Source organism: Paraburkholderia sp. BR10882 (genome assembly GCF_040948855.1).
GTDB lineage: Bacteria > Pseudomonadota > Gammaproteobacteria > Burkholderiales > Burkholderiaceae > Paraburkholderia > Paraburkholderia nodosa_A.
The window spans coordinates 113,399-226,631 of record NZ_JBFPKP010000003.1; the positions used below are offsets into that span (position 1 = coordinate 113,399).

The 113,233-nt window shown below is 65.8% G+C and carries 98 protein-coding genes and 1 pseudogene (2 of these 99 cut by a window edge); 47 read left to right on the plus strand and 52 right to left on the minus strand.

The genetic code is table 11. The features are described 5' to 3' along the window. Window positions 1–746, minus strand: partial view of a glycosyltransferase gene (locus AB3X99_RS09825; protein ID WP_368616775.1) — the 5' portion only. 484 nt of this gene lie to the left of the window's left edge; only the first 746 of its 1,230 coding nucleotides appear in the window; it begins with the start codon at window positions 744–746; the stop codon falls past the left edge of the window. Further along, the gene (locus tag AB3X99_RS09830) at window positions 743–2,140 is read right to left on the minus strand and encodes a sulfite exporter TauE/SafE family protein (protein WP_069267801.1); all 1,398 of its coding nucleotides are present in this window, start codon (window positions 2,138–2,140) and stop codon (window positions 743–745) included. Before AB3X99_RS09830 ends, AB3X99_RS09825 begins: the two co-directional genes overlap by 4 nt. Before the next feature lie 313 nt (window positions 2,141–2,453). Between AB3X99_RS09830 and AB3X99_RS09835 the strand changes: the two genes are divergently transcribed. Continuing rightward, window positions 2,454–3,617, plus strand: a complete 1,164-nt coding sequence (locus AB3X99_RS09835; RefSeq protein ID WP_368616776.1) for an acyltransferase family protein — start codon at window positions 2,454–2,456, stop codon at window positions 3,615–3,617. Window positions 3,618–3,680: 63 nt separating this feature from the next. Here AB3X99_RS09835 and AB3X99_RS09840 read toward each other — a convergent pair whose 3' ends face one another. Beyond that, window positions 3,681–4,985, minus strand: coding sequence for a glycosyltransferase (locus AB3X99_RS09840; protein ID WP_368616777.1), 1,305 nt, complete (start codon window positions 4,983–4,985; stop codon window positions 3,681–3,683). 367 nt (window positions 4,986–5,352) lie between these two features. On the opposite strand from AB3X99_RS09840, the gene AB3X99_RS09845 reads away from it, so the two are divergent. Next, complete coding sequence (locus AB3X99_RS09845) at window positions 5,353–6,600, plus strand: oligosaccharide flippase family protein (protein ID WP_368616778.1); 1,248 nt, start codon at window positions 5,353–5,355, stop codon at window positions 6,598–6,600. 28 nt (window positions 6,601–6,628) lie between these two features. Here the strand turns inward: AB3X99_RS09845 and AB3X99_RS09850 are convergent, their stop codons facing one another. Further along, window positions 6,629–7,825: a glycosyltransferase gene (locus AB3X99_RS09850; protein WP_368616779.1), complete on the minus strand. Its 1,197-nt coding sequence runs from the start codon at window positions 7,823–7,825 to the stop codon at window positions 6,629–6,631. Window positions 7,826–8,230: 405 nt separating this feature from the next. Here AB3X99_RS09850 and AB3X99_RS09855 point away from each other — a divergent pair, with 405 nt between their 5' ends. Further along, complete coding sequence (locus tag AB3X99_RS09855; protein WP_368616780.1) at window positions 8,231–9,166, plus strand: glycosyltransferase family 2 protein; 936 nt, start codon at window positions 8,231–8,233, stop codon at window positions 9,164–9,166. 56 nt (window positions 9,167–9,222) lie between these two features. Here AB3X99_RS09855 and aroG read toward each other — a convergent pair whose 3' ends face one another. The 4 genes from aroG to AB3X99_RS09875 all read right to left on the minus strand — a co-directional run bounded on the left by aroG (window position 9,223) and on the right by AB3X99_RS09875 (window position 17,731). Beyond that, on the minus strand, window positions 9,223–10,296 hold the full coding sequence (gene aroG / locus AB3X99_RS09860) for a 3-deoxy-7-phosphoheptulonate synthase AroG (protein WP_069267830.1): 1,074 nt from the start codon (window positions 10,294–10,296) through the stop codon (window positions 9,223–9,225). 425 nt (window positions 10,297–10,721) lie between these two features. Further along, entirely contained in the window at window positions 10,722–12,188 is a 1,467-nt protein-coding gene (tldD, locus tag AB3X99_RS09865; protein WP_368616781.1) for a metalloprotease TldD, read from the minus strand. A 149-nt stretch (window positions 12,189–12,337) separates the two neighbouring features. Continuing rightward, window positions 12,338–13,165: a carbon-nitrogen hydrolase family protein gene (locus tag AB3X99_RS09870; RefSeq protein WP_069267796.1), complete on the minus strand. Its 828-nt coding sequence runs from the start codon at window positions 13,163–13,165 to the stop codon at window positions 12,338–12,340. Window positions 13,166–13,252: 87 nt separating this feature from the next. Further along, window positions 13,253–17,731, minus strand: coding sequence for a YhdP family protein (locus tag AB3X99_RS09875; RefSeq protein ID WP_368616782.1), 4,479 nt, complete (start codon window positions 17,729–17,731; stop codon window positions 13,253–13,255). Between the two features lie 184 nt (window positions 17,732–17,915). Between AB3X99_RS09875 and glnE the strand changes: the two genes are divergently transcribed. After that, window positions 17,916–20,888, plus strand: a complete 2,973-nt coding sequence (gene glnE, locus AB3X99_RS09880) for a bifunctional [glutamate--ammonia ligase]-adenylyl-L-tyrosine phosphorylase/[glutamate--ammonia-ligase] adenylyltransferase (RefSeq protein ID WP_368617041.1) — start codon at window positions 17,916–17,918, stop codon at window positions 20,886–20,888. On the opposite strand, the gene AB3X99_RS09885 is transcribed toward glnE, so the two are convergent. From AB3X99_RS09885 to AB3X99_RS09900, 4 genes are all read right to left on the minus strand, one after another. Then, complete coding sequence (locus AB3X99_RS09885; protein ID WP_368616783.1) at window positions 20,885–21,205, minus strand: type II toxin-antitoxin system RelE/ParE family toxin; 321 nt, start codon at window positions 21,203–21,205, stop codon at window positions 20,885–20,887. The genes glnE and AB3X99_RS09885 overlap by 4 nt on opposite strands. Continuing rightward, complete coding sequence (locus tag AB3X99_RS09890; RefSeq protein WP_069267792.1) at window positions 21,202–21,483, minus strand: type II toxin-antitoxin system Phd/YefM family antitoxin; 282 nt, start codon at window positions 21,481–21,483, stop codon at window positions 21,202–21,204. Before AB3X99_RS09890 ends, AB3X99_RS09885 begins: the two co-directional genes overlap by 4 nt. A gap of 100 nt (window positions 21,484–21,583) precedes the next feature. Beyond that, window positions 21,584–23,263, minus strand: coding sequence for a DNA repair protein RecN (gene recN, locus AB3X99_RS09895; RefSeq protein WP_368616784.1), 1,680 nt, complete (start codon window positions 23,261–23,263; stop codon window positions 21,584–21,586). A 94-nt stretch (window positions 23,264–23,357) separates the two neighbouring features. Further along, a complete protein-coding gene (locus AB3X99_RS09900) occupies window positions 23,358–24,269 on the minus strand; it encodes an NAD kinase (RefSeq protein WP_368616785.1) in 912 nt (303 codons plus the stop codon). 260 nt (window positions 24,270–24,529) lie between these two features. Between AB3X99_RS09900 and hrcA the strand changes: the two genes are divergently transcribed. The 7 genes from hrcA (at window position 24,530) to pabB (ending at window position 33,998) form a co-directional block, all read left to right on the plus strand. Beyond that, window positions 24,530–25,549, plus strand: a complete 1,020-nt coding sequence (gene hrcA, locus AB3X99_RS09905) for a heat-inducible transcriptional repressor HrcA (protein WP_028202023.1) — start codon at window positions 24,530–24,532, stop codon at window positions 25,547–25,549. 202 nt (window positions 25,550–25,751) lie between these two features. Next, window positions 25,752–26,819, plus strand: a complete 1,068-nt coding sequence (hemH, locus tag AB3X99_RS09910; protein WP_069267788.1) for a ferrochelatase — start codon at window positions 25,752–25,754, stop codon at window positions 26,817–26,819. Window positions 26,820–26,866: 47 nt separating this feature from the next. Next, the gene (locus AB3X99_RS09915; protein ID WP_368616786.1) at window positions 26,867–27,274 is read left to right on the plus strand and encodes an RNA-binding S4 domain-containing protein; all 408 of its coding nucleotides are present in this window, start codon (window positions 26,867–26,869) and stop codon (window positions 27,272–27,274) included. A gap of 549 nt (window positions 27,275–27,823) precedes the next feature. Next, the gene (grpE, locus tag AB3X99_RS09920) at window positions 27,824–28,411 is read left to right on the plus strand and encodes a nucleotide exchange factor GrpE (RefSeq protein ID WP_368616787.1); all 588 of its coding nucleotides are present in this window, start codon (window positions 27,824–27,826) and stop codon (window positions 28,409–28,411) included. 260 nt (window positions 28,412–28,671) lie between these two features. After that, complete coding sequence (dnaK, locus tag AB3X99_RS09925) at window positions 28,672–30,630, plus strand: molecular chaperone DnaK (protein ID WP_368616788.1); 1,959 nt, start codon at window positions 28,672–28,674, stop codon at window positions 30,628–30,630. Window positions 30,631–30,924: 294 nt separating this feature from the next. Next, complete coding sequence (gene dnaJ / locus AB3X99_RS09930; RefSeq protein ID WP_069267783.1) at window positions 30,925–32,061, plus strand: molecular chaperone DnaJ; 1,137 nt, start codon at window positions 30,925–30,927, stop codon at window positions 32,059–32,061. Between the two features lie 53 nt (window positions 32,062–32,114). Next, window positions 32,115–33,998: an aminodeoxychorismate synthase component I gene (gene pabB, locus AB3X99_RS09935; RefSeq protein WP_368616789.1), complete on the plus strand. Its 1,884-nt coding sequence runs from the start codon at window positions 32,115–32,117 to the stop codon at window positions 33,996–33,998. Between the two features lie 70 nt (window positions 33,999–34,068). Here the strand turns inward: pabB and panB are convergent, their stop codons facing one another. The 6 genes and pseudogenes from panB to hda form a co-directional block, all read right to left on the minus strand. Continuing rightward, window positions 34,069–34,884 carry a 3-methyl-2-oxobutanoate hydroxymethyltransferase gene (gene panB / locus AB3X99_RS09940; protein WP_069267781.1) on the minus strand — a complete coding sequence of 272 codons (816 nt, stop codon included), beginning with the start codon at window positions 34,882–34,884 and terminating at the stop codon, window positions 34,069–34,071. Between the two features lie 65 nt (window positions 34,885–34,949). Beyond that, window positions 34,950–35,642, minus strand: coding sequence for a deoxynucleoside kinase (locus AB3X99_RS09945; protein WP_368616790.1), 693 nt, complete (start codon window positions 35,640–35,642; stop codon window positions 34,950–34,952). Further along, entirely contained in the window at window positions 35,639–36,184 is a 546-nt protein-coding gene (folK, locus tag AB3X99_RS09950) for a 2-amino-4-hydroxy-6-hydroxymethyldihydropteridine diphosphokinase (RefSeq protein ID WP_342947698.1), read from the minus strand. The genes AB3X99_RS09945 and folK overlap by 4 nt, the downstream gene beginning before the upstream one ends. Before the next feature lie 72 nt (window positions 36,185–36,256). Further along, window positions 36,257–37,903 carry a polynucleotide adenylyltransferase PcnB gene (gene pcnB, locus AB3X99_RS09955; protein WP_368616791.1) on the minus strand — a complete coding sequence of 549 codons (1,647 nt, stop codon included), beginning with the start codon at window positions 37,901–37,903 and terminating at the stop codon, window positions 36,257–36,259. Then, window positions 37,900–38,586: an HAD family phosphatase gene (locus AB3X99_RS09960; protein WP_069267777.1), complete on the minus strand. Its 687-nt coding sequence runs from the start codon at window positions 38,584–38,586 to the stop codon at window positions 37,900–37,902. The genes pcnB and AB3X99_RS09960 overlap by 4 nt, the downstream gene beginning before the upstream one ends. Window positions 38,587–39,227: 641 nt before the next feature. Then, window positions 39,228–39,905, minus strand: a pseudogene (gene hda / locus AB3X99_RS09965) (DnaA regulatory inactivator Hda); the annotation flags it as partial. A gap of 283 nt (window positions 39,906–40,188) precedes the next feature. Between hda and purM the strand changes: the two are divergent. Next, window positions 40,189–41,262, plus strand: coding sequence for a phosphoribosylformylglycinamidine cyclo-ligase (gene purM, locus AB3X99_RS09970; protein ID WP_368616792.1), 1,074 nt, complete (start codon window positions 40,189–40,191; stop codon window positions 41,260–41,262). A gap of 77 nt (window positions 41,263–41,339) precedes the next feature. Here the strand turns inward: purM and kynA are convergent, their stop codons facing one another. From kynA to kynB, 3 genes are read right to left on the minus strand one after another with little or no spacing between them, the layout of a single operon-like run. Next, the gene (kynA, locus tag AB3X99_RS09975) at window positions 41,340–42,302 is read right to left on the minus strand and encodes a tryptophan 2,3-dioxygenase (protein WP_368616793.1); all 963 of its coding nucleotides are present in this window, start codon (window positions 42,300–42,302) and stop codon (window positions 41,340–41,342) included. Window positions 42,303–42,312: 10 nt separating this feature from the next. Further along, complete coding sequence (gene kynU / locus AB3X99_RS09980) at window positions 42,313–43,563, minus strand: kynureninase (RefSeq protein WP_368616794.1); 1,251 nt, start codon at window positions 43,561–43,563, stop codon at window positions 42,313–42,315. Between the two features lie 34 nt (window positions 43,564–43,597). Further along, window positions 43,598–44,242 carry an arylformamidase gene (gene kynB / locus AB3X99_RS09985; protein ID WP_368616795.1) on the minus strand — a complete coding sequence of 215 codons (645 nt, stop codon included), beginning with the start codon at window positions 44,240–44,242 and terminating at the stop codon, window positions 43,598–43,600. A gap of 130 nt (window positions 44,243–44,372) precedes the next feature. Here kynB and AB3X99_RS09990 point away from each other — a divergent pair, with 130 nt between their 5' ends. Further along, window positions 44,373–44,879 carry an Lrp/AsnC family transcriptional regulator gene (locus tag AB3X99_RS09990; protein WP_069267772.1) on the plus strand — a complete coding sequence of 169 codons (507 nt, stop codon included), beginning with the start codon at window positions 44,373–44,375 and terminating at the stop codon, window positions 44,877–44,879. A gap of 31 nt (window positions 44,880–44,910) precedes the next feature. On the opposite strand, the gene AB3X99_RS09995 is transcribed toward AB3X99_RS09990, so the two are convergent. After that, the gene (locus AB3X99_RS09995) at window positions 44,911–45,423 is read right to left on the minus strand and encodes a flavin reductase family protein (RefSeq protein WP_069267771.1); all 513 of its coding nucleotides are present in this window, start codon (window positions 45,421–45,423) and stop codon (window positions 44,911–44,913) included. 192 nt (window positions 45,424–45,615) lie between these two features. On the opposite strand from AB3X99_RS09995, the gene msrA reads away from it, so the two are divergent. Next, complete coding sequence (gene msrA / locus AB3X99_RS10000) at window positions 45,616–46,164, plus strand: peptide-methionine (S)-S-oxide reductase MsrA (RefSeq protein WP_069267770.1); 549 nt, start codon at window positions 45,616–45,618, stop codon at window positions 46,162–46,164. A gap of 41 nt (window positions 46,165–46,205) precedes the next feature. On the opposite strand, the gene AB3X99_RS10005 is transcribed toward msrA, so the two are convergent. From AB3X99_RS10005 to pdxH, 3 genes are all read right to left on the minus strand, one after another. Next, window positions 46,206–47,618 (minus strand): DUF72 domain-containing protein, encoded by a 1,413-nt coding sequence (locus AB3X99_RS10005; RefSeq protein ID WP_368616796.1) that lies wholly within the window; start codon window positions 47,616–47,618, stop codon window positions 46,206–46,208. A gap of 120 nt (window positions 47,619–47,738) precedes the next feature. Further along, entirely contained in the window at window positions 47,739–48,953 is a 1,215-nt protein-coding gene (locus tag AB3X99_RS10010; protein ID WP_342947705.1) for a cyclopropane-fatty-acyl-phospholipid synthase family protein, read from the minus strand. Window positions 48,954–49,136: 183 nt separating this feature from the next. Continuing rightward, window positions 49,137–49,778, minus strand: coding sequence for a pyridoxamine 5'-phosphate oxidase (pdxH, locus tag AB3X99_RS10015; protein WP_368616797.1), 642 nt, complete (start codon window positions 49,776–49,778; stop codon window positions 49,137–49,139). Between the two features lie 177 nt (window positions 49,779–49,955). Here pdxH and tcdA point away from each other — a divergent pair, with 177 nt between their 5' ends. Continuing rightward, a complete protein-coding gene (gene tcdA / locus AB3X99_RS10020) occupies window positions 49,956–50,828 on the plus strand; it encodes a tRNA cyclic N6-threonylcarbamoyladenosine(37) synthase TcdA (RefSeq protein ID WP_368616798.1) in 873 nt (290 codons plus the stop codon). A gap of 90 nt (window positions 50,829–50,918) precedes the next feature. Here the strand turns inward: tcdA and AB3X99_RS10025 are convergent, their stop codons facing one another. Then, window positions 50,919–51,653, minus strand: a complete 735-nt coding sequence (locus AB3X99_RS10025; RefSeq protein WP_069267766.1) for a Crp/Fnr family transcriptional regulator — start codon at window positions 51,651–51,653, stop codon at window positions 50,919–50,921. Between the two features lie 744 nt (window positions 51,654–52,397). Here AB3X99_RS10025 and AB3X99_RS10030 point away from each other — a divergent pair. Next, complete coding sequence (locus AB3X99_RS10030; protein WP_368616799.1) at window positions 52,398–53,936, plus strand: mannose-1-phosphate guanylyltransferase/mannose-6-phosphate isomerase; 1,539 nt, start codon at window positions 52,398–52,400, stop codon at window positions 53,934–53,936. Window positions 53,937–53,986: 50 nt separating this feature from the next. Here the strand turns inward: AB3X99_RS10030 and trxA are convergent, their stop codons facing one another. Further along, window positions 53,987–54,835 carry a thioredoxin gene (gene trxA, locus AB3X99_RS10035; RefSeq protein ID WP_368616800.1) on the minus strand — a complete coding sequence of 283 codons (849 nt, stop codon included), beginning with the start codon at window positions 54,833–54,835 and terminating at the stop codon, window positions 53,987–53,989. A gap of 91 nt (window positions 54,836–54,926) precedes the next feature. Beyond that, window positions 54,927–55,808 (minus strand): pirin family protein, encoded by an 882-nt coding sequence (locus tag AB3X99_RS10040; protein ID WP_368603956.1) that lies wholly within the window; start codon window positions 55,806–55,808, stop codon window positions 54,927–54,929. 220 nt (window positions 55,809–56,028) lie between these two features. Here AB3X99_RS10040 and AB3X99_RS10045 point away from each other — a divergent pair, with 220 nt between their 5' ends. Further along, on the plus strand, window positions 56,029–56,925 hold the full coding sequence (locus AB3X99_RS10045) for an EamA family transporter (RefSeq protein WP_368616801.1): 897 nt from the start codon (window positions 56,029–56,031) through the stop codon (window positions 56,923–56,925). An 84-nt stretch (window positions 56,926–57,009) separates the two neighbouring features. Here AB3X99_RS10045 and AB3X99_RS10050 read toward each other — a convergent pair whose 3' ends face one another. Continuing rightward, complete coding sequence (locus AB3X99_RS10050; protein ID WP_368616802.1) at window positions 57,010–58,557, minus strand: N-acetylmuramoyl-L-alanine amidase; 1,548 nt, start codon at window positions 58,555–58,557, stop codon at window positions 57,010–57,012. Then, window positions 58,539–59,129 (minus strand): tRNA (adenosine(37)-N6)-threonylcarbamoyltransferase complex ATPase subunit type 1 TsaE, encoded by a 591-nt coding sequence (tsaE, locus tag AB3X99_RS10055; protein ID WP_368616803.1) that lies wholly within the window; start codon window positions 59,127–59,129, stop codon window positions 58,539–58,541. The genes AB3X99_RS10050 and tsaE overlap by 19 nt, the downstream gene beginning before the upstream one ends. A 137-nt stretch (window positions 59,130–59,266) precedes the next feature. Here tsaE and queG point away from each other — a divergent pair, with 137 nt between their 5' ends. The 8 genes from queG (at window position 59,267) to AB3X99_RS10095 (ending at window position 66,357) form a co-directional block, all read left to right on the plus strand. Then, complete coding sequence (gene queG / locus AB3X99_RS10060; protein ID WP_368617042.1) at window positions 59,267–60,523, plus strand: tRNA epoxyqueuosine(34) reductase QueG; 1,257 nt, start codon at window positions 59,267–59,269, stop codon at window positions 60,521–60,523. A gap of 116 nt (window positions 60,524–60,639) precedes the next feature. Then, window positions 60,640–61,125, plus strand: coding sequence for a methylated-DNA--[protein]-cysteine S-methyltransferase (locus AB3X99_RS10065; RefSeq protein ID WP_069267827.1), 486 nt, complete (start codon window positions 60,640–60,642; stop codon window positions 61,123–61,125). 10 nt (window positions 61,126–61,135) lie between these two features. Continuing rightward, window positions 61,136–62,110, plus strand: a complete 975-nt coding sequence (gene xerD / locus AB3X99_RS10070) for a site-specific tyrosine recombinase XerD (RefSeq protein WP_069267826.1) — start codon at window positions 61,136–61,138, stop codon at window positions 62,108–62,110. Window positions 62,111–62,152: 42 nt separating this feature from the next. Continuing rightward, entirely contained in the window at window positions 62,153–62,644 is a 492-nt protein-coding gene (gene ybaK, locus AB3X99_RS10075; protein WP_342947716.1) for a Cys-tRNA(Pro) deacylase, read from the plus strand. 200 nt (window positions 62,645–62,844) lie between these two features. Then, window positions 62,845–63,465 (plus strand): glycerol-3-phosphate 1-O-acyltransferase PlsY, encoded by a 621-nt coding sequence (gene plsY / locus AB3X99_RS10080; protein WP_069267759.1) that lies wholly within the window; start codon window positions 62,845–62,847, stop codon window positions 63,463–63,465. Between the two features lie 200 nt (window positions 63,466–63,665). Beyond that, entirely contained in the window at window positions 63,666–65,465 is a 1,800-nt protein-coding gene (locus AB3X99_RS10085; RefSeq protein WP_368616804.1) for a methyl-accepting chemotaxis protein, read from the plus strand. Window positions 65,466–65,552: 87 nt separating this feature from the next. Next, the gene (locus tag AB3X99_RS10090; RefSeq protein WP_368616805.1) at window positions 65,553–65,876 is read left to right on the plus strand and encodes an ArsR/SmtB family transcription factor; all 324 of its coding nucleotides are present in this window, start codon (window positions 65,553–65,555) and stop codon (window positions 65,874–65,876) included. Beyond that, window positions 65,869–66,357, plus strand: coding sequence for an SRPBCC family protein (locus tag AB3X99_RS10095; protein ID WP_368616806.1), 489 nt, complete (start codon window positions 65,869–65,871; stop codon window positions 66,355–66,357). The genes AB3X99_RS10090 and AB3X99_RS10095 overlap by 8 nt, the downstream gene beginning before the upstream one ends. A gap of 84 nt (window positions 66,358–66,441) precedes the next feature. Here AB3X99_RS10095 and AB3X99_RS10100 read toward each other — a convergent pair whose 3' ends face one another. After that, the gene (locus AB3X99_RS10100; RefSeq protein WP_028209548.1) at window positions 66,442–66,927 is read right to left on the minus strand and encodes a YajQ family cyclic di-GMP-binding protein; all 486 of its coding nucleotides are present in this window, start codon (window positions 66,925–66,927) and stop codon (window positions 66,442–66,444) included. A 277-nt stretch (window positions 66,928–67,204) separates the two neighbouring features. Here AB3X99_RS10100 and murB point away from each other — a divergent pair, with 277 nt between their 5' ends. Further along, window positions 67,205–68,260, plus strand: coding sequence for a UDP-N-acetylmuramate dehydrogenase (gene murB, locus AB3X99_RS10105; RefSeq protein ID WP_368616807.1), 1,056 nt, complete (start codon window positions 67,205–67,207; stop codon window positions 68,258–68,260). 42 nt (window positions 68,261–68,302) lie between these two features. Here murB and AB3X99_RS10110 read toward each other — a convergent pair whose 3' ends face one another. After that, window positions 68,303–69,130 carry an EAL domain-containing protein gene (locus AB3X99_RS10110; protein ID WP_069267756.1) on the minus strand — a complete coding sequence of 276 codons (828 nt, stop codon included), beginning with the start codon at window positions 69,128–69,130 and terminating at the stop codon, window positions 68,303–68,305. A 245-nt stretch (window positions 69,131–69,375) separates the two neighbouring features. Between AB3X99_RS10110 and hmgA the strand changes: the two genes are divergently transcribed. Both hmgA and fahA read left to right on the plus strand, forming a co-directional pair. Beyond that, window positions 69,376–70,725, plus strand: coding sequence for a homogentisate 1,2-dioxygenase (gene hmgA, locus AB3X99_RS10115; protein WP_368603952.1), 1,350 nt, complete (start codon window positions 69,376–69,378; stop codon window positions 70,723–70,725). Then, window positions 70,722–72,035 carry a fumarylacetoacetase gene (gene fahA, locus AB3X99_RS10120; protein ID WP_368616808.1) on the plus strand — a complete coding sequence of 438 codons (1,314 nt, stop codon included), beginning with the start codon at window positions 70,722–70,724 and terminating at the stop codon, window positions 72,033–72,035. Before hmgA ends, fahA begins: the two co-directional genes overlap by 4 nt. Window positions 72,036–72,110: 75 nt before the next feature. Here fahA and AB3X99_RS10125 read toward each other — a convergent pair whose 3' ends face one another. Together AB3X99_RS10125 and AB3X99_RS10130 are read right to left on the minus strand one after the other, a co-directional pair. Beyond that, window positions 72,111–73,268, minus strand: coding sequence for an MFS transporter (locus tag AB3X99_RS10125; protein ID WP_368616809.1), 1,158 nt, complete (start codon window positions 73,266–73,268; stop codon window positions 72,111–72,113). Between the two features lie 112 nt (window positions 73,269–73,380). Further along, window positions 73,381–74,565, minus strand: coding sequence for an MFS transporter (locus AB3X99_RS10130; protein WP_324161835.1), 1,185 nt, complete (start codon window positions 74,563–74,565; stop codon window positions 73,381–73,383). A gap of 350 nt (window positions 74,566–74,915) precedes the next feature. Between AB3X99_RS10130 and AB3X99_RS10135 the strand changes: the two genes are divergently transcribed. Further along, complete coding sequence (locus tag AB3X99_RS10135) at window positions 74,916–75,185, plus strand: hypothetical protein (protein WP_256094966.1); 270 nt, start codon at window positions 74,916–74,918, stop codon at window positions 75,183–75,185. Between the two features lie 63 nt (window positions 75,186–75,248). On the opposite strand, the gene AB3X99_RS10140 is transcribed toward AB3X99_RS10135, so the two are convergent. Beyond that, window positions 75,249–77,066 carry a winged helix-turn-helix domain-containing protein gene (locus tag AB3X99_RS10140; protein WP_368616810.1) on the minus strand — a complete coding sequence of 606 codons (1,818 nt, stop codon included), beginning with the start codon at window positions 77,064–77,066 and terminating at the stop codon, window positions 75,249–75,251. Between the two features lie 243 nt (window positions 77,067–77,309). After that, window positions 77,310–78,122 carry a crotonase/enoyl-CoA hydratase family protein gene (locus AB3X99_RS10145; protein ID WP_368616811.1) on the minus strand — a complete coding sequence of 271 codons (813 nt, stop codon included), beginning with the start codon at window positions 78,120–78,122 and terminating at the stop codon, window positions 77,310–77,312. Between the two features lie 119 nt (window positions 78,123–78,241). Here AB3X99_RS10145 and AB3X99_RS10150 point away from each other — a divergent pair, with 119 nt between their 5' ends. Further along, window positions 78,242–78,772: a hypothetical protein gene (locus tag AB3X99_RS10150; RefSeq protein WP_141710832.1), complete on the plus strand. Its 531-nt coding sequence runs from the start codon at window positions 78,242–78,244 to the stop codon at window positions 78,770–78,772. Between the two features lie 98 nt (window positions 78,773–78,870). Here the strand turns inward: AB3X99_RS10150 and AB3X99_RS10155 are convergent, their stop codons facing one another. Further along, the gene (locus AB3X99_RS10155; RefSeq protein ID WP_368616812.1) at window positions 78,871–79,833 is read right to left on the minus strand and encodes a LysR family transcriptional regulator; all 963 of its coding nucleotides are present in this window, start codon (window positions 79,831–79,833) and stop codon (window positions 78,871–78,873) included. A gap of 588 nt (window positions 79,834–80,421) precedes the next feature. Between AB3X99_RS10155 and aspT (AB3X99_RS10160) the strand changes: the two genes are divergently transcribed. The 3 genes from aspT (AB3X99_RS10160) (at window position 80,422) to AB3X99_RS10170 (ending at window position 85,621) form a co-directional block, all read left to right on the plus strand. Continuing rightward, window positions 80,422–82,104, plus strand: a complete 1,683-nt coding sequence (gene aspT / locus AB3X99_RS10160; protein WP_368616813.1) for an aspartate-alanine antiporter — start codon at window positions 80,422–80,424, stop codon at window positions 82,102–82,104. Window positions 82,105–82,202: 98 nt separating this feature from the next. Next, window positions 82,203–83,888 carry an aspartate-alanine antiporter gene (aspT, locus tag AB3X99_RS10165; protein WP_069267746.1) on the plus strand — a complete coding sequence of 562 codons (1,686 nt, stop codon included), beginning with the start codon at window positions 82,203–82,205 and terminating at the stop codon, window positions 83,886–83,888. A gap of 71 nt (window positions 83,889–83,959) precedes the next feature. Beyond that, on the plus strand, window positions 83,960–85,621 hold the full coding sequence (locus AB3X99_RS10170) for a bifunctional aspartate transaminase/aspartate 4-decarboxylase (protein ID WP_368616814.1): 1,662 nt from the start codon (window positions 83,960–83,962) through the stop codon (window positions 85,619–85,621). A gap of 144 nt (window positions 85,622–85,765) precedes the next feature. Here the strand turns inward: AB3X99_RS10170 and AB3X99_RS10175 are convergent, their stop codons facing one another. After that, window positions 85,766–86,350: a YceI family protein gene (locus AB3X99_RS10175; protein WP_368616815.1), complete on the minus strand. Its 585-nt coding sequence runs from the start codon at window positions 86,348–86,350 to the stop codon at window positions 85,766–85,768. Window positions 86,351–86,838: 488 nt separating this feature from the next. Here AB3X99_RS10175 and AB3X99_RS10180 point away from each other — a divergent pair, with 488 nt between their 5' ends. From AB3X99_RS10180 to AB3X99_RS10190, 3 genes are read left to right on the plus strand one after another with little or no spacing between them, the layout of a single operon-like run. Beyond that, entirely contained in the window at window positions 86,839–87,432 is a 594-nt protein-coding gene (locus tag AB3X99_RS10180; RefSeq protein WP_368616816.1) for a cytochrome b/b6 domain-containing protein, read from the plus strand. 6 nt (window positions 87,433–87,438) lie between these two features. Then, on the plus strand, window positions 87,439–88,224 hold the full coding sequence (locus AB3X99_RS10185; RefSeq protein WP_368616817.1) for a molybdopterin-dependent oxidoreductase: 786 nt from the start codon (window positions 87,439–87,441) through the stop codon (window positions 88,222–88,224). Between the two features lie 48 nt (window positions 88,225–88,272). Next, the gene (locus tag AB3X99_RS10190) at window positions 88,273–88,887 is read left to right on the plus strand and encodes a hypothetical protein (RefSeq protein WP_368616818.1); all 615 of its coding nucleotides are present in this window, start codon (window positions 88,273–88,275) and stop codon (window positions 88,885–88,887) included. A gap of 458 nt (window positions 88,888–89,345) precedes the next feature. On the opposite strand, the gene AB3X99_RS10195 is transcribed toward AB3X99_RS10190, so the two are convergent. Further along, window positions 89,346–90,596, minus strand: coding sequence for an MFS transporter (locus AB3X99_RS10195; protein WP_368616819.1), 1,251 nt, complete (start codon window positions 90,594–90,596; stop codon window positions 89,346–89,348). A 475-nt stretch (window positions 90,597–91,071) separates the two neighbouring features. Between AB3X99_RS10195 and xdhA the strand changes: the two genes are divergently transcribed. The 3 genes from xdhA to xdhC are packed head-to-tail and all read left to right on the plus strand — an operon-like array spanning window position 91,072 to window position 95,604. Next, complete coding sequence (gene xdhA / locus AB3X99_RS10200) at window positions 91,072–92,610, plus strand: xanthine dehydrogenase small subunit (protein WP_368616820.1); 1,539 nt, start codon at window positions 91,072–91,074, stop codon at window positions 92,608–92,610. Between the two features lie 40 nt (window positions 92,611–92,650). Continuing rightward, entirely contained in the window at window positions 92,651–95,017 is a 2,367-nt protein-coding gene (xdhB, locus tag AB3X99_RS10205) for a xanthine dehydrogenase molybdopterin binding subunit (protein ID WP_368616821.1), read from the plus strand. Beyond that, window positions 95,014–95,604: a xanthine dehydrogenase accessory protein XdhC gene (gene xdhC / locus AB3X99_RS10210; protein ID WP_368616822.1), complete on the plus strand. Its 591-nt coding sequence runs from the start codon at window positions 95,014–95,016 to the stop codon at window positions 95,602–95,604. The genes xdhB and xdhC overlap by 4 nt, the downstream gene beginning before the upstream one ends. A gap of 87 nt (window positions 95,605–95,691) precedes the next feature. Here xdhC and AB3X99_RS10215 read toward each other — a convergent pair whose 3' ends face one another. The 3 genes from AB3X99_RS10215 to AB3X99_RS10225 all read right to left on the minus strand — a co-directional run bounded on the left by AB3X99_RS10215 (window position 95,692) and on the right by AB3X99_RS10225 (window position 99,094). Continuing rightward, window positions 95,692–96,702 (minus strand): LysR family transcriptional regulator, encoded by a 1,011-nt coding sequence (locus AB3X99_RS10215; protein ID WP_368616823.1) that lies wholly within the window; start codon window positions 96,700–96,702, stop codon window positions 95,692–95,694. Window positions 96,703–96,861: 159 nt separating this feature from the next. Next, window positions 96,862–97,515, minus strand: a complete 654-nt coding sequence (locus AB3X99_RS10220; protein ID WP_368616824.1) for a 2-hydroxychromene-2-carboxylate isomerase — start codon at window positions 97,513–97,515, stop codon at window positions 96,862–96,864. A 79-nt stretch (window positions 97,516–97,594) separates the two neighbouring features. After that, window positions 97,595–99,094, minus strand: a complete 1,500-nt coding sequence (locus AB3X99_RS10225) for a TAXI family TRAP transporter solute-binding subunit (protein ID WP_069267736.1) — start codon at window positions 99,092–99,094, stop codon at window positions 97,595–97,597. Between the two features lie 570 nt (window positions 99,095–99,664). Between AB3X99_RS10225 and AB3X99_RS10230 the strand changes: the two genes are divergently transcribed. Together AB3X99_RS10230 and AB3X99_RS10235 are read left to right on the plus strand one after the other, a co-directional pair. Next, entirely contained in the window at window positions 99,665–100,018 is a 354-nt protein-coding gene (locus tag AB3X99_RS10230; RefSeq protein WP_069267735.1) for a BON domain-containing protein, read from the plus strand. A 334-nt stretch (window positions 100,019–100,352) separates the two neighbouring features. Continuing rightward, window positions 100,353–100,613, plus strand: coding sequence for a hypothetical protein (locus AB3X99_RS10235; RefSeq protein ID WP_158757093.1), 261 nt, complete (start codon window positions 100,353–100,355; stop codon window positions 100,611–100,613). 40 nt (window positions 100,614–100,653) lie between these two features. Here AB3X99_RS10235 and AB3X99_RS10240 read toward each other — a convergent pair whose 3' ends face one another. Further along, complete coding sequence (locus tag AB3X99_RS10240; RefSeq protein ID WP_342947739.1) at window positions 100,654–101,442, minus strand: sulfite exporter TauE/SafE family protein; 789 nt, start codon at window positions 101,440–101,442, stop codon at window positions 100,654–100,656. 323 nt (window positions 101,443–101,765) lie between these two features. On the opposite strand from AB3X99_RS10240, the gene rarD reads away from it, so the two are divergent. Both rarD and AB3X99_RS10250 read left to right on the plus strand, forming a co-directional pair. Next, window positions 101,766–102,653 carry an EamA family transporter RarD gene (rarD, locus tag AB3X99_RS10245; RefSeq protein WP_342947740.1) on the plus strand — a complete coding sequence of 296 codons (888 nt, stop codon included), beginning with the start codon at window positions 101,766–101,768 and terminating at the stop codon, window positions 102,651–102,653. A 175-nt stretch (window positions 102,654–102,828) separates the two neighbouring features. Next, window positions 102,829–103,209: a DUF5594 family protein gene (locus tag AB3X99_RS10250; RefSeq protein WP_069267732.1), complete on the plus strand. Its 381-nt coding sequence runs from the start codon at window positions 102,829–102,831 to the stop codon at window positions 103,207–103,209. Window positions 103,210–103,233: 24 nt separating this feature from the next. Here the strand turns inward: AB3X99_RS10250 and AB3X99_RS10255 are convergent, their stop codons facing one another. The 4 genes from AB3X99_RS10255 to AB3X99_RS10270 are packed head-to-tail and all read right to left on the minus strand — an operon-like array spanning window position 103,234 to window position 106,111. After that, a complete protein-coding gene (locus AB3X99_RS10255) occupies window positions 103,234–104,850 on the minus strand; it encodes a TIGR01244 family sulfur transferase (RefSeq protein ID WP_368616825.1) in 1,617 nt (538 codons plus the stop codon). Window positions 104,851–104,890: 40 nt separating this feature from the next. After that, the gene (locus AB3X99_RS10260; protein ID WP_368616826.1) at window positions 104,891–105,343 is read right to left on the minus strand and encodes a DUF6691 family protein; all 453 of its coding nucleotides are present in this window, start codon (window positions 105,341–105,343) and stop codon (window positions 104,891–104,893) included. 1 nt (window position 105,344) lies between these two features. After that, window positions 105,345–105,779: a YeeE/YedE family protein gene (locus AB3X99_RS10265; protein WP_368616827.1), complete on the minus strand. Its 435-nt coding sequence runs from the start codon at window positions 105,777–105,779 to the stop codon at window positions 105,345–105,347. Then, window positions 105,776–106,111 (minus strand): metalloregulator ArsR/SmtB family transcription factor, encoded by a 336-nt coding sequence (locus AB3X99_RS10270; protein WP_368616828.1) that lies wholly within the window; start codon window positions 106,109–106,111, stop codon window positions 105,776–105,778. The genes AB3X99_RS10265 and AB3X99_RS10270 overlap by 4 nt, the downstream gene beginning before the upstream one ends. Window positions 106,112–106,227: 116 nt before the next feature. Between AB3X99_RS10270 and AB3X99_RS10275 the strand changes: the two genes are divergently transcribed. After that, on the plus strand, window positions 106,228–107,115 hold the full coding sequence (locus AB3X99_RS10275) for an MBL fold metallo-hydrolase (protein ID WP_368616829.1): 888 nt from the start codon (window positions 106,228–106,230) through the stop codon (window positions 107,113–107,115). Window positions 107,116–107,203: 88 nt separating this feature from the next. Here AB3X99_RS10275 and AB3X99_RS10280 read toward each other — a convergent pair whose 3' ends face one another. Next, the gene (locus tag AB3X99_RS10280) at window positions 107,204–108,400 is read right to left on the minus strand and encodes an acyltransferase family protein (RefSeq protein ID WP_368616830.1); all 1,197 of its coding nucleotides are present in this window, start codon (window positions 108,398–108,400) and stop codon (window positions 107,204–107,206) included. A 176-nt stretch (window positions 108,401–108,576) separates the two neighbouring features. Between AB3X99_RS10280 and AB3X99_RS10285 the strand changes: the two genes are divergently transcribed. Together AB3X99_RS10285 and AB3X99_RS10290 are read left to right on the plus strand one after the other, a co-directional pair. Then, window positions 108,577–109,545, plus strand: coding sequence for a zinc-binding alcohol dehydrogenase family protein (locus AB3X99_RS10285; RefSeq protein ID WP_368616831.1), 969 nt, complete (start codon window positions 108,577–108,579; stop codon window positions 109,543–109,545). A 28-nt stretch (window positions 109,546–109,573) separates the two neighbouring features. Continuing rightward, the gene (locus tag AB3X99_RS10290; protein ID WP_342947748.1) at window positions 109,574–109,750 is read left to right on the plus strand and encodes a DUF1427 family protein; all 177 of its coding nucleotides are present in this window, start codon (window positions 109,574–109,576) and stop codon (window positions 109,748–109,750) included. A gap of 70 nt (window positions 109,751–109,820) precedes the next feature. Here the strand turns inward: AB3X99_RS10290 and AB3X99_RS10295 are convergent, their stop codons facing one another. Then, window positions 109,821–110,276 (minus strand): host attachment protein, encoded by a 456-nt coding sequence (locus AB3X99_RS10295; protein WP_028202093.1) that lies wholly within the window; start codon window positions 110,274–110,276, stop codon window positions 109,821–109,823. Between the two features lie 306 nt (window positions 110,277–110,582). Between AB3X99_RS10295 and AB3X99_RS10300 the strand changes: the two genes are divergently transcribed. Next, window positions 110,583–111,275, plus strand: coding sequence for a pyridoxamine 5'-phosphate oxidase family protein (locus AB3X99_RS10300; RefSeq protein ID WP_368616832.1), 693 nt, complete (start codon window positions 110,583–110,585; stop codon window positions 111,273–111,275). A gap of 35 nt (window positions 111,276–111,310) precedes the next feature. On the opposite strand, the gene AB3X99_RS10305 is transcribed toward AB3X99_RS10300, so the two are convergent. The 3 genes from AB3X99_RS10305 to AB3X99_RS10315 all read right to left on the minus strand — a co-directional run. Beyond that, window positions 111,311–111,445: an entericidin A/B family lipoprotein gene (locus AB3X99_RS10305; RefSeq protein WP_069267714.1), complete on the minus strand. Its 135-nt coding sequence runs from the start codon at window positions 111,443–111,445 to the stop codon at window positions 111,311–111,313. A gap of 159 nt (window positions 111,446–111,604) precedes the next feature. Next, complete coding sequence (locus tag AB3X99_RS10310; RefSeq protein ID WP_069267713.1) at window positions 111,605–112,708, minus strand: glycosyltransferase; 1,104 nt, start codon at window positions 112,706–112,708, stop codon at window positions 111,605–111,607. Window positions 112,709–112,798: 90 nt separating this feature from the next. After that, window positions 112,799–113,233, minus strand: the 3' end of a protein-coding gene (locus AB3X99_RS10315) for a calcium-binding protein (protein WP_368616833.1). The gene runs 771 nt beyond the window's last position; only the last 435 of its 1,206 coding nucleotides appear in the window; its start codon lies beyond the right edge, outside the window — the gene reads right to left on this strand; it ends in the stop codon at window positions 112,799–112,801.

A 113,233-nucleotide genomic window follows, 5' to 3' on the forward strand; every position in this document is an offset into this window, starting at 1 on the left:
GGTTGCCAGTTACCCTTGTCGGGCCCCGCGATCAACAGATGCGCATCCGGCGTTTCGCGCGCATGTTCGGCGAACGCGTGAACCAGCACGTCGCAACCCTTCTTCGGGTGCAGACGCCCGAGAAACAGGACGATGCGCTTGTTGCGCAAATGCGGCGACTCCTGCAGGAAGGCTTCGCGCAACGTGTCCGGGTCCTCGTTGGGCGCATTGGTGCCGAACGGCACGACGCGCTCATTGGCGCGGTACAGCCAGAACGATTCGCGCGCAAGCAGGCGTTCTTCGTCGGTCGTGAAGATCACGGCGCAGGCGTCGCGCAGCACGCGGAAATCGGCCCATGGCCAGTACGCCCACTTCTTCAGATGCTTGACCGGATAGGTGGCCTTGAACCACGGATCGAGCATGCCGTGCGTGTACACGTAATACGGCACCTGCGCGTGGCGCAGCGCGCGCCACGCGCCGAAGCCGTGGTATTGCCAGAGCCCGTGCACGATCGCCGCGTCGAAGCGCGTCGCGTTCGCGCGCAGCCACGACACGTAGCCGGGGCAGTATCCGTAGTGCCCGCGGCCCGGCCCCAGCGCGTGCAGCGGGAGCGGAAATTCGCGCACATAGGGCGCGTCGATCGGATCGAGCGACGCCACTTCGATCTGGTGATCGAGCGCCGTCATCGCGAGACCGCTCTGGCGAACGCCCTCAATCGGGCCGCCCGAGCGGGGGTCGACCGTGGAAACGAGGTGCAGGATTTTCATCGGGGCTCCGGAGTCGCATACGTGTTGAGCGGCACCGGCGCCGCCGCGGGCGCCGTGGGTTGGAAGGCAGGTTCGCGCCCGTAGGACGGATGCAGGCGCTGGCGCTTGCGTTGAAGGTCAATGCGGTAATGAAGCTGCGAATACAGCGCGACGATGAGCCCGAGCGCGAGGCCGTACACGAGGCCCGAGAAACGCGTGCCGAGCGGATTGCCGCCGATCGACGCGCCCGGCAGCGCGGCGAGCACGAGCAGCGCCATGCTGAGCGGCATGAGCATCGGGTGACGCGGCGCGATGCGGCGCCAGCGTCTGAACGCGCGGCCCGCGACGATGAGCGCGACGATCACCGCAAGCGGCATGCAGCCTCCGAACACGATACCTTCGGCGTAGAGCTGGTAGACCCAGAAGTTGTGGCCCGCCACCCAGTCGCTGGTGTTGAAGTAATCGTCCTTGCTGAAGGTCTGGTTCACGTACTGGTAGTAAATCGGCGAGTAGCGGTAGAGGTGCCCATAACCCTTGCCGAACAGGACCGAATCCACCGACTCGGTGACCTGGTCGTACTGGTCGCGCATCTCCGCAATACGCGTGACCGTGGTCGGATCGCGGTCGGACTCCGCGTTCTGCGCGGCCGTCACGCGCTGCGTCCAGTGTTCGGTGATCGACGGGAAGAGCCACGCCGTTCCCACGCCCAGCGCGACAACGAACGAAAGCGCGATGCCCGTGCGGAAAAACGATTTGATCAGATGACTGAGCGACGGTGAGGCGAGCCACGCCGCAAACATGGCGAGCAGGATGGTCGCGATCAGCAAACTACGCGTGACGCTCAACAATTCGACGACGAGCGTGGCGAGGAACACGAGTACCATCGTCATGTTGAAGCGCCGGGCGACGATGAACTGGTGCAGCAGCATGGCCTGCAGCGCGAGCATGGTGGGCGAGACGATGCGAAACCGAATGTCGGCCAGCGGCCCGCCGACTGCCAGCAAGCCGAAGAAGAAGGTAAACACGAGGCCCATCACCATCGCGTAATAAAGCGCACGCTGCATCTGCATGACGCGCATGATGTGCCACGGGCGGCACATGGCCCAGTACCCGAGCGCGAACAGCAGGAACGGCAGCATCACGCGCAGGTACTGCCCGACAGGATTGTGCTGCAGCATTTGCGCAATGAGACTGCCGACGAGGCTGGCGACGAGCGCGCCCGTCACGAACGAGCGCAGCCGCGTCGGACGCGCGAAGCGCGGGCCGATCAACGCGAGAATGAGCGCGCCAGCCAGGGCCGGAACGACGGCCAGCCATTGCGCGCTGTGGCCGAACTGGGAGTCCGGTGCCTTATAGTCGAAAGCAAGAGGCACGAGGCACACCCAGAGCCAGAGTGCAGCATGTTTGTTTCGCATCGGCGTTTCTCCCGGTGCGGTGCATAGGGTCGCATACGTTGCGCAAAATACATGCGCGCCGCACGCGTTGGCTCGACTCAATATAAAACGCCGCAAGTGGCTTGCGCATGCGCGTGGCGGGAACCGGCAGGGTTGTGGCGGCAGGAAAAAAATTCTGATTTCAAGTGTGGTTTCGCCCACACACCTGGCCGACAAGGAAGGGAACTTGGCGCACGCTGCACGGCGCCTGCGTCCATGATGGGGCCGGCAGGAGTAAATTTTTCATCGTCTGCCTTGCGTAAGAATCCAGCATGGACGTAGCGAGGGAAGGGTCATGAAGCTGCTACACGGAGTGCGACTGTCGACGAAAGGGCGTTCCGTCGAGCTCGACTTCGTGCGTGGCATCGCGATCTTCGTCGTGATGGGCTATCACTTCCATACGGTGCACACGGGCCATCCCTGGGTGAAAGTGCTCGAGTACCCGCTGAAGAGCTTCGGCCACGAAGGCGTCAATCTATTCTTCACACTAAGCGGCTTCCTGGTGGGCGGGCTGTTGTTGCGCCAATATTCGCAAACGGGCCGCATAGGCGCGCGCCGCTTCATCGTGCGACGGATCTTCAAGATCTGGCCCGCGTATTACGCGCTGATTTTCTTCCACCTGCTTGCCGGCCGCCATCGTTCCGATACGTTCCTCTGGCAGAACCTCACCCACATGCAGAATTACTTCGGCACCTCCATCGCGCAAACGTGGAGCCTCGCTGTCGAAGAGCACTTCTATCTGTTCCTGCCCGCGCTCCTGATCCTGCTCGCGCACTTCCGGCTGCGCGCGAATGCGCTGATCGCCGTGATGGCCAGCCTCTGCGTGGTCGTCCTGAGCGCGCGTTGCATCGCGGTATCGCATGGCGACCTCGTTGGGGCGTTCAACTACACGCAGTACCGCATGGACAGCCTGCTCGTCGGCGTCATTCTCGCGACCGTCTACTGGATGAAGCCCGATCTCTGGCGCCTGCTCGTCGCGAAGAAGCGCTGGCTGTTCGGCGTGGTGGGGCTGCTGCTCGCCTGGCTCATCTTCGCGACGCCCGACGTCGCGCTGGACGAGAGCGTGGGCTACACGATACAGGCCGTGGGCTTTTGCGCGCTCATCATGCTCGTGCTCGAACATTCGGGCAGACTGCGCACGACGTGGGTGTATCGCGGGCTCGCGTGGCTCGGCGTGTACTCCTATGGCATCTACCTCTGGCACTCGCTCGCGCTCGCGCCCGGCGACTATCTGATCCACAAGGCAAGCGCGCTCGGCGTGCCGCCGCTCGCCGCCTGGCCCGTCGTGATCGTCGCGCAGTTCTTCATCGCCTCGGTGCTGGGCTATCTCACCACGCGAGCCGTCGAGTTCCCGTTCCTGCGTCTGCGCGACGCGATGTTCCCCGACATGCGCGGAGCCATCCCCGCCGAGCGGCCCGACACGAGCGCGGCCGACAACAAGGTCGAAGGCATTGCGTGACCCTTCGTGACTGGATCGGACTGATTCGGGTTGGTCAATATTTAACGGCGTTCCTGCGAGCGTTCACGCCATCGCGGCCTGAAGCGTGCGCTTGAACTGCTCAAGCGTATTGCACGAAAGGAGGTGTTCGCCGGTGGGCTGCACGGCGTTCGCACCTGCGCGCCAACGCTCGGCGAGTACATCGAGCGCGCGTGCGATCGTGGCCGGCTCGAGGTCGTCGAGCAATGGGCCGAGCGCGCCGTCGCGGCAATACCAGCCGATCAGGCCGTCAGCGCTCGCCACCACGGGCTTGCGGAAGCGGTACGCCTGCACCAGCACGCCGCTCATGCCGTAGTGCTGCTTGTAGCCGAGCCACACGGCGTCGCAGGCGGAAAAGAGTTCGCGCTCCATCTCGTCGGAGATGAACTGGTTGAAGATCACCGGCGCGCTCGCGAGCCGCGGTGCGTGAGCGTCGATGAACGCGCGCGTTTCGTCGTCCTGCTGGCCCGCGATCACGAGGCACGGCGCGTCGGGCTTGTGCTCGAGCGCGAGCATCAGTTCGCGAATGCCCTTGCGTTCGCCGATCGCGCCGTACACGAGCAGATAGCGCGTATGCGCGCCGAGCTTCAGCTGCTCGCGCGCGAACACGGGGTCCATCGCTTCGATTTCGGGAAACGGGTCGGCCACGTAGCTGAGCGGCGCCGCGCGCTGCGGCTTCGTGGTCGCGAACCAGTCGGGCAGCGTCGGGTCGATCGTGAAGAGTTCGCGCAGCCCGCGCGAGCGCATGGCACGGCGAAACAGCGCCGACTTGGCCAGGTCGACGAAGCGTCGGCGCGGCGTGCGCAAGCCGATGCGCGCCTGATGAAACGTCATGCCCATGACGATCGCGATCCACGGCGTCTCGCCGAATGGCGAGTCGAACCCCGCGAGCGTGTAGAAGAAGTAGTCGGCGTAGGGCGCGATGACGAGCCGCACGTGCATCGTTTTGCTCACCTCACGCAACGCGCGCGCATAGAAGTTGCGAAAGCGCATGTACACGCTCGCGGCGAAATGCGGGCCAGGCGGAACCGTATGCAGGTCGAGCAGCACGAGGCGCAGATCGGGCCGCGCTTCGCGCACGATGCGCTGCGCGAGCGGATGGTCCGCGTACTCGTTATCAGTCACGACGAGGCAGCGGTGCCCGGCTTCCACGCACGCCTGCGCGATCCACTCGACGTAGCGCCAGCGGTGCCCCGTAAAGTTCGGCTCGATGACGGCGATCCAGTCGCCGCCAACCGACGCACGGGTGTCCGCAGGCGCGGATGTCACGAGTGTATCGGCCTCGACGTCGCACAGTGCGGCGGAGTCCGGGCTGTTAGGGGCGGCATTGCGATATCTGGCGATCGACACGTTTTCCATGCGGGCGGCCCGATGAGCATTATTACGAACAAAATAGCAGCGGTGCGCAAGCGGCATGCGCCAGATTGCGGGGCAGAGTGGCCGAAAAAACCTGGGGATATGCCGATTGCCTGAAAATTCGTGAATTGGTGCCGCGTGCATTGGCTTTCCATGAGAGGCCCCGCGGATAGCCGTCCCACGGATGGCCGCCCCACGGATGGCCGCCCCGTCTGATTCCACCTGGTAGATGGCGCGTCCTGTACGCCGCCGCGCGGTAAGGTCCAGAACGGGTGGCAAAAACGCGTTCCCAAACATGTTTAAAGGAACTGGGAAAAGGGGCGAAAGCTCCGACTCAGAGATCGACAACAGGAGAGGCATTTTGCGCGTAATGCGGCTGCCAGCCATACCGATCAAGGCCGGCTTCGGACCCGGCGCAGCAACCTGGGTGTTGCTGCAGCAGGTCGTCGTGCGCGGCCTCGTGGCCGTCAAGTTCCTCGTGATCGGGCGCATTCTTGGGCCGTCCGCAATCGGTCTCGCGAGCGTCGCGTTGCTCGCGGTCGCGATTGCCGAAGCGCTCTCCGATACCGGCCTCGCGCAGGCCGTCATACAGGGCCAGTCGCCGCCCACGCGCGCGGAGGCCGGCGCCGTCTGGACCACGCTTGCCACGCGGGGCCTGCTGATCGGTTTGCTGCTCGTCGCGAGCGCGCCGCTCATGGACGCGCAGTTCCACCTGGGCGGCGCGATCGGCCTCGTGCAACTCGCCGCGCTGCTCCCGCTCCTGCGCGGACTCGCCTCGCCCGCGTATTTCATCACGCAGCGCGAGCGCCACTTCCAGCATATTGCGGCGATCGAAATCTCGTCCTCGTGTCTCGACTGCGCTTTCGGCATCGGGCTCGCACTCGCGGGGGCGGGTCCGTACTCGCTCTTGCTCGGCATGATGATCGGCGAGGCCTTCAAGAGTGTCGTCACGTGGATCGCGCTCTCGCCGCGTCCGCCGATCCGGCTGCGCTGGTCGGGCATCGGCCATTACGTGGGCTTCAGCCGCTGGATCTGGGCGAGTAGCGTGATCATTCTCATCACCAACCAGTTCGACAAGGTGGTGGTGGGCAAGCTGCTCGGGCCGACGCAGCTGGGCGCCTGGCAGATGTCCTCGAAGCTCGCGCAAATGCTGCTCGCCGACGCCGCGCTCGCTCTGTCGCAGTATCTTTTCCCCACGTTCGCCGCGCATCATCGCGGCGGTCCGCAATCGGCCGCGCGGCTTTTTCGTCTCTATCTCACGGTCGCCGTGGCGGGGCTGGCGTGCGTGGTGATCGTACTGCGCTTCGCCGCCGAGCCGCTCTTTTCGCTCGTGCTCGGCGCCGCGTGGCTGTCGGCCGTGCCGCTCTTTCGCATCTTCGTCATCAACATGGCGATCAGCGCGCTGAACTCGGTGCTCGCTTCGTATCTGCGCGCGGTTGGCGACGCGCGCGCCGTCACGGTGGCGTCGCTGCTCCAGGTCGTGGCGCTTGTCCTGTCCGTGCCGCCTTCGTTGCACCTGTGGGGTGTGACGGGCGTTGCATGGTCGATGACCGTCGGGCTGACCTCGTGCGCGGCATGGATGCTGTATCGCGTCTCGCGGCAGAAATAAGCCTGAGCGCGAGGGACTCAAGCGGGATTCAGGCGCGCAGCGCCGCTTCGACGATCTCGGCGAGCTGATGTCCGAGCGTAGGCGAGTTGAGCTGGCAGTACACCGCGTGCGCGGCGGTCGCGGCTGCGCGCATTTCGTCGGGCGGCATGGACCAGATGCGCCGCAGCGTGGCGGCAAGCGCTCCTTTGCCGCCGTCGCGCGCGAAGAAAAAGCCGCTGCGGCCGTCCTCGACATAGCCCGGCTCCGGGCCCATGTGCAGCGGCAGCCGGTCGTGCACGATGGGCGGCAGGCTCAACGCGAACATGTGCACGACGCTCAAGCCCGCCGAGCCGGGATAGCAGCCCACGCGGCAGCGCCGGCTGATGGTCGCGATGGCGTCGTCGTCGAACACCGCGCCATACCAGACCACGTAGCTGCGATCGCTGTACTTGCGTTTCAGGCGCTCGCCGTGCTCGCCGTCGCCGATCACGTGGAGCGTGATGTCGTTGCCATCGGCATGAAGCTGCCCGACCACGTCGATGAGCGGTTCGATCTCCGACCCTTCGCGCAGCCTGCCGATGAACAGCACGCCGCTCTCGGCGCCCGTCTTGGTGGCAGGCTCCACGCCGCACGAGACCGTGAGGGCATTGTTCGCGACGACGAGCTTGGCGAGCGGGCAGCCGATGGCAACGAGCGAGCGCCGTGAAGCCTCGGTATAGCAGACGTAGCGCACGGCGAGCGCGACCGCGAGGCGGTAGCAGACCGTGCGCACGAGCCCCGCGCTCTCGTGCCGGTAGAGCCCCTGGCCGTGAATGAGCACAGGCACGCGCATGACGCGTCCGGCGAGGAGCGCGAGCCACAGCGACAGATAACGAACGTCTGCAAAGATCAGGACTGCATCGGGACGTTCGAAAACGATGCGGCTCAGCACGCGGCTTTGCAGGCGGATCCGCCGCGAGGGCAGGCCCGCGAAACTCGCGATATGCGTTTCGACGAATTCGTCGCACTCGGGCTTCTCACGCGAAAAGCCGTTGGCCTCCACGCCCTCGGAGCACGCGAACACCTTGACGGAGAAAAGACGGTTGAGCGACTCGATGACTTCGATGCGATAGCGCGCGATCAACGGCTGCACGTAGAAGACCACGGGGCGTTTGAGCCGCGCGCCGGATTCGGTTTCGCAAACCGTTGTCCCGGAAGAGATGATCTCGTGTTCCACTGGCTGGCTCTGACGTGTCGACGCAGTCATGTTGAGAGGATCTTTCCGGTGGGGCGGGTTAGTCGGTCATATTTGCGCGAATCTCTTTTAGCAGTTGTAGGCGAGTCTTATCAAAAGAGGAATCCGAAAATTGCTATTGGACGAATTTACCGGCGGGTGCTGAGCTATGGGTGATGCGTAATCGATAAATGCGCAGAAAAAGTGCAATAACTGCGGATTTTATTAACGGAAAAAAGAAGCGGTAAAAGGTTCGCCCGTACGCGGCCATGCAGACACGGCGCACTACGCCCCCGCTGCGTGCTTGTTCACAAACAGTTGGAATCAGTCGTTGAATAGAGCGTTTCGGACAACTTGAATCCGGCCCGACGGGCGGCGCGAGGGCCTCGTGCTAACCTCGGTTCGAGTCGAAACGACCACCGGAATGCGGAGAAACCGATGACAACGCTCGCTACCGATGATCTCGCGTCTTCCGTGGCCGCGAACGGCGCGAAGGCGCGCATGCGCGTCGCGGTGGTGATCGCGACCAAGGGCCGTCCAACCGCCACCGCATGGGTCGTGCGCCTGCTCGCGCGGCAAACCGTGCGGCCGGATCAGATCATCCTTTCGGGCAGCAGCGCAGACGACATCGGACCTTACGATGCCAACGGTCTGCGCGTGAACGAAATCATCGGCACGGCGGGTTCGAGCGTGCAGCGCAATCGCGCGCTCGACGCGCTTGCGCCGGACATCGACATCGTGATTTTCCTCGACGACGACTTCGCGCCCGAGTGTCACTGGATCGAGTTGTGCGTGGAGCTGTTCGAGAGCGACGCGAATCTCGTGGGCGTCTCGGGCCGCACGCTGCGCGACGGTGCGAACACGCAACCGATCGCATGGGAAGAAGCCATCGCGCTCGTGGATGGCGCGCAAGCCGAAGTGATGCGGCGTCCGCCGCTGCGGCCCTGCGTGGAACTGTATGGCTGCAACATGGCGTGCCGCGCGCAGGCCATCGCCGATCTGCGCTTCGACGAGCGTCTCGTGCTGTACGGCTGGCTGGAAGACAAGGACTTCTCGCGGCGCCTCGCGCGCCGTGGCGGGCTCGTGTACTGCGACTATCTGCTCGGCGTGCACCTCGGGCTGCGAGGCGGGCGCGTTTCGGGCCGCCGCTTCGGCTATTCGCAGGTGGTCAACGCGATGTACCTGTGCAACAAGGGCGTGATGTCGCGCAAGGAAGCGACCAGCAACATCCTGCGTGCGCTCAGCATGAACTGCGTGAAGTCGGTGCGGCCGGAGGCGCATCTCGACCGGCGCGGCAGGCTCATCGGCAACGTGATCGGGATTGCCGATCTGTGCATCGGCGCGGTGCGGCCCGAGCGCGCAGAGCGGCTTTGATTCACGCGCAGCGCGGCATTAAATGACCGCACCGCGCGCTCCGATGCGTGCGGCGCTCAGTTGCCCGAACCGCGCGCAATGCGACGCTGCTTCACCGCTTGCGCGAGCCCTTCGAGCACGCCCACGCTTTCGTCCCAGCCGATGCACGCATCGGTGATGCTCTGGCCATAGGTCAGCTCGCAGCCTTCCTTCAGGTCCTGGCGGCCCGCCACGAGGTGCGACTCCACCATCACGCCGACGATGCGCTCGTCGCCCCCCGCCACCTGGCGGCCGATGTCGGCGCACACCGGAATCTGGTTCTCGTGCTTCTTCGAGCTGTTTGCGTGGCTCGCGTCGATCATGAGTCGCGCGGCGAGACCCGCCTTGCCGATATCGCTGCACGCGGCGTTTACGCTATCCGCGTCGTAGTTCGGCGTCTTGCCGCCGCGCAGAATCACATGACAGTCCTCATTGCCCGCGGTCGAGACGATAGCCGAGTGGCCGCCCTTCGTCACCGAGAGGAAATGGTGCGGCTGCGAGGCGGCCTTGATCGCGTCCACGGCGATCTTCACGTTGCCGTCCGTGCCGTTCTTGAAGCCGACCGGGCACGACAGACCCGAAGCCAGCTCGCGGTGCACCTGCGATTCCGTTGTGCGCGCACCGATCGCGCCCCACGAGATGAGGTCGGCGATGTACTGCGGGCTGATCATGTCGAGGTATTCGGTGCCGGCGGGCAGGCCCAGCTCGTTGATCGAGACGAGCAATTCGCGCGCGGTGCGCAGACCGTCGTTGATCTTGAAGCTGTTGTCGAGGAACGGGTCGTTGATGAGGCCCTTCCAGCCCACCGTCGTGCGCGGCTTCTCGAAGTACACGCGCATCACGATTTCGAGCTCGTTCTTGAAGCGCTTGCGCTCTTCGACGAGCTTCTTCGCGTAGTCGACCGCGGCCTTCGTGTCGTGAATCGAGCACGGCCCGATGATGACGATCAGGCGGTCGTCCATGCCGTGCAGGATGCGGTGCATGGCGCGGCGCGATTCGAAGATCAGCGTGGAGGCCGCTTCCGAGCAGGGGAATTCGCGGATCAGGTGAGCGGGCGGCGTGAGTTCCTTGAGTTCGCGAATGCGGACATCGTCGGTGTTGTGCGGGGGCATGGTCGTTTTCTCCTGATCCTGTGCGTAGCGTGCGTCGTTCGGACGGTGCTTCAAATTCGGTTAGATGAAGGTGCGGCTCGCAACTGTTGTCGAAACTGCGGGGCGAAAAAAAACCGCCAGGCTTGGCTGGCGGTTTCTCGTGTGTTCGGGGTCCTGCGCGTACTATCAACCCTCTCGATCCGCCAGCGGTCTGAGATACCAAAAGAAGTAAAAATAAAACTTCGTGGCGAACATGGCGGTCTTGTCTGAACGTTCGTTACGTCGAAAGGGTGATTGCCTTTATAACCCGGCATTCTCGGGGCTGGCAAGCAGGGTGCGGTAAAAAAGCGGACTATCTGCGCAAAAAATGACTCGTGTGCAGAAAAACCGCACGACGATGCGGAATTCCCGCATCGTCGTGCATGGAGTGCGCGCAGGCCAAGCGCTTAAACCGTGCCGCCGACCGTCATGCGGTCGATGCGCAGCGTCGGCTGACCCACGCCCACCGGCACGCTCTGCCCCTCCTTGCCGCACACGCCCACGCCCGAATCGAGGCGCATGTCGTTGCCGATCATGCTCACGTACTTGAGCGATTCCGGGCCGCTGCCAATGAGCGTCGCGCCCTTCACGGGGTAGGTGATCTTGCCGTTTTCGATCATGTAGGCTTCGGAGGCCGAGAACACGAACTTGCCGTTCGTGATGTCCACCTGACCGCCGCCGAAATTCACGGCATACAGACCGTTCTTCACCGAGCCGATGATTTCCTGTGGGTCCTTGTCGCCGTTGAGCATGTACGTGTTGGTCATGCGCGGCATGGGCAGCGCGGCGTACGACTCGCGGCGAGCGTTGCCCGTCACGGGCATCTTCATGAGGCGCGCGTTCAGCGAGTCCTGAATGTAGCCCTTGAGAATGCCGTCCTCGATCAGCGTCGTGCACTGCGTGGGGTTGCCTTCGTCGTCGATATTGAGCGAGCCGCGGCGGTTGGGCAGCGTGCCGTCGTCGACCACGGTCACGCCCTTCGCGGCTACCCGCTCGCCAATGCGCCCGGCGAACGCCGACGAGCCCTTGCGGTTGAAGTCGCCTTCGAGGCCGTGGCCGATCGCCTCGTGCAGCAGCACGCCGGGCCAGCCCGGGCCGAGCACGACGGTCATCGCGCCGGCGGGTGCCGGGCGCGCTTCGAGGTTTACGAGCGCAGCGTGCACGGCGTCGTCCACGTACTTCGACAGGAGGTCGTCGGTGAAATAGCCATAGTCGTAGCGGCCGCCGCCGCCGCCGTTGCCGATCTCGCGGCGGCCGTTCTGCTCGGCGATCACCGTGACGGACACGCGCACGAGCGGGCGGATGTCGGCGGCGAGCGCACCGTCACTGCGGGCGACGAGCACCACGTCGTACTCGCCCGCGAGCGCGGCCATGACTTGCGTGATGCGCGGATCGCGCCCGCGCGCCATCTCTTCGATGCGCTCGAGCAGCTTCACTTTTTCGGTCGCGTCGAGCGAGCTCAACGGGTCGGAGGGCAGGTACAGATCGCGGCCCGCAATGCCCGTGAGCGACTTCGCCACCTGGATCTTCTGCTTGCCGCCGCCCGCCTTGGCGATCGAGCGCGTGGCGATGGCGGCCTGGCGGATCGCTTCGGGCGAGAGGTCGTCGGAGTAGGCGAAAGCGGTGCGCTCGCCGGATACGGCGCGCACCCCGACGCCCTGGTCGATGCTGAAGCTGCCCGACTTGACGATGCCTTCCTCGAGGCTCCAGGCCTCGCTGCGCGTGGTCTGGAAGTAGAGATCGGCGTAGTCGATGCGATGCGTGAAGATCTCGCCGAGCGTGCGCGTGAGCACTGCCTCGTCGAGGCCGTAGGGCGTGAGGAGCAGGTCCTTCGCGGTCGCCAGATTGCGGATGCCGGGTTCGATGATGTTCATGCGCTCTGTGGGATCAACGATAAAGTCTGTCAATGGAGATTCGGGCGCGGTGCTGCGAAATCAAGCGCCTTAAACGGAGAACTCGCGTGGAATTCGATGGGGTTCATTCGCGGGGCCAGTCGTCGCGTGCGTTGCATGCGTTACGCGCGTCATGCGCAGTCGAGCACGCGGTGACGCCACGCCGGAAGGCTCGCGCGCACGCTGGCGATGCGCTCGAGGTCGATGTCGCCGGCCACCACGCCCGGGCCTTCGTCGCGCACGTCGACGATCTCGCCCCACGGGTCGACCAGCATGCTGTGGCCCCATGTGCGGCGGCCGTTCTCGTGCGTGCCGCCTTGCGCCGCGGCGAGCACGTAGCACTGGTTCTCGATCGCGCGGGCGCGCAGCAGGAGCTGCCAGTGGGCGCGGCCGGTGGTGTAAGTGAACGCTGAAGGCACGACCATCAGTGCGCAGTCTCCCATGCGCCGGTACAGCTCGGGAAAGCGCAGATCGTAGCAGACCGACAGGCCGACACGGCCAAACGGCGCCTCGAACGTGCGCACTTCGGCGCCGGGCCGGATCGTGCGCGCTTCGTCGAACGATTCGGCGCCTTTTTCGAAATTGAAGAGGTGGATCTTGTCGTAACGCGCGCGCTCCTCGCCGCTTGGGTCGAACACGAGCGTGGTATTGAGCACACGGGTTTCCTCGGGCGCATTCAGCGGCAACGTGCCGCCGATCACCCACACGTCATGGCGCCTCGCGGCATCGGCGAGAAAACGCTGAATGGGGCCGTCGCCGTGGGGCTCGCGGATCGCCAGTTTGTCGCTGTCCTTGTGACCCATGAAGCAGAAATATTCGGGCAGCAACACGAGGCGCGCGCCCGCGGCGGCGGCTTCGGCGATCAACTGGTCCGCTTCGGCGAGATTGCGCTCGCGCTCGGGCGTGCTGACCATCTGCAGCGCGGCGACGCGAAACGGGTCGAGGGGGGGAGCGCTCATCGGCAGATCTTGATTGGGTTCGGGATGCATGGCACGCATACCGCGTGCCCACGACGCGGCGCACCTGGCGGCAACTCAGTGCGCAATTCAGTGCACTGCGGCCGGCGCCTGCGCGTCCATCTTACCCTGATCGCCATGCAGCCGCTCGATGTGCGGTTTGGCCCACGGGCCCGTAATCGCGAAGTCCATCGCGAACGCGTGCTCGAGCGTTTGCGAGAGCACGACGTCGCCGATCAGCGCGCCGAGGCCGAAGAGCGGATTGATGATGGCCGCCGCGACCACGCCCGCGCCCGCGCTGACCGTCGGCACCACGTGCACGTGCAGGTCCTGGGTTTCGTGCGCGAGGTCGACGCTGCCCGCCATCGTCGCGCGCCCGGGGGCGGTGACGAGCTTGAAATCGTGGGTGCTGCCAATGCCGTTCTGGATCTGCGCGGTGGCCGTCGCGCTCGTGAAGGGCAGGCCTTCGCCGATGACGTCGCGGAAGTCCGTCGTGAGGAAGCGCGCGAGGCTTTGCAGGCTCAGCACGCCGAGCAGCCTTGCCACGCCCGGATCGACCTTGAGGATCTGGCCGTGTCGCAGGTCAAGGGTGAGGTTGCCGTTGAGCGACGGGAAGTCGATGCGCGTGGGGCCGCCTTGCCATTCCAGGTTGCCCGCGAGCGTGCCCGAGCCGTTCTTGAGCACATGCGGCCGGCCGGCGCGTTGGAGCAGGGCGCCCGCGTCCTTGATGTCGAGATGGAAATCGAGCGCCGTGCGGCGCGGCGTGTGCATGCCGGCTGCGGCCGAATCCTCGCTGGCTGCCGTGTCGCCCACCGCGCGCCAGTTTTCCGTGGCGGTGAGGTGCGCGTCCGGGTTGCTGATGTCGAGCTGGTCGAGCTGCCAGACCGGCACGCCGTTGTCGTCGAAGTTGTGCGCGTTGACCTGGAGACGGCCGAGGTCGCGATCGCGCACGATGAGCTGGTTCACGACGAGGTCGATCGACGGCATGTTCTGCGCGGGCTGCGACATCGCCTGGCCGAGCAGGTCGTTTTCGGTGGCAGCGGGCACGGTGAGGCGCGCGAGCCGCGCTTCGAGCGTGCCCGGTGCGCCCGGCACGGCGCCCGGCTTCCACGAGACGTGGCCCGAGACCTGGTTGGAGGCGACGTTGGCCTGCCATTCGTTGCCGCGCTCGCCGGTGCGCGATGCGCCGAGCACGACGTTCTCCCAGTGGCGCTTGAGCAGCGTGAGCGTGCCGACGTGGACCGCGAAGCGCGAAGGCAGGAACTGGCCGACCGCGCCGTTGGGGGCGAGCGGTGACGAGGCGGCGGTTGGCGCGGCCGCCGTGGTGGCCGTAGTGGTCGATGCCGGGCTTTGCGGCGCGGCAGCCGCGGCGCTGGGCACGGCAGATTCGGAGGTTGCGCCCGGGGCCGCGTCTTGATTTTGAGCCATCCGCTCGGCCGCTCTTTCTGCGGCGGTTCGCGGCGGGGGAACCGCCGCCCGCGCGCCGCTTGCCGCCGCGCTCGCAGGCGTCGCGCCCTGGGCCTGGGCCGCCGCGGTCCCGCGCAACTGCTGCACCACGGCGCGCCAGGCGTCGGCGTCGAAGGCGGGCAGGTCGACGGCGGCGGCCACGCCTTCCGACGGTAGATCGGCCGGGCGGTTCATGCCGATCGCGCCGCGCACGACTTCCGGTACGTGACCCGGATGGCGGCGCATCACGTAACGCGCGGCGAGCGGCCCGAGCGTGAGTTCTGCATGTTCGAACGCGGCGTCGTCGGCCCTGGCATCGGCGCCGACGGCGGATTCGGCGGGCGTGCCCGTGCCCGGCTGCAATTCGAAGTTCAGCGGCATCGGCGTGCCGGCGGCCTTGCCGAACGGCGCGGGCAGGTCGAGCGCGAGACCGGTGAGATCGGCGTTCGCCTTCACGTCGGGCAGGCGCCCGCGCTGGCCGGCTACCGAAAGCGAGTAGGGCGCCGCGCCCGACAGGCGCCCGAGCGCCGCCGCCGCCATGCCATGCAGGTTCAGCCCGCGCGCCGCATCGACCGCGACGTCGCCGGCCACGTCCACCTTATAGTGCCCGTCGTCGCGCATGCCGCCGCTCGCGCGCAGATCGCCGCCGAGAAAGCGCGCCGTAAGCCGGTCGACATTGGCGCTGTGGTTCGTGAAGCGCACCTGCCCGGTGAGTTTCGAGACCGGCGGCACGTTCTTCGCGGTGAGCGTGTTGTTCTCGAAGCCGATGGCGCCCGCGAGCAGCACCTTCGGCATCGGATGGCGCGGGATCGTGAGCTTGAGTGCGAGCGTGGACTGCCCTTGCGCGCGCACCTTCGCGGTGGCGTGCTTCGACATGTAGCCGATCGAGCTGTTGTCCGCGTAGTCGAGCAGGTCCGCGAGCGGCCCGCGCCCGCTGCCCTCGATCACGATATCGGAGCCCTTGATGCCCAGTTCCTCGATGCGCCCGCTCACGTTGCGCAGCACGAAGTTGCGGTAGTGGCCGCGATCGACGTCGAAGCGCAGCTTGTTCTCATGCAGCTTGAACACGCCGTCGATGCCGTCGAACGCCGGCCAGACGTTCGGCGCGCCGTTGCGCATCGTGCGCGGCGGGAACGGCGACGGGTCGAAGCGGCCGCCCGTGAACGGCGCGACGATGCGGAACTGGCCCGCGTCGGGGTCGCGCGAGTAGGGGAATTTGGTGAGGTCGCCGTGGATCTCGATCGTCGCACCCTTCGACAGGCCCGCCTGCAGGCCGTGGCCGAGATAGATGCGCGTCTTCTCGCTGATGGCGGTGGGCAGGTAACGCGGGATGGCCTTGACCCTGGCCTCATCGAAATGCGCGACGAGGTCGAGCGAGCCGCGTCCCTTGCCGGGGTTCGTGTAGTGCGCGGTCATCTTCGCGCGCGCGTCGGCGTTCTCGATGCCCAGGTTCGCGACATCGACGGTGAATGCCTTGAGCCGGTTGCCGGGCTCGCGCTCAGCGGCCACGGTCCATCTGGCCGCGCCCGAGAGCCGGTCGAACGTGAGGCGGGGATTGTCGAACACGCCAGGCAGCGTGATGGCGACGCTGTTCGTGTCGAGGTCGATGGTGCCGTGCGATTCGTCGGCATCGATGTGCCCCCAGAGATTCTCGACCCCCGGCAGGCCCGCGCGCGGGTGGCCGCGCGGCGTGAGGCCCGGCCCCGGCTCCTGCGCATTCATGCTGATGCCCTGCAGGTCGCCCTTGAAGCGATAGTGGGTGACCGGCTCGACGCTGGTGGAGCGCTGCTCGGCAGCCGCTTCACCCGACTCGGGCTTCGCGCGCTCGAGGGATAGGTCGTAGTTCGCCACCAGCCCGCGCGGGTCGAAGCGCACGAGCGCGCCCTGCACGCGACCGGGTAGCGGCAGCGCGCGCATGAACTCGGCGAGGATGCCGAGATCGATGCGGTCGCCGCGCACGCTCATGAGCTGGCCGTGCTGGAGCGTTTGCTGGCGAAAGCGCGCATCGAGCGTCGTGAGCGCGAGCGAGCGCGTGAGCGGCGTGCCGTCGTCGAGCGGCGGCTGGCCCAGTTCCGCGTGCAAGTCGCGCAGCTTGAGCGCGTAGTCGTCGGGCTGGATGCCGAGGCTCCAGTGGAAGCTCGCGACCGGCATGTCGAGCAGCGGCTGCGTGGGCCGCGTGCGCAACGAAACGTTTGCGCCTTCCAGCGCGCCGCTCGCCTCGAGGATGCGTCCGTTCGAGAAGTGCGCCCAGATCGAGTTGTCGATGCGCCCCGCGTAGGTAGCGATCGGGAAGTTGATGTAGCGCGCGAGCGTGGGCAGATCGACGGGGCCGGTCGAGAGATAGGTGTCGCCCGTCCAGCTGATCGGCTTGCCGGCCTGTGCGTAGCGCGCGTGCGTGAAGTGCGCGCGGAAGTCGAGCGGGCCGTGCAGCACGGTGCCCTCGGCCGGCGCCTGGAGCGCGACGCGATGATCGTACCCGTCGTTGAGGATCGCGAGGCGGATGTGCGAGAACGCGAGGTCGGGCACGTCGCGCGTGGCGTCGTGCCAGCGCAGCGTGCCGCCGCGCAGCACGACGGCCTGCTGGCGCATGAGCCACGTCGTGAAGGTGGCGTTGCCCGTGTGTGCGGTGGGCACCGGCACGCCCGCCACGGTGAGCGTGCCGTCGTCCTCGCGCGCGATGTGCACGTCGGGCTGCTCGACCACGATGCTCGAGAGCAGCGGTTCGAACAGCACGACCGAGCGCCACGACACCGAAGCCGTGGCGTGCGGCACGTCGAGCGCGATGTTGCCGTGGCGGTCGCGAATCGTCAGATCAGTGACGTCGATGCCGGGCTGGAAGCCCGACCAGTGCGGCGCGAGCTTGCCGATGCGCAATTCGGCGTGAATCTTCGAGGAGACGAGCTGCTCGATGCGCGGACGCAAGTTGTCCACGTATGGCAGCACGACGTAGCGCAGACCGAGCAGCAGGACAGAGACAAGGAAATACAGGACGAGCGCGATGATCGCCAGCACGCGCAGTGTGTGGCGCAGGACCGGGTGATGATGGTGCGGACCCCCTGGCTCGGTCGCCTGGCTGGCATGTCCAGATTGGGGTAGGCCGGCGTGATCGTTTCGCTCGGACATGCTGCGGCGGGTGGGGTATGGTAGCGTTGCGTTCTAACGACGAAATGTATCACAGAGGGCCGTCAGAAGGCCCATCCGGGGAAGCCGGGATGGCCGCTCGGCGCGTGACACGCATGATTTTTTGCACTGCAGTGGCGGCTATGCCGGACGCATCGGCGAGACGGAGCGCGAGAGCCGGTGGGCGGTGCGCGCGTGGCGCGGGGCGAACCCTCTCGGTCGAACCGTCGAGATCGGCATCGTCGCATCGACACCGTCATCAACCCAGGCGCGCGCAGCGACACAACAGCGAACAGCGACACAACAGCGAACAGCGAGCCTTCCCGGCAAGCAGCACTTCATGACTGACATCCCTCTTCTGAGTTCCAGCTATTCCCGCTATGCAGCACGGGCTTACGCCGCGCGCCCTGGCCTCGCAGCGCAGGTCGAGGCGCTCGCTGCGGCACCGCTCTCGCGCGAACGCATCGTCGCGCGGCTCGACGCGTTGAGCGGGGAACTGCTCGCCGAAGCAAACGCCGCACCTGGCGCAGCGCTCAACGACGAGCAGTTGAAGAAGGTCCTGCGCCAGTTGCGCGTGGAAGTGATCTGCGCGGTGATGGAGCGCGATCTCGGCGGCGTGGCCGACGTCGCCGAAGTGACCGGCAGCATGACCGATCTCGCGGAAGTCACGATCCAGCGTGCGCTCGCCTGCGTGAGCGCCGACCTCGAGACGCTCTTCGGCGAGCCGCGCGGCCCGGGCGGCGAGCGCCTCACGCTCGGCGTGGTGGGGATGGGCAAGCTGGGCGGACGCGAGCTGAACGTTTCGTCCGACATCGACCTGATCTTCGTCTACGAGGACGACGGCGAAACCACGGGAGGCCAGCGCTCGCCCATCGCCACGCAGGACTTCTTCACGCGCGTGGGCAAACGCCTGATCGCCGCGCTCTCCGACGTGACGGCCGATGGCTTTGTGTTTCGCGTGGACATGCGTCTGCGCCCGAACGGCGACTCCGGGCCGCTCGTGTGCAGCCTCGGCATGCTCGAAGAGTACTTCTACGTGCAGGGCCGCGAGTGGGAGCGCTATGCGTGGATCAAGGGGCGGCTCGTTTCCGGGGACGAGAGCGACAGCGCGCTGCGTCTTGCCCGTCAGCTCGATTCGCTCGTGAAGCCATTTGTCTACCGGCGCTACCTGGACTTCGGCGTGATCAGCGCAATCCGCTCGCTGCACTTGCAGATTCGCCAGGAAGCGCAGCGCCGCGCCATGATGCGCCCCGACAAGGCCGATGACATCAAGCTCGGGCGCGGCGGGATTCGTGAGATCGAGTTCAGCGCCCAGGTGTTCCAGCTCATCCGCGGCGGCCAGGATGCGGGTTTCCGCGTGCGCCCGACGCTCGCGGTGCTCGGCTACGCCGCCGCGCGTGGACTGATCGCGCCGGAGGTGTGCGGCGAGCTCGCGCGCGCCTACAACTTTCTGCGCGACCTCGAGCATCGCCTGCAATACCGCGACGATGCGCAAACGCACGCCATGCCTGTCGACGCCGAGGAGCGCGCGGCGCTCGCGAAGTCGATGGGCTTTGCCGACTATGCCGCGCTGATGACGACGCTCGACGGCCACCGCGACAACGTCGAGCGCCAGTTCGTGCAGATCTTCTCCGACAAGATGGGCGGCGAGGGCGGCTGCGGCGCCTCGGAAGACGGCGCGGCGGCATGGGTCTGGAGCGGTGCGCTCATGGAAGAGGGCGCCGAAGACTCGTTGCTCGAACGTCTCACGGAACTGGGTATCGACGACCCGGCGCCGCTGCTCGCGCGCCTGCGCGGACTCTGGCAGTCGGCGCGTTACGCGGGGCTGCCCGAGAAGAGCCGCGAGCGCTTCGACAGCGTCGCGCAGCGCGCGCTCGAAGCTGCACGCACGCTCGAGCCGCGCGAGCGCCGCGGCGACACGCTCGCGCGCATGTTCGACCTGCTCGAAGCCGTGATCCGGCGCGGCGCGTATCTCGCGCTGCTCTGCGAATATCCGGATGCGCTCAGCCGCGTGCTCAAGGTGCTGGGCGGCTCTCGCTGGGCGGCGGGCTATCTGATCCGCCATCCGCAACTGCTCGACGAACTGCTCGACGACGAGGCAGTTGCATCGCCCTTCGACTGGCCTGAATTCTCGCGTCTGTTGCGCGCACGGCTCGCCGCTGCCGCCGACGTCGAACAGCAGATGGATCTGCTGCGTCACGCGCACCAGGCCGAGGTGTTCCGCATCCTGCTCAACGACCTGGCGGGGCGGCTATCGGTGGAGCACGTGAGCGACCGGCTCTCGGAGCTTGCCGACGCCGTGCTCGGCGTGACCATCGAGACCGTCTGGAAGCAGTTCGCCAAACGCCATCGCGAGGTGCCGCGCTTCGCGGCGATCGCCTACGGCAAGCTGGGCGGCAAGGAGCTGGGCTACGCGTCGGACCTCGACATCATCTTTCTGTACGAAGACGAGGACGAGCGCGCCTCGGAGATCTACGCGACCTTCGCGCGCCGCCTCATCACGTGGCTCACCACGGCCACCGGCGCGGGCACTCTGTTCGACGTCGATCTGCGCCTGCGGCCGAACGGCGAGTCCGGGCTGCTCGTGACCGACCTCGATGCGTTCCGCCGCTACCAGCTGCGCGAGGGCGACGCGGCGAACACGGCATGGGTCTGGGAGCACCAGGCACTCACGCGTGCGCGCTTCTCGGCCGGGGACGTGGCGATCGGCAGCGCCTTCGAGGCGATTCGCGTGCAGGTGCTGACCACGCCGCGCGACGCCGCGCCGCTCGCGAAGGAAATCGTGGAGATGCGCCAGCGCGTGGAAGACGGCCACCCGAACCGCACCGAACTCTTCGACCTGAAGCATGACCGCGGCGGCATGGTGGACATCGAGTTTCTCGTGCAGTACTGGGTGCTGCTGCATGCGGCGCAGGACCCCGAGCTGATCCGCAACACGGGCAATATCGCGTTGCTGCGCGAGGTGTCGCGCTTCGGGCTCATGAGCGAGGAGGAGGCCGAGACGATAGGCTCCGCGTACCGGCTGTATCGCAAGCTGCAGCATCAGTTGCGGCTCGACGGTATGGAGAAGGCGCGTGTCGCTCCGGCGCGTGTGGAGCGCGAGCGCGAGGCCGTGCTGGCGTTGTGGAAGCGCGTGTTCGGGGAGCGCGGGGAGGCTTAGGGCCGCAGCAAAAGCCTGGCCAGAACGTCCTTCAGGTCTCTGCGGGTGTCGACGATCAAATGGATATAGATCATCGGATCGTCAATCTCGGAGATGATGCGGTTCATGCCGCTTACTATCTGCCGATAGTTCGTAGAGCCCAGTTCCGCGAGCTCAGGAGGAACGTGCCCATTTCGGGGAAATGCCTCGAGTTGTTCAATATCGTCGCGAATCTTCGCCGATGTTTCATGCCAGGCCTTCGGGCCGAATTTGGCGATCACGTGACGTCGAATGTCTTGCATGTCGGTCCGCGCCGACTGGAGGAAGACGGCCTTCATGCAATACCGTCGTCCTTGTCCATCTGCTCCAGTTCAGTGAAAACATCACTCGCCGGAATGTAGCGACCGGCTTCGATGTCCTTGCGCCCCAGCGTCAGAATCTTCAGAAGTGCTAACGTTTGTTGCATATCCTCGTAGGATTGTGCGTCCTGCACGACGACCCGGGCTTCACCGTTTTGGGTGATCAGCATCGGCTCGCCACTTTCCGTGATCTCGCGGACGATCTCAGCGGCGTGGCTCTTCAGATAGCTAATGGGCTTCACCTGGCTGGGCTTCATCTCCGTTCCTCGGGCTGGCATGTCAATAGGACTAAATATAGACCTAAATTCGGACTGATTGGAGGCAATATTTAGGGTTGTATCAACGAGGCAGAGAAGCTCAAGCGGCCAGCATCTCCTTCGCATGCCGCCTGGTCGTCGCGGTAATCTCCAGCCCGCCCAGCATGCGCGCGACTTCCTCCACCCGGCCGCCCCTGTCGAGCGGCGTGACGGCCGAGACCGTGCCGCCGTTGCCGTCGCCGGACTTCGCCACCTGGAAGTGATGATCGCCGCGCGCCGCGACCTGCGGCAAGTGCGTCACGCACAGCACCTGGCGCGCGCGACCGAGCTGGTGCAGCAAACGTCCCACCACTTCGGCGACCCCGCCGCCAATGCCCGTATCCACTTCGTCGAAGATCAGCGTGGGCGTGGGGCTCGCCGCGCTTGCGATCACGGCAAGCGCGAGGCTGATGCGTGCGAGCTCGCCGCCGGAGGCGATTTTCGCGAGCGGGCGCAGCGGCACGCCCGCATGGCCCGCCACGCGGAATTCGATCTGCTCCAGACCGTGCGCGCCGCCGATCGGCTCGCCGGTCGAGCTGCTGCCGAGCGCCACGAGCGCGACTTCGAAGCTGCCGCCGGCCATCGACAGTTCCTGCATACCTTGCGTGACCGCCGAGCCGAGCGCCTTCGCCGCCTTGGCGCGCGCCTTCGAGAGCTGGCGTGCCTGCACGAGATAGGCTTCCTGCGCCTTCTGCTCGGCGGCGCGCAGGCCGTCGAGATCGGATGCGGCGTCGAGTGCCGCGAGCTGCTGGCGGCGCGACGCGTGTTCCTCAGGTAGCGTTTCGGCCGGCAGGCGGAACTTGCGCGCCGTCGAATGCAGCGCGTCGAGGCGCCGTTCGACCTGCGCGAGATGTTGCGGATCGAGATCGAGGCGTTGCGCGTAGTGCGAGAGCGAGTACGCCGCTTCCTGGATCTGGATCGCGGCCGGTTCGAGCGCGGCGAGGGCGTCGTTGAGTTCGGCGTCGACTTCGGCGAGGGAGCGCAGCTTCGAGACGATCGAGTTCAGCTGCGAGAGCATCGCCTCATCGGATTCCGATAACGCCGCGAGCGCGCCTTGTACGCCTTCGATCAGGTTGGCCGAGTTCGAAAGCCGCACGTGCTCCGCGTTCACTTCCTCCCATTCGCCCGGCTGCGGCGCGAGCTTGTCGAGCTCGGCGAGCTGCCACGCGAGGCGCTCGCGCTCGAGTTGCAGCTCGCGGTCGCGCGACATGGCGCTCTGCAGGGCGAGACGCGCGTCGCGTGCCTCGCGCCACGCGCGCGTGACGGTGGCGGCGAGATCCGTGAGGCCCGCGTGCGTGTCGAACAGTTCGCGCTGCGCATCGGGGCGCATGAGCAGTTGGTGAGCATGCTGGCCGTGGATGTCCACGAGCATTTCGCCCAGCTCGCGCAGTTGCGCGAGCGTGGCGGGCGTCCCGTTGATGAAGGCGCGCGAGCGCCCGCCGCTGTCCACCACGCGGCGCATCATGACCGTGTGCTCGCCGTCGCCGTTCGTGAGCGCCTGCTCGTCGAGCCAAAGCGCGGCATGCGCGGGCACGTCGAACTCGGCGGTGATGTCGGCGCGGGCCTCGCCGGTGCGCACGACGCTCGCGTCGGCGCGCGTGCCGAGCGTGAGGGCGAGGGCATCGATCAGGATCGACTTGCCCGCGCCGGTTTCGCCGGAAAACACGGTGAAACCGCTATCGAATTCGAGGTCGAGCGCGGCGACGATCACGAAGTCGCGAATCGAGAGATGGCGAAGCATGGCGTCTGGTTCTGCTTTTTGGGTTGGCTTTGATTACCGTGGGACTGCTGGCTGCATGGCAACGCACCCGCGCGCTTCACGCCAGGACGCGGGTTTAGTCCTCCGGATCGCCCTGCAGCAAGGGGTGCTCGTTCCAATGCAGCTTCTTGCGCAGCGTGCGGTAGTAGCTATAGCCGACCGGGTGCAGGAAGGGCACCGTGTGGCGCGAGCGGCGCACCTCGATCACGTCGTTCAGTTCCAGCGCCGTGAACGACTGCATGTCGAAGTTCACGTTGACGTCGCGGCCCGCCACGATCTGGATGCTTACCTTGCAGTCGTCGGGCAGCACGATCGGGCGGTTCGAGAGCGCATGCGGCGCGATCGGTACGAGCACGATGCCTTGCAGCTGCGGATGCAGGATCGGCCCCTGCGACGAGAGCGCGTAGGCGGTCGAGCCCGTGGGCGTCGCGACGATCAAGCCGTCGGAGCGCTGGTTGTACATGAAGCGGCCATCGACGTTCACGCGCAGTTCGGCCATGCCCGAAAAGCCGCTACGGTTCACGACCACGTCGTTGAAGGCGAGCGCGTGGTAGATCGGGTCGCCGTCGCGGGTGATGCGCGACTCGAGCAGCGAGCGCTCCTCGCGCTCGAACGAGCCCGCGAGCAGTTGCGGCACGACCTCCTGCATCTCGGAGAACGCGATGTCGGTAATGAAGCCGAGCCGCCCGTGGTTGATGCCGATGAGCGGCGTGCGGTAGGGCGCGAGCTGGCGGCCGATGCCGAGCATCGTGCCGTCGCCGCCGAGCACGACGGCCACGTCCGCGCGCGCGCCGATTTCGGACGGCTGCAGCGCGGGATAGCCTTGCGCGCCGATTTCCTCTGCGGTTTGCGCTTCGAACACGACCTCGAAGCCGCGCTTCGAAATGGTCTGGGCGAGCGCCGTCAGCGGCTCGGCAATGCCTGGCGTATTGCTGCGCCCAACGAGCGCAACCGTCTTGAACTGGCTCTGGATCTTCTGGATCTGCATGCCGGCATTACACCATAGTCAGGTCACGAAAAGAACCTGGCGCAAGCCGGGCACGGCCCGCCAGGCCTTGCGCGCCGCGCCCTCCCGCCCTAAGCCGGTGACACGGCGATGACAACGCGCGATGTGCCAGACGATGTGCCATGCAACATGCCCGGCGGTAACGGCCGAAACCGGGCCGCCCCACGCGGCGGGCCTGCCCGTCGGGCCCGACCTGGCGGCGCACTCGCGGCCAACCCGCCATTAGGCTAAAATTTTGAGTCATGCTAGATCCCCGCGCACAAACCCTCCTCAAGACGCTGATCGAGCGCTACATCGCCGAAGGTCAGCCGGTCGGCTCGCGCACGCTGTCGCGCTATTCCGGCCTGGAGTTGAGCCCGGCGACGATCCGCAACGTCATGTCGGACCTCGAGGAGCTGGGTCTCGTGTCCAGCCCGCATACCTCGGCCGGGCGTGTGCCCACGCCGCGCGGCTATCGCCTGTTCGTCGACACCATGCTCACCGTCGAGCCCAGTTCGGACGACGACGCGCTCACGCGGGCGGTAAAGACCACGCTGCGCCCCGGCGAGCCGCAGAAAGTGGTGGCGGCGGCGGCCAGCGTGCTCTCGAACCTCTCGCAGTTCGCGGGCGTGGTGCTGACGCCCCGGCGCAGCCACGTGTTCAAGCAGATCGAGTTCATGCGCCTGTCCGACAAGCGCATCCTGCTCATCATCGTGACGCCCGAAGGCGACGTGCAGAACCGCATCATGGCGACGCAGCGCGACTTCACGCCTTCCGAGCTCATCGAAGCCTCAAATTACATCAACGCGCACTTCGCGGGCCTGTCGTTCGACGAGGTGCGCCGCCGCCTGCGCGAGGAAATCGACGCGCTGCGCGGCGACATGACCACGCTCATGCACGCGGCCGTGACCGCGAGCACCGAAGAGCCCGAAAGCGGCGACACCTTGCTCATTTCCGGCGAGCGCAACCTGCTCGAAGTGGCCGACCTTTCCTCGGACATGGCGCGCCTGCGCAAGCTCTTCGACGTATTCGACCAGAAAACCAGCCTGCTGCAGCTGCTCGACGTCTCGAGCCACGCGCAGGGTGTGCAGATTTTCATCGGAGGCGAGTCGCAACTCGTGCCGATCGAGGAAATGAGCGTGGTGACGGCTCCCTACGAGGTGAACGGCAAGATCGTCGGCACGCTTGGCGTGATCGGACCGACGCGCATGGCGTACAACCGCGTGATTCCGATCGTCGACATCACGGCGCGCCTGCTCTCGCTCACGCTCAGCCAGAACTGAGCGCCGCATCGGGCACCGGGCATCGGACCACCCTCTTTCCGACGATCATCCCCCGAAAGGCGTGGCGCGCGCCATCGGCCGAATGGCCAACGTGCGGTGAGTCGCCGCGTCGCGGGTCCGGTTTGGCCCGCCAGGACCGCCCGCTATAATGCTTGTTTCATGCAACCGTTGCTGCGCATTCGCGCGGCGCCACTGATCGCCTATGCGTTTCGACCTGGAGCGGCCTTCGCAGTCCGCCGCGGCGCATCGCGTCGCCGTGCTGCTCATCAACCTGGGCACGCCGGACGCGCCCACGCCGCGCGCCGTGCGCCGCTATCTCGCGCAGTTCCTGTCCGATCCGCGCGTGGTCGAGATTCCGGCGCCGATCTGGCAGGTCATCCTGCGCACGCTGATCCTGCCGTTTCGCGGCCGGTCGTCGGCGAAGAAGTACGCGGCGGTCTGGACGCCCGAGGGTTCCCCGCTGCGCGTGCATACGCAGAAGCAGACCGACGGCCTGCGCCATCTGCTGCAAATCAACGACTACACGGTCCTCGTCGATTACGCGATGCGCTACGGCACGCCCGACATCCCGGCGATGCTGAACCAGCTCAAGCTCGCGGGCGCGGAACGCATCCTGCTCATGCCGATGTATCCGCAGTACTCGGCGTCGACCACGGCCACGGCGTTCGACGCGGCCTTCGCCGCGCTGCGCCGCATGCGCAACCAGCCGGAAATTCGCACGGTGCGCGGCTATCACGACCATCCGGCGTATATCGCGGCGCTCGCGGCCCAGGTGCACCAGTACTGGCACGCGCACGGCAAACCCAATTTCGCGGCGGGCGACCGCCTCGTGCTGAGTTTTCACGGGGTGCCGAGCCGTACGCTCGATCTGGGCGACCCGTACCACGACCAGTGCCAGCAAACGGCCGCGCTCCTTATGCACGCGCTGGAGCTAACGCCGGTCGAATGCCGGGTGACCTTCCAGTCGCGTTTTGGGCGGGCGCAATGGCTCCAGCCATACACGGCGCCCACGCTGCGGGAACTGGGCGCGGGCGGCGTGCACCGTGCGGACGTGTTCTGCCCTGGTTTCACGGCGGATTGCCTGGAAACCATCGAGGAAATCGGCATGGAAGTGCGCGACGAGTTCCTGCACGGCGGCGGCAAGGAGTTTCACCGCATAGCATGCCTGAATGCCTCGCCGGCGTGGATCGCGGCGCTGGGCGAGATTGTTGCGCAGCACCTGCAGGGCTGGCCCGTGCAGGCCGCGGCGCCGGCTGGCGCAGTGGCCTGACCCAGTGAACTGAGCGTGAACTGAGCGGCGCATCCGGAAAGCTTCTGATGAACTACAAGATTTCGACCGAACCTGGCGCGCGGCTGCGCATCGACAAATGGTTATGGGCGGCGCGTTTCTTCAAGACGCGCTCGCTCGCCTCGGACGCCGTGAGCAAGGGGCGCGTGCGCATTGGCGGCGACGCCGTGAAGGCATCGAAGGACGTGCGCGTGGGCGACCTCGTCGAAATCGAGATCGATCACGTGGTCTGGGAAGTGCGGGTGCTGGGGATTTGCGAGATGCGCGGCCCCGCCAGCATCGCGCAGACGCTCTATACGGAAACGGAAGCCGGGCGCGAGCGGCGCGCGGCGGAGCAGGACCGGCGCCGGCTCTTTCGCGAACCGGCTGCCGTGTTGCAGGGCAGGCCGACCAAGCGCGACCGCCGCACTATCGACAAATTTTCGCGTGAGGGTTGAAGAGCGCTTCCATCGTAGCGTGCACGCCCCCGTATTCCGTCGTGTTTTCGTTCACGGCGCCCGACATGCAGATGGTCGTAGTCCCGGCGATGAGTACCAGCGCGACCACCGATATGGCAAAGGTCAGTTTCACGGTACTCCCCTTGGGATCGCAGCAAAACAGCCAGTTTCGAGGCCCGGACAGCGTTTTTATGTGCGGTGATGCTGCTAAAAAAGGTGCTGTCCGTGGGCCCATTCGGTGCGGTGCCGGGCTCAGGGTAAACGCGTCATGAGCAGCACCTGTTCCTGAGTGTAGGTCAGGGATGTCCCTTACTCAATTTCATTTTTGCGGCGCTGCAGTAATGATTGTTACGGGCGATTTCGCGGCTTGATCTTCTGTATAAAAAAGCCGCGAGAGCCTCTTGAAACAAGCGATCCGGCACCCATGTGCTCTCGCGATGTCCGAAGCCTCTGTCGCGTCGGCGCAACGGCCCAGGCGCAGTAGAGCGGCCGGCGTCATGGCGCCCGAAGCTTTGTTCCCTTTTTCACTATTCAACCACGTTCAGCGACATGGAAAACACGCAAGAGAACCCGACGAGCCAGAACCCCACGCCCGCGGACGAGGCGTCGCAGGCAGCCCAGCCCCAGGCGGCTGAAGCGGCCGAGCAGGCAGCCCAAGGCGGCGTGGACCAGAACGCAGCGGCGCTTGCCGAGGCCGCACTGGCCGAAGCCCAAGCGAAAGTCGCCGAATTGCAGGACGCCTTCGTCCGCGCCAAGGCCGAGACCGAGAACGTACGCCGCCGCGCGCAGGAAGACGTCGCCAAGGCGCACAAGTTTGCGATCGAAAACTTCGCCGAGCATCTGCTGCCGGTGATGGACAGCCTCGAAGCCGCTCTCGCCCATAACTCGGACGACCTCGCCAAGGTCAACGAAGGCGTCGAACTCACGCTCAAGCAGCTCACCGGCGCGCTCGAGAAGGGCAAGGTCCTCGCGATCAACCCCGTGGGCGAGAAGTTCGACCCGCACCGTCACCAGGCCATCTCGATGGTCCCGTCCGAGCAGGAAGCGAACACGGTGGTCAGCGTGCTGCAAAAGGGCTATGTGATCGCCGACCGCGTGCTGCGTCCGGCGCTCGTGACTGTTTCGGCACCGAAGTAAGAAAGATGTAAGTAATGCGGTGGCCTGAAGGAACCCAAAGGAACCCAAGGGAAACCCAACGGCCCTGCGATTAAAAAAAATGATGGAACGCATAGCCCAAACCCCTTGAAATCGCCGTAGCGGCACTTATTTGGGCAGTAGTTCCGTATTGAAGTGGACGCCAGCCGCGCACAAGGGAAAACGCGGCTCGAGCATGTAGTTACCTGCGCAGCGCGAAAGCGGCGTCCGCACAGCGACCAAATTCTGGAGATTTGACAAAAATGGGCAAAATCATTGGTATTGACCTCGGCACCACCAACTCGTGCGTGGCGCTGATGGAAGGCAATCAGGTCAAGGTGATCGAGAACTCGGAAGGCGCCCGTACGACGCCTTCGATCATCGCCTACATGGACGACAACGAAGTGCTGGTCGGCGCACCGGCCAAGCGCCAGTCGGTCACGAACCCGAAGAACACGCTGTACGCAGTCAAGCGCCTGATCGGCCGCCGCTTCGAAGAGAAGGAAGTGCAGAAGGACATCGGCCTGATGCCCTACAAGATCGTCAAGCACGACAACGGCGACGCCTGGGTCGAAGCGCATGGCACGAAGCTCGCGCCGTCGCAGGTTTCGGCTGAAGTGCTGCGCAAGATGAAGAAGACCGCTGAAGACTACCTCGGCGAGCCGGTCACCGAAGCCGTGATCACGGTTCCCGCGTACTTCAACGACAGCCAGCGTCAGGCCACCAAGGACGCCGGCCGCATCGCCGGTCTGGAAGTCAAGCGCATCATCAACGAGCCGACGGCAGCCGCACTCGCGTTCGGTCTGGACAAGGCCGAAAAGGGCGACCGCAAGATCGCCGTGTTCGACCTGGGCGGCGGCACGTTCGACATCTCGATCATCGAAATCGCAGATGTCGACGGCGAAATGCAGTTCGAAGTGCTCTCGACCAACGGCGACACGTTCCTCGGCGGTGAAGACTTCGACCAGCGCATCATCGATTACATCATCGGCGAGTTCAAGAAAGAGCAGGGCGTCGACCTCTCGAAGGACGTGCTCGCGCTGCAACGCCTGAAGGAAGCCGCTGAAAAGGCCAAGATCGAACTGTCGTCGGGCCAGCAGACCGACATCAACCTGCCGTACATCACGGCGGACGCGTCGGGTCCGAAGCACTTGAACCTCAAGTTCACGCGCGCCAAGCTGGAAGCGCTGGTCGAGGAACTGATCGAGCGCACCATCGAGCCGTGCCGCATGGCGATCAAGGACGCAGGCGTGAAGGTCGGCGACATCGACGACGTGATTCTCGTCGGCGGCCAGACGCGTATGCCGAAGGTGCAGGAGAAGGTCAAGGAGTTCTTCGGCAAGGACCCGCGCCGTGACGTGAACCCGGACGAAGCCGTGGCCGTTGGCGCCGCGATCCAGGGGCAGGTGCTTTCGGGCGACCGCAAGGACGTGCTGCTCCTCGACGTGACCCCGCTGTCGCTCGGTATCGAGACGCTCGGCGGCGTGATGACGAAGATGATCAACAAGAACACCACGATCCCGACCAAGCACGCACAGGTCTACTCGACGGCGGACGACAGCCAGTCGGCCGTGACGATCAAGGTGTTCCAGGGCGAGCGCGAAATGGCAGCGGGCAACAAGCTGCTCGGCGAGTTCAACCTCGAAGGCATTCCGCCCGCACCGCGCGGCGTGCCGCAAATCGAAGTGACCTTCGACATCGACGCGAACGGCATTCTGCACGTGGGCGCGAAGGACAAGGCCACCGGCAAGGAAAACAAGATCACCATCAAGGCGAACTCGGGTCTGTCGGAAGCCGAAATCGAGAAGATGGTGAAGGACGCCGAAGCGAACGCGGAAGAAGATCACCGTCTGCGCGAGATTGCCGACGCGCGCAACCAGGGCGACGCACTGGTGCACAGCACGAAGAAGGCCGTGGCCGAGTACGGCGACAAGATCGACGCTTCCGAAAAGGAAAAGATCGAAGCCGCGCTGAAGGATCTCGAAGAAACGCTGAAGAGCTCGTCGGCCGACAAGGCGACGATCGAGGCGAAGGTCGAGGCGCTGTCGGCAGCGTCGCAGAAGCTCGGCGAGAAGATGTACGCCGACATGCAGGCGCAGCAGGCAGGCGCGGCCGGTGCCGCCGGCGCGGGTGCCGCAGGTGCCGGTGCGGCCGAGCAGGGCGCGCAGAACGACGCCGACGACGTGGTCGACGCCGAGTTCAAGGAAGTCAAGAAGGACTAAGCCGGTTCGTGGCGGTCATGACCGTTCTGCCTGATCAGCGAACGGTCGTGATCCGATGAAAGCGACTACGAAAGCGGCCGCATCGGTTACGATGCGTGTCAGCATTGCAGCGCCTGGCGAGCCATCCGGCTCTCCGGGCACATTTGTTTTATGGAGGCCGTTCTCTTTCAGGGGCCGCCGCGGCGTGATAAGCGCCTGTGCGGATGTTCAGGGGAACGGCAAACGGGTCACGAGATCCAGCATTCAAGAGGAGCCGGCGCGCGCCGTGAAGCGCGAGGCCGGCGTTGAACCGATATGGCGAAACGGGATTACTACGAGGTTCTGGGCGTCGCGAAGAACGCGAGCGACGACGAAATCAAGAAGGCGTATCGCAAGCTCGCGATGAAGTATCACCCCGACCGCAATCCGGACAACAAGGATGCGGAAGAGCATTTCAAGGAGGCCAAAGAGGCCTACGAAATGCTGTCGGACTCGCAAAAGCGCGCGGCTTACGACCAGTACGGCCACGCCGGCGTCGATCCCAACATGGGCGGCGCGGGCGCGCAGGGCTTCGGCGGGTTCGCGGACGCTTTCGGCGACATCTTCGGCGATATCTTCGGCCAGGCCGCTGGCGGCGGCCGCGGTGGCCAGCGCAGCGGCCCGCAGGTGTATCGCGGCGCGGACCTGCGCTACAGCATGGAAATCTCGCTGGAGCAGGCGGCGCACGGCTACGAGACGCAGATCCGCGTGCCGGGCTGGACCGGCTGTGAAGTCTGTCACGGCTCGGGCGCGAAGCCCGGCACGAAGCCCGAAACCTGCCCGACCTGCCATGGTTCGGGTTCGGTGCGCATGTCGCAAGGCTTCTTCAGCATCCAGCAGACTTGCCCTAAGTGCCACGGCACGGGCTCGTACATTCCTGAACCCTGCACGAACTGCCACGGCGCAGGCAAGGTCAAGGAAACCAAGACGCTCGAAGTGAAGATTCCGGCGGGCATCGACGACGGCATGCGCATCCGTTCGGCCGGCAACGGCGAGCCTGGCATCAACGGCGGGCCGTCGGGCGATCTGTATGTCGAGATCCACATCAAGCAGCACGCGGTGTTCGAGCGCGACGGCGACGACCTGCACTGCCAGATGCCGATTCCGTTCACCACGGCGGCGCTGGGCGGCGAGATCGAAGTACCGACGCTGGCGGGCCGCGCCTCGTTCACGGTGCCCGAAGGCACGCAGTCGGGCAAGACGTTCCGTCTGCGTGGCAAGGGCATCAAGGGTCTGCGTTCGAGCATCGCCGGCGATCTGTATGTGCATGTTCAGGTGGAAACGCCGGTCAAGCTCACCGAACACCAGCGCGAGATGCTGCAGCAGTTCGAGAAGTCGCTCGTGGAGGGCGGTTCGCGCCACAGCCCGCAAAGCAAGAGCTGGTTCGACCGCGTGAAGAGCTTCTTCGACTGACGCGCTTTTCCGGCGTCACCATGCAGCAGGTAAGCAGCAGGTAGTGATCAGCAATGGCAGTCAATGCTGGCGGCGCGACTTTCGCGCTGCTCGACGATGGCGACTCGACGGCGGTTAGCCGCTCGAGCCGCCTCTATACGGGGTTCGTGCGCGAGCTTGCGTGCCAACGCGCGGCGGATCTCGACGCGGTGTGCGCGCAGGCGAATGCCGAACTGGCCAAGGGCCTTCACGCCCTCGTGATCGGCGACTACGAGTTTGGACGCACGCTCGAATTCGCCAGGCGCGACACGACCTCATCCAACGAAACGCAGCACGGCCACGCCGCGCTGCGTTTTTTATTGTTCGAACGCTGCAAAACGCTCTCGCGCGAGGAAGCCGATGCCTGGCTCGCGGCGCAAGAGGGCGCTGAAGCGCCTGCGCCTGCAGGCGTGGCGGGCGTGACGATCGGTGTCGATCGCGAGCGCTTCGAGCATGACATCGCCGCCGTGCAGGATGCCTTGCACGCGGGCGACTCGTATCAGATCAACTACACCTACCGGCTCGGCTTCGAGGCGTACGGTTCGCCGCTCGCGCTTTACAGGCGCTTGCGCGAGCGTCAGCGCGTGCGTTACGGCGCGCTGATCGCGTTGCCGGGCGACCGCTGGGTACTCTCGTGCTCGCCGGAGCTGTTCGTGGAGAAGCGCGGCCAAACGTTGCGCGCGAAACCGATGAAGGGCACGGCCGCGCGCAGCGCCGATGCGCAGCAGGACGCCGCCGTCGCGCGTTTTCTCGCGAACGACCCCAAGAACCGCGCCGAGAACGTGATGATCGTCGACCTGCTGCGCAACGACCTCTCGCGCGTCGCGCAAACCGGCTCGGTGCGCGTCCCGGCGCTCTTCAGTGTCGAGCCCTACGCGTCCGTCTGGCAGATGACTTCGACCGTGGAAGCGACGCTGCGCGAAGGTACGACATTCGCCGGCGTCATGCGCGCACTTTTCCCGTGCGGCTCGATCACGGGTGCGCCCAAGCACCGGACGATGGAGCTGATCGAAGCGCTCGAGCATGCGCCGCGCGGGCTTTACACAGGCACGATAGGCTGGCTCGAGGCGCCCTCGGCGGGCGAGGTTTGCGGCGACTTTTGCCTCTCGGTCGTGATCCGCACGTTGACGCTCGATGCGCCGTCCGGGGGCACGGGCGCCACGCGGCGCGGCGAAATGGGCGTCGGTGCGGGCATCGTGCTCGACAGCGTGGCCGCCGACGAATACGAGGAGTGCCGCTTGAAAGCCCGTTTTCTGACCGATGCCGACCCGGGCATCGAATGCTTCGAAACGATGTACGCGACGCGCGCTGACGGCGTGCGCCACGTGGAGCGCCATCTCACGCGGCTCGCGGCGAGCGCGGCGTGGCTCGGCTTCCCGTGCGATGCTCAAGCGTTGCGAGCGCGCATCGACGAAACCTTGGCCAAATTTGCTGACCAAAACGCGCCACACCGTTTGCGTCTCGCGCTCGGCAAGAGCGGGGCAGCGACAATTACCAACGCACCGCTTGTGCCGCTCGCGCAAGACACCGTAGGTGTGCTGCTGGCATCAGACTACGGCTTTGCGCCGGTCGAATCCGCCGACGCGCTGTTGCTGCGCAAGACTACGCGCCGTGCAGAATTCGATCGTGCGTGGCGCGAGGCCGAAGCGCAGGGCGGCTTCGACATGCTGTTCTTCAACGAGCGCGGCGAACTGACCGAAGGCGGCCGCTCGAACGTGTTCGTGAAGCGCGACGGCAAGTGGTTCACGCCACCGCTCGCCTCGGGCGTGCTGCCGGGCGTGATGCGCGGCGTGCTGCTCGACGACGATGCATTCGGCGCACAGGAGCGCGTGCTCAGCCGCGACGATGTGCTCGACGCCGAGGCCTTGATGCTCACGAACGCGCTGCGCGGCGCGGTGCCGGCGCGCTTGATTCGATGAAGCTCGCGTAGAAACAAAGCGCGCTCCCAACGGAGCGCGCTTTGTTGATTCTGCGAAGCGAAGCTGCCAATCAGAACACGTGCTCGGGCCCCGGGAACGTGCCTTCCTTCACGGCCTGCACATACGCGCGCACGGCCGATTCGATATCGGGCTGGCCCGTCATGAAGTCCTTCACGAAGCGCGGCCGCTTGCCGGGGAAAATGCCGAGCATGTCGTGCAGCACGAGCACCTGGCCCGAGCAGTCCACGCCCGCGCCGATGCCGATGGTCGGAATGCGCAACTGCTTCGTCACTTCCGCGCCGAGCGCCGCGGGCACGGCTTCGATCACCACGAGCTGCGCGCCGGCATCCTGCAGCGCCAGCGCGTCGCGAATCATCTGCGTCGCGGCCGCATCGCTCTTGCCCTGCACCTTGAAGCCACCGAACGCATGCACCGATTGCGGCGTGAGGCCGATGTGCGCGCACACGGGCACGGCGCGCTCCACCAGCATCTTCACCGTGGGCGCGAGCCATTCGCCGCCCTCGATCTTCACCATCTGCGCGCCGGCGCGCATGAGCTTCACCGAGTTCGCAAACGCGTCTTCGGGCGTGCCGAAGGTGCCGAACGGCAGATCGGCGATGATCAGCGCCTTGGTCTGCGCGCGCGCCACGCAGGCCGTGTGATAGGCGATGTCGTCGATGGTGACGGGCAGCGTCGTGGTGTGCCCCTGGAGCACGTTGCCGAGCGAGTCGCCGATCAGCACCGTATCGACGCCCGCGCGCTCGCACAGCGCCGAGAAGCTCGCGTCATAGCACGTCAGCATCGCGATGCGTTCGCCTGCATCGCGCATGGCCTGGAGTTTGGGCACGGTGACCGCGCTGCGGCTCGTTTCCTGCAGGTAAGTCATGGGAAATCCGTTGGGAAAGGGAAAACGGGGAGGGGCTGCGCCGCGCGATCGCGCCGATGAGGCGGTTATAGCGACGTGCCCTTGACGAAGGATTCCTTGCGGCCGCGCATCGTCTCGATACGTTCGGCGACGAGCGCGAGGTCCGCATCGGAACCTGGTAGATCCAGATGCTCCGCGCCGACGGTGAGCACCGGCGCATGATCGTAATGATAGAAAAAATCGTTGTAGCTGTCGCAGAGCGCCCGCAGGAACGCACTCGAAATAGCCAGCTCGCGCGGCAACGCCCGCTTCTGGATGCGCGCGTACAGCGCCTCGGGGCTCGCCTGCAGATAGACGACGAGGTCGGGCGTGGGCGCCGATGAGCTCAGACGCGAGGCGAGCGCGCGGTAGAGCGGCAGTTCGTCTTCGGCGAGTGTGAGACGTGCGAACAGATCGTTGCGTTCGGCAAGGAAATTCGTCACGAGCGGCACGCCCGCTTCGCGGCGCGCGGCGACGTCGCGCGAAAGTTGCTCGCGCTGCAAGGCGATATGCAACTGCGCCGCGAGCGCGTGCGACGAGGGCGCGGTGTCGCGATACACGCGTTCCAGAAACGGATTCTCGGCGTTCGATTCGAACAGCGTCTGCATCGACCAGCGTTCGGCCAGACGCGTCGCGAGCGTCGTCTTGCCCGCGCCGATCGGCCCTTCGATCACGATGTACTGGAGCGCGGCCGGTCGCGTGGCGCGCGCGCTGACGACGGGCAGGGGTGTCGTGCTCATCGGCAGTTGCCGGAGCCGGAGGGCGGCGTGTCCGGTGCTGGCGCCACACCCATGCACTGGCACAACGGCTTGACCTTCTCGATGCGCTGGGCGGCCACGGCGGCGAGGAACGCGCTGGCGGGCCCCTGGCCCGGAATCACGAGTTCGGGATCGATCTCGACGAGCGGCACGAGCGCGAATGCGCGGCCCGTCATGCGCGGATGCGGCACGACGAGGTCGGTTTCGTCGATGGTGGCGTCGCCGTAAAGCAGGATATCGATGTCGAGCGTGCGGGGCGCGTTGCGAAAGGGGCGCTCCCGGCCGAAATGATGCTCCACGCGCTGGCACAGGCCGAGCAGCGCGTGAACGTCGAGACTCGTCTCGATCTTCACGACGCAGTTGTAATAGTCGTCGCCGCCCGCGTCGATGGGCGCGGTGCGGTACAGACTCGATTTGGCGACGACGGTGAGGGTGTGCTGTTGTGCAAGGCACACCACCGCGTCTTTGAGGGTTTGGCGCGCATCCCCCAGATTCGCGCCAATTCCCAGCCAGGCAACCGTCATGGCTTCACTTCCTGCGACTTTTGTTGCGGTTCGACGCATGTGCGCCGCGGCAAGCCGCGACGCCGCACGGCGTCAGTCCTCGTGCGGACCGGCGTGGCCGTCATAGTCCGCACTGCTGGCTTCATGCACGTCACCGGCAGCGCCGGCTTCCGATACAGCACCTTCGCCCGTTCTGCGGCTCTTCGCGCCGCCGCGGCGGCGGCGTTTGCGCGGCGAGCGCTCCTTGCCGCCCTGCGCGAGAAGCGTCTCGCGCTCGGCGTTGTCGCCGGAAATGAAGTCCGTCCACCATTGGCCGACTTCGGCGTCCAGCTCGCCCGATTCGCAGCGCAGCAGGAGGAAATCATACCCCGCTCTAAATCTTTGGTGTTCCAGCAGCTTGATCGCGCCGCGGCCACGTTTTTCGCGGCGCAGCTGCAGGCCCCAGATCTCGCGCATGTCCGACGAAAAACGACGGTGAATCGCCAGTTTTTCCGTTTGCGCGTCGATGACGTCGTCCATCGCGCGATGCAGCGCCGGCACGGGCAATTCGCCTTCGGCCGTGTATTGCTGCCAGCGTTGCTGCACGTCGTGCCACAGCAGCGTGGCGAACAGGAAGCCCGGCGAGACCGGCTTGCCTGCACGTACGCGCGCGTCGGTGTTCGACAGCGCGAGCGTGATGAAGCGCTCGCCTTGCGGCTGTTCGAGCACCACGTCGAGCAGCGGCAGCAGGCCGTGATGGAGCCCTTCCTTGCGCAACCACTTGAGGCACTCGAGCGCGTGGCCCGAGAGCAGCAGCTTGAGCATTTCGTCGAAAAGACGCGCGGCCGGTACGTTGTTGATGAGGTCCGCGAGCTTCACGATGGGGTCGCGCGTGTGCTCCTCGATCTCGAAGCCGAGCTTCGCCGCGAAACGCACTACGCGCAGCATGCGCACCGGATCTTCGCGATAACGCGTGGCCGGGTCGCCGATCATGCGCAGCAGGCGCGCGCGCATGTCGGCCATGCCGTTGTGGTAATCCAGCACGGTTTGCGTGGCCGGATCGTAGTACATCGCGTTGATCGTGAAGTCGCGGCGCGTGGCGTCTTCGTGCTGCTCGCCCCAGACGTTGTCGCGCAGCACGCGGCCGCTCGCATCGACGTGGTGCGTCTTGCGGTCGAGCTCGTCGCGGCGCATGCGCTTTGCGGGCGCCGGCGCCGGCGCCGGCGCGGGCGCTTCGGCGTCCGCAGGCGGCGCATCCACGAGCGCGCGGAACGTCGAGACCTCGATGATCTCCTGGCCGAACTGCACGTGCACGATCTGGAAGCGCCGGCCGATGATGCGCGCGCGGCGGAACAGCTTCTGCACCTGGTCGGGCGTGGCGTCGGTGGCGACGTCGAAGTCCTTGGGCGCCACGCCGAGCAGCAGATCGCGCACCGCGCCGCCCACGATGAACGCGCGGAAGCCCGCCTGCTGCAGACCTTCGGTCACGCGCACGGCGTTGCGCGAGATGAGCGCGGGATTGATGCCGTGGACGTCGGCGGAAAGGATGACGGGCGTGGCCGGATCGGGCGCGCTCTTGCCGGCGCGCGGCTTCGAAGTCTTCTGCGCGCTGGCCGGCTTGCGGCGCGCGCGGGTGCTGCCGGCGAGCGCGGTTGCGCCTTCATGCGAGGCCGTGTCCGGATCGGCGGCGGGGGCTTCGGTGTCTTGCGCCGCTTCGGCGTCGTCCTGGCCGAACAGCTTGCGGATGAGTTTCTTGATCACTGGGCTTGGAACAAATCGAGAATGCGCCAGCCCGCTTGTTGCGCGTGAGCGCGCAGGGTGTCGTCGGGGTTGGTGGCGATCGGGTCGGTGACGTTTTCGAGCAGCGGAATGTCGTTGTGCGAGTCGCTATAGAAGTAGCTGTGCTCGAAGTCCGAAAAGCGCTTGCCGAGCGAGGCGAGCCATTGCTCGACGCGCACGATCTTGCCTTCGCGGTAGCTCGGCGTGCCCGTCGGGCGGCCGGTGAAGGCCGAGGCCGGATGGCCGTCCACGGTTTCGACTTCGCACGCGATCAGCTTGTCCACGCCGAAGACCTCGGCGATGGGCGCCGTGATGAATTCGTTGGTGGCCGTGACCACGCAGCAGAGGTCGCCCGCCTCCTTGTGCTTTTTCACGAGCTCGACTGCGCTTGGCAGGATGGTCGGCTTGATCACCTCGTGCATGTACTGGTCGTGCCATTCCTTCAACTGCGCGCGCGAATATTTCGCGAGCGGCGTGAGCATGGCGACGAGGTAAGCGTGGATGTCGAGCTTGCCGGCCTTGTAGTCGGCGTAGAAGCGGTCGTTTTGCTCCGCAAAGCGCTCGCCGTCGACAATGCCGAGCTTCACCATGAAGCGGCCCCATTCGTGGTCGCTGTCGGTGGGGATCAGGGTGTGATCGAGATCAAAAAGTGCAAGGTTAGCCATGGGCGCTCATTTTACTTGAAGCGGGAGACGCCGTTGCCGCCGCCGGCGGGCGGCGTCGGCGCGGCGGGGTCCGCGGGGGATTCGGGGCCTGGAGGCGCGTCGTTCTGGGCGGGCGCGTTGTTCCCTTGCGATGGCGATGTATCGGACGCATCGGGCGTCGACGGTGTCTGTCCCGGCGTCTCGCCCGGGTTTGTCTCGGGTGCAGCGGTGCCGGCGGGCGGATCGAGGTCGCCGCGCAACTCGCCGGTCATCTCGTTGCTCACGTCGGCATCGACTTCGCCCTTGAGTTCAGTGCCCAGTTCCTTGTGGACGACATGACGATATTTGGCCCCCAATTCGCCTTCGACGTTGTCGGTCGGCTTGTCGAAGGGCACGGGCGTTGGCGGGCGCGCCTGCAACGCCGGCGGTTTCGGCGCCTCATAGGGCTGGGCGTCGTCGGGCCCGGCGGCGGGGGCTTCCGGCTCGCTGGGGAAGAGCGACGGCTCCTCGCCTTCTGCGGATGGCGTGGGGGCCACCGCGTTGCCGCTGGCCTCATCTTCGCCCGCGTCACTCGCGTCGTCCGTTTCTGCCGGCGCTTCGGCGGACAATTCTTCGTCCGTCGGCAATGCGCTCGCGACGCTCACCAGATCGCCCACGCCCTTCGCGAGCATCGCGCGCAACAGCGGCAGCGTCACCGCGCGCTTCTGTTCGAGCGAGAAGCGGTCGAGCGCGTCGAGCAAGCCCATCAGGCTCGGCATGTCGCGCCGGAAATGCGTGAGCAGGTAGGCGGGCACGTCGTCGGCGAGCGCAATGCCGCGCTCGCGCGCCGCGAGCTTGAGGATGGCCGCCTTGCCTTCGTCGGAGAGCGGCGCAAGGTGGAACACGAGGCCCCAGCCGAGGCGCGTGCGCAGGTCCTCGCGCACGGCGAGACCCATGGGCGGCGCGTTGCCCGTCGCCACGAGCGCGCAGGCGGGGTAAGAGCGCACCTCGTTGAACAGGTTGAAGAGCGCGATCTGCTGCGCGCCCGAGAGCGAATCGCAGTCGTCCACCGCATAGATCGTCACGCGCGGATCGAACGTGAACGCCGCCAGCGCGCTTTGCGGGCCCAGATACCGCACATGGCCCGGCGGCGCTTCGTCGGCGAGTGCGTGCAGCAGGTGGCTGCGCCCGTTGCCGGGCTCGCCCCAGACATAGAACGTGCGATCGGCGATCGGGCCCGCCATGAGCGCCGCGTCCAGACCGCGCAGGCGCGCGACCAGCTCGGCGTTGGCGCCGATATGGAAGTTGTCGAAGGTCGATGGCGGCGGGGTGCCGAGATCGAGCGTTAACTGTCGCTGCACGGTGTGTCTGGACGGAGTCGGTTCTAGTAAAGCGTGCTCTCGTGAGAACCACGGAGGTCACTGGGCCGCGGCCGCCGCAGCACGATGCCGAAGGCGAGCGCGATCCCGGTCCCGATAACGGCCCGACGCTGGTACGGTGCGTAATACGGTGTGTTGTGCGGCAAAACTCGGTTTCCGGTTGTGGGGCACAGACGAGGCGCGTTCCAAATCTCGCTCCACCCGCGGCGGCGGGGCGCCGTCAATCGGTTAAAATCGCATTTTACCGACCTTCTGGCGCTTCCCCATGAATCAACCGAAATCCGGCCCCGCTAATCAGGCACAGTCGCAGGACCAAGGCCTCTCCTACGCCGACGCTGGCGTCGACATGGTCGCGGGCGACGCGCTCGTCGATCGCATCAAGCCGTTTGCGAAGAAGACCCTGCGCGAGGGCGTGATGGGCGGCATCGGCGGATTCGGCGCGCTCTTCGAAGTACCGAAGAGGTACAAGGAGCCCGTGCTCGTGTCGGGCACCGACGGCGTGGGCACCAAGCTGCGCCTCGCGTTTCATCTGAACAAACACGACACGGTCGGCCAGGATCTCGTCGCGATGAGCGTGAACGACATTCTCGTGCAGGGCGCCGAGCCGCTGTTCTTCCTCGACTACTTCGCCTGCGGCAAGCTCGACGTCGATACGGCGGCCACGGTCGTGAAGGGCATCGCGCAAGGCTGCGAGCTGTCGGGCTGCGCGCTGATCGGCGGTGAGACGGCCGAAATGCCGGGCATGTACCCCGACGGCGAATACGATCTCGCCGGCTTCGCGGTGGGCGCGGTCGAAAAGAGCAAGATCATCGACGGCAGCACGATCGCCCCGGGCGACGTGGTGCTCGGTCTCGCCTCGAGCGGCATTCACTCGAACGGCTTCTCGCTCGTGCGCAAGATCATCGAGCGCGCGCAGCCGGACCTCGCCGCCGACTTCGACGGCCGTTCGCTCGCCGACGCGCTGATGGCGCCCACGCGCATCTACGTGAAGCCGCTGCTCAAGCTGATGGAAACCATCACGGTCAAGGGCATGGCGCACATCACGGGCGGCGGCCTCGTCGAGAACATTCCGCGCGTGCTGCGCGAAGGCCTCACGGCCGAACTGAACCACGCGGCATGGCCGCTGCCGCCGCTCTTCACGTGGCTGCAAAAGCACGGCGGCGTGGCCGATGCGGAAATGCACCGCGTGTTCAACTGCGGCATCGGCATGGCCGTGATCGTGGCGGCGGATCAAGCCGCCGCCTCTGCCTCGCTGCTGGCCGCCGCGGGCGAGCAGGTGTGGAAGATCGGCGTGGTGCGCGAAAGCAGGGAAGGCGAAGCGCAGACCGTGGTGGTCTAAGCCTCACGCGTTGCCGCGCAAAAAAATGCCCGCCATCGATTGGCGGGCATTTTTGCTTTTCGGCGCCGCGTTTGGCGTTACAGCACCGTGCGCACGTGCCACAGCTCGGGAAAGAGCACGACATCGAGCATCTTGCGCAGATACGGCGCGCCATTCGTGCCGCCCGTGCCCTGCTTGAAGCCGATGATGCGCTCGACCGTCGTCACGTGGCGGAAACGCCATTGACGGAACGCGTCTTCGAGATCGACGAGCTCTTCGGCCATCTCGTACAAATCCCAGTACTCCGAAGGATTACGGTACACCTCCAGCCACGCCGCCTCGACCGTGGCGTCCTGTTCGGTCGGCAGGGTCCAGTCGCGGTTCAGGCGCTCGGGCGCGATCGCAAAGCCGCGCCGCGCGAGCAGGCGAATCACTTCGTCGTAGAACGAGGGTGCTTCGAGCGTCGCTTTCACCTGCTCGAAAATCTCGCCCCGATGCTCGTGCGGCTTGAGCATCTGCACGTTCTTGTTGCCGAGCAGGAACTCGATCTGCCGGTATTGATACGACTGGAAGCCCGACGACGCACCGAGATACGGCCGCATGGCCGTGTATTCGGAGGGCGTGAGCGTCGAGAGAACGCTCCACGCCTGCACGAGCTGCTCCATGATCCGCGAGACGCGCGCGAGTTGCTTGAACGCGGGCGGCAGCGCATCGCGGTGCACGTTGGCGAGCGCCGCGCGCAATTCGTAGAGCGCGAGCTTCATCCACAGCTCACTCGTCTGATGCTGCACGATGAACAGCATCTCGTTGTGGTCGGGCGAGAGCGGATGCTGCGCACCCAGCACCGCGTCGAGCGCGAGGTAGTCGCCGTAGCTCATCGACTTCGAGAAGTCGAGCTGTGCGTCGTGCCAGCCTTCGCCTTGTGCCGCGGGCGCTTGCGCAGCGGAAGCGGACGCGGCGGCGCCGTGCCCGAACGGACAGCCGCCACGTGCTGCGCTGTGGGTCTCACTCGTGGTTTCACCCGCGTCGGGCATGCCCGGGATTTGCATGTGATCGTTCATCTGCCGCTCCTCAGGTCACCGCGCCGCGCTCGGCGAATTCGGGCTTGCGCCAGGACTCGGTGGCGAGCACGTCACGCAGCGTTTCCACGGCGTCCCACACATCGACGTAACGCAGATACAGTGGCGTGAAGCCGAAGCGCAGCACGCGTGGCTCGCGATAGTCGCCGATCACGCCGCGCGCGATCAACGCCTGCATCACCTCATAGCCGTGCGGATGCTCGAAGCTCACGTGCGAGCCGCGCTCCGCGTGAGCGCGCGGTGTGACGAGCGTGAGGTCGTATTCCTTGCAGCGCGTCTCGACCAGTTCGATGAAGAGATCGGTGAGCGCGAGCGACTTGCGGCGGATCGCCTGCATGTCGGTTTGCAGGAACACGTCGAGACCGCACTCGACGAGCGCCATCGAGACGATCGGCTGCGTGCCGCACAGATAGCGGCCGATGCCGTTGTCCGGACGATAGACAGGGTTCATCTCGAACGGCGACTTGTGGCCCCACCAGCCAGAAAGCGGCTGCGAGAACGCATCCTGATGGCGCTTGGGCACCCACACGAAACCGGGCGAACCGGGGCCGCCATTCAGGTACTTGTACGTGCAGCCCACCGCGTAGTCGGCGTTCGCGCCGTTCAGGTCCACGGGCACGGCGCCCGCCGAATGCGCGAGATCCCACAGCGCGCGCGCGCCCTGCGCGTGAATATGCTCGGTGAGCGCGCGCATGTCGTGCATCTCCCCCGTGCGGTAGTTCACGTGCGTGATCATCGCGACGGCCACGTCTTCGCGGATCGCGGCACGCAACTCGGACGGATCGTCGACGAGGCGCAGTTCATAACCGCGGTCGAGCTGCTCGATGAGGCCTTGCGCGATGTACAGGTCGCTCGGAAAGTTCGAGCGCTCGGAGACGATCACGCGACGCTTCGGGTCGCGCGCGTTCTGCACGCGCAGCGCGGCGGAGAGCGCCTTGAAGAGGTTGATGGAGATGGTGTCGGTGACGACGACTTCGTCGTCGGCCGCGCCGATCAGCTTCGCGAGCTTGTTGCCCAGACGTTTGGGCATGGCGAACCAGCCCGCCGTGTTCCAGCTGCGGATGAGGCCTTCGCCCCATTCGCCGCCGATCACGGCCTGCGCGCGCGCAGCCGACGCCGAAGGCGGCACGCCGAGCGAGTTGCCGTCGAGATAGATGGTGCCGGCCGCGAGCGTGAATTGCTCGCGCAGGGCGGCGAGCGGATCGGCGCGATCGGCTGCCAGGGCTTCGTTGCGGTCGTTCATGTCTACGTTTCTGTGTCTGGCTAATTGAGGGGGTTCAGTTGTCGGCGGCCGAAGGCAACTCGCGTAGCACGGCGCGCACGGGGCTGGCGTCGAGCGTCGCGAACTTCAGCGGCAGTGCAATGAGTTCGTAGTCGCCGGGCGCGATGTCGTCGAGCACGACGCCTTCGAGGATCGCCATGCCATGGGCGCGGATACGGTGATGCGCGTCCATCGTCTTCGATTCCTGCGGGTCGAGCGAAGGCGTGTCGATGCCGATGAGACGCACGCCATGCGCGGCGAGCACATCGATCGTTGCGGGCGCGACGGCGCAAAACTTGCTGTCCCAGCGGTCCTGCGGCGCGTGCGCGTAGGTACGCAGCAGCACGCGCGGCGGGATGCCGGGCAACGCGCCTTCCACGTGTTCGGGCAGCACGAGCGGCGCGGCGCCCACGCAATGAATGACGCGGCACGCGCCGATATACGTGTCGAGCGGCACTTCGCCGATCGGCGCGCCTTGGGCGTCGTAGTGCAGCGGGGCGTCGGTGTGCGCGCCGGTGTGTGGCGACAGCGTCACGCGCGCGACGTTGACCGGCGAGCCCGCCTCCATGCGCCACACGCGCTCGACGCCAACGGGCGTATCGCCGGGCCAGACGGGCGTTTCGGGGTGAATCGGCGGGGAAATGTCTTTGATCTGTCTCATCTCAAAGTTGTCTCGTCTCCTGATGCTTCGAATGATAGGCAACCCCGCGCGAAATGTGCTTGCGAAAAAAACGCCGCAAACTTCGGTTGTTGGCACATAATTTGTCTTAAGACGGGAATGGAGACCAAATATGAACGCAATCTCGCTTGATGCTACCGATTGCCGTATTCTCGCCGTGCTGCAGAACGAGGGGCGGATCAGTAATCTCGATCTGGCGGAGCGCATTTCGCTTTCGCCGTCGGCGTGCCTGCGCCGTTTGCGGCTGCTCGAGGAGCAAGGCGTGGTGGAGCGCTACCGCGCGAGCCTGAACCGCGAGATTCTCGGCTTCGAGATGGAGGCGTTCGTGCAGGTGTCGATGCGCAACGACCAGGAGAGCTGGCACGAGCGCTTCGTCACGGCGCTGCGCGACTGGCCGGAGGTGGTGGGGGCGTATGTGGTGACGGGCGAGACGCACTACCTGCTGCGCGTGCTCGCGCACAACCTCAAGCACTACTCGGACTTCGTGCTCAACAAGCTGTACAAGGCGCCGGGCGTGATGGACATCCGCTCGAACATCGTGCTCACGACGCTCAAGGTGGAAGTGGGCGTGCCGGTGGACCTGATCGCGCAGCGCGAGCCGAAGAGCGCGTCGGCGTAATCGGGAAAGACGGGGCGCGCGCCGCGCCGTATCAGAGCGATTGGAGCTGGTGGAACGCGCCGCCGTGGAACACGAGCGGCGAAGCGTCGGTGCCGTCCTCGCGCACGCCGCAGCGCTCCACTTCCCCGACGAAAATCACGTGGTCGCCTTCGTCGTAGCGGCTGCGGTTGTGGCACTCGAACCACGCGATCGCGCCGTCCAGCACGGGCATGCCGGTGTCGCCGGCCGCGTGCGAGACGCCCTCGAAACGGTCGCCCTTCACCGTCGCAAAGCGCTTGCACAGGTCGAGCTGCGACGCGGCGAGCACATTGATCACATAATGGCTGTTCGAGCGGAACACGGGCATGGATGCCGAGCGCGTGGCGAGGCTCCACAGCACGAGCGGCGGATTGAGCGAAACCGAGTTGAACGAGCTGGCCGTGATGCCGATAAGCGTGCCGTCGGGCGCGCGCGTCGTGATCACGGTCACGCCGGTGGCGAACTGGCCAAGCGCGCGGCGGAATGCGCCGTCGTCGAAATTGGGCGGGCTGGCGCGGCGGGTCATCGGTGCTGGCCTTCACGGGCCGCGCGCGTGGCGGCGGGAGCGGAAATCGGGATCAACGTCATGTGGAAATTCGGCGAATTGTCACAATTTTAGCGGAAGCGGCGGATGGCGGGTCGCGCGGGGCACCGGGCAGTGGTGTCCGCAATGAGGTCCGCGATGGCGTCCGCAGTCACGATCTAAGGAGCGAACAGCATGAGTCAGACAGTCGAAACGGCCACCCTGGGCGGCGGATGCTTCTGGTGCCTGGAGGCGGTGTATCTGCGCGTGGAGGGTGTGAGCGCGGTGGAGTCGGGCTACGCCGGCGGTCACGTGGCGAACCCGAGCTACGAGCAGGTCTGCGACGGCGACACCGGCCACGCCGAGGTCGTGAAGGTGGACTTCGATCCGGCGAAGATCGCGTATCGCGAGATTCTCGACATCTTCTTCGCGATTCACGATCCGACGCAGCTGAACCGCCAGGGCAACGACGTGGGCACGCAGTACCGCTCGGCGATCTTCACGCACTCGGAGGCGCAGCGCGAGACGGCCGAGCAGGCGATCCGTGAGCTGGCCGCTGAGGGCGTGTACGACGGCAAGATTGTCACTCAGGTGCTGCCGCTCGACGGCAACTATTTCCCCGCCGAGGCGTATCACCAGAACTACTTCGCGCAGCACCCGAATCAGGGCTATTGCTCGTTCGTGGTGGCGCCGAAGGTCGCGAAATTCCGCCAGAAGTTCGCGCACCGGCTCAAGGCTGAATGAGCTTCAAGTGGCGCGCGGCGGTTTCATTGCCGTTGCGCGCCTCAGTCTTCCTTTTCTTCTTCTGTTTGCGCGCCGGGCGGCGTTTCGTCCGGCGTCGCATCACATGCGGCGTGCGGCGCCAATTCCCCGCGCAAGCGTTCCATCTCGTCCGCAATCGCCCGCGCGAGCTTCGCGCAGGTGAGCGGCGCCGATCCCTCCGCCTTGTTGTTCGTCGCGATCAGCACGGGCTGGCCGGCCATCGCGTAGCGCGCGGCCAGTTCCGCGAGCGTGACGCGCGTGTGCGGGTCTTCGTCCACCAGCTTGTCGAACGGCTCGTAGCGCGCCTTCGCCTGCTCGTACCTGAAGCCGCTGTGCAGGCTCCAGCGCACGATCAGCGGGCCGGCCGGGGTTTCGCCGTCCATCAGCGCGAGCGCGGCGGCCTGGCGCAACGGGTCCGGCATGCGGGCGTGCAGGCCTACGCAGTAGCGCACGCCCGCGGCGCGCAGCGTGCGCACGAAGCGCGGCGTGAGCAGGATGGCGTCGCGGATCTCGATGGCGTAGCAGGGACCGTCGCCGGCTGCGGCGGGATCGGTCGGTTGGGGCAGCGGCGGCAGCGCGGCGAGGAAGGCGGTTAGCCGCTCGACGAAGGCCGCTGGCTCGGCCAGCAACTGATCGGGCAGCGGCGGGAACTGGAACACGAGCGCGCCGGCCTTGCTGCCGAGGCCCGCAAGGCAAGGCTCGACGAATTCGCGCGCGGCCAGTTCCGCGTTGAGAAAGCACGGGTTCGCGGAAACAGGTTCGCCACGCTCGCCGCGCACGCTGGCGTCGGTGACGAGCGCGGGCGCCTTCACGATGAAGCGGAAGTGGTCCGGCACCTGCTGCGCGTAGCGCAGGTAATCGGTGACGGTGAGCGGCGCATAGAACGAGCGGTCGATGCTCACCGAGCGCAGCAGCGGATGCGCGCCGTAGGCCGAGAGGCCGTCACGGGCAAGCTTCGACTGGCTGTAATCCTCTCCGTAGACGATGCCGCGCCACCCCGGAAACGACCACGACGAGGTGCCAAGGCGCACGCTCGCAGGCAGCGCGGCGGCGACGTCGAGCGTGTCTTGCGTGGCTACGGCGGGCAGCACACCGCGGCCGCGGCGTTTGGGAGCGTCGGCGTTGGGCGTGGGCTTTTTCGGCAGTTTTTCGCGCGGTACGCCATCTTCGCGCGCTTCGATTTCGCCGTCGTTTTCGCGCGTGGCGCGGGCAGGGCGCGGGGTAGCAGGCTTCGTCGCAGGCGCGCTCGCCGGCGCCGCGAAGCCGAACAAGTCAGGCTGCGGTTCGGCGGCGGCTTCGGCTTTCGGCGTGTTGCGGCGCGCAGCCGGGCGGGCGGCCAGATGCGCGCCCGCCTGGGCCGCGTTGGGGCTGGGGTCGTTGGCCGACCCGCGTGTGCTGTCGCCAAACAGGTCGTGGCCTTCGTCGCGTTCGTTCATGCAGTGGCGTCGCGCTGTGGCGTCGTGATGGCGGTCGTTGGGGCGAAGCCGCCCGGGCCGTGCGCAACTGCGGGAACAGTCGATATGCCGGCGGCGCGGCAAACCGCGCCGCCGCCTGCGTCAGAGCGGCTTCTCGTACATATACCGGCGCGACCACGGCAGCGTGCTCGCGCTGCGGCCGGCCTTGCGGCAGACGATCTGGAAGATCGACACGTCGTCGTGCTCGAACGCGTACGCGCAACCCGCCAGATAAACGCGCCAGATGCGGAACTTTTCGTCGTCGACGAGCTGTTTCGCTTCCTCGGCGCGCGCCTCGAAATTCTCCGCCCACAAATCGAGCGTGTGCGCATAGTGACGGCGCAGGCTTTCCACGTCAACCGCTTCGAGGCCGCCGTGCTGCGCCGCCTGGAGCGCAAGGCCGATGTGCGGCAGCTCGCCGTCGGGGAACACGTAGCGGTCGATGAACTCGCCGCCGCCCAGCGCCGTTTCGCCGGATTCGGCGTCCGACGAGGTGATGCCGTGGTTCATGGCGACGCCGTCGTCGGCGAGCAGGTCGTGGACCTTGCGGAAATAGCCCGGCAGATTCTTGCGCCCGACGTGCTCGAACATGCCCACGCTCGTGATGCGGTCGAATTCGCCCTGGATGTCGCGATAGTCCTGCAGGCGGATCTCGATACGGTCTTCGAGGCCGGCCGCCTTCACACGCGCCGTCGCGAGATCGAACTGGTTCTGCGAGAGCGTTACGCCCACGCAGCGCGCGCCGAACTTCTGCGCCGCGCGCAGCACGAGCGCACCCCATCCGCAGCCGATGTCGAGCAGCGTGTGACCTTCCTTCACCTGGATCTTGGTGAGGATATGGTCGATTTTCTTGAGCTGGGCGGTGGCGAGGTCTTCGTCGCCGTTTTCGAAGTACGCGCACGAATAGACCATGTTCTCGTCGAGCCAGAGCTGGTAGAACTCGTTCGAGACGTCGTAGTGGTACTGGATGGCCTGCTTGTCCGTGGACTTCGAGTGCGTGAAATAGCGGCGCACGCGTGCGAGCTTGCTGGCGCTGGTGACGGTGTTGCGCGCGAGCGAATAGCTGATGTTGATGATGTCGGCGAGCTTGCCTTCGATGTCGATCTTGCCCTTGACGTAGGCCTCGCCCAGGTTGTCGAGGCTCGGCGTGAGAAGAAGCGGCAGCGCCGACGCGCTATTGACCTTGAGCGTGACCCGAGGCGCGGCGAAGTGGCCGAAGTCGTATTGCTGGCCGCTCCAGAGCACGAGGCGGGCGGGCAAGTCGGCCTTGCTGCGCACTTCTTCTACCCACTGTGCGAGTTTTTTCTCCCAGAACATGCGTTTCTCTCCATGTCAGATGAACGATTGAAGCCCAATGACAAAAGCGAATTGCGATGCAGGTTTTTTGGCAACAGCGTTACGGCGACAGCGAAGTACTGAACGACATACAACGAAAGCGGTGAGACGAAAACCCGATGGGCGCGGCGTAAGTGCGGTAAGCGTGTCACGCCGCGCATGCGCTCAGGGCGCGAGACGCTCGATGCGCCAGGCCGCATTCGCGCTCTCACGCGTATAGCGGATGCGGTCGTGCAGACGCGACGGGCGGCCCTGCCAGAACTCGATGGCCTCCGGCACGAGCCGGTAGCCGCCCCAATGCGGCGGGCGCGGCGGCGTTTCGCCATACTGCGCGGCGATTTCGCGCTCGCGCGCTTCGAGCGTCTCGCGGTTCGCGATCACCGTGCTTTGCTCCGAGGCCCATGCGCCAATGCGCGAGCCGAGCGGGCGCGAGTTGAAGTAGGCGTCGCTTTCCTCTGCGCTCGTGAGTTCGACCTTGCCCTCGATGCGGACCTGGCGCTCCAGCTCGATCCAGTGAAAGAGCAGCGCCGCATGCGGATTCGCGCTCAACTCGCGGCCCTTGCGGCTCTCGTAGTTCGTGAAGAATACGAAGCCGCGCTCGTCCACGCCCTTGATGAGCAGGATGCGCGCGGCGGGGCGGCCTTGTGCGTCGACTGTGGCGACCGTCATGGCGTTGGGCTCGGGCAGCTTCGCGTCGAGCGCCTGGGCGAACCAGGTCTGGAACTGGCGGATCGGATCGGGATCGACGCCGGCGGCGTCGAGCGAGCCGAGCGAGTAGGTCTTGCGGAGATCGGCGAGGGATGTCATCTTTTAGGCGGACGCTTCAATGCGGACAAGTATATCGAAGAGGCAGGAAGCAGGGGCCCGGCCAGGGGTGCCCGGCTGGGGCCTCCGGGCCTCATTCGGCGCGATCAGGCAAAATACGGGTCTTGCGAGGACCGCGACAGCAGCGTGCGACCGGTCCGCTTACGATTGCTTACCGTCATGTCCAGTACCCCGATTTCCCCTGCCGCCGGCTCCGTCGATCTTACCCCGAGCCCCGCCGACGATGTTGCCGATCGCGCCCGCCGATTCGGCGGAATCGCGCGGCTTTATGGCGCACCCGCGCTCGACGCGTTCGAGCGCGCCCACGTTGCCGTGATCGGCATTGGCGGCGTGGGCTCGTGGGCCGCCGAGGCGCTCGCGCGCAGCGCGATCGGCACGCTCACGCTGATCGACCTCGACAACGTGGCCGAGAGCAACACCAACCGCCAGATCCACGCGCTCGACGGCAACTACGGCAAGCCCAAGGTCGAGGCCATGGCCGAGCGCATCAAGCTCATCGACCCGGCCTGCGACGTGCGCCTCGTCGAGGATTTCGTCGAGCCGTCGAACTTCGATGCGTTGCTGGGCGGCGGCTTCGACTACGTGATCGACGCCATCGACAGCGTGCGCACCAAGACCGCGTTGATCGCCTGGTGCGTGGAGCATAGCGTGCCGCTCATCACGGTGGGCGGCGCGGGCGGGCAGCTCGACCCCACAAGGATTCGCATCGACGACCTCGCGCTCACGATCCAGGACCCGCTGCTCTCCAAGGTGCGCGGCCAGTTGCGCAAGCAGCACGGCTTTCCGCGGGGGCCGAAGGCGAAATTCAAGGTGAGCGCGGTGTATTCGGACGAGCCGCTCATCTATCCCGAGGCGGCCGTGTGCGATATCGACGCCGAGGCCGAGCACGTCACCACGTCGCCGGGGCATCACGGTCCGGTGGGGCTGAACTGCGCGGGCTTCGGCTCGAGCGTGTGCGTGACGGCGAGTTTTGGTTTCGCGGCGGCTTCGTACGTGCTGCGAGCGTTGGCGCATCAAGCCAGCGGGCGTTGAAGGCGAGCGCCTGGAACGCAAGAAAGCGTGCCTTTTAGGCACGCTTTCGTATCGAGGTGGAAAGCGAACGAACCGCGCGCGTCGGCCGCCTTATTCGACCGCTTCCGCTTCGTGCAGGCGCGGGAGCAGGCGATCGAACTCGCGGCGCACGAGACCGTAGCACTCGCATGCGCGCGCTTCGAGGCGCTTGCGATCGAGTACACGGATCTTGCCGCGGCTGTGATGGATCAGACCTTCGTCATGCAGCTTGCCGGCTGCTTCCGTGACGCCTTCGCGGCGCACGCCGAGCATGTCGGCGATCAGTTGCTGCGTCACGCTCAGATCGTTGGAGTCGACGCGATCCACTTCGATCAGCAGCCACCGGCACAGCTGCTTGCTCAGCGAGTGGTGGCGGTTGCAGGCGGCCGTCTGCGCGACCTGCGTGAGCAGCGCGTGCATGTAAAGCAGCGTAACGCGACGCAGGAGGTCCGAGCGCGCAAACTGCTGCTTGAGCGCCTGTGCGCTGATACGGTACGCGAAGCCCGAACTTTGCACCTGCACGCGGTTCGGCATCGTTTCGCCACCGGTCAGCACAGGCACGCCGGTCATGCCTTCCCGGCCCACCGCTGCAATTTCGACGGAACTGCCGTCTTCCATTGTCGTGAGCATCGAGATGACAGCGGTCGTCGGAAAGTACACGTGATGAATACGCTGGCCGCAATCGCAGAGCAGCTGTTCAGTGCGCAGTTGAACGAGTTCAAGATGCGGCGCCAACGCCTGCCACTCGTTTGACGGAAGTGCGCCAAGCAGATGATTGCCGTGCAAATCGGATTGAAGGGTCAACATGATCGGTCCTCGCGTAAAGCGGCGTGTGCCGCCTCCTGTTTTTTCTGCTTCCGGCTGCCGAATTTTTTGTTATCGCCGCTACCCGTTCGGCTATACGTTCGTTGCGCCGGCCCCATAAGCCCCACTAGCGTTTTGCGATCTCGTTTGTCGGCATCTACGCCTGTGCGGTGAACTCTACTTAGCAGGGGTTGTGCCAGCAGCCGCGAAAGTGAGGACGCTTGCGGCCTGGCGTCGCGCCAGCTATTTCCGGGGCGACGCAAAGTCGCATTATTGTTTCAGTTCTGTACTGCGCCAGCGCGGCACCATTTGCGAAATCGCAAGAGTTTGTTGTTGCCAACGCCTTGATTTATATAGCGACTTTCGCTCGTCAGACGGATGCGCGGAAATGAGTCCTCGCTGAAACATCGTCGGGCCATCGCCGCGAACGCGTTGTGCGCCTGCCTTTGTTGCGACGCGGTGTTGATCCACTTCTGTTGGGGGGCTACCGACACTGTCGCAAAAACGTTCGGATGTGAAACATCACCTTGCGCGGCCATCTTCGCGCTTCGTGCGTTGCCGCACATAACGATGACTGCGCGATGACTGCGCGATGAGCAGACCTGCGCCGCAAGGAAAAAATTCCTGGCGCACCGAGCGCTCAATGTGGCTGCGCGTACAGATTCGCGCGATACGTATTGTTCAAATGTCACCCGTACGCCAACCAATAACGAGACTCGGTGCATGACTTCGGGGGGAGTGACACAAATGAACAACGATGTGACATCTGCCAGCCTGATAGCCGCGATCAGCGAAGGTGACGCTGAACTCGTCGTTCAGCCCGTCGTGCTGGCGGGCGGTTCCGGCACGCGGTTATGGCCGCTTTCGCGCGAACACTGTCCCAAGCAACTGATCGATCTGCTCGATGGCGAGTCGCTGCTCGAGGCGACTGTACGGCGCCTCGACGGCATGTTCCTGCACGCCGGCGCCCCGCTGCCTGAAGCGCACACAACGGTTCGCAAAGCTGCGCCATTCGTCGTGAGCAGCGAGGACTTGCGCCATCTGACCGCTGACCGTCTTGGTCGCAGCGGCTTGGCCGCTCGCTTCGTGCTCGAACCGCTCGCGCGCAACACGGCGCCCGCGCTGACGGCGGTGGCGCTCGCCGCGAGCCGCGACGGCGACCCCGTGCTCGTTGCCATGCCCGCTGATCATCTGATCGCCGATGGCGCCGCGTTTGCCGCCGCGCTCGAAGAAGCGGTGGCACACGCGGCGCGCGGCGCCATCGTCACACTTGGCGTGCCGCCGCAGCGCGCCGAAACGGGCTACGGCTACATCGGCGCGGGTTTGCCGCTCGGCAGCAGCGGCGCGCGCAGCATCGAGCATTTTGTCGAGAAGCCGGATGCCGAGCGCGCTGCAAGCTATGTTGCTTCGGGGAGCTATCTTTGGAACAGTGGGATTTTCGTTGTGCGCGCATCGGTCTGGCTCTCGGCGATCGCGCACAGCCGGCCGCTCATCGCGGCGCAGTGCGCGGCGGCCTTCGAAAATGCCTCCGTCGACACTGACGGCACCGTCCACTTGAACCGCGATGCACTCGCCGCCTGTCCGTCCGATTCGATCGACTACGCGGTGATGGAGTCGGTCGGCGCGAACGCGCTGCTCGCGGGCGTGGTCGTACCGCTTCGTTCGGGCTGGTCGGACGTCGGCGCGTGGGATGCCCTGTGGCAAGTCTCGGAGAAGGACGAGAAGGGCAACGTCGCGCGCGGGCGCGTGCTGTTCGAGGATGCGACGGATACCTTCGTGCATTCGGACGGGCGGCTCGTTGCCTGCGTGGGCGTGCGGGGCATGGTGGTGGTCGAGACGGCGGACGCCGTGCTCGTCGTCGCGAAGGACCGCGTTCAGGACGTCAAGGCGGTGGTCACGCGGCTCAAGGCGCAACACAGTGAGGTGACGCGGCAGCACCGGCGCGTGGAGCGCCCGTGGGGCTGGTACGACTCGGTCGATCAGGGCGAGCGCTTTCAGGTCAAGCGCATCGTTGTCAAGCCGGGCGGCCGGCTTTCGTTGCAGATGCATCACCACCGCGCGGAGCACTGGACCGTGGTGCGCGGCACGGCGCGCGTGACGCGTGGCGACGAGGTGCTCCTGCTTTCCGAAAACGAATCGACCTATATCCCGCTTGGCATGACGCATCGGCTCGAGAATCCGGGCAAGACCGTGCTCGAGATCATCGAGGTGCAGTCGGGCTGTTATCTCGGTGAGGACGACATCGTGCGCTTTGACGACCAGTATGGTCGGGTCCAGCAGGCGTAGCCGACTGAACGCAGGGCGAGGACGCCCGCGGCGTCCTCGGCCGCTCGATATCAGTTCAGCGTTGCACTGAGCTTGCGCCGCCACTCGCTCACGAGCTGCGGCTGATGCGCCGCGAGATCGAACACGGAAAGCATGGTCTTGCGGCCCACGTCGTCGCGGAAGGCGCGGTCGCGCTTGACGATCTCCAGCAGGTGCTCGAGCGCACCCCCGTACTTGCGCCGCGCGATCAGCGCGTTCGCCAGATCGAAGCGCGCTTCGAGGTCGCCGGGGTTGGCGGCGACCTGGGCTTCGAGTGCGTCGGTGGGCGGTAGGTCGGCGGCGGCGTCGAGCGCGTCGAGGCGGGTCTTGAGCGCGTTAAAGCGCGCGTCGATGCCCTGCGTGGTCTTGGGCGAGAGCAGCTCGACTTCCTTTTGTGCGTCGTCGGCGCGGTTGTCGGCGAGCAGCATCTCGATCAGGTCCATGCGCACTTCGTCGTTGCCCGGATCGAACGCGAGCGCGGCCTGTAGCGCTTCATAGGCTTCGTCGCGGCGGCCCTCGGCCAGCGCTTCCTGCGCGGCGCGGCGCGCGGCGTCGGCGCCGTCGGGGATCAGCCCGTCGAGGAACTGGCGCAGCTGGCCTTCGGGCAGCACGCCCACGAACTGATCGACCGCCTGACGGTCCGCGAACGCCACGACGTGCGGAATGCTGCGCACGCCGAAGTGCGCGGCGAGTTCCTGATTCTCGTCGACGTTCACCTTCACGAGCTTCCATTTGCCCGCGTACTCGGCCTCGAGCTTTTCGAGCATCGGGCCGAGGCTCTTGCAAGGGCCGCACCAGGGCGCCCAGAAGTCGACCAGCACCGGCGCTAGCGCCGACGCTTCGATCACGTCTTTTTCGAAAGTGGCGAGAGTGGTGTCCATTGCGTCCTCGTTGAGATAACCGTTATGTCGCTAGTTGGGGACGAAACGCCCTGGTTTCAATCATCCTCCGAAAGCGGCGAGCTGTTAGCCTTTAGCGCGGCTTCTTTTCCGGCAGCGGAATCCATTCCGTTTCGCCGGGAACATGCCCCATTTCCTGGCGCGTCCAGGCCTCCTTCGCGGCTTCGATCTTTTCGCGCGAGCTTGCCACGAAGTTCCATTCGATGAAGCGCTCGCCTTCGAGCTTTTCCCCGCCGAGCAGCATCACGCGTGCCCCGTTCGCACTCGAGAGGGTGGCGGTTTCGCCCGGCACCAGCACGGCCATGGTGTGCTGTTCGAGCGGGGTGCCGTCGATCGCGAGGTCGCCTTCCACGAGATAGACGCCGCGCTCTTCGTGCTCCGCGTCGAGCGCGAATGCGCTGCCCGGCGCGAAATCTGCGGCGACGTAGAGCGTGCCGGAAAAGGTCTCGACCGGCGAGGTCGCGCCGAACGCCGTGCCCGCGATCACGCGCATCGTGACGCCGTTGCGCTCGATTTCGGGCAGCGTGGCGGCGGTGTGATGGAAGAACGACGGTTCGGTGTCTTCATGATCGAGCGGCAGCGCCACCCAGGTCTGGATGCCGTGCATGGTGAGGCCGGTGGCGCGGTCCTCGTCGGGCGTGCGCTCGGAGTGGACGATGCCGCGCCCGGCCGTCATCCAGTTCACGTCGCCGGGCACGATCTTCTGGCTGGACCCGATGCTGTCCCGATGCATCAGCGCGCCGTCGAAGAGATACGTGACCGTTGCGAGCCCGATATGCGGGTGCGGGCGCACATCCACGCCCGAGCCTGGCGCGAGCGTGGCGGGGCCCATGTGGTCGAAGAAGATGAACGGACCGACGAGGCGAGCGGCGAGCGCGGGCAGCACGCGCCGCACATAGAGATTGCCGATGTCGCGTTGATGGGGCTTGAGAACCGCTTTGATCGATGAGGACATGATGCTTCCTGGATGAGTCGTACGGCGCGGGTTATCGTCGAAGTCGGCGCGCGGGCACGCCGCGCGCGAGGCTGGCGCTCATTCTAACGCCGGCTTTCCCGGCGTGCGGCCATGGCAACGGCCCGGCGTTGGCGGCACGGCGCGGGGCGTCCCGACGTGGCGCGAGGCGGTAAGATCGCCGCTTCGAAGAACAGGCATGACGCAAAAAGGGGGGAAAGGGATGTCGCCGAAGGACTTGTTGCTCGCGCTGATCGTGGTGCTCGCGTGGGGCGTGAATTTCGTCGTGATCACGGTGGGGCTGCACGGCGTGCCACCGCTCCTGCTCGGCGCGCTGCGCTTCATGCTGGCGGCTTTTCCCGCGGTGCTGTTCGTGAAGCGTCCGCAATTGCCGCTGCGCTGGCTGCTGGCCTACGGCGCGACCATCTCGCTCGGCCAGTTCGCGTTCCTCTTCACGGCCATGTACGTGGGCATGCCCGCGGGTCTCGCTTCGGTCGTGCTGCAGGCGCAGGCGTTCTTCACGCTCGGTTTTGCGGCGGTGTTTCTGCGTGAGCGCTTTCACGCGCAGGACGTCATCGGCTTGTTGATCGCTGCAGGCGGGCTCGCACTGATCGGCTTGCAGTCGATGGGCGGTGGCGCTCAGGGGATGACCATCGCCGGCTTCGTGCTCACGCTGTGTGCGGCCTGCATGTGGGCGCTCGGCAATATCGTCACGAAGAAGGTGGGCAAGGTGGATCTTGTCGGCCTCGTGGTGTGGGCGAGCCTCGTGCCGCCGCTGCCGTTTCTCGTGCTCTCGTACTCGATGGAAGGTCCGCAGCGCATGGCGGCCGCGCTCTCGGGCATCGGCATGACGTCGGTGGGCGCGATCTTTTATCTCGCGTTCGTGGCGACGCTCATCGGCTATAGCCTCTGGAGCCGCCTGCTCTCGAAGTATCCTGCCAGCCAGGTGGCGCCGTTCTCGCTGCTCGTGCCGATCGTCGGCCTCGCCTCGGCGTCGCTGCTGCTCGGCGAGCAGTTGACCGCGGCCGAGATCGGCGGCGCCGTGCTCGTGATGGGGGGGCTTGCCGTCAACGTGTTCGGGGGCTGGGTCAAGCAGCGCCTCGGGGCCGTGCGCTCGTAACCATCCTGCTCCGAATGAAAAACGCCGCGCGAGCCCGAAGGCTTGCGCGGCGCTGCTGAAGCCGCCAGATGCCTCACGCGGCACTCAGGTCATACGGCTCTTCGCAAGCGGCGGATTGGCCGCGAAATAGCGCCTGATGCCCTTGAGAATCGCGTTCGCCATCTTGTCGCGATAGGCGTCGTCGTTGAGCCTGGTCTCTTCTTCGGGATTGCTGATGAAAGCCGTTTCCACGAGGATCGACGGAATGTCGGGTGCCTTGAGCACCGCGAAGCCCGCCTGCTCGACCGAGCCCTTGTGCAGCTTGTTGATCTCGCCGACCTCGTTGAGCACGAAGCCGCCGTAACGCAGCGAGTCGCGGATCTGCGCCGTAGTGGACATGTCGAAGAGCGCGCGGTTCACCGCCGCGTCGGCCGTTTGCACGCTGATGCCGCCGATCTGGTCCGACGAGTTCTCCTTGTTCGCCATCCAGCGCGCCGCGGCGCTCGTCGCGCCGTGCTCCGACAGCGCGAACACCGACGAGCCGCGCGCTTCGGGCGTCGTGAACGCATCGGCGTGAATCGACACGAACAGATCCGCGCCCACGCGGCGCGCCTTCTGCACGCGCACGTTCAGCGGCACGAAGAAGTCGGCGTCGCGCGTCATCATCGCGCGCATGTTGGGCTGGGCGTCGATCTTCGCGCGCAGCTTCTTCGCGATGTCGAGCGCGACGTGCTTCTCGTAGGTGCCCGCACTGCCGATCGCGCCCGGGTCCTCGCCGCCATGGCCCGGATCGATCGCGACCGTCAACAGGCGCGTGGTGCCGCCCCTGGTGGACTTCGGCGCGGTGAAGCCGTAGTTGTCGTCGGCGCTGGCATTGTCGTCGTCGCTGTTGCGCTGGGCGACGACGGGCGGCTTCGGCGCAGCAGGCTTCGGCGCACGCGGCGCAACCACGGGGGGCGCCGGACGCGGCGTGCTCGGTGCGGCGCCCGCGTCGTTCTGCGCGTAACGCTCGAAGAATGCGTCGCTGTTGTCGTGCGCGGGCGGCGTGTTAGGACCCGCGAGCGTGGGCGGCGTGGAAGGCGGCGCGCTGTCCTTCATCGCTTCGTGCGCGTCGAGCTGCTGCTGCTTGCGCTCGGTTTGCGCGAGCAGGTCCATGAGCGGGTCGGGCGCGACCGCCGGATAAAGGTCGAACACGAGCCGGTACTTGTACGAGCCGATAGGGGCAAGCGTGAACACCTGGGGCTTCACACCGCCCTTGAGGTCGAACACCATGCGCACCACGTGCGGCTGATACTGGCCCACGCGCACGGCCTGGATCTGCGGATCGTTCGGCGTGATCTTGGAGACGAGGTTCTTGAGCGCGTCATCGAGATCGAGTCCGGTGAGATCGACGACGAGACGATCGGGGCCCTGCAGCAATTGCTGCGTGTTCTGCAGCGGCTGGTCCGATTCGATCGTGACGCGGGTGTAGTCGCGCGCGGGCCACACCCGCACGCCGACGACCGACGTGGCCCACGCGAGGCGCGGCACGGCAAGACCGAGCACGAGCGTGGAGGCGCCCGCCTTCAGAATCTGCCGGCGACGCCAGTTGTGCGTGGCGGTGGCGGCCGATTCGATCGAGCGGAACGGTTTGATTAACATCTTTCTAGACATGCCTTTCCTGATGCGCTGTATGCGTATGCGGTGAGCACGCGGCCTTCGCCGCTTGCATCCGGCTCCAGCGAGAACACGAGATCGGGTATGCCAAGCAGGCCGCCCGCGCGTTGCGGCCATTCGACGAGGCACACCGCATCTTGCGCGAAATATTCGCGAAAGCCCGAGTCGGCCCATTCGGCCGGATCGCTGAAACGGTACAGATCGAAGTGATAAAGCTGGAGTTCCCCACAGGGCGTTGTAACCGTGTACGGTTCGACGAGCGTGTAGGTGGGGCTGCGCACGCGGCCCGTGTGGCCGAGCGCGCGCAACGTGGCGCGCACGAGCGAGGTCTTGCCCGCGCCGAGGTCGCCGTGCAACTGCACATGCAGGCCGTGAAAGGGCGGCGCGTCGCGATTTTGCGCGCTCGTTTGTGCAACTTTTGCGCGCAGCGACTCGAGCGCGTGCGCAAAGCGTGCGCCGAAGGCGTCGGTGGCGTCGGCGTCTGCGAGATCGAAACGGCGCTCGAGGAGAACGGCGGCGGATGGATCAAGCGAAAGCGGCGCGTGGTCGTGACCGGGGCTGTCGGGCATTCTCGTAAAATGGCGTGATGAACCCCAAGCATTCCCCTTCCAACTCCGCGCAGGATGCGCGCGCGTCTTCGGAGGCGTTCGACCCAACGTCCGTTCAGGCGCCGCGAGATTCGACTGCGCCTGCTGCCGGGCAGGCCATGCCGCTCGATGAGGCGGCGCTCGCCGCGCTCGCGGCGCGCATCCGGACGTGGGGGCGCGAGCTGGGGTTCGGTGCGATCGGTATTAGTGACACCGACCTTTCCCATGCCGAGGCGGGCCTCGCCGCGTGGCTCGAAGCAGGCTGCCACGGCGAGATGGATTATATGGCCAAACATGGGATGAAACGCGCGCGGCCCGCCGAGCTTGTGGCCGGCACGCGACGCGTGATTACCGCACGCATGGCCTATTTGCCCATCGATACGCTCGCGCCGAATGCAGCGGGAAAGACGCACGAAAGTGCTTCGCAAGGCGGCTCGGATCGCAGCGGGAGCGCTGGTGCGGTGGGCAACGAAGTTGGCACGGACGTTGCCCACGAGAGCATTCACGCCGACTGGCGTCTGCGCGAGCACGCGCGTCTCGCCGACCCGCACGCCGCCGTCGTGTCGATTTACGCGCGCGGCCGCGACTATCACAAGGTGCTGCGCGCGCGGCTGCAGCAGCTTGCCGAGCGCATCGAGGCCGAGATCGGCCAGTTCGGTTTTCGCGTGTTCACCGACTCCGCGCCGGTGCTCGAAGTCGAGCTTGCGCAGAAGGCGGGCGTGGGCTGGCGCGGCAAGCACACGCTGCTCCTGCAGCGCGATGCGGGCTCGCTCTTCTTTCTCGGCGAGATCTACGTGGACGTGCCGCTGCCTGCCGACGCCGACGACCCGGCCAGGGCCGCGCCCGAAACACCTGGCGCGCATTGCGGCAGTTGCACGCGCTGCATCGACGCGTGTCCGACGGGGGCGATCACCGGCCCGTATCGCGTGGATGCGCGCCGCTGCATCTCCTATCTCACGATCGAATTGAAGGGCAGTATTCCCCTGGAACTGCGCGAGCTGATCGGCAATCGTGTGTATGGCTGCGACGACTGCCAGCTCGTGTGCCCCTGGAACAAGTTCGCGAAGGCCGCGCCCGTGGCCGATTTCGACGTGCGCCACGGGCTCGATCGCGCGAGTCTCGCCGAGCTGTTCGGCTGGAGCGCGGCGCAGTTCGACGAGCGCATGCAGGGCAGCGCGATACGGCGCATCGGCTACGAGAGCTGGTCGCGCAATATCGCGGTGGCGATGGGCAATGCGCTGCGCGCCACGCATGAAGGCGCGGATAGCGCCCGCGACGCCGCGCGCGCTGCGATCGTGCAGGCGTTGCGCGGGCGCGAGCATGACGAGTCGGCGCTCGTGCGCGAGCATGTGCTCTGGGCGCTCGAAGCGGCTTGATGCGGATGAAAACGGCAGAGGCTGGCATGGACCTGAAACTGAACGACGGCGCGCTGGAAATCGCGCGCACAACGCGGCACCATGGCGTGCAACGTTCGCGCACGAAGGAGACGACGATGTTCAACGCAGTGATCGACGCGCCATTCGGCAAGGTCGGCATCCGCACCGTCGGGCAAGCGCTGCGCGAGATCGTCTATCTGCCGGGACAGACGGCGAGCGTCGAGCCCGATTGTGAGCTTGCTTCCCGCGCAGCCGTTCAGATCGAACAGTATTTCGAGGACGCCGACGCCGGCTTCGACCTGCCGCTCGCACCGCTCGGCACCGAGTTCCAGCGGCGCGTGTGGGACGGCATCTGCGCAATCGAAGCGGGCGAAGTCTTGACCTACGGCGAACTCGCGAAGCGCATCGGCGGCGTGAGCCCGCGCGCCGTGGGCCAGGCGTGCGGCGACAATCCCTTTCCGCTCGTGATTCCGTGTCATCGCGTGGTGTCGGCGAGCGGCCTCGGCGGCTTCGCGCATCACGGCGGCGAAGGCTTCTTTCGCGACGTGAAGCGCTGGCTGCTTGCCCACGAATGCACGTCGAACCGATTTCAACTGCGCTGACACGATGACGATGACGACGAATCCGCCGCCGCTTGACTCAAGCGATGCCGCCGACGAAGTGGAGCAGGCGCTCGGCCCCGCCGCCGCCGAAGCGCTGGCATCGAGCCTCACCGCCATCGACACGTTCTGCGACGCCATGTGGCTCGAGCACGGCCTCTCGCGCAACACGCTCGACGCCTACCGGCGCGATTTGCGCCTCTTCGCGCAATGGCTCGCGAGCGAGCGCTCCAATTCGCTCGATACGACCCACGAAGACGATTTGCTTGCCTATAGCGCGCGTCGCAAGGACGATAAATCCACTTCGGCGAACCGGCGCCTTTCGGTGTTTCGCCGCTACTACGGCTGGGCGCTGCGCGAGCAGCGCGTGCATACGGACCCGACCGTGCGCATCCGCTCGGCAAAGCAGGCGCCGCGTTTTCCGTCGACGTTGAGCGAGGCGCAAGTCGAGGCACTGCTGGGCGCGCCCGATGTCGAGACGCCGCTCGGCCTGCGCGATCGCACGATGCTGGAGCTGATGTACGCGAGCGGCCTGCGCGTGACCGAACTCGTCACGCTCAAGACGGTCGAGGTGGGCCTGAACGAAGGCGTCGTGCGGGTGCTCGGCAAGGGCTCGAAAGAGCGGCTCATTCCGTTTGGCGAGGAGGCGCACGCGTGGATCGAGCGCTACCTGCGCGAGTCGCGGCCGGCGCTGCTCGGCGCACGCACGGCCGACGCGCTGTTCGTGACCGCGCGCGCCGAAGGCATGACGCGCCAGCAGTTCTGGCACATCATCAAGCGCCACGCGGCGGCGGCCGGCGTGCATGCGCCGCTCTCGCCGCATACGATGCGCCACGCGTTCGCCACGCACCTGCTCAATCACGGCGCGGACCTACGGGTCGTGCAGCTTCTGCTCGGCCATAGCGACATTTCCACCACGCAGATCTATACGCACGTGGCCCGCGAGCGGCTGCGTCTGTTGCACGAGAAGCATCATCCGCGCGGGTGAGGTTGAAGCGATCGTTGCAGACCGTGCGATTACAATGCGCCGATGAGCAAAACGAAACACGTGTCCGAAACGCCCGCCACACAAATGCTGCGCCGCGCGGGCGTCGCGTTCGGCGAGCATCCCTACGAGTATGTCGAGCATGGCGGCACGGAAGAGTCCGCGCGCCAGCTCGGCGTGGACGAGCATCGCGTCGTCAAGACGCTGGTGATGGAGGACGAGCACGCGAAGCCGCTCATCGTCCTGATGCATGGCGACCGCAAGGTGTCGACGAAGAATCTCGCGCGGCAGATCGGCGCGAAGCGTATCGAGCCCTGCAAGCCCGACGTCGCGAACCGTCATTCGGGGTACCTGGTGGGCGGCACGTCGCCCTTCGGCACCAAGAAAGCCATGCCTGTGTATGTCGAGTCGACCATACTCGAACTCGACGAGATCTGGCTCAATGGGGGCCGTCGCGGCTATCTCGTGAGCCTTGCCCCGGCGGTGCTCACGACGCTCCTGAACGCGAAGCCGGTGCAGTGCGCAAGCGTCGAATAGCGCACGGCGAACGGTGACTGGACGCTTCCGTCCGTTGCCGTTGCTTCCCTGATTTACCCTGGTTCGTGCGTGCTTATGCCGCCTGCGCGGGCAGGGCGCGCCCGCGCTTCGGTAGAATGAGCGCCGTCGCGCGTTGCCGGGCGGCGATGACCATCGCTTGCTCCCGGCGCGCATCGTTCCACTTCCTCCGGGTTTCGTGCATGTACAACCTGTTCGTCGCCGTTCTTGCCTATCTGATCGGCTCGGTTTCGTTCGCCGTGATCGTGAGCGCCTTCATGGGCCTCGACGATCCGCGCTCCTACGGTTCCGGCAATCCCGGCGCGACCAACGTGCTGCGCAGCGGCAACAAGAAGGCCGCGATCCTCACGCTGATCGGCGATGCGTTCAAGGGCTGGCTGGCCGTCTGGCTCGTCGCGCACTTCGGCCCGCGTTACGGTCTGGGCGACGCCGCCGTCGCGCTCGCCGCGATCGCCGTGTTCCTCGGCCACCTGTATCCGGTGTTCTTCCGCTTCAAGGGCGGCAAGGGCGTCGCCACCGCGGCCGGCGTCCTGCTCGCCGTGAATCCGATTCTCGGTGTCGCCACGCTCGCCACGTGGCTCATCGTCGCGTTCTTCACGCGCTACTCGTCGCTCGCGGCGCTGGCGGCTGCCGTGTTCGCGCCGCTCTACTACGTGTTCATGTTCGGCCCGCGCATCGTCGCGCTCGCCATCCTCGCCATGAGCGTGCTGCTGTTCTGGCGGCATCGCGCGAACATCTCCAAGCTCATCGCGGGCAAGGAAAGCCGCATCGGCGAGAAGAAGGCGGCCGGCGCCGGCAAGTAGATCGCAAAAAGGGCTTCGCCACTGCAATCGAATAGTCTGACAATTTCGCTTATCGTCTGCCATCTTCCGGTAAGTGGGCGATTAATGGCGCGTCTGCTACGGTGCGCCCTCAAGAACGCCGTGTGGCGTGCCGTAATCCCTGATAGTCCCAGATCAGGCTTTTGCGGCTTCCCTCCTTCTATCCCACACGGCAATCCCCCATGTTTTCCACCATCCGCGCGCGCATCGTCGCGCTATGCGTCGTCATTGTCGTGAGCGCGCTTGCCGCGAATACGGCGCTCAATTATTTCGTCGCCAACTCGCACAACAAGGATTCGATCGACAGCACGCTCACGGCGCTCGAAGAAAGCCACACGCAGGGTATTGCCGACTGGGTCGCGACGCACGTGCGGATGATCGACTCGCTCCAGGACGCCGTGCTCGCGCCGGATCCTGTGCCGGCGCTCAAGCAGATCGCGGCAGCGGGCGGTTTCACGAACGTCTACGTGGGCTATGCCGACCGCACGGCGAAGTTCTCCGACGCCACCGGCATCCCGGCCGACTACGACCCGACCGGGCGCCCCTGGTACAAGCAGGCCGTTGCGGCGGGCAAGGCGGTCGTCACGCCGCCCTATGTGGACGTGGGCACGGGCAAGCTCGTGGTGGCGTTCGCGGAGCCGGTGATTCGCGACGGCGCCGTGAAGGGCGTCATCTCCGGCGACGTGGCGATGGACGACGTGATTGCCAACGTCCGCTCGATTCATCCGACGCCGGCGAGCTTCGGCATGCTCGTCGACGCGAGCGGCGCGATCGTTGCGCACCCCGACGCACAGCTCACGCTCAAACCCGTCGCGGACCTCGCGCCCGAGCTCGCCGGCGATCGCCTGAACACGCTGTTCGCGGCGAGCGAGCCGTTGAAGGTGGACGTGAAGGGCGACATCAAGCTCATGCGTGCGCAAACGATTCCGGGTACCGACTGGCGCGTGGTCGTCGCTTTCGACCGCGCCGATGCGACGGCGGCCATGCGCTCGCTGCTCACGGCGTCGCTCATCGCGCTCGTGGTGATCGCGGTGGCGGCCGCGGCGATCGTGGCCGCCGCGACGGCCGTATCGTTCCAGCGCCTCTCGCGCGTGCGCGACGCAATGGACGCGATCAGCACCGGCGAGGGTGATCTGACGAAGCGCCTGCCCGCCGTGGGCAACGACGAAGTCGCGCAGATCGCGCGCTCGTTCAACGCGTTCATGGACAAGCTGCGCGACGTGATGCGCCACATCCGCGACGCGAGCGAATCGGTGCGTACCGCGAGCGACGAGATCGCGGCGGGCAACGTCGACCTGTCGGGCCGTACCGAATCGGCTGCAGCGAGCCTCGAAGAGACGGCAGCTTCGATGGAGGAGATCACGGCGACGGTCGCGCAATCGGCGAACGCGGCGCAGCAGGCGGACGTGACGGCGGCCACGGCTTCGCAGGCAGCCTCGCGCGGCGGCTCGGTGATTGGCGACGTGGTGCACACGATGGGCGATATCGAGAAGGCGTCGGTCAAGATCGCGGACATCATCGGCGTGATCGACGGCATCGCGTTCCAGACCAACATTCTGGCGTTGAACGCCGCCGTGGAAGCGGCGCGCGCCGGGGAGCAGGGCCGCGGCTTCGCAGTGGTGGCGGGCGAGGTGCGCAGCCTGGCCCAGCGCAGCGCGCAGGCCGCGCGCGAAATCAAGGCGCTGATCGAATCGACCGTTTCCAGCGTGACTTCGGGCTCGCAGCTCGTGCGCCGCGCCGGCTCGACGATGGATGAGATCGTGTCGAATGTCGCGAACGTGACGACCATCATCGCCGAGGTCACCAATGCCGCCGGTGAGCAGACGCGCGGCATCCAGGAGGTGAACCGGGCGGTCAGCCAGCTCGACGAGATGGTTCAGCAGAATGCGGCGCTCGTCGAGCAGTCGACGGCTGCCGCGGCGGCGCTGCGTGGCCAGGCTGCCAATCTCGCGGATGCGGTTGGCCAGTTCAGGCTCGATTGAGGCGAAGGTACGGTTGAAACGGGAAGACGGCGCTGCGGCGCCGTTTTCTCACCTTGACATGCAACCATGTGGTTGCATAATCAATGCATGAACGACGACGCCGTATTCCGTGCGCTGGCGGACGCGAGCCGCCGTCAACTGCTTGACCGCCTCCATGCAAAAAACGGCCAGACGCTGACCGATTTATGCGAAGGGCTGGCCATCTCGCGTCAGGCGGTTACGAAGCATCTCACGGTGCTGGAAGAGGCGAACCTCGTCGCGACGCAGCGGCATGGGCGCGAGAAGCGGCATTTCATCAATCCGGTCCCCATCGGCGAGATTGCCGCACGCTGGATTGGCAAGTTCGAGCACGAGCGCGTGGGTGCGCTCGTCGACCTCAAGCGATCACTCGAAGGAGATAGCCATGAGTAGCGACAAGCACACGCAAGGCAGTGCAGCCGGCGACTCGACGTTCGTCTACGTCACGTTCATCCGCACCACGCCGGAAGCGTTGTGGACGGCGCTCACGAGCCGCGAGTTCACCGAGCGCTACTGGTTCGGCATGCATCACGAATGCGACTGGCAAACGGGCTCGCCCTGGTCGCTGCGCTTCGCCGACGGCCGCATTGCCGATTCGGGCGCGGTGGTCGAAGCCGATCCCCCGCGCCGGCTCGTGCTGCGCTGGCGCAACATGTTCCTGGCCGAACTCCATGCCGAGGGCGATTCACTTTGCACGATCGACATCGAACCCGTGGAGCACGCGGTCAAGCTCACGATTACGCACCACATGGCGCGGCCGGGATCGGTCTTCATCGAGAAGGTGTCGGGCGGCTGGCCGCGCATCCTCTCGAATCTCAAGACACTGCTGGAAACCGGCGAGGTGCTCATGCCGCTCGTGGTGACGGCGGACTGAGCGCGAGAAAGCGAGCGCGCGCGCCGACGTGTGAAACGAAACGGGGCGGCCCGAGCTGCCCCGCAATACGCTGGACTTGCCGCCTTAGTCGCGGAAGTTGTTGAAGTCGAGCGGCGTGTCGGTCACGTCCTTGCGCAGCATGGCGATCACGCTTTGCAGGTCGTCGCGCTTGGCGCCCGTCACGCGCACCGCGTCGCCCTGGATGCTCGCCTGGACCTTGATCTTGCTGTCCTTCACGAGCCTCACGATCTTCTTTGCGAGGTCGCCCGACACACCCTTCTTGACGGTAATGACCTGCTTGACCTTGTCGCCGCCGATCTTCTCGATCTTGCCGTAGTCGAGGAAGCGTACGTCCACATTGCGCTTGGCCATTTTCGACACGAGCACGTCCTTCACCTGGCCGAGCTTGAAGTCGTCGTCGGCGAACGCGGTCAGTTCGCGCTCCTTTTGCTCGACGCGCGAATCCGAGCCCTTGAAGTCGAAGCGTGTGGAGATCTCCTTGTTGGATTGCTCCACGGCGTTCTTTACTTCGATCATGTTGGCTTCGCTGACGACGTCAAACGATGGCATTGCTTTCTCCAAAAAGTACGAGGTGCGCAAACGGCGGTGCAAAAACCATGCAAGCCAAATGCCCGCGGGTCGCAGCTGTATTCCGCAGCCCACAGACGCATTTTCAGGCAGCGGTTCGCGCACTCGCTATAATCACGGACCGACGCCATTCTACCGGCGCCGTTGCGTTTGCCCAAGGCGGCTTGCCGCCGCCCGGAGGCGAGTCAGCAGTGCGCAGGTGCCTCCCGGCGGCTTTCGGGCCATTTTTAGTCTGCTGTCCGTGTTCCGTTCTTTCTCGATGCCCGTCGTCCAAACGCCCGTTACAACGTCACCTGTGTGGTTTGCCGCCGGCTTTGCGCTGCGCGCGCACAACACATTTGGCTTCGACGTGCGTGCGCGCTACGCGTGCCGCGTCGAAAGCGAGGCCGACCTTGCGGCCGCGGTGCGCGACCCCCGCGCCCAGGGCTTGCGTATGCTCGTGCTGGGTGGTGGCAGCAACGTCGTGCTCACGCGGGACTTCGACGGTCTCGTGCTGCTCATGGCGCTGACCGGCAAGCGCGTGGCCTACGAAGACGGCCACGCCTGGTACGTGGAAGCGGCTGCGGGCGAGAACTGGCACGATTTTGTGTCCTGGACGCTCGAAGCGGGCATGCCGGGCCTCGAGAATCTGGCGCTGATTCCGGGCACGGTGGGCGCGGCGCCCATTCAGAACATCGGCGCCTACGGGCTCGAGATGGCCGAGCGCTGCGTGTCGGTGCGGGCCATCGAAATGGCGACCGGCAAAGCCGTGGAGTTCGACGCGGGCGCCTGCCGCTTTGGCTATCGCGACAGCTTCTTCAAGCGCGAAGGGCGCGATCGTTTCGTCATCACCTCGGTCACGTTCCGCCTGCCGAAGGTGTGGCAGGCCAACGCGGGCTATGCCGATCTCGCGCGCGAGCTGGCCCAGCACAACGCCGGCGAGGCGCCGCATGCGCGTGCCGTATTCAACGCTGTGGTCGCGGTGCGGCGCGCGAAGCTGCCTGACCCGCTCGAACTCGGCAATGCGGGTAGTTTCTTCAAGAACCCCGTGATCGAAGCGCAGCAGTTCGATACGCTCGTCGTGCGCGAGCCGCAGATCGTTTCGTACCACCAGGCCGACGGGCGCGTGAAGCTCGCGGCGGGCTGGATGATCGACCGGTGCGGCTGGAAGGGCCGTGCGCTGCGGGCCGCGGCGGTGCACGAGCGTCAGGCGCTCGTGCTCGTCAATCGCGGCGGTGCGACCGGCGCGGACATTCTCGAACTCGCAGAGGCGATCCAGCGCGACGTGCTCGCGCGCTTCGGCGTGGAGTTGGAGCAGGAACCCGTCAGCCTCTAAGGCCGCACAGGCTCCGCCCGGCGCCTTGCTTGCCTCACATCGTCAAATCACCTTGTCCTGGGCCGCGAACACCGGCCCCTGCACGAAGCGTACGTCGTACTGCTGCAACTGCTCGAACTGCGCCGCATCGGTCACGCGGTTGAAAATCAGCGGAATGCGCAGCCGCGCCGCATAGCTCACGAGCGGCTTGACCATCGAATCGCGCAGCGCGGACGCCGCATCCATCTTCACGAAGTCGGGCCGAGGCACGTCCGACACCGAAAGAATCTGCCCGGCATTGGGCAGATTGCCCGCCACCTTGAACCCGTACCGCTGATAGCTCTTCGTGAGATAGCCGAGGAACGTGCGGTGCGCGACCGCCGCCGGCGGCAGCTCGATCACGATGCGTCCGGGGTTCAGCCCGAACGACACCAGCACGTTCGAGAAATGCCTTCCATGGTCGTACTTCACGCTCTTCAGGAGGCGCTCGTGCACGCGCAGGAAGAGCAGCCCGTGCTGCTGGCCACCCAGAAAATTGATGGCGTGCAGCGCGCGCACCATGCGGTCGACCGCGACGAGGTCAGGATCGTCGAGCGTGTCGCTGAATGCGTCGCAGGGCGCGAGCTGGCCGTCCTGTTCGCGCAGCGTGACCGCCTGATAGCCGAGTTCGTCGCCAAAGCGCGAGGCCATCGCGAGATCGGCGGTGAGCGACTGCGCCCCGCTGTGCACGCTGATGTCGTAAATCGGCTCGTAGGCGCTCAATAGCTCCACGCCGCGCCGCCGCGCCACGGCCTCTTTAGCGTGCGCGCCAGTGCCCATCGCCAGATGCTCGCCGAGAAACGGATGGTCGGCGGCGCGGGCAACGAGCTCGGGAATGGTGGGAGCAATCATGTGATGTAGCGGGAAGCGGATGAGAAGTGCGAGCCCCACACGGGGTCGCATGACCCGATGGTAGCAGCCCGCAGCCGCCCCGGATGGACTGTTTGGTCATAACGTTATCGACCATTCGCCCACATTCTGGAGGCCACCGACTGTCCGTCAGGGTATACGCCTAATTTCACTAATCGTAATTGCTTTTACCATCCGTAAATCACGTGGCGTCATGTCACGGCTCGAGAACGTGGAGAGACCAAGCAATGAACGCACCTTTGCGTGACCCAACCGAAGTCCAGCACGGCTATATGAGCGGCTTCGCCAACGAATTCGCGACCGAGGCGCTGGCGGGCGCGCTGCCCGAAGGCCAGAACTCGCCGCAGCGCTGCGCCTATGGCCTGTACGCCGAGCAGCTCTCGGGCACCGCGTTCACTGCGCCGCGCTCGCACAACCGCCGCACGTGGTTCTACCGGATCCGTCCGGGCGCCGTGCATCGGCCGTTTGCGCCGGTCGCCTCGCGCCTCGATGTGAATGGCGCGCCGCGCCTCGTCGCCGATTTCGGCGACGTGCCGCCCACGCCGCCCAACCAGCTGCGCTGGGACGCGCTACCCATGCCCACGGAGCCGACCGATTTCATCGACGGCTGGGTGACGATGTCGGGCAACGGCTCCGCGGCCTCGATGAGCGGCTGCGCGATCCACCTGTACGCGGCGAACCGGCCGATGGTCGACCGCTTCTTCTACAACACCGACGGCGAGCTGCTGATCGTCCCGCAGCAGGGGCGGCTTGCCATCCGCACGGAGATGGGCCGGCTCGATGTCGAGCCGTTCGAGATCGTCGTGATCCCGCGCGGCGTGCGCTTCACGGTGGATTTGCCTGACGGCGAAGCACGCGGCTATATCTGCGAGAACTTCGGCGCGCTCCTGCGTCTGCCGGATCTCGGCGTGATCGGCTCGAATGGCCTCGCGAATCCGCGCGACTTCCTCACGCCCGTCGCCGCCTATGAAGACCGCGAAGGCGAGTTCGAACTCGTCACGAAGCTGGGCGGTCAGCTCTGGCGCGCCGACATCGGCCATTCGCCGCTCGACGTGGTGGCATGGCACGGCAACTACGCGCCCTACAAGTACGACCTGCGCCGCTTCAACACCATCGGCTCGATCAGCTACGACCACCCCGATCCCTCGATCTTCCTCGTGCTGCACGCGCCCACGGACACGCCGGGGGTCGACTCGATCGACTTCGTGATCTTCCCGCCGCGCTGGCTTGCGGCCGAGAACACGTTCCGACCGCCCTGGTATCACCGCAACGTGGCGAGCGAGTTCATGGGCCTCGTGCACGGCGTGTACGACGCCAAGGCCGAAGGCTTCGTGCCGGGCGGCGCGAGCCTGCACAACTGCATGTCGGGCCATGGCCCGGATGCCGAGACCTTCGAAAAAGCCTCGAACTCCGACACGACCAAACCGCACAAGGTCGGCGACACGATGGCCTTCATGTTCGAGACCCGCACGCTGATCCGTCCGACGCGCTACGCGCTCGAAACGAGCCAGCTGCAGGCGCATTACTACGAGTGCTGGCAAGGCCTCACGAAACACTTCAATCCGGAGCAGCAATGAACAGCACCATGACGGACGAACTCAAGGCGACGCTCGACGCGAAGCGCAAGAGCTGGGTCGAGAGCGCGAACGACGCCCAGTGCGATTTCCCGATCCAGAACCTGCCGTTCGGCGTGTTCAGCGATACCGGCAACGCAACGGCGCGCGTGGGCGTCGCGATCGGCGACCTCGTGGCCGACCTTGCGGTGCTGCACGAAGCCGGGCTGCTGCGTCTGCCCGCGAATGCGCAGCAAGACGTCTTTGCGCGTGCCGCGCTGAACGACTTCATCGCGCTTGGCCGCGAGACGTGGCGCAGCGTGCGCGTGCAGCTTTCTTCGCTGCTCGCGCGCGAAACGGCCACGCTGCGCGACGACGCGGCGTTGCGCCAGCGCGCCTTCGTGAAGCTCGCCGACGCGAAACTGCATCTGCCGGTGCAGATTCCGGGCTACACCGACTTCTACTCGTCGAAGGAACACGCGACGAACGTCGGCTCGATGTTTCGTGATCCGAAGAATGCGCTGCTGCCGAACTGGTCCGAGATGCCGATCGGCTACAATGGCCGCGCGTCGTCGGTGGTGGTGAGCGGCACGCCGGTGCGCCGCCCGAGGGGCCAGTTGAAGCTGCCCGATCAGGATCGTCCGGTGTTCGGCGCATGCCGCAAGCTCGATATCGAGCTGGAAACGGGCTTCATCGTCGGGCGCGGCAATGCGCTCGGCGAGCCGATCGCGTGCGAAGACGCCGAGGACCACATCTTCGGCATGGTGCTGCTCAACGACTGGAGCGCGCGCGACATCCAGCAATGGGAATACGTGCCGCTCGGGCCGTTCAATTCGAAAGGATTTGCCACGACGATTTCGCCGTGGGTCGTCACGCTCGACGCGCTGGAGCCGTTCCGCGTCGCGCAGCCGGTGCAGGAACCGCAGCCGCTCGAATACCTGCGTCACGAGGGCGACCACGCGTTCGACATTGCGCTCGAAGTGCGGATGCAGCCCGAAGGCGCGGCCGAGGCGACGACCATCGCGCGCACGAATTTCCGCCACATGTACTGGTCGATGGCGCAGCAGCTCGCGCATCACACCGTGGCGGGGTGCAACACGCGCGTGGGCGACCTGATGGGTTCGGGCACGATCTCGGGCCCGACGCCGGACTCGTTCGGCAGCCTGCTCGAGCTCACCTGGAACGCGAAGAATCCGCTCGAACTGAAGAGCGGCGGCACGCGCGGCTTCATCGAAGACGGCGACGAACTCACGCTCGCTGGCTGGTGCCAGGGCGATGGCTATCGCGTGGGGTTGGGTGCCTGCGTCGGCAAGATCCTCCCGGCGCTGAAGTAACCACGCCTGAACTCAGCAAGCAAAACGGCCGATGCGCTTTGAAGGCGCATCGGCCGTTTTTCGTGCGTACTCGCGTTATGCGCGCGCTTGCGCCAAACCTCGCGTCCGCTCCCAGCGCAGCGCGCCGAGAAACACCAATGCGCCCGCGAACAGCACCCACAGCATCGCGTCTTGGCCCGCGTGCTCCATCAGCGCGCCGGTGACGACCGGGCCGGCGAAGCTCGCCGCGCTCCACGCCGCGCTCACGAGCGCACTCGCGGAAACGAGCGCGACGCCCGCGAAACGCTCGCCGCACGCCACGATAGCGAGCGTATAAATGGAGCCCGCCGCCGCGCCCAGCACGAAGAGGAGCGGCCAGCGCAGCCAGGGCGTATCGACGACGAAGGGCAACAGCGGCAGCAGCACCGCGACGATCACGCCCATGAGCGCATGCACGCGCTCGCGGCCGAGCCGGTCGGCGAGCCAGCCGATGGGGAATTGCATGGTCGTGTCGCCGAGCAGCACGACTGAGGCAAACAGCACGGCCACTTCGGTGTCGATGCCGTGACCCATCGCGAAGAGCGGCAACAGCGACAGCGCGAGCGTGTCGAATAGCGCGAAAAACCCGGTGGCGATGATGAGCGCTGGCATCTTCGGCATTACGTGACGCCAGCTCCCGTGCGGCTCGTGCATGTCGGTCTGCTGCGGATTCGAACGGATCGCTGCGAGCATTGGCAGCGCGATGAGAAAGATCGCGCCGCAGATCGCGAAGCGCCACGCCGTATAGTCCGCGATCTGGCTCACGAGCACCGGGCCCGACATCTGGAACAGCGTGAACGTGGTCGCGTAGATGCCCACCACGCGGCCGCGGTTCGAGTCGTCGGCGAGTTCGTTGACCCAGGCTTCGCCAATCGTGAAGAGCAGCATGAGCGCCGCGCCGCAGAGCATGCGCAGGAGCGCCCAGAGCCACAGATTGGCGCTGGTCTGCATCAATGCGGTCGCGACGGCCACGGTCAGCACCGAGCCGACGATCACCTGGCGCGAGCCGAAGCGTGTGGAGATCCATGCCGTGAACGGCACGACGGCAAGGCCTCCCAGCGCCTGGGCGGCAGTGAGCAGGCCGACGATGGCGGTGCCGTGGCCGGCGTCGGTGAGGGCGAGGGCGGTGAGCGGAAGCGTCGCGCCGGAGCCGAGACCGACCACGGCCACGCTCAGGATCAGCGCGAGAAAGTCGCGGGTGAGGACGGTTTTCATCGGGCGTGATGCTACTACGTGCGCATGAAAATCGCGGCGCAGGCGTGCCTCAGGTTGAGCGCGCGCGCCTCAATGCAACGCGCGCACGCCCGTGCCCGCGGCGAGCAAAGCATCAGGCGCAGGAAGTCGGCCCGGAAACCGCCACGCGGCGGCGCGCGCGCCGGTCGATCTGCGCCGAAACCAGTGTGAGCGCGAGCGCTGCGAAAGCCGTGACCACGCCCACCCACGGCAGCGCCGTGAGCGGCGCGCCTGCGCTGATCGCGACGCCCCCAATCCAGGCGCCGCCTGCATTGCCGAGATTGAACGCGCCCTGGTTGAGCGTGGAGGCGAGGTTGGGCGCATCGCTCGCGCGGTTGACAATCAGTATCTGCAGCGGCGGCACGATCGCGAACGCAAGGATGCCCCACACGAAGATCGTCGCCATGGCCGCTATCGGGTCGTGCATGGTCAGCGAGAACGCGGCGAGCACCACGGCGATCATCGCGAGAAACGTGAGCAGCGAGCGCATGAGCTTCCAGTCGGCGAGCTTGCCGCCCAGCGTGCTGCCTACCGTGAGCCCAAGGCCGAACAGCAGCAGCACGAACGTGACTTCATGCGGCGAGAAGCCGGTCACGTCTTCGAGAATCGGCGTGATGTAGGTGAACACCGCGAAGAGGCTGGCCGAGGCCAGCACGCTCATGCCGAGCACCATGAGCACCTGCGGGTTCTTCAGCACGCCGAACTCATGCACGAGGCTCGCCTTCTGCATTTCGATCTTCGCGGGCAGGCACACCTGCAGCGCCGCCGCTGCGAGAATGCCGATGGCCGTCACGGCCCAGAACGTCGTGCGCCATCCGGCGATCTGGCCGAGCGCTGTGCCGAGCGGCACGCCCAGCACGTTAGCGAGCGTCAGGCCCGTGAACATCAGCGCGATGGCCTGCGCACGGCGGTTCGGCGCGACGAGGCCTGCCGCGACCACCGAGCCGATGCCGAAGAACGCGCCGTGGCAGAACGCCGTGACGATGCGCGCGGCCATCAGGATCGAGTAGTTCGGCGCGAGCGCACACAACAGGTTGCCGACGATGAAGATGCCGATCAGGCGCATGAGCGCCTGCTTGCGCGGCACATTGGCAATCGCGATGGCGACGATGGGTGCGCCGATCGTCACGCCAAGCGCATAGGCCGAGACGAGCATGCCCGCCGCCGGGATCGAGACGCTCAGGTCGCGCGCGACGTCGGGCAGCAGGCCCATGATGACGAATTCGGTGGTACCGATACCAAAAGCGGCAACGGCAAGGGCGAGAAGAGGCAGGGGCATGGCGTGGGGTCGGCGCAGGACGGCGACGGGCATTGAGCGCGAAGCCGTTTTATTTAAGTCAACGCGGAATTGTACTGAAACCCGTCACAACGCATACGGCACGCTTTTCAAAGCTGTTGGGAAAACAACAGCTTTTCTTGCCGGACTCCGTTCACCGTTCCTTCATATTTCTTGACGATTTCTACAGGTTACGTGCATGGCGCAACGTGCTCGCGGGCAGCACGATACCCACACGATCCAACGAGCGAAACAGTCCGCCCACCGGGCCGCCCGCCGGCGGTCGCCGCCCTCGCGTCGTCCGTCCCGCGCATGACGGAACCGAATATGCGCAACCTTCCTGGAGCGATGTCATGAACACGATGACCACAGTACGCATCGCGGTGGCCGCAGCGGCCGCCTTATTCGCAGGTAGCGCGCTGGCGCAATCGCAGAGCGACGACCCGTCACAACAGGCCAGCACACCGCCGGCTGCGCAGGACGTGGGCGGCTCGCCGATGTCGACAAGCGCATCGGGCGCGCCGATGAGGCTCACGCACGCGCAGGTCTATCAGGACCTGGTGCGCTCCGAGCAATCGGGCCAGCAGAAGGCGCTGAACGAAGGGCTCTATCACGGGAACTGAGTCGACAGGGAGACCCAGGCATCAGGACGGCGCCCCAACGCGCTCTCGCAATGTGCGCCACGCTCAGCGTGTCGGGCCGCCGCCAATATGTTTTTCGATGAGCCGCATGCGCCCCGTCGGGCGCCAGGGCGCGAACCATGGATTCGTGCGCAACTCGCATAGCCGCGAACTGCGCTCGGCCAGCGCCGTTTCGAGCCAGCGGAACATTTCGTCGGGCTGCGCGAGCCGCGCGTGGGCCTCGGCGATGAGCAGCGGCGAGGTGTATCGCGCCCGCCGCCGCGCGAGCAGATCTTCCAGATACCAGCGCAGCACCGCGTCATAGCCGCCCGTTTCCCAGCGGGCGCGAATGGTGGTCGCACGCGCCTGCTGGTTGCAGCGTTCGAGCGCCTCCACGGTGGCGTCCACGGCCTGCGCATAGAGCTTTTTCACTTCGAACGCCGTAGCGAGCAACTGATAGACGAGCGGCGGATGGTCCATGTGCCCCGGCGCGAGATATTCACTCACGACTTCCGCATGCCTGCCCGACATCACCATGCCGAACGCGCGCGACCCCTGGAACGCCAGCGGATCGATGCGTTCGGCGCGCTCCATCGCGGCGTCGCCTTCGGCGCGGCGTCCCGCCGCCACCAGCATGCGCGCATAGAGCCGATGCGCCTCCGGGTAACTCGGGTTGCGCCGCAGGGCATCCTTGAAGCCGGCCTCGGCCTGGTCCCAGTCCCAGTCGTAGAAGTAGCGCACGGCCGCGAGCGCGTGATGCGCCTCGGGCAGATCCGGGTCGAGTTCGAGCGCGCTTTCGGCGAGCGAGCGCGCAACCGGCCAGCCGTCGTCGGGCGCGACGAAGCCATGCACAACCGTCGATCCGTAGTAGTTCGAAAGGCCCGTATAGCCGAGTGCGTAACTCGGGTCGTGCTCGAGCGCGGACTCGAAGTAGGTTCGGCTGCGCACGAAGTCTTCGCCGTCGATGCCGTGTTGCGCGCAAAAGCCCGCTTCGAAATGCACGCGTCGATACCAGAAGAAACGCCCGCGCACATACGCGTCGTGCGCGGCGGGATTGACAGGCAGGCGCCGCTCGAGGCGCGTGCGCTGCTGCTCGGAAAGCGTGGTCGCCAGGTTCTCGGCGAGCGCCGCGACCGCTTCCTTGAGGATGTCGAGTGCGCCTTGCGTGGCGCTTTCGTGCGCGCGGCTCCAGATCTGCGCTTCGTCGGCGCAGCGGATCAGACGCGTGAGGATGCGGGTTTGCTGCCCCGCGCGCGTGAGCGAGCCTTCGAGCACGTAGTCGAGCTTCAGTTCGCGCGCGATCTCGCCGATGCTCTTTTGTGTCGCGCGGTAACGCGCCGCCGTGGTGCGCGCGATCGTGAGGAGGCGCTCGGGGTTGAGCGCGCCGAGCGTAACCGAGATCTCATCGGCGAGGGCGCTGCACAGGCTGTCCTGGCTCGCGTCGCCGGTGTGGTTGGTGAACGGCAGCACCAGCATGCGTACGGCGGGCGGCGCGTGCTCGCTCTCGCGCGTCGCTAGCGGGTCGCGCGCGGCAGCCGACGCACCGTGAGCCTCGGACGGCTCGGGCAGGATGCCGTCGAACCGGTAGCCCTTGCCCTTCACGGTGATGAGGTGGCGCGGTTTGGCGGGGTCGTCGGCGAGCGCGATGCGGATCTTGCGGATCGCCGTGTTCAGGCCGTTGTCGGTGTCGCGAAAGGGGCTGCCGGCCCACAGCCGGTCGACGATGTCCGCGCGCGAGATCAACTCGCCGCGGCGCGAGGCAAGCAGGATCAGAAGATCCATCGGCAACCGCTCCAGCTTGACCTCCATACCTTCTCGGCGCAACTGGTACCGCTCGACGTCGAGTTCGAAGTCCGCGAAGCGGATGATCCGATCCGTCGGCATGAGATCTCTCCCGTGATGCGGCATCAGGGAAGGGGGCGCCGGGGCGGTTCGTCTGAAGATTGCCGTTAGACGACGCAGCAGTCCTCAGCGTCATTACACATGGCGGCAGGGGCGGGGGCAGCGGCGCGGATCAATTTCAATGTAGTGGGTCGGGCGCGCGCCTTCAAGCGTCAAGCACTGCGCATTGTGGCCATCGACACGTCAATCGGCTGTCGCGACGTTCGCGTGCGATTTTTGTTGAGCTCACTTCTGTTTCAGCGGATCGAGCGGTTCGCCGTGACGGCCCGCGCCGGCCGCGAAGCGCGCCGCGAGTGCGAGCCCCTCGTCGAGCACCGCGCGATAGCCGAGCGCGCCTTCGCGGCGCAACGCCTCGGCCGTGTCGGGCAGCATGCTGTGCTCGAGCGCCGAGCGCCGGTCCGCGAGCAGCGCCGCCTGGGGCAGCGCTGCGAGTTGCGCGGCCAGTTGCTCGGCGGCCTGGCGCGCGCCGCCTTTGGCGACCACACGATTGGCGAGGCCGAACGCGAGGGCTTCCTGCGCATCGACGGCGCGCCCCGTGAGGATCAGATCGAGTGCGCGCGACAGCCCGATCAGGCGCGGCAGGCGCACCGTGCCGCCGTCGATGAGCGGCACGCCCACACGGCGGCAGAACACGCCGAGCACGGCGTCTTCTTCGAGCACGCGCAGGTCGCACAGCAGTGCGAGTTCGAGCCCGCCCGCAACGGCGTAGCCTGAAATCGCCGCGATTACGGGCTTGCTGAGCGACATGCGCGTGGGGCCGAGCGGGCCCGCGCCGCTGCCGTCCGCGCGGATTTCATTGCGGCGCTCGGGGTCGGCGAGCGCGGTGAGGTCCGCGCCCGCGCAGAACGTGCCGCCCGCGCCGTACAGCACACCCGCGAGCCATGCGGGATTTTCTTCGAAGCGTGCAAACGCGGCAGCGAGTGCAGTCGCAACGGGTCTGTCGATGGCGTTGCGCTGCGCCGGGCGGTCGAGCACGAGAATTGCTAGATGTTCCTGGCTTTCGATACGCACGTGCTCGCCGAAGGTTTCGATCGTCATGTGTCAGTCCTCGATGCGCCCCGCATTCGTCATAAAAATTTAATGGCTCATCCGTAGCTTAGGCCGGTTTCATTTCCTGAACTACGTTTCCACCAAAAGCACGCATGCAATCGACGTCCATGTCCAGCATCACCTCCGTTTCGGATTCCTCGCCGTATCCCGCTTGTGGACCTCTTTGGACTGTCCCGTTGCCCGACCACGACGCGTATGACCATGTGCGCTTCAAGCGCGTCTTCACGACCGACGGCACGCGCCACGTCGTCGTGATCGTCGATCTGCAAAAGCTGCTTCTCTGTGCCGACCGCGACGACACCGACTACGTGCTCAAGCCCGTCGACGACTGGCATAGCGGCAAGATTCGCGGCATACGCGAGTTTCTCGATCCGGACAACGAGCGCGTGCCGCAGATGCCCTACGTGACGATCAGCAAACGCCGCGTGGCGGGGCTGGCCGGATGGCTCGGACTTGCGCACGAGGGGGTAGTGGCGTTTCGCAACGGCCAGCATCGCGCGCGCTACCTCTCGTGGGCGGGGGCATTGTGGCTACCCGTGGAAGTGCACGAGCGCGAGGCGGCATTGCTGCGCGAACTGTGCGGCGCGGGCGACGGGGGCCTGCTGGTCCCGGTCGACGGCAGTTCGCCCCGGCTCTGATGCATCGTCGCGCGAACGGCATGTTCGCTAACGGCGCATTTGCAAGCAGCATGTTCTCAAACCATCGGGTGGGCACACTACGCCCGCTCGCTGTGTGCTCACGCCACGCTCAGCGGCCGGCTCGGTGCGCCATTGGAACTCGCCGCGATGGGCGATGCATGACGCGCAAGCTCGAAATGCTCGACCGTGTAGTCGACGAAGCGACGCGTCTTCGCGGGCAAATACTGGCGGCTCGGATAGACGATGGACATGCGGGCGTCGGGATCGTCGATGTCGTAGTCGGGCAGTAGCCGCCGCAACGTGCCCGCGGTGAAGTCGTCGGCGACGAGCGGCGCGGGCACGACCGCCACGCCCATGCCGGCCAGCGCGGCGAGCCGCACCATCAGCATGTTGTTGACGGCGTAGCCGGGCTGCAGCGTGACCTGCTGTGCACGCTCGCCGGGCTTCGCGAACTGCCACGTCGCGCTGCGCTCCTCGGGAGGCAGCGCGACCGCCGCGCATTGCGCGAGCTCCTCGGGCGTATGCGGCTCGCCGTGTTCGGCGAGCCATGTGGGCGCCGCGCAGGGGACGAATGTCGTGGTGCCGAGCGCGCGCTCCACGCACTCGCCGTTGCGTGCGGGCGTAGCGCCGACGATGCCCACGTCGAAGCCGTCTTCCATGAGATCCACGGGCCGTTCGGCGAGCGTGAGGCGCACGTTCACGCGCGGATACAGACGCCGGTAGCCGTCGATGAGCGGCGTGAGCGTGGCAAGCGAGAGCGCGCCGGCGGCCACCACGCGCAGCGTGCCGCTCGGCTCGCTTTCCGTGTGCGCCAGTGAGCGCTCCAGATGATCGAGTTCCTCCAGCACGCAACGACAGCCTTCGAGGTAGCGCTGGCCTGCCTCGGTGAGCGCGAGATTGCGCGTGGTGCGATTGATGAGGCGTGCATTCAGGTGCGCCTCGAGCATCGCGACGGAGCGCGTGACGAGCGCGTTGGAGACGTCGAGCTGCTGCGCGGCGCGACGAAAGCTCCCGGTTTCCGCCACCCTGACGAAGACGCGCATGGCATGTATCTGGTTCATGTATAGCCTCGTATGCTCGATGCATGGACCGGTTGAGGGACACCGCAACTGCTGGCGAAGTTGAGGAACGAAGCGATGTGTCGCGTTGTTCTGGTCAATGTGCCTCGAATGAACTACTGCGATGGACGACCGCGGTAATCTAACAAAAATAATATTGACAGTCCGTGAGAATTACAATATCTATCTCAACACGCGGCAGCATTTCTTACTTGTAAAAGATCCAATACGCAGTCGGCATGTATTGAGTAAGGAATGCGTTGTGCTTTTTTGTCACTATCTAAATACTGTGCATTGCGGATAACGTGTTTGCGTAATTCACGCAAGCAGCGGATGTCTGTCAGAACTGCCAGGTTCCAGGCGGGACGCCCTTTGACTCTGGAGAATTGTGAGCCATTGCGGTCGGTGAATTCCCCGTCATTTACGAGCCGGAATTAAGCGCGCGTTGACGCTTTTTCTGTGTGAATGAATTGTTGCGCGTCGGGAAAATAACGACCGGCAATTAGCGTTGCATGTTATTTAATATGCATTACCGCTTGTTTTTTTGAGCACGCTTTCGGGCTAACTAAAACGTAAATCGGCAGACCAGACATGATCGTCGAAGTGCTGAAGTCGCAACCCGAGATTGCCCTGTTCGTGAGCCTCGCGCTCGGTTATCTGATTGGTTCGATCCGCTTCGGTCCGATCTCCCTCGGAGGCGTGTGTGGCACGCTGATCGTCGCGCTCGTGCTCGGGCAAACCGGCGCGCGCATCTCGCCGGACCTCAAGAACGTCGCCTTCGCACTCTTCATCTTCGCGCTCGGCTTCACGGGCGGTCCGCAGTTCTTCGCGAACGTCGGGCGCGGCTGGCGCTACGGACTGCTCTCGATCGTCGAGATCGTCTCGGTCATGGCGCTCGTCATGATCGCGGTCGTCGTGATGAAGCTCGATGCGGGCACAGCGGCAGGCCTGCTCGCGGGCGCGGCGACCGAATCGGCCGTAATCGGCACGGCTTCCGAGGCGATCACGCGGCTCGGCCTGACCGACGCCCAGGTGAGCACGCTGCAGGCGCATATCGTGACCGCATACAGCGTGAGCTACCTCTTTGGGCTCGTCACCATCGTGCTCTTCACGAGCCAGATTGCCCCGCTGATCCTGCGCGTGAACCTGCGGGAAGAGGCCGCGCGCCTGTATCGCAAGCTCGGCGGCGACGGCGCGCTCGACGAAGGACAGCGGCTCGCGCTCGCGCCGCTCGAAGGTCGCGCGTTCAAGGTGGGTCCCGCAGCCGGCGCCGCAGTCGCCGCCTTCGAGGCGCGTTTTGGCAACAACGTCACGATCGAGTACGTGCTGCGCGAGGGACGCCAACTGGACGCCAATGCGCAGTCCGTGCTGCAGCCGGGTGACATCGTGCTGATCGCCGGGCGCCGCGAAGCCGTGATCGAAGCAGCAGGCAGTCTCGGCGAAGAGATGCCGGGCGAGGGCTTGTTCAAGCTGCTCGCGAAACGCGTGGACGTGATGGTCACGCAGCGCGACGTCAGCGGCCTCACGCTCGCGCAAATGCGCGAGCGCGCCGCGCCGGAAGCGGGCCGCGGCATCTACGTCGGCGCGATCACGCGGCTCGACAACACGGTGCCCGCCTTGCCCGGCATGGTCGTGCATCGCGGCGACGTGCTGACGCTGGTCGGCACGCCCAGCGACGTTGCGCGCGGCGCGAAGCGTCTTGGCTACGTGATCCAGCAGACCCAGAAGACCGACTTCGTCTATCTGGGCCTCGGCGTGCTCGTCGGCATGATGATCGGGCGTTTCGGCGTGAACGTGGGCGGCGTCACGCTGGTGCTCGGCACGGGCGGCGGGTGCCTGCTCTCGGGTCTGTTCTTCGGCTGGCTGCGCTCGCGTTACCCCCTGGTAGGCTCGCTGCCCTCTGCCGCCGCGCAGGTGCTCAAGGACTTTGGTCTTGCCACCTTCATCGCGGCCGTCGGGCTTTCCGCCGGCCCCGACGCCATCAAGCTCGTGCGCGAGTACGGTCTCGCGCTGCCGCTCGCAGGCATTCTGATGGTGCTGATTCCCGGGCTCCTCTCACTGTGGATCGGGCACATGTTCCTCAAGCTCGAAGCGCCGATGCTGCTCGGCGCCATCGCCGGCCAGCAGTGCAGCACGCCGGCGATCAGTGCGCTCGTCGGCGTAGCCGGCAACTCGACTCCCGTGATCGGCTACACGATCACCTACGCGCTCTCGAACATCCTCTTGCCGCTCATGGGCCCTGTGGTGGTAGGGCTCGCGGCGAAGTTTGGCTGACGCATCCTGGCTGGTGTTTTCGGCTCGATCTGGCCGGCGGTGTCTCATTGCCGGCCATCCCCAGCAGCAAGGGGGTTCTTTCTCAAAGCGAGGACACGATGGAATGGCTACATGACATCTTTCACAAATCCCCGGAAATCGCGCTATTTCTTTCTCTGGCCGTTGGCTACTGGATCGGTCAGATCAATTTCGGCAAGTTCCAGTTAGGCGGCGTGGGCGGCTCGCTGCTCGCCGCCGTCGTCGTGAGCCAGGTGGGCGTGACCGTCGACAACGGCGTGAAGGCGGTGATGTTCGCCGTCTTCATTTACGCCGTGGGCTACGACTCGGGCCCCGGCTTCTTCAACTCGCTCAACCGCAAGACGCTGCGCGAAATCGCCATGGCCGTGTTCATGGCCGTGGCGGGTCTGGCCACCGTGCTGGTTTGCGCGAAGCTCTTTCACCTCAACAAGGGCCTTGCCGCCGGTCTCGCGGCGGGCGGCATGACGCAGTCGGCCATCATCGGCACGGCCGGCGACGCGATCGCGCGCCTGGGCTTGCCGCCCGACCAGGTGAAGGCCATGCAGGCCGACGTCGCGATCGGCTACGCCGTCACCTACGTGTTCGGCTCGCTCGGCGCGATCATCGTCTGTGTGAACATCCTGCCGAAGTTCATGGGCCGCAGCCTCAAGGACGCCTCCGCGGACGCCGAGCGCGAGATGTCGGGCGGCAACGCCGCTGCGGGGCCGGGCCAGATCACGGCGCTGCCCGAGTTGTTCGGGCGCGTGTTCCGTGTCGAGAAAGCCGCGGGCAAGACCGTCAAGCAGATCGAGCTGGCCGAGAGCGATTTCGTCGCGGTCGAGAAGATTCGCCGCGCCGGCAAGGTGCTCGACGCCACCCCCGACTTCGTGCTGAGCCGCGACGATGTCGTGCTGGTCGTGGGCCGCCGCGAGCAGATGGTCGAAGTGGGCGCGCTGATCGGGCCGGAAGTGCCGGACTCGGGCGGCATGAGCCTCGTGATGCAAACGCGCCAGCTCGTCTTCACGCGCAAGGGCATGAACCACACGACGATTGCCGAAGTGCGCAAGAACGTGGACCGCGATCTGCGACATGGTGTGTACATCGAGAAGATCGAACGTGTTGGCCAGCCCGTGCCGCTCCTGCCCGAAACGAAGCTCGAGCACGGCGACGTGGTGACGATCTATGGCACCGCAACGGATACGAAACGCGCCGTGCAGGCCGCCGGCTACGAACTCGCGTACAGCAACAAGACCGACTTCATCTACATGGGCGTGGGCCTCGTGCTCGGCCTGCTGGTGGGCCTGATCGTCGTGAACGTGGCCGGCATTCCGCTCACGCTCGGCTCGGGCGGCGGCTGCCTGCTCGCGGGTCTCGTGTTCGGCTGGATGCGCGGCAAGCACCCCATGTACGGCGTGATGCCGCCCGCGGCTTCGCAGCTGCTCAAGGACTTCGGGCTTGCGGCGTTCGTCGCGGTGGTCGGCCTGAACTCGGGCCTGCAGGCCGTTGTGACGGTCAAGCAGAGCGGCATCACGATCTTCCTGCTAGGCGTGGTGGTGACGCTGGTACCGCTCTTCCTCACGATGCTGTTTGGCCGCTACGTACTCAAGTACAACAACGCGGCGATTCTCGCGGGCGCGCTGTCCGGCGCGCGCAGTGCGAACCCGGCCTTCGGCGGCATTCTCGACAAGGCGGAAAGCGCGGTCCCCACCGTGCCGTTCGCCATCACCTATGCGATCGCGAACGTGCTGCTCACGCTGCTCGGGCCGCTCGTGGTCGGCCTTGCATGACATGCATTCAACGTGTGCGGCGCGAGGAAAAAAGCGCGCGGCACACGCAACGTCTTCCAATGGAGAACACCATGGCAACGAAAGCGAAGGGTAACGGCGCGAAAGAAAAGTCGGGTCTCGATGCACTGAGCCCGTTCGAGCTGAAGGACGAACTCATCAAGGCGGCCGGCGGCGGCGCGACCGCGCGCCCAGCCAATCTCGCGATGCTCAACGCGGGCCGCGGCAACCCCAACTTCCTCGCCACGATTCCGCGTCACGGCTTCTGGCAACTCGGCCTCTTCGCCATGCGGGAGTCCGAGCGCTCGTTTGCCTACATGCCCGAGGGCGTGGGCGGCTTCCCGCAGCGCGACGGCATCGTCGAGCGCTTCGACCTGTTCGTGCGCGAGAACAAGGGGCAGCCCGGCATCAGGTTCCTCGCGGGCGCGGTGTCGTACGTGCGCGATCAGCTGGGGCTCTCGGCGGGCGACTTTCTCTATGAGATGTGCGAAGGCATTCTCGCCTGCAATTACCCGGTGCCGGACCGCATGCTCAAGCTTTCGGAGATCATCGTCGGGCAGTATCTGCGCCGCGAGATGATCGGCAAGCATCCGTTCGTCGGCGAGTTCGACGTGTTCGCCGTGGAAGGCGGCACGGCGGCCATGACGTACATCTTCAACACGATGCGCGAGAACTTCCTGATCAAGGCCGGCGACACCATCGCACTCGGCATGCCGATTTTCACGCCGTACATCGAGATTCCGGAACTCAACGACTACCAGCTCAACGTGGTGCATCTGAACGCCACGGTGGAAAACAACTGGCAGTACTCGAAGAAGGAGCTCGACAAGCTGCGCGATCCGAAGGTCAAGGCGTTCTTCCTTGTGAACCCGAGTAACCCGCCTTCGGTAAAGATCGACGACGCGAGCCTCGAGTACATCGCTGAGATCGTGAAGGAGCGTCCGGACCTCATCATCCTGACCGACGACGTGTACGGCACCTTCGCCGACAACTTCGTCTCGCTCTTCGCGCTCGCACCGAAGAACACGATTCTCGTGTACTCGTATTCGAAGTACTTCGGCGCGACCGGCTGGCGTCTGGGTGCGATCGCCACGCACCGCGACAACGTGCTCGACCACACGCTCGCAAAGCTGCCGAAGGACGAGAAGAAGGAACTGCACAAGCGCTACGAATCGATCACCACCGTGCCGGACAAGCTCAAGTTCATCGACCGTCTGGTGGCCGACAGCCGTACTGTCGCGCTGAACCACACGGCCGGTCTTTCGACGCCGCAGCAGGTGCAGATGGTGCTGTTCTCGCTGTTCTCGCTCATGGACACGCCCGACGCGTACAAGAACGCACTCAAGCGACTCATTCGCAACCGCAAGCGCGCGCTCTTCGAGGAAATGGGCGTGCCCTACGGCGAGGGCGATCCGAACCAGGTCGACTACTACACGATCCTCGACATGGAATACATGGGCGAGAAGCGCTTTGGGCGCGAATTCGTCGACTGGCTGCTCAAGCAGGTCAAGCCCAACGAACTGCTGTTCCGTCTCGCGGAAGAAGCGCGCGTCGTGCTGCTGCCGGGCAAGGGCTTCGGCACGCCGCATCCTTCGGGCCGCGTGTCGCTCGCGAACCTCAACGAGTCGGACTATCGCAAGATCGGCCGGGCGGTGCGCAAGCTCACCGAGGAATACGTGCAGCGCTATAACGAGGCCACCGGCAAGAACCTCGATCCGACTGCCGTGAAGAAGTAAGCGCAGGCGGCGCCTGGCCACCTCGAGTCCCCATACGTTTGCAGTCCGGGCCGCGTCCGGCGTAGTTGCCGGGTGCGGTTTTTTTATGGTTCCTGGCAGATTCCCGGGATAGGTCTCTGTTCGAACCGGAAGCAGACCGCCGATTCACGGATCGGCACGTTCCTTGACGAATTCGGCGCGGATTCTCATGTGCACGTCATCCCCGACTGCCGAGGACCATTTCGTCAGCCCGAACGCTGCCCGGCTGAAATGGCCGTCGGCGGAGAAGGCCAGCGTCTCGGGAGCGCCCGGTGGATCGTCCGGGGCTGTGTCGAAGGTGACATCGAGCGTGACGGGGCGAGTCGTCGTGCGGATCGTCAGATCCCCTGTCAACAGGCCATTGAACGGACCGATCCGGACAAGGCGGGTGCTGACGAAGCGAATGGCCGGATAATGCGCCACATCCAGCATGCCGCCGCTTTCGACGATTCGGGTGACAAACGGCGCGTTCGCTTCGAGGCTTGTCGCGTCGATCGTCACCACCACGCGGCCCGAAGCCGCGCCCTGGAATCCATCGAGCTCGGCACCTACGCGGCTAAAGCGCATCGTGAGATTCGAGTGCCAGGCGTTCGCGACGTCGAATGTCACACCGGAACGGGCCGGATCCAGCCGATATTGTGCCAGCGGTGCGGACGTGTCGACAGGAGCGGCGCTGACCCCGACAGCTGCAATGGCAGTGCAGGCAAACATTGCGATTGCGCTTGCGTGGGGTTTGAGACAAACCATGGTCACGCCACGCCGACGGATGGGGTTGCGACCAGCACGCTCTTTTACCTCCACTTTTCCGGGCGGGAGCCGCCCGCGGCGAGCAGCAATCGCATGTGCTCGGACGCGCGCAAAAGTCGTGCCGCCACCGTACTGACAGGTGGACCACCCTCTGGTTGCTGGCATGCCCCATTCACGCGGAAAGCATCTGTCGAGATAGCACCACGGCCTTGTGACGAAATGAGGATACCGGGAAAACGTTCTGCATGCTCCCTTTATTCCGCTGCGCTTGAAAGCCCGATGCGCTCAACGTGATTTCGGCGTTCGTGCCTGTCGGAAAACTGAAAGGAAAAAATTCCCGGCAGCAGTGGAATAGGGACGTGAGTAGGAGGTTTACCCACCAACAAGGAGCCGACCACGGAACGATCGGGCCAGATCCGATCGCAGACGAACAACTTCCACGAAACCTGCACATGAGCCGAACGATCATTCAGCCTCTCTGGGTCCGCGCGACACACTGGATCAACGCCGTCGCGGTCGTGCTGATGGTGACCAGCGGCTGGCAGATTTACGATGCCTCGCCTATCTTTGCTGGCCTGAAATTTCCCGCGACCATGACCTTGGGCGGCTGGCTGGGCGGCGCATTGCAGTGGCATTTCGCGATCATGTGGGTGCTGGTCGCGAATTACCTCGTCTACGTGTGCCTCAATCTCCTTTCAAGGCGCTTGTGGAGAAAGCTTCTCCCGATCCGATTGAGTACGCTACGTCGGGACCTTGTCGCCGCGCTGCGCGGCAAGCTGGCACACGAAGATCTGGCGCGCTACAACGCCGTTCAGAAACTGGCGTATGTCGTGGTTATCGTCGACATCGCAGTCGTGATCCTTTCGGGCCTCGCGGTCTGGAAATCGGTTCAGCTTCCCCTGCTGCGAACGCTCATGGGTGGGTACGACAACGCACGGGTCGTCCACTTCTTTGCCATGAGCGTTCTCGTAGCGTTTTTCGTGGTGCACGTCGTCATGGTCACGCTTGTGCCGCGCTCGCTGCGCCTGATGGTTCGCGGACGGTGATCAAACATGCCCTCTCGCAAAAAACCACTCAATGCGTTTCTCGTTTCAAACGCGGATTCGATCATCAAGGACGCTCGCAGCGAATTGAAGAGTCCCGCTCGCAGGTTGCTCGGCAGACACATGCTCACGCTCGGCGGCATTGCGATGCTCTCGGGCTGCGATCTCTCGAACGACAAGTCGGTCAATACCATGCTGCGCAAGATGTCATTCTTCAATGATCGCGTGCAGGCGCTGCTGTTCGATCCGAACAAGATGGCGCCGACGTATCCGGAGTCGATGATCACGCGGCCTTTCCCTTTCAACGCGTTCTATGACATCGACGACGTACCGGAAGTCGATTCCGCGACCTATCGGCTGCAAGTGGGAGGGCGTGCGAACGGCAAACGCATATGGACCCTCGACGAACTGCGAGCGCTGCCACAGGAAAGCCAGATCACGCGCCACATCTGCATCGAGGGCTGGAGCGCCATTGGGCACTGGGGCGGTGTGCGTTTCTCCGATTTTCTCCGCCGTGCCGGGGCCGACACGACAGCGAAGTACGTCGCGCTGCATTGTGCCGACAACTATTGGACCAGCATTGATATGCCAACAGCGTTGCACGCGCAAACGTTGCTTACGCTGACCTATGACGGGGACGTGCTGCCGCCGAAATACGGCTTTCCGATGAAGCTGCGCATGCCGACCAAACTCGGCTACAAGAATCCAAAGCATATCGTCGCCATCACGGTGACGAACGAGTATCCCGGCGGTTACTGGGAGAACCAGGGCTACAACTGGTTCGGCGGTTCCTGAAGTGCAATCGACTCTTTCCTCAACGCATATCCGCTACATGGAGCATTCATGACCATTCGACTCAAAGTTGCAGCGACCCTTGCCGCAACGGCGCTTGCCGGCAGCGCGCTGGCGCAAACGCCTGACGCGAAGCCCGTGCGTATTCGCGGCAGTATCGTTTCTCTCGACGGCGATGTTCTCAAGGTCCATCGACGCAGTGGCGATACGGTGTCGATCGATCTTGCGCCCAACGTTCCCGTTTCGTCTGTCAAGGCGATGCAGCTATCCGACATCAAGCCGGGTACGTTCGTCGGCACGGCCGCGACGACCGGTACTGATGGCAGGCTGACGGCGACCGAAGTCGTGGTCTTCCCGGAAGCCGCGCGCGGCACGGGCGAGGGACACTACGCGTGGGACCTCGGCCCGAACAGCACGATGACCAACGCGAATGTCGATACTGTCGTGCAGGGCACGGACGGCCGCAATCTGAAGCTGTCGTACAAAGGCGGCAGCAATGAGGTCACGGTACCGCCCAATGTACCGATCGTCACCTTCGTGCCGGCTGCGCGCTCCGATCTGGCGCCAGGCAAGCAAGTGTTCGTGGTCGCGAAATCCGCGTCACAGGGTGCGTATGCCGCGCAGCGCGTGGTGGTCGAAAAGAACGGCGTCGTCCCGCCGATGTAAGCGAACGCGTTCGGGTTTCCCGGAAGTTCCTGGGCAACCACACACTCCGCGCGCCGGACCGTAACGCGAACGACTTTTCAGTCCGGCGTGCCTTGTGGGCCAGGAAGTTTGCGCCCGGCGACGTACCGCGCAATGCGGCTTGCGGTGCTCAATAGCCACCGCCTGAAGAGTTGGTTGAACTGCTCGACGCGCCGTTACCGCCTTGATTCATATCGCCACTCGCGGCAACGGACCCGGAAACCGCGGCCATGCCGAGGCAGACGAGACACGCAAGAACCATCCTGAATCGCTTCATGATGATTTCCTCCTGGGTAAGCTCGCAGGAAGTCCCGCGCAGGGCCATCCGGCGAGGCATTAGCCGCGCTATTGCCAACGACGCCGACCTGCGGGTGCATTGCGGACGCGTCGCGCGGCTTGTCGCGAACGCTGGCATCGACATAGTAACTAACGCCGCGCGCCTACGACTTATTCCCCGCGGCGGGGTTTGCGTTGCTCGTGCTTTGCGTATCTTGTCCCGCGTGCGCGCGCACGCTCTTGCGATGAAGCGAAACCGAAAGCGCCACGGCGGACGCTGCGGCGATCGCGGCGAAAAGAAACACCGACCCATAGCCGAACAGATTCGCCACGTAGCCTGCGAGCGGGCCCGTAATGCCCAGCGAGAGATCGAGGAACACGGAGTAGGCCGAGAGCGCCGCGCCGCGGCTGGCGGGCGGCACGAGCCCGACCGCCTCGACGCCGAGCGCCGGGAACACGAGTGCGAAGCCGAAGCCGGTGAGCGCCGCGCCCGCGAGCGCGACTTGCGGCGTGGGCGCGAGCCACAACAGCAAGAGGCCCGCGCATTCGCACGAGAACGAGACGATGGCGACGCGGAAGCCGCCGAAGCGCTTGATGGTATTGGCGAACAACAGACGCGCGCCGATGAACATCAGACCGAACACCGTGAGCGTGAACGCGGCGTTGGGCCAGTGGCGCGCGGCGTAGAACAGCGTGATGAAGGTCGCGATGGAGCCGAAGCCCGCCGAGCCGAGCGCGAGGCCGATGCCGTGCGGCAGCACGCGCGTGAACACGCTGCGGTACGACATGCGCTCGCCGTGCACGATGGGCACCGGCGCGATGGGCCGCGCGAGCCAGAAGCCGAGCGCGGCCATTGCGATGACCGAAATGCCGAGCATCCAGTAGCCGAGGGCGTGCGCCATCACGACGCCCAGCGGCGCGCCGATCGCGAGTGCGCCATAGGTGGCGATGCCGTTCCACGAGATCACCTTCGCGTTGTGCGCGGTGCCCACGCGGCCGATGCCCCAGAGGATCGCGCCGGTGCCGCACAGGCTTTCGCCGCAGCCGAGCAACAGGCGGCTCACCACCAGCAGCGCGAGCGAGAGGCCGGGCCAGTGATCGACGAGCGTGCCGAGCAGCAGCAGCACGCCGCTCGAGCCGCAGATCGTCAGGCCGATCGTCACGGTTTTCTTGGGGCCGAGCGTATCCGCCGAGCGGCCCGCGAGCGCGCGTGAGCAGAGCGTGGCGATGTACTGCACGCTGATGGCGGCGCCCGCCACCACGGTGCTGAAGCCGAGGTCGTTGTGCACGTAGCCCGGCAGCACGGCGAGCGGAATGCCGATCGTCAGGTAGCAGAGGAAGGTGAAAAAGACGACCGGAATGATCTGCAGGGTCGTCGACGCGGCTTTGCGCGGGGGCGCCAAATCAGCGGACATGGGGAAAATGCGGATGGAAAACGGCGGGAAAGGCGTGATTCTCCCATGGAACCGGTTTTTATGCAGAAACTGAAAAGCTGTTCCGGCTGGCAGAACACGCGTTTTCTGCGCTGATGACGGCCTTTTGCAACCGGGAAGCCAGCTGCGAAGATCCCGCGATTTTGCGCGACGTTGGCGGCAATTCGCGTTGCGGCGGCGCCTTGGCCCGGCCGTGCGGGCGGAGATTCCAGCATCTGAACGGGTTAATAGTCAGTCGAATATGTCCGATATTCGCAAATTGGCCCTGAAATCGCGCAATCGAGACGCTTCAACATAAGCACAGCCTCACTGCAGCACACCGATTTATCGACTCAACGATATATCCCCCATGCTCCTGTAGCTATGGGTTGCCAATATTGGCAGTGATAGTTTTCGAACCGTCCACTCGAGCGGCATACGCCTTTTGCGAGCCGCATCCAACGACGAGCCAGAAACCATGAGCCAGCCCATCCGCTTTTACCACCGCAACGCGATTCGCGAAGTCAGCGACGCGGGCGTCACCCGCACCGTTCTCCAGTACCTGCGCGAAGACGCGCGCTGCACCGGCACCAAGGAAGGCTGCGCCGAAGGCGACTGTGGCGCCTGCACGGTCGTGGTGGGCGAGCGCAACGAGGCGGGCGGCGTGAGCTTCAAGGCCGTCAACGCCTGCATCCAGTTCCTGCCGACGCTCGACGGCCGCGCGCTCTTCACCGTCGAAGACCTGCGCCAGCCCGACGGCTCGCTGCACCCCGTGCAGCAGGCCATGGTCGACTGCCACGGCTCGCAGTGCGGTTTTTGCACGCCGGGCTTCGTGATGTCGATGTGGGCGCTCTACGAGAAGCATGGCCACGAGCACGCGGGCCAGCCCAACCACGCCTGTGCCACGAAGGGCGCGTGCAGCGTGCCTTCGCGCGACGAGATCGCCAATGCGCTCACGGGCAACCTGTGCCGCTGCACGGGCTACCGGCCGATCCTCGACGCCGCCGAGCAGATGTTCAAGGCCGATGCGCCGAAGCAGCCCATCGACGTGAAGGCGCTCGCCCAGACCCTCGCCACGCTCGAACGCACGGACACCTTCCACTACGAGAGCCGCGGCCAGCAGTACGACGCGCCGCGCAGCGTCGATGCGCTCGCCGCCATCAAGGCCGCGCGCCCCAACACGCGCATTCTCGCGGGCAGCACCGACATCGGCCTGTGGGTCACGAAGCAGATGCGCGAACTTGGCGACGTCGTCTACGTGGGCCAGGTCGACGCGATGCGCCGCATCGACGTGAGCGACGACTGGATCGAGATCGGCGCGGGCGTAACCGTCGAGCGCGGCTATGCGGCACTCGCGAAGCATTACCCGGAACTCGAAGAGATGTGGCTGCGCTTCGCTTCGCTGCCCATCCGCAACGCGGGCACGATCGGCGGCAACGTCGCGAACGGCTCGCCCATCGGCGACTCGATGCCCGGGCTCATCGCGCTCGGCGCGCGCGTGGTGCTGCGCGGGGGCGAGATCGAGCGCGAAATGCCGCTCGAAGACCTCTACCTCGCCTATCAGAAGAAGGACATGGCCGAGCACGAGTTCGTGCTCGCGCTCAAGGTGCCCACGCGCACCGGCGCGCGCGCGAACCTGCGATTTCGCACCTACAAGGTCTCGAAGCGCTTCGACTCGGACATCTCGGCCGTGTGCGCCGCCTACGCCTATATCGCCGATGGCGACGTGATCCGCGAGCCGCGCATTGCGTTCGGCGGCATGGCCGCGACGCCAAAGCGCGCGACTCACGCGGAAGGCGTGCTGGCCGATGCGCAGTGGCACGAAGCCACCGCCCAGGCCGCGATGATCGCGCTCGGCAAGGACTACGCGCCGTTATCCGACATGCGCGCGACGAGCGACTACCGCCTCGAAGCCGCGAAGAACACGCTGTACCGTTTCTGGCTCGAAACGCGTCCGCATAACCCGCTCGCGCCGCAAGCGCTCAATGTGCGCAACGTCGCCGCAGAAACCGCTTGAGACATTCGGGAATCGGAAAAGACATACGGAGAACGAAACAATGAACCAGCAAGCCGAACCGTTCCTGGACGAACTCAGGGCACGCGAGCCTTTCGCGCAAGTGCACGTCTCGCGCCCGCACGAATCCGCGCATCTGCACGTGAGCGGCCGCGCCACCTATACCGACGACATTCCGGTCGTGGCCGGCACGCTGCACGCCGCACTCGGGCTTTCGCAGAAGCCGCACGCCCGCATCGTGTCGATGAACCTCGCGAAGGTGCGCGCGACGCCGGGCGTCGTGGCGGTGCTCACCGCCGAGGACATTCCCGGCGTGAACGACTGCGGCCCGATCATCCACGACGATCCGGTGCTCGCCGACGGCGTCGTGCAGTACGTGGGCCAGCCCATGTTCATCGTGGTGGCGGCGTCGCACGACACGGCGCGCCTCGCCGCCCGCCGCGCCGAGGTGCAGTACGAAGAGCTGCCCGCCGTGCTCACGGCGCAACAGGCGCGCGCCGCGCAGCAGTCGGTGCTGCCGCCGATGAAGCTTGCGCGCGGCGAGGCGTCCACGCGCGCGGCACGCGCCGCGCATCGGCATGAAGGCGAGATGCTGCTGGGCGGCCAGGAGCAGTTCTACCTCGAAGGCCAGATTGCCTACGCGATGCCTAAGGACGACGACGGCATGCACGTGTGGTGCTCCACGCAGCACCCGAGCGAGATGCAGCACCTCGTCGCGCATGTGCTGGGCGTCGCCTCGCACAACGTGCTCGTGGAATGCCGACGTATGGGCGGCGGCTTCGGCGGCAAGGAATCGCAGTCGGGCCTCTTTGCCTGCTGCGCGGCGCTCGCCGCCTGGAAGCTCCTGTGCCCCGTGAAGCTGCGCCCCGACCGCGACGACGACATGATGGTCACGGGCAAGCGACACGATTTCCACTACACCTATGAAGTGGGCTACGACGACCAGGGCACGATCGAAGGCGTGTCGGTCGACATGACCTCGCGCTGCGGCTTTTCCGCGGACCTGTCCGGCCCGGTGATGACGCGCGCCGTTTGCCACTTCGACAACGCCTACTGGCTGCCCGACGTGTCGATCGCCGGTTTCTGCGGCAAGACCAACACGCAGTCGAACACGGCGTTTCGCGGCTTCGGCGGCCCGCAGGGCGCGTTCGCGATCGAGTACATCATGGACGATGTGGCGCGCACGCTCGGTCTCGATTCGCTCGACGTGCGCCGCCGCAATCTCTACGGCAAGACGCAGAACAACGAAACGCCCTATGGCCAGGTCGTCGAGGACAACGTCATTCACGAGCTGATCGACGAGCTGGTGGAAACGAGCGGCTATCGCGCGCGCCGCGCCGCGATTCGCGAATTCAACGCGAACAACGATGTGCTCAAGAAGGGCATTGCGCTCACGCCGGTCAAGTTCGGCATTGCGTTCAACGTCACGCATTTCAACCAGGCGGGCGCGCTCGTTCACATCTATACCGACGGCTCGGTGCTCGTGAACCACGGCGGCACCGAAATGGGCCAGGGCCTGAACACGAAGGTCGCGCAGGTGGTGGCGCACGAACTGGGCATCGAGTTCGGCCGTGTGCGCGTGACCGCCACAGACACGAGCAAGGTCGCGAACACGTCCGCCACGGCGGCATCGACCGGCACCGACCTGAACGGCAAGGCGGCGCAGGACGCCGCGCGCCAGCTGCGCGAGCGGCTCGCCGCGCTGGCGGCGACGACCTACGGCAAGGGCGAAATCAGCGCCGCGGACGTGGGCTTCGCCAACGACTCCGTGATCGTGGGCGAGACGGTCGTGCCGTTCGAGACGTTGGTGTCGAAGGCCTACCTCGCGCGCGTCCAGCTCTGGTCCGATGGTTTCTACACCACGCCCAAGCTGTACTGGGATCAGGCCACGCTGCGCGGGCGGCCGTTCTACTACTACTCGTATGGCGCGGCGGTGTCGGAAGTCGTGATCGACACGCTCACGGGCGAAATGCGCGTGCTGCGCGCCGATGCGCTGCACGACGTGGGCGCGTCGCTGAATCCGGCGCTCGACGTGGGCCAGGTGGAAGGCGGTTTCATTCAGGGCATGGGCTGGCTCACCACGGAAGAACTGTGGTGGAAGCCGGACGGCAAGCTCATGACGCACGCGCCGTCCACCTACAAGATCCCGACCGTAAACGACACGCCAGCGGAATTCAACGTGCGGCTCTTCAAAAACCGCAACGCGGAAGACAGCATCCACCGCTCGAAGGCCGTGGGCGAGCCGCCGCTGTTGCTGCCGTTCTCGGTGTTCTTCGCGATTCGTGACGCCGTGGCGAGCGTGGCCGATTACCGCTTCAATCCGCCTATGAATGCGCCGGCCACCGCCGAGGAAATCCTGAAGGGCGTGCGCGCGGTGCGGGCGATGGCGCGCGAGGGGGCTGCAAAATGAATCGTCATCCTCAGCATTGCGTGCGCGTCGACGAAGCCGGGCGCGTGATCATTGGCCGCCGCAGCACGCCGGTGCCGCACTACGGGCCGATGCACATCGTGCTGTTCGGCGCGGGCCACGTGGGCCATGCGCTCGTCACGCTGCTCGGTATGCTGCCGTGCGTGGTGCAGTGGGTGGACGAGCGCGACGAGCTGTTCCCCGACGAGGTGCCCGCCAATGTGCAGATCGAAGCGACGGACACGCCGGCGGCCATCGTCGACGAAGCGCCGGCGGGCGCGTACTTCCTCGTGATGACGCACAATCACGCGCTCGACTTCGAGTTGAGCGAGCGCATCATGCGGCGGCGCGATTTCGCGTGGTTTGGCCTCATCGGCTCGAAAACGAAGCGCGTGAAGTTCGAGCGGCGGCTCATGGAGCGCGGCGTGGAAGCCGAGCGCATGGACGAGATGACGTGCCCGATCGGCGTGACGGGGATCGTCGACAAGTCGCCTGCGTCGCTTGCGGTGGCGGTCGCCGCGCAACTCATGCAGATGCGGGTGGCGCAGCGCCCGGCGGTGGTGAGAACGGTCGCGCTCGAGCGCGCCTGATTCCACGCGCCATACAAGCGAAACGGGCGCGCCTCGATGATGAGGGCGCCCGTTTGCGTTCGCTTTGCGTTATCGCTTTGCGTTATTTCAGGCAGCTTCGAGCGGCGGCGTGGGCGTCGCTTCGCTCTTCGCGCTCGCGGCCTTCTTCGTCGCGGCACGCTTCGTCCCGCGCTCGGCGGTCAACGATCCCGACACCTCTTCGATCAATCCGCGCAGCCATCCCACATCGCTCGGCCTGTCCGGCTGCGGATGCCACATCTGATAGCAGTGAATGCGCGGAAACGCGAACGGCGTCTCGACGACGGCGATGGGCATCAGCTTCGCATAGTGCTGCGCGAAGCGCCGCGTCGTCGTGAAGATCAGATCCGATTGCAGCAAGACCTGCGGCACGAGTCCGAAGTAGGGCAGCGTCGCGACGATGCGGCGCTCGGCTTTCGCCTTCGCAAACCCCAGATCGATCGCGCTCGCATGGGAGCCCGTATAGGGCGTGGGTGCGAGATGGGGAGCTGCGAGATACGCCTCGCGCGTGAGTTCGCGGCGCGCGAGCGGATGGTCCGCGCGCATCATGCAGACGACCTTGTCGGAGAAGAGGTCGCTGCGCGCGAAACGCGCCTCGGGCTTCGGCCAGTTGCCGATCACGATGTCGAGTTCGCCCGCGTCCAGCGCGCCGTGATGATCGAGCGTGGGCGAGAGTGAGAGGATCTCCAGCCGCGCCGCCGGCGCCGTCTCGCGAAAGCGCGCGATCAGCGTCGGCATGAAGAAGTCGTTGAGGTAGTCGGGGGCGGCGAGGCGGAACGTGCGCTTCGAGCGTTCCGGGTCGAAGTCGCCGTGCGGCGTGGCCACGAACTCCACGTCGCGCAGTATGCGCTGCGCGTGCTGCAGCAGCGACTCGCCGTACTCGGTCGGCACCATGCCGGCCTTGCCGCGCACGAGGATCGGATCGCCCAGGATCTCGCGCAGCCGACGCAGTGCGGTGCTGATGGCGGGCTGGGTCTGGTTCAGGCGCAGCGCGGCCTGTGTGACGCTGCGCTCGACCAGCAGGGTGCGCAGCACGCGCACCAGCCAGATGTCGAGGGTGAGGGCGTTATCGTCGTCCATGGGGTGTGGCGGGCAAGGGCGCGTGCGCGACGACGCATAGCGTTGCGCGCACGGATTCAGCCATAACCATATGCCTGCTCGCGCGCCACCGCCATAGGGTGCGCGGCATGACCGGCATCAGAAGGGCACGCGTTGGATGGTTCCGCGGCGCGCAGCCTGTCACTCGGTAACCGGTTTCGCGAGCCCCGAAGGCAGCGAGCTGATGCGCTTGACCTCGCGCGAGTCGAGCCAGTTCGGGCTGCGTGCGCAGTAGAGCACCATCGGCAAGGCGTCCTCGCCCCAGAAGAGCTGCTTGTTCATCCAGAACGTCGGCACGCCGAATACGCCCATCGCGATCGCGTCGTTGGTGTTGCGGCGCAACTGCGCGCGCACGACTTCTTCCTCGATCAGCGACTCGCCGTGCGGAATGCCCACGCGCTCGCAAAGCTGCTCGAAGCCCTCGTCGCTCGACGGGTCGCGCCCCTCGCGCCAGATGAAGCGGAAAATCTCGCGCACGCACGCGAACTCGCCGCCCGCCGCAATGGCGAGCAGCATCGGCCTGACCGAGTCGAACGGATGAGCGGGCGGCATCTTGAAAGGAATGCCGAGTTGCTCAGCGCGAAAGAGCGCGTGCCGGTACGTGAACACGCGCTTGGCCGGGACCGCGGAGCCGAACGGCTGGCCCCAGTGGCGGTATAGCTCGGAAAGCAGCACCGGCGTCGGCACGAAATCGAAGCCGGGCCACTTGTTTTGCTGCTCCAGCAACAGATACGAAAACGGCGACACGAAGTCGTAGAACCAGGCCGGCTGGCTGGCGTCGATGCCGTCGATCATGCTGTTCCTCCTCTCCAGGGCGATATCCGGGCCATTGCTTGCATGGCCCATTGTTCGGTTCAAAATGCGTGCAGCGGCGCTAATGCGTGCGCTCGCCTGTTTCATTGCCGCCGCTTTCGTTTGCATGGCTCGCCTCTGTACCCGCTGTGCCTGCGTCGTTGCTGCCGCCTTCCGGCGCCTCTGCCTCTTCTGCGCTTTCCGCTGTCTGCTCTTCTTCTGCCCCAACGCCTGCGTCCGGCGCTTCGCGCGTGCCGGACAGCCGCGCGCGCACGAAGCCGATATGCTCGCGCAGCACGTAGAACTGCTCCGCGTAGGCGAGCGGCATTTTCATGCCGTTCACCGATTCCTCGATCTTGTCGAGCTGGCGGATCAGCGCCCGGCGCTCGGTGGGCGAGTTGTCGGCCATCGCGGCGCGCTCGAGTGCGATGAGCGAGCCGTACCAGCGGTAGATGCGCGATTTTACCCGCCAGGCGTAGAGCGAAGGCACGATCCGCAGGCCCGGAATCAGCACGACGATGATCGGCACGAGCAGCACGACGAGCCGGTCGGCGAGGCTCGCCACCCAGAAGGGCAGCACGCGGTAGAGGAAGCTCTTGCCCGACTTGTAGTAGCGCGCGGCGTCGGCGCTGATCGGGAAGTCCTGGGCGCGCGGCGCGGGGAATTCGCCGGCGCGTTGCAGCAACGTGGAGCGGCCATGCACCTCCTTGGCCGCTTCGATCAGGAGGTCGGAGAGCGCGGGATGCAGTGAGTCGCGCGCGACCAGTTCTGCCGTCGGCGCGATGAAATGCAGGGGCGCTGCCGGCAGGTTGCGGCCGAAGTCGAACGCGCCCATCGGGATCGTGATGGCCGTGAGGAACGGAAAGCGCCGCGCGTAGGCGTCGGCCTGGACGAAGTCGAAGAAGCGCACGCCCGGCATGCGCATGAGGCGGCCCATGACGGGCGGCTGCGCGGAGTCGCCCGCGAGAATCGCGACGTCGATCTTGCCGGCCACGAGTTCGCGCGCGGCGTCGTCGCCGGAAAGCGGCAAAAGCCTGGTCGGGCCGCCGGGCTCGATGCCGTTCGCCTTGAGCAGCGTGAGCGCGAGCTCGCGCGTGCCGCTGCCCTCGGCGCCGATGGCGATGCGCTGGCCTTCGAACTGCGAGAGCCGCGTGGCGACGGGGCCGTGATAGAACACCACGAGCGGCACGTAAGCCACGCTGCCGAGCGACACGAGGCCGCCTGGCACCTTGCTCGCGAGACCGTCCTGCACGAACGCGACGTCGACGTTCGACTTCGGGTCGGCGAGACGCTGCAGGTTCTGCGCCGAGCCCTCCGATTCGAGCACGTTCAGCGTGATGTTGTTGCGCGCGAGGATGGCCTTGTACTTTTCCGCGGCGTTCCAGAAGGTGCTGCCTTTGGGCCCGGCGCTCATGGTCAGCGTGCTGGGCGGCGCGGGCTGGATGAGACGCACCGCGAGCCAGATGGCCGCCGCGCTCACGAGCAGGATGGGACCGAACGTGACAGCCAGGTCGCGCCACGAGATCGCCACAAAGCGCGCAACGAGACGGGGAGGAGGTTTGCGGCCGGTGCGGGACTTCATCGGGGTGGGGCGGGCCTCGGGTAGTTCGGGGGAGTGCGGGTCGGGTCCGCGTCGGGTCCGGCGCTGGCGCCGGGTCGGCTCAGGCGCGCGCGCCGCGCGGGCTCTGTGGTGCCGATGGTACATGAGATTCGGCGTTGCGGCGGCATGCCCGCGTGCCTCGCGGAACAGCTTAAGCGCATGCCACATGCGCCTGAGCTAAACTCTTTGCGCTTGCGCCACAGCCAGGCTAAATTGTGGTTCGCCTGCTGCGCTTCGCAAGGCGCGCCGGAGCCCGGGAGGGGTGGAGAAGTTGAACGAGCGGGCTCGCGCGAGCATCAATTCAAAACAACAGGAAACGGGCGCAGACCTGTTCCGGCGGGTGTAATTCGACGTCCTTTCATCCTTTTGCCTCTCGCATCGCGTCCAGACCCTGGCCGTGCACACGCGCATTGCGCGCTGTGCACGGCCATCGGTAGTGGTAACAGCCGTCAGACCATGGCTGACGGGCGGCCTCCGAGCCGTCCTCCGGCAAGGCAGGCGGTCCTATTGCAGACAACAACCCGCAACAACGCGAAGACACAAGGAGAAAATATGAAATCGGTCGCTATTCTGAAGACGCTGGGCGTGGCGCTGTGCCTGTCGGTAGCTTGCAGCGCGTCGTACGCGCAGGACGAGTCGGCAAGTGCTCCCGCCGCCACCACGGCCGCTCCGGCCACCTCGGCCAAGAAGGCCGACCGCAAGCTGGGCTACACGGTGCGCAAGGCGCTCTCGAAGACCCAAGGCCTCGACGTTTCCAAGCTCAACGTGCGCTCGCACGGTGGCGCTGTCACGCTGACCGGCACGGTGCCGGATCAGGGCCAGATCGACAAGGCTGGAGAAGTCGCGAAGGGTGTGCCTGGCGTGACGTCGGTCTCGAACAAGCTGACGGTCAGAGTGGAGCAATAAACGCAGCGCACGCCCGGGAAACGGGGCGTCTGCGGTCATGTAGCAGCAAAAAGCCCGGCCTCGACAGGCCGGGCTTTTTTTATGCTCGGAGGTTGGGCAAGTGCACGGTTGGCGTGCGTCTGGGGCTGTTGCCGCTCGAAGCCGTCGGCTTGTACGCGTCGCGCGTGAACCCGTTGCGCGGATCGCTCCGCGCATGCGATTGCGTCATGTTGCACTGCAGCCGCCAAAGTGTAGTTTGACACACAGTCTTCCCGCCGTTGGGGGTATACCGTGGGTATCGCGCGTCTTTCCCGAGGTCGAGCGCGGCCTCATCGCTGGAAAGCAGGAAATCGCCATGACCATTCACACCTACACCGACTTGCCGCTCGTCGACCGGGCGGCCTTCGAGCTGGCCTGTGCGCGGCACGGCTTTGCGCCCATGCAGTTCGACATTCGCGGCGAAGCCGATCCCAACGACCCGGACCATGGCGACATGCTGATCGTGCGGCGCGGCGCCTGGGCGCAGGCTTACCGCATCGACGCCCGCGGCCAGTGGCTGCGCCAGTTCGAGGTCGATCTCAACGGGAGATTTTTCCGCCAGGCGCCCCACGCCTGAGCGTGCGCGAGGTGCGCGGCGGGCATGGCGTGTGCCGCATTCAGGAGAGCACGAGCCGCACGCCCACGAGCGTGAGCGTCGCGGCGAGCAGCACGCGCAGCAGCTTTTCGGGAGCCTTGGTTGACAGCAGGCTACCGATCGCGATGCCGGGCAGCGAGCCGCACAGGAGCGAAAGCAGCATGTGCCAGTCGATCGAACCGAGCAGCCAGTGGCCGGCGCCCGCGAGGAGCGTGAGCGGCACGGCGTGAGCGACATCGGAGCCGACAATGCGCACCGTGGGCAGCGCCGGGTAGAGCAGCAGCAGTACAGTCACGCCGATGGCGCCCGCGCCCACCGAGGTGAGCGAGACGAGCGCGCCGAGCACCGCGCCCGTGAGGATCGTGAAAAAGAGCGTGCGCGCTTCGCCCGGCTCATGCCGGTGGCGCGAGGCGAACGCGGCGAGCTGCGGGCGGAAAATGAGCGCCACGGCCGTAATGAGCAGCGCCACGCCCAGCACGGCCTGGATCAGATGCCCCGCGCGCGGCGTGTCCATGCCATAGCGGTGCAGCAGGATCAGCGTGATCGTCGCGGCGGGCACGCTGCCGGCCGCGAGCCGCAGCGTCACCCGCCAGTCCACCGAACCCTTGAGCCCGTGCACGAGCGTGCCCGCGGACTTCGTCGCGGCCGCATAGAGCAGGTCGGTGCCGACTGCCGTGGCCGGGTGCACGTTGAAGACGAGGACCAGGATCGGCGTCATCAGCGAGCCGCCACCCACGCCGGTCAGGCCGACCAGAAATCCGACGAACAGGCCGGACAGCGAATACAGCAGATCGATATGGGGGAAGGACATCGCGCGCGAAGAGGCCGGTTCAGGGGGCTACGCCGTCGCCTGCCGTGTCGAGAACAGCGCGCGCCGTAAGCGGCGCGTCAGGCTGGACAACGGCCGAGGCTGGCGGCGAAAATCCGCTATTGTCGCAAAACCGGCGGCTTGGCGCTGGGTTAAGCGAAATCGGACGCGTTGCGCCTTGCTTTCAATTACCTTGACTCCGTCCCACTGGCAGGATGCGGGCCAGATGCCGGCTCGCAACTTCACGTGCCGTGAGCGTCTTTCGCGCGCAGGCACGTGCCGAACGGCGCCGCGCAGCACTGGTGCCACCATAACCAGAACCCGACATGAATCCCGGCATCCTCTACGCGTTCGCTGCATTCGTTCTCTGGGGGCTCTTCCCCATCTACTTCAAGACGCTGCATCAAATCCCCGCACTCGAAATGCTCGCGCACCGCATGGCGTGGTCGCTCGTGTTCGTGATCGCCGTGCTCGTCGTGCGCCGTCACTGGCGATGGCTTGGGCCCACGCTGCGCGACCGTCGCCTGCTCGGGCGCTTCGTGGCGAGCGCCGTGCTGCTCTCGGCCAACTGGGGCATCTATATCTGGTCCGTCAATGCCGGGCACATCGTCGAGGCGAGCCTCGGCTACTTCATCAATCCGCTCATCAACGTGTTGTTCGGCTATGCGTTCCTGCGCGAACGCCTGCGCCCACTGCAATGGGCCGCTGTGGCGCTGGCCACCGCGGGCGTCGTGTGGCTCACCTGGCAGAACGGTGCACCGCCCTGGATCAGTCTTGCGCTCGCCGTGACCTTCGGCGGCTACGGGCTTTTGCGCAAGACCGCGCAGCTCGGCGCGCTCGAAGGCCTCGCGCTCGAAACCGTGCTGCTCTTTCCCGTTGCGGTCGTTTATCTGACGATCGTGGGTCTCGCCGGCGCGAGCCACTTCACGCATGCCTCGCGCGGGCTGCAGCTGCTGCTCGCGGCCTCCGGCCCGATCACGGCGGTCCCGCTGCTTCTCTTCGGCGCGGCCGCGCGGCGCATTCCGCTGTCGATGCTCGGTCTGATCCAGTACGTCACGCCCACGCTGCAGTTGCTCACCGGCGTGCTCATTTACGGAGAGCCGTTCGGCGCGGTGCGCGCCGTGGGTTACGGCGCGATCTGGCTTGCGCTCGGCGTGTATTCGCTCGAAGGCGTGCGTAGCCTCGTGGCTGAACGGGAGCGCCGCGCGGCGTGAGGGGGCTGAGTGGTGCTGCCCTGTCGGGCATTGGCTGACCTGCCGGCGGCGCGGTAGGATGCCAGGACGATGGCCGCACGGTCGTAGCATCGGATTTGTGTGAATCGGATGCGCGAGTCAGCGGCGACCGGCAGTGCCTTAACCCTTGGTCAATCCTCAGTGGAGTGCCCCGCGCATGAGTATCGAAGCCGTCCGCCGGTTCGAGGAAGAATTCGCACCGCGCATTGCGGCGAAGCTGGCGAAACAGTTCGGCCCTTCGGTGCACGTCGATGTCGTGCCCAACGCCGGGCACGGCCACCCTACGCGCGTGCGCCTGCGCGGCGTCGCGAACGAGCACCGGCATCCGTATGTGTATCCGCTGAACGTCTCGCTGACCTGGGACACCGAGGAGATCGAGCGCCTCATGGAGCCCGGCGGCGAAGCGCGCTTCGAGCACTACCTCGAAGCGACCGGGCGCAAGCTTGCGTCATGGGAGTCGGCGCGCTCTGTCGATTTTGCTTCGCGCACGCAAGGCGAGCCCGAGGTGCTGCTAGGCGGGCTCGATTTCGAGGGCTAAGGGCGCCTTGGCCCTCGAGGGTCATCAGCCGCGCGCAGCCCGCGTGAGCCACTCGCGGCCCTTGAGCATGCCCCACCAGTAGAAGCTCGGCAGCACGCTCGCCTTGAGCAGCCACATGAGGCGGCGGGGCCGCGTGGGGTCGAGCGGGAAGGTAGGCAAGAGACGCCCGCCATAGCCGAACTCGGCCAGCACGACCTTGCCCTTCTCCACGGTGAGCGGGCACGAGCCGTAACCGTCGTAGCGATACGCCAGCGGTGCGCCCGCACGCGCGGCAAGCAGGTTCTCGGCCACGATCACGGCCTGCTTGCGCGCGGCCGCGCCGGTCTTGGCGTTCGGTGCCGAGCATACGTCGCCGAGCGAGAACACGTTCGGATAGCGCGGATGCTGGAGCGTGGCGTGATCAACCTCGCACCAGCCGGCTTCGTCGGCGAGCTGGCTGTCGCGGATGAAGTCGGGCGCGACCTGCGGCGGCACGGCGTGCAGCATGTCGAAGCGCTTCTCCACACGCGTGACGTTGCCGTTCGCATCTTTGACCTCGAAGGTGGCGATACGCGCCGGGCCGTCCACGGCCACGAGATTCGACGAGAACGCGAGGTTCGCGTTGTAGCGCTTCACGTACTCCATGAGCGGCGGCACGAAGGTCGCCACGCCGAACAGCACGGCGCCCGCGAGATTGAACTCCACGTTGACCTGGCCGAGTACACCCTGGCGTCGCCAGTGGTCGCACGCGAGGTACATGGCCTTTTGCGGCGCGCCCGCACACTTGATCGGCATGCCGGGCTGGCTGAAGAGCGCGGTGCCGCCCTTCATCTGCTGTACGAGCTGCCAGGTGTAGGGCGCGAGGTCGTAGCGATAGTTCGAGGTCACGCCGTTCTTGCCGAGCGTTTCCGTGAGGCCCGCAATGCGCTCCCACGCGAGCCGCAGTCCCGGCGCGACGATGAGCTGGCGGTAAGCCACGCGCACGCCGCTGTCGAGCTGCACGACGTTCGCGTCCGGCTCGACGCGCGTAGCGGCCGCGCGGAACCACTTCACGCCGGCGGGGATGACGCTCGCCATGGGCCGGCGCGTTTTTGTCACGTCGTATGCACCGCCGCCGACCAGCGTCCACGCGGGCTGATAGTCGTGGTGATCGCTCGGCTCGACGATGGCGATCTTCAGGTTCGGCTCGCGGCGCAACAGGCTCGCCGTGACGGCGATGCCCGCCGTGCCGCCGCCGATCACGACGACGTCCCAGGTTTCGCCTTCCCACGCGCAGGCCGCCGTCGCGGCGCGCGCGGCATTCGCGGCTTGCGCGGCCTGAGTGGGCGCGCCTTGCTGCGCGAGCCGATAGAGACTCGTGGCGCGGTTGCCGCTGCGGCAGTACGCGAGCACGGGGCCGGGCAGGTCGATCAGCAGCTGGGCGAAGCGCGCAGCGTCTTCGGCGGTGATCTGGCCGGGCGTTACCGGCAGATACGCGAACTGCAGACCGGGCTGCGAGGCCGCGGCGCGCAGCGCCTGCGACGTGGGTTGCGAGTCGCCGCCCTCGCCATCGGGCCGGTTGCAGATGATCGAGCGATAGCCCGCCGCCTGGATGGCGGAGAGGTCGTCGGGCGTGATCTGGTCGGCGCTCCCGAAGCGCGCGTCGTGTTGCGTGATTTGCATGTAATTTTTGTCCCGAGGCTGGTGCGGCGTAGTGCTGCTTTTATTGCGGTTTGGTATGGATCGATGCGGCTTCTTGCGAGCGGCGGCGCTGCTCCAGCACGGCGAAAATTGCCATGCCCGCGAGCATGGCGGCGACGAAGAGCCAGGCGCGCGGCTGGCCGCCGCCCGCGGCGACGAGCGCGGGGCCGGGGCAGAAGCCCGCGAGCCCCCAGCCCGCGCCGAACAGCAAGGCGCCGCCGACCAGCCGGCCATCAATTCGACGCAACGTGGGCAGCTGAATCGGGGCGCCAGCGAGGCTCGACGCACGCCGGCGCGCGAGCCAGAAGGTGGGCGCGGCGAGGGCGATGGCGCCCGCCATCACGAAGGCAAGCGACGGGTCCCAATTTCCGGCGAGATCGAGAAAGCCGAGCACCTTGGCCGGGTTGGCCATGCCCGAGACGAGCAAGCCGATGCCGAACAGCAGACCGCACGCGAATGCGCTGAGTTTTCGCATCTCAGCCTCCGATCAGGTGACGCACGGCGAACACGGTGGCGAAGCCCGCCGCCATGAACGCGCCCGTGGCGACGAACGATCGGCGCGAGCCGCGCGCGATCCCGCACACGCCGTGGCCGCTCGTGCAGCCCGAACCGTAACGGGTGCCGATGCCGACGAGCAGGCCCGCCACGACGAGCGTGAGCGTGGACGCATCGATCTGCGTGACCGGAAGCGTCGCGCGCAGCCGCCACAGTAACGGGGCGGCGATGAGGCCGATGACGAACGCGGCACTCACGCCGCGCTCGCCGCCCGAGCCCGGCAGCAACCCACCGAGCAAGCCGCTGATCCCGGCGATGCGCCCGTTCACGAGCACGAAGAGCGCGGCCGCCGCGCCGATCATCAGGCCGCCCGCGAACGAGGCGTAGGGCGTGAAGTGAGCGAGGTCGAGACTCATGCCGGATGGGCCTTGAGCCGCCCGCAATAGAGGCTTGAGAGCGTCTGCATGACCTGAATGACTTCGGGGCTCGCGAGGCGGTAGTAGATGTATTTGCCTTCGCGGCGCGTATCGACGAGGCCTTCGTCGCGCAGCTTGCCGAGGTGCTGCGAAAGGCTCGGCTGATGCACGCCCACCAGCTCCTCGAGCTCGCCGACGTTGCGCTCGCCTTCGGTGAGCTGGCAAAACAGCAGGAGACGGTCTTCGTGGGCAAGCGCCTTGAGCAGCGCGCAGCACTTTTCGGCGGATTCGCGCAGGGCCGCGAGCGCTTCGGGAGTGAGTGGTGAGTTCATGGGTCGCCCCGTCGGACGAGGTAGCAAGTCAATGCGCCAGATTATACTTTGTCTAAAAACATTATATAAATTTATAATATGTGTTTCAATAGAGGGTCATCTTTGCGGAGTCGTTGATGTCCCACCCAGCCCAGCTACCCACACCCGAGCCCACCGTCGAGCCCTTTTTCGACCCCGTCACGGCCACGGTCACCTACGTCGTGCACGCCGGGCGCGGCAGCGCCTGCGCGATCGTCGACCCGGTGCTCGATTACGACCCCAAGTCGGGCCGCACCTCCACGGAATCGGCCGATCGCGTGATCGCGTTCGTGCGCGACTACGAGCTTCGCGTCGAGTGGCTGCTGGAAACGCACGCGCATGCCGATCATCTCTCGGCGGCACCGTATCTGAAGGCGCAGCTGGGCGGGCGCATTGCCATTGGCGAGCACATTCGCGACGTGCAGGGTGTATTTAGCGCGGTGTTCAATCTCGCCGAGACGCTCAGCCCGGACGGCAGTCAGTTCGACGTGCTGTTCCAGGACGGCGAGACATTCCGGGTCGGCGCTTTGGAGGCGCGCGCGCTACACATGCCCGGCCACACCCCTGCCGATCTCGCGTATCAGATCGGTAACGCCGTGTTCGTTGGCGACACGCTTTTCATGCCCGACGTGGGCTCGGCGCGCTGCGACTTCCCGGGCGGCGACGCGCACACGCTTTACCGTTCGGCGCGCAAGCTGCTCGATCTGCCGGGCGACACGCGCCTCTTCATGTGCCACGACTATCCGCCGGCTTCGCGCGGGCCGTGTTTCGAGACCACGGTGAGCGCGCAGCGCAGCGGCAATATCCACCTGAACGAGACTGTGAGCGAAGAGGCGTTCGTGCAGATGCGCACCGCGCGCGACCGCACGCTTGCCATGCCGAATCTGATCCTGCCGTCGATCCAGGTGAATATCCGCGCGGGTCGCCTGCCGGAGCCCGAAGCCAACGGCGTGCGTTATCTGAAGATTCCGATCGACGCACTTTGAATATGTGCGGCGTGAGTTCCGCTAAGTGCCTCTGGGAGCGCGGGAAAACGTCGTTGATCGCTTGCTGCCCGCGCGCTTCGCTGTTCAGTTAGCAGTGAGCGTCCTCGTTGACTGGCAAGTTGCCGGCCGGTTCCTCCTGCAAGCCTGTGCCTGCATCGCTCGCGCCGGCAGCGCGCGATCTGCGCAACCGTATGGCCGGCACAGCGTGCAACAGACGACGCGCGCGCCTATGCAGCGGCCAGTCGACGAACTGGTAGAGCGCGGCGCCCATCGCCGTAGCCACGATCATCGTGAGCACCACGCCGAGCGGCGCAGTCGGATCAAAGCCGCCGAGAGCGCCCGGCAGCAGCTTGCGCGCAGCTTCCACACAGTATGGATGGCTCAGATAGATGGCATAACTCGCATCGCCGATGAATAGGGCTGCGCGTGTCAACGAGCCCGAGCCCATCGCCGGTTCCAGGCTCAGTGTGCAGCCGATCAGTACGAAAGCCGGCAGGCCGTAGTAAAGCAGCGGTGCGTTGGAAAGGTTGTGCCAGTTGATGTAGGCCATCCACGCATAGGCCGCTACCGCGATGCACCCCGCAAGCGGCAGCTTGATTCGGACTCCGGATTTCCAGATCTGGTAGGCCATGAAGCCGAGCGGGAACTCGAATAAACGCTGATTCGCATAGAACGCGGTGAATACGCCGTGCGAGTTCGATGCCTTCGCCGCGCAAAAGATCGCAAGGATCAGCGCAGAAGTGAACAGCAGGCGGCGACGGCGCACCAGCATCAACGAAACGGCTGTGACCACGTAAAACAACATTTCGTAGTTCAGCGTCCAGCCGACGAACAACATCGGGAATATCTGGCCGCTTTCCTTGCGATAGGGAATAAAAAAGAGCGACTTCAGCAGATTCCCGAGGTCCGCTGTGGTCGAATTCAACAACTCCGGCGCAATGAGTGCCCCGGCGAATACGCCGAACGTCAACACCCAATACAGCGGTACGATGCGGGCAACGCGGTCCGCGAGAAAACGCTGTGTGGTCAAATTCGGGTTGTCCAGCACGAGGGCGATGACGAAACCGCTTATCACGAAGAAAATGTCGACGCCGAATTCACCGAGCGTATGTCCAGTCGGCGACATGATGTGAAAGAAGATGACCGTTGTCGCTGCAACAGCGCGCAGCACGGTAAGAGACTTTAGCTTTTGCATGGTGGATGCGCGGTCTGCGCGTTCGCCAATGGCGGGCGGGACGGATGCTCTGCGTTTGATCGAGGCTATTCTGACATCGCCAAAACGCACGCGTGTGCGTAGTTTTGTGTGTGACCGTACACAAGTCAGCAATTAGTTAAAGAGTTACCTTGTCCGAAATTCGAAAGCGTCTGTCCACACGACCGGCCTGCAGCAAACTACATTGACAGTTCGATAACGCGTTCGCGTAAGGCGTTGCGCGAAAACTGATTGCACGGAGTCCCGCCATGAAAGCCATCCAGTTCAGGACCTTCGGCAAGCCCGAGGTGCTCGAGTATCTCGATCTGCCCACGCCCGCGCCAAAGGCCGGCAGCGCGCTCGTGCAGGTGCGCGCCGCCTCGGTCAACCCGAGCGATGTGAAGAACGTCGCCGGCCATTTCGAGCACACGGTGCCCCCGCGCGTCCCGGGGCGCGACTTCAGTGGCGTGGTGGTGGCGGGCCCCGCAGAGTGGCTCGGCGTCGAGGTCTGGGGCACGGGCGGCGACATCGGCTTTACGCGTGACGGCACGCATGCCGAGTTCATCGAGGTGCCTGTGGCTGCGCTCGTCCGCAAGCCCGCGGCGCTCTCGCACGCGCAGGCCGCATCCATTGGCGTGAACTTCGTCGTAGCGTGGCTGGGCACTGTCGATTACGCGCGTCTCACCGGGGGCGAAACAATCGCCGTGATCGGCGTGTCGGGCGGGGTGGGCGGCGCGGTTACGCAGATCGCGAAGGCGCGCGGCGCGCGCGTGATCGGCGTGGGCCGCGAGGCGCCGCTTGCCGGCTCGCCGGCGGCGCGTCTCATCAACGCCTTCGTTCCCATGAACGAGCACACCGCCGAGCGCGTGCGCGAACTGACGGATGGCGCAGGCGCGGACGTGGTCTACGACGCCGTGGGCGGCGTGGCGTTCGAACTGGCGCTCTCGCTTGCGAAGCGGCGTGGCCGCGTGGTCGAGATCAGCGCGACGGGCAAGCGGCGCGTGGAGTTCGACCTGATCGACTTCTATCACAACGAGACGCAGCTGCTCGGCGCCGATAGCGCGAAGCTCGGCGTAGCCGAATCCGCGCCGCTCATGCGCGCGATTGCCGAAGCGTTCGACGCGGGCCAGTTCGAGCCGCCCGTCGTGGCTGCGCACTTTCCGCTCGCGCGGGCACGCGAAGCCTACGAGGCGGTCGCGGCGGGCACGCCGGGGCGCGTCGTGATCGACATGGCGTGAGCGCCCGAAGAACGAACAGGAGATAGAGATGAAGGCCTATCTGGTGTCGTTCGCGGTCGGCGCGCTCGCGGGCCTGCTCTACAACGTGCTGCAGGTGAAGTCGCCCGCGCCGCCGACCATCGCGCTCGTCGGGCTGCTAGGCATGCTGGCGGGCGAGAACGTCATCGGCGTCGTGCGCGCATGCGTCGCGCATCTGGCGGGGTGAGCGGGGCAATCCTCACTCACCGCACCGGATATCGCCTTGCGGCGCGGATTTTACCGACTGACGGGCTGGCTCACGCCCCGGCCCGCACGAGCCGCTCAGGCAAGCGCGTGCGCAGTTCACGTGCGTCGAGCGCCGCGAGATCCTTGTCGAGTTCGAGCGTGACGAGGCTGCGCGTTTGTGCGTCGATTGCCTTGCGCAACGCGCCGAGGAACGCGGGCGGCGCCGCGAGGACGAGCGTGCCGTAGCGCGCGTCGTTGCGGGCCTTCGCGAGCGTCGTCGCGATCTCGGCCGCGAACACGGTGGCTTCGTGGTCGTGCTGGCTGGTGTCGGGATCGGTCGCGCTGCGGCCGAAGCCGACGCGGTCGGTGGTGCGCCCCGGCTTGTCGGTCACGAGGTTCTCGTCCGACATGCGGCCTTGCAGATGGAGCAGCGTCTCGACCTCGTCGATGGCGCCCAGCGGGCTTTCGGCGGCGAAAATGCGCGCGGTCACACGGTTGGCGACAACAATCCAGATCGTTTTCGACATGTTCGACTCCCTGCCATGGCACCCGGCGCATGCGGCCGCCGGGCGGTTGAGTGGACTCGGGCCTCGCGGCGTAAACGTCAAGGGTAGCGCGCTTCGGGCCGCACGGCACGGGAAGTGCCGCCACGCTCGTCGGCGCACCGCTGGCGCTCGCGCGGGACGCGAAAGTGTCGCAACAGCGAGCCGCGTGCCCGCAGGCCGCTTGCCCTCCCAGAATTCGGAAGGATGATTCTTGCTGGCGGTGGATTATCTTTTTCTGTGCAAGCGCCTAGCCTTTAGACTCCGCAGCGCGCTGCACAGGAGTCCGCCATGAGCCCGAACGACTCGACCGCCTCGACCGCCGATCGCATCCTCCGTTATCCGAGCGACATCGCCTTCACGCCGACGGTCAAGGCGATGCAGGAGCGCCTGGGTTCGCGCGAGCTCTATGCGAGCGTGGAGCGCGATCACGCCTGGGGCGTGGCGCTCACGCCCAAAATCCAGGAATTCATCGCCGCGCAAACGAGCGTATTCCTCGGCACCGCGAATACCGAAGGGCAGCCGTACATCCAGCATCGCGGCGGCCCGGCGGGCTTTCTGCATGTGGTGGACGAGCACACCATTGCCTTCGCGGATTTCATCGGCAACCAGCAATACATCACGCTCGGCAACCTCACCGATAACCCGAAGGCGCATTTGTTCGTCATCGACTATGCGCGGCGGCGTCGCGTGAAGATCTGGGGCCGCGCGCGCGTCGTCGAAGACCCGGCGCTGGTCGAGGAATTGATGCCTGCGGGCTACAAGGCGCGCGCCGAGCGGGTGATCGTCTTCACGGTGCACGCGTGGGACATGAACTGCCCGCAGCACATTCCGCAGCGCTTTGAGGCCGCGGACGTGAAGGCCGCGTTAGACGAGCGCGAGGCGCGCATACGCGAACTGGAGGAGGCCGCCGCGCAACGCGAGATCCGCGTACGGGAACTGGAAGCGGAAATCGCGCGCCTGCGCGAGGGCGCCGCGGTGTGAGCGGGTGCTCGCACCGCGATTCGCGCACAGACTGCTTACTTGGCCTTTTCCGCCGAATTGGTGATGGCCTGACCGCCCTTCGAAAGGTCCTCACCCGCGCCTGCGATGGTGTTGCAGGCGGCGAGTGTCACAGCGAAAAGTGCAAGCGCAAACGCGAGATAACGGGTCATCCTGGCTCTCCCTGAATCGAATAGGCGGCAAATAAGCGTCGAATGGAAGCGGCGGCGGGCATGGAGAATGCGCGCCGTCCTTCCTTTCAATTCTACGCGCGAAGCGGGGACACATGCGCCGAGGCTGCGCGCCGACGCGTGCGTGACATCGAGCCGTTCTCAGCGCTTGCGCGTCCTGCGCACGACGAGCCACTTGGGCGATCGAAAGCGCACGATGCTCACATAGAGCCAGACATAGGTGAGCGCGAACAGCACCACGAAACAGAACAGATGGAGCGTGTGGCGCCAGAACAGCGTGGCCGGAATCACGGCGATCAGGCAGAGCAGCCACAGGTAGGGCGAAGTGAGCGAATTGCGCCGCGTGAGTTCTCGCGCATTGCGCGCGCCCACGACCCAGCGCATGAGACGCTTGTACACGAGCATGTGCAGGTGCACGCCGTCGGGGATGCCGGGCGACATGCCGCGCACGAACTTCTTCCGGTAGATCGAGAAGCAGGTCTCGAAGATCGGATACATGAAGAGCAGCACCGGATACCAGGCCGACACATCGCGGTTGCGCATGACGAGCAGGATCGACAGCTCGGCGAGCATGAAGCCGATGAAATACGCGCCGCCGTCGCCGAGGAAGATCAGGCCAGCGGGGAAATTCCACATGAAAAAGCCCAGCACCGCGCCCATCATGATGAACGACGCGGAGAGCACCACGGGGTCGTGCACCTGGAAGGCTACGTAGGCGAGCGAGGCGAACATCATGAACGCGACCATCGAGGCGAGGCCGTTGAAGCCGTCGATGATGTTGATCGCGTTGGCGAGCGCGGCGACCGCGAGCACGGTGATGACGAAGGAAATCGCCGCGTAGGAAAGCAGAAAATCGAGCGGCGGCACGCTGATGCGCGTGACCGCGATGCCGAGGAACCAGAACGCGAGCGCGGCGGCGGCCATCGTGCACAGGAGGCGCGCAAGCGGCGAGACGCGCTTGGTCAGGTCTTCGATGAGCCCCGAACCGAACGCCGGCAACCCGCACGCGACGATGCCGAGTATGCCGCCGGAGACGGCCGGATACGCCCCGTGCAACTGCGCGGCCGCCACGATCAGCCCCGCGAGGATGCCCGTTCCGCCGATGCGCGGCACGGGACGCACGTGGAATTTCTGCACGCCGACGAGATCGGAATCGACGGAAAACCTTTCATGCAGATGCGCGTAACGCACGATCAGCAGCGTGACCAGCAAGGAAACGAGAAAGCCGAGGGCAAAACTGAGCATGAAAGGAAACCGCGACCGGAAGAAGGAATGCGCGATTATACAAAGGCGGACAGGCTGCCCGCCCCGAACCTCTTGCGGCCGGCGCCGCGCTCAGGTTCCCGGCGCGTTCGCGGGTGTGACTTCGAGCAGGATGACGTGGTCGGGTACTTCCACGGTGAGTTGGCGCACGTCGCGATGGATTTTGCGCGGCTCCGCTGAAGCGAGCGGATCGTAAAGCTCGACGCGATTTGCTGTTTCGCCAAAGTCGAGATCGACGCGCGCGGGCGGGCTGGTGAGCGGCTTTCCTGTCGCACGGTCCCAGATGAGCGTTTCGTTCCAGAGCACCAGCACGAAGCGGCCATCCTTTTTCTGCAGCAGCAGACTATTCGCCGATTGCGGCATATCCGAAAGCGTATAGGCGAGCGTGTTGCTCGCCGCCGCGCTTGCGCGCCGTGTGATGTTGGCGTTCAGGATCGACGTGAGATTGCGAATGGCGTAGGCCACCGGCTTGGGACTGTTGTCGTTGCGAAAGAGCCCGTAGTGCAT

Bases quoted from the DNA above. Each gene is read 5' to 3' on its own strand.
- AB3X99_RS09830 (WP_069267801.1), bottom strand. From the start codon at position 2,140: ATGCGAAACAAACATGCTGCACTCTGGCTCTGGGTGTGCCTCGTGCCT.
- AB3X99_RS09835 (WP_368616776.1), top strand. From the start codon at position 2,454: ATGAAGCTGCTACACGGAGTGCGACTGTCGACGAAAGGGCGTTCCGTC.
- AB3X99_RS09850 (WP_368616779.1), bottom strand. From the start codon at position 7,825: ATGACTGCGTCGACACGTCAGAGCCAGCCAGTGGAACACGAGATCATC.
- AB3X99_RS09855 (WP_368616780.1), top strand. From the start codon at position 8,231: ATGACAACGCTCGCTACCGATGATCTCGCGTCTTCCGTGGCCGCGAAC.
- aroG (WP_069267830.1), bottom strand. From the start codon at position 10,296: ATGCCCCCGCACAACACCGACGATGTCCGCATTCGCGAACTCAAGGAA.
- tldD (WP_368616781.1), bottom strand. From the start codon at position 12,188: ATGAACATCATCGAACCCGGCATCCGCAATCTGGCGACCGCGAAGGAC.
- AB3X99_RS09870 (WP_069267796.1), bottom strand. From the start codon at position 13,165: ATGAGCGCTCCCCCCCTCGACCCGTTTCGCGTCGCCGCGCTGCAGATG.
- AB3X99_RS09875 (WP_368616782.1), bottom strand. From the start codon at position 17,731: ATGTCCGAGCGAAACGATCACGCCGGCCTACCCCAATCTGGACATGCC.
- AB3X99_RS09885 (WP_368616783.1), bottom strand. From the start codon at position 21,205: ATGAAGGCCGTCTTCCTCCAGTCGGCGCGGACCGACATGCAAGACATT.
- AB3X99_RS09890 (WP_069267792.1), bottom strand. From the start codon at position 21,483: ATGAAGCCCAGCCAGGTGAAGCCCATTAGCTATCTGAAGAGCCACGCC.
- recN (WP_368616784.1), bottom strand. From the start codon at position 23,263: ATGCTTCGCCATCTCTCGATTCGCGACTTCGTGATCGTCGCCGCGCTC.
- AB3X99_RS09900 (WP_368616785.1), bottom strand. From the start codon at position 24,269: ATGCAGATCCAGAAGATCCAGAGCCAGTTCAAGACGGTTGCGCTCGTT.
- hrcA (WP_028202023.1), top strand. From the start codon at position 24,530: ATGCTAGATCCCCGCGCACAAACCCTCCTCAAGACGCTGATCGAGCGC.
- hemH (WP_069267788.1), top strand. From the start codon at position 25,752: ATGCGTTTCGACCTGGAGCGGCCTTCGCAGTCCGCCGCGGCGCATCGC.
- AB3X99_RS09915 (WP_368616786.1), top strand. From the start codon at position 26,867: ATGAACTACAAGATTTCGACCGAACCTGGCGCGCGGCTGCGCATCGAC.
- grpE (WP_368616787.1), top strand. From the start codon at position 27,824: ATGGAAAACACGCAAGAGAACCCGACGAGCCAGAACCCCACGCCCGCG.
- dnaK (WP_368616788.1), top strand. From the start codon at position 28,672: ATGGGCAAAATCATTGGTATTGACCTCGGCACCACCAACTCGTGCGTG.
- dnaJ (WP_069267783.1), top strand. From the start codon at position 30,925: ATGGCGAAACGGGATTACTACGAGGTTCTGGGCGTCGCGAAGAACGCG.
- pabB (WP_368616789.1), top strand. From the start codon at position 32,115: ATGGCAGTCAATGCTGGCGGCGCGACTTTCGCGCTGCTCGACGATGGC.
- panB (WP_069267781.1), bottom strand. From the start codon at position 34,884: ATGACTTACCTGCAGGAAACGAGCCGCAGCGCGGTCACCGTGCCCAAA.
- AB3X99_RS09945 (WP_368616790.1), bottom strand. From the start codon at position 35,642: ATGAGCACGACACCCCTGCCCGTCGTCAGCGCGCGCGCCACGCGACCG.
- folK (WP_342947698.1), bottom strand. From the start codon at position 36,184: ATGACGGTTGCCTGGCTGGGAATTGGCGCGAATCTGGGGGATGCGCGC.
- AB3X99_RS09960 (WP_069267777.1), bottom strand. From the start codon at position 38,586: ATGGCTAACCTTGCACTTTTTGATCTCGATCACACCCTGATCCCCACC.
- purM (WP_368616792.1), top strand. From the start codon at position 40,189: ATGAATCAACCGAAATCCGGCCCCGCTAATCAGGCACAGTCGCAGGAC.
- kynA (WP_368616793.1), bottom strand. From the start codon at position 42,302: ATGAACGATCACATGCAAATCCCGGGCATGCCCGACGCGGGTGAAACC.
- kynU (WP_368616794.1), bottom strand. From the start codon at position 43,563: ATGAACGACCGCAACGAAGCCCTGGCAGCCGATCGCGCCGATCCGCTC.
- kynB (WP_368616795.1), bottom strand. From the start codon at position 44,242: ATGAGACAGATCAAAGACATTTCCCCGCCGATTCACCCCGAAACGCCC.
- AB3X99_RS09990 (WP_069267772.1), top strand. From the start codon at position 44,373: ATGAACGCAATCTCGCTTGATGCTACCGATTGCCGTATTCTCGCCGTG.
- AB3X99_RS09995 (WP_069267771.1), bottom strand. From the start codon at position 45,423: ATGACCCGCCGCGCCAGCCCGCCCAATTTCGACGACGGCGCATTCCGC.
- msrA (WP_069267770.1), top strand. From the start codon at position 45,616: ATGAGTCAGACAGTCGAAACGGCCACCCTGGGCGGCGGATGCTTCTGG.
- AB3X99_RS10005 (WP_368616796.1), bottom strand. From the start codon at position 47,618: ATGAACGAACGCGACGAAGGCCACGACCTGTTTGGCGACAGCACACGC.
- AB3X99_RS10010 (WP_342947705.1), bottom strand. From the start codon at position 48,953: ATGTTCTGGGAGAAAAAACTCGCACAGTGGGTAGAAGAAGTGCGCAGC.
- pdxH (WP_368616797.1), bottom strand. From the start codon at position 49,778: ATGACATCCCTCGCCGATCTCCGCAAGACCTACTCGCTCGGCTCGCTC.
- tcdA (WP_368616798.1), top strand. From the start codon at position 49,956: ATGTCCAGTACCCCGATTTCCCCTGCCGCCGGCTCCGTCGATCTTACC.
- AB3X99_RS10025 (WP_069267766.1), bottom strand. From the start codon at position 51,653: ATGTTGACCCTTCAATCCGATTTGCACGGCAATCATCTGCTTGGCGCA.
- AB3X99_RS10030 (WP_368616799.1), top strand. From the start codon at position 52,398: ATGAACAACGATGTGACATCTGCCAGCCTGATAGCCGCGATCAGCGAA.
- trxA (WP_368616800.1), bottom strand. From the start codon at position 54,835: ATGGACACCACTCTCGCCACTTTCGAAAAAGACGTGATCGAAGCGTCG.
- AB3X99_RS10040 (WP_368603956.1), bottom strand. From the start codon at position 55,808: ATGTCCTCATCGATCAAAGCGGTTCTCAAGCCCCATCAACGCGACATC.
- AB3X99_RS10045 (WP_368616801.1), top strand. From the start codon at position 56,029: ATGTCGCCGAAGGACTTGTTGCTCGCGCTGATCGTGGTGCTCGCGTGG.
- AB3X99_RS10050 (WP_368616802.1), bottom strand. From the start codon at position 58,557: ATGTCTAGAAAGATGTTAATCAAACCGTTCCGCTCGATCGAATCGGCC.
- tsaE (WP_368616803.1), bottom strand. From the start codon at position 59,129: ATGCCCGACAGCCCCGGTCACGACCACGCGCCGCTTTCGCTTGATCCA.
- queG (WP_368617042.1), top strand. From the start codon at position 59,267: ATGCCGCTCGATGAGGCGGCGCTCGCCGCGCTCGCGGCGCGCATCCGG.
- AB3X99_RS10065 (WP_069267827.1), top strand. From the start codon at position 60,640: ATGTTCAACGCAGTGATCGACGCGCCATTCGGCAAGGTCGGCATCCGC.
- xerD (WP_069267826.1), top strand. From the start codon at position 61,136: ATGACGACGAATCCGCCGCCGCTTGACTCAAGCGATGCCGCCGACGAA.
- ybaK (WP_342947716.1), top strand. From the start codon at position 62,153: ATGAGCAAAACGAAACACGTGTCCGAAACGCCCGCCACACAAATGCTG.
- plsY (WP_069267759.1), top strand. From the start codon at position 62,845: ATGTACAACCTGTTCGTCGCCGTTCTTGCCTATCTGATCGGCTCGGTT.
- AB3X99_RS10085 (WP_368616804.1), top strand. From the start codon at position 63,666: ATGTTTTCCACCATCCGCGCGCGCATCGTCGCGCTATGCGTCGTCATT.
- AB3X99_RS10090 (WP_368616805.1), top strand. From the start codon at position 65,553: ATGAACGACGACGCCGTATTCCGTGCGCTGGCGGACGCGAGCCGCCGT.
- AB3X99_RS10095 (WP_368616806.1), top strand. From the start codon at position 65,869: ATGAGTAGCGACAAGCACACGCAAGGCAGTGCAGCCGGCGACTCGACG.
- AB3X99_RS10100 (WP_028209548.1), bottom strand. From the start codon at position 66,927: ATGCCATCGTTTGACGTCGTCAGCGAAGCCAACATGATCGAAGTAAAG.
- murB (WP_368616807.1), top strand. From the start codon at position 67,205: ATGCCCGTCGTCCAAACGCCCGTTACAACGTCACCTGTGTGGTTTGCC.
- AB3X99_RS10110 (WP_069267756.1), bottom strand. From the start codon at position 69,130: ATGATTGCTCCCACCATTCCCGAGCTCGTTGCCCGCGCCGCCGACCAT.
- hmgA (WP_368603952.1), top strand. From the start codon at position 69,376: ATGAACGCACCTTTGCGTGACCCAACCGAAGTCCAGCACGGCTATATG.
- fahA (WP_368616808.1), top strand. From the start codon at position 70,722: ATGAACAGCACCATGACGGACGAACTCAAGGCGACGCTCGACGCGAAG.
- AB3X99_RS10125 (WP_368616809.1), bottom strand. From the start codon at position 73,268: ATGAAAACCGTCCTCACCCGCGACTTTCTCGCGCTGATCCTGAGCGTG.
- AB3X99_RS10130 (WP_324161835.1), bottom strand. From the start codon at position 74,565: ATGCCCCTGCCTCTTCTCGCCCTTGCCGTTGCCGCTTTTGGTATCGGT.
- AB3X99_RS10135 (WP_256094966.1), top strand. From the start codon at position 74,916: ATGAACACGATGACCACAGTACGCATCGCGGTGGCCGCAGCGGCCGCC.
- AB3X99_RS10140 (WP_368616810.1), bottom strand. From the start codon at position 77,066: ATGCCGACGGATCGGATCATCCGCTTCGCGGACTTCGAACTCGACGTC.
- AB3X99_RS10145 (WP_368616811.1), bottom strand. From the start codon at position 78,122: ATGACGATCGAAACCTTCGGCGAGCACGTGCGTATCGAAAGCCAGGAA.
- AB3X99_RS10150 (WP_141710832.1), top strand. From the start codon at position 78,242: ATGTCCAGCATCACCTCCGTTTCGGATTCCTCGCCGTATCCCGCTTGT.
- AB3X99_RS10155 (WP_368616812.1), bottom strand. From the start codon at position 79,833: ATGAACCAGATACATGCCATGCGCGTCTTCGTCAGGGTGGCGGAAACC.
- aspT (WP_368616813.1), top strand. From the start codon at position 80,422: ATGATCGTCGAAGTGCTGAAGTCGCAACCCGAGATTGCCCTGTTCGTG.
- aspT (WP_069267746.1), top strand. From the start codon at position 82,203: ATGGAATGGCTACATGACATCTTTCACAAATCCCCGGAAATCGCGCTA.
- AB3X99_RS10170 (WP_368616814.1), top strand. From the start codon at position 83,960: ATGGCAACGAAAGCGAAGGGTAACGGCGCGAAAGAAAAGTCGGGTCTC.
- AB3X99_RS10175 (WP_368616815.1), bottom strand. From the start codon at position 86,350: ATGTTTGCCTGCACTGCCATTGCAGCTGTCGGGGTCAGCGCCGCTCCT.
- AB3X99_RS10180 (WP_368616816.1), top strand. From the start codon at position 86,839: ATGAGCCGAACGATCATTCAGCCTCTCTGGGTCCGCGCGACACACTGG.
- AB3X99_RS10185 (WP_368616817.1), top strand. From the start codon at position 87,439: ATGCCCTCTCGCAAAAAACCACTCAATGCGTTTCTCGTTTCAAACGCG.
- AB3X99_RS10190 (WP_368616818.1), top strand. From the start codon at position 88,273: ATGACCATTCGACTCAAAGTTGCAGCGACCCTTGCCGCAACGGCGCTT.
- AB3X99_RS10195 (WP_368616819.1), bottom strand. From the start codon at position 90,596: ATGTCCGCTGATTTGGCGCCCCCGCGCAAAGCCGCGTCGACGACCCTG.
- xdhA (WP_368616820.1), top strand. From the start codon at position 91,072: ATGAGCCAGCCCATCCGCTTTTACCACCGCAACGCGATTCGCGAAGTC.
- xdhB (WP_368616821.1), top strand. From the start codon at position 92,651: ATGAACCAGCAAGCCGAACCGTTCCTGGACGAACTCAGGGCACGCGAG.
- xdhC (WP_368616822.1), top strand. From the start codon at position 95,014: ATGAATCGTCATCCTCAGCATTGCGTGCGCGTCGACGAAGCCGGGCGC.
- AB3X99_RS10215 (WP_368616823.1), bottom strand. From the start codon at position 96,702: ATGGACGACGATAACGCCCTCACCCTCGACATCTGGCTGGTGCGCGTG.
- AB3X99_RS10220 (WP_368616824.1), bottom strand. From the start codon at position 97,515: ATGATCGACGGCATCGACGCCAGCCAGCCGGCCTGGTTCTACGACTTC.
- AB3X99_RS10225 (WP_069267736.1), bottom strand. From the start codon at position 99,094: ATGAAGTCCCGCACCGGCCGCAAACCTCCTCCCCGTCTCGTTGCGCGC.
- AB3X99_RS10230 (WP_069267735.1), top strand. From the start codon at position 99,665: ATGAAATCGGTCGCTATTCTGAAGACGCTGGGCGTGGCGCTGTGCCTG.
- AB3X99_RS10235 (WP_158757093.1), top strand. From the start codon at position 100,353: ATGACCATTCACACCTACACCGACTTGCCGCTCGTCGACCGGGCGGCC.
- AB3X99_RS10240 (WP_342947739.1), bottom strand. From the start codon at position 101,442: ATGTCCTTCCCCCATATCGATCTGCTGTATTCGCTGTCCGGCCTGTTC.
- rarD (WP_342947740.1), top strand. From the start codon at position 101,766: ATGAATCCCGGCATCCTCTACGCGTTCGCTGCATTCGTTCTCTGGGGG.
- AB3X99_RS10250 (WP_069267732.1), top strand. From the start codon at position 102,829: ATGAGTATCGAAGCCGTCCGCCGGTTCGAGGAAGAATTCGCACCGCGC.
- AB3X99_RS10255 (WP_368616825.1), bottom strand. From the start codon at position 104,850: ATGCAAATCACGCAACACGACGCGCGCTTCGGGAGCGCCGACCAGATC.
- AB3X99_RS10260 (WP_368616826.1), bottom strand. From the start codon at position 105,343: ATGCGAAAACTCAGCGCATTCGCGTGCGGTCTGCTGTTCGGCATCGGC.
- AB3X99_RS10265 (WP_368616827.1), bottom strand. From the start codon at position 105,779: ATGAGTCTCGACCTCGCTCACTTCACGCCCTACGCCTCGTTCGCGGGC.
- AB3X99_RS10270 (WP_368616828.1), bottom strand. From the start codon at position 106,111: ATGAACTCACCACTCACTCCCGAAGCGCTCGCGGCCCTGCGCGAATCC.
- AB3X99_RS10275 (WP_368616829.1), top strand. From the start codon at position 106,228: ATGTCCCACCCAGCCCAGCTACCCACACCCGAGCCCACCGTCGAGCCC.
- AB3X99_RS10285 (WP_368616831.1), top strand. From the start codon at position 108,577: ATGAAAGCCATCCAGTTCAGGACCTTCGGCAAGCCCGAGGTGCTCGAG.
- AB3X99_RS10290 (WP_342947748.1), top strand. From the start codon at position 109,574: ATGAAGGCCTATCTGGTGTCGTTCGCGGTCGGCGCGCTCGCGGGCCTG.
- AB3X99_RS10295 (WP_028202093.1), bottom strand. From the start codon at position 110,276: ATGTCGAAAACGATCTGGATTGTTGTCGCCAACCGTGTGACCGCGCGC.
- AB3X99_RS10300 (WP_368616832.1), top strand. From the start codon at position 110,583: ATGAGCCCGAACGACTCGACCGCCTCGACCGCCGATCGCATCCTCCGT.
- AB3X99_RS10305 (WP_069267714.1), bottom strand. From the start codon at position 111,445: ATGACCCGTTATCTCGCGTTTGCGCTTGCACTTTTCGCTGTGACACTC.
- AB3X99_RS10310 (WP_069267713.1), bottom strand. From the start codon at position 112,708: ATGCTCAGTTTTGCCCTCGGCTTTCTCGTTTCCTTGCTGGTCACGCTG.